109 protein-coding genes and 3 tRNA genes are annotated in these 113216 nt (G+C 62.9%); 56 read left to right on the top strand and 56 right to left on the bottom strand.

Translation table 11 applies throughout. The features are described from left to right. The 8 genes from ABID26_RS24740 to ABID26_RS24775 all read left to right on the top strand — a co-directional run. A partial coding sequence (locus ABID26_RS24740; RefSeq protein ID WP_354416982.1) for a hypothetical protein occupies positions 1-288 on the top strand: 288 nt, incomplete at its 5' end. Positions 289-344: 56 nt separating this feature from the next. Beyond that, on the top strand, positions 345-2357 hold the full coding sequence (locus tag ABID26_RS24745) for an acetyl-CoA carboxylase biotin carboxylase subunit (protein WP_292303726.1): 2013 nt from the start codon (positions 345-347) through the stop codon (positions 2355-2357). A 100-nt stretch (positions 2358-2457) separates the two neighbouring features. Continuing rightward, the gene (gene dnaE / locus ABID26_RS24750) at positions 2458-5982 is read left to right on the top strand and encodes a DNA polymerase III subunit alpha (RefSeq protein WP_292303724.1); all 3525 of its coding nucleotides are present in this window, start codon (positions 2458-2460) and stop codon (positions 5980-5982) included. 388 nt (positions 5983-6370) lie between these two features. Then, entirely contained in the window at positions 6371-6547 is a 177-nt protein-coding gene (locus tag ABID26_RS24755; protein WP_292303722.1) for a hypothetical protein, read from the top strand. 73 nt (positions 6548-6620) lie between these two features. Beyond that, a complete protein-coding gene (locus ABID26_RS24760) occupies positions 6621-7580 on the top strand; it encodes a glycosyltransferase family 2 protein (RefSeq protein ID WP_292303720.1) in 960 nt (319 codons plus the stop codon). Next, positions 7580-9268: a hypothetical protein gene (locus ABID26_RS24765; RefSeq protein ID WP_292303719.1), complete on the top strand. Its 1689-nt coding sequence runs from the start codon at positions 7580-7582 to the stop codon at positions 9266-9268. Before ABID26_RS24760 ends, ABID26_RS24765 begins: the two co-directional genes overlap by 1 nt. Positions 9269-9285: 17 nt before the next feature. Then, the gene (locus ABID26_RS24770; protein WP_126099862.1) at positions 9286-10503 is read left to right on the top strand and encodes a glycosyltransferase; all 1218 of its coding nucleotides are present in this window, start codon (positions 9286-9288) and stop codon (positions 10501-10503) included. Between the two features lie 58 nt (positions 10504-10561). Next, positions 10562-11236, top strand: a complete 675-nt coding sequence (locus ABID26_RS24775; RefSeq protein ID WP_210211879.1) for a class I SAM-dependent methyltransferase — start codon at positions 10562-10564, stop codon at positions 11234-11236. On the opposite strand, the gene ABID26_RS24780 is transcribed toward ABID26_RS24775, so the two are convergent. From ABID26_RS24780 to ABID26_RS24790, 3 genes are all read right to left on the bottom strand, one after another. Next, complete coding sequence (locus ABID26_RS24780) at positions 11233-12150, bottom strand: hypothetical protein (RefSeq protein WP_126099863.1); 918 nt, start codon at positions 12148-12150, stop codon at positions 11233-11235. The two genes, ABID26_RS24775 and ABID26_RS24780, sit on opposite strands and share 4 nt — an antisense overlap. Continuing rightward, positions 12147-12965 carry an FkbM family methyltransferase gene (locus tag ABID26_RS24785; RefSeq protein ID WP_126099864.1) on the bottom strand — a complete coding sequence of 273 codons (819 nt, stop codon included), beginning with the start codon at positions 12963-12965 and terminating at the stop codon, positions 12147-12149. Before ABID26_RS24785 ends, ABID26_RS24780 begins: the two co-directional genes overlap by 4 nt. 289 nt (positions 12966-13254) lie before the next feature. Further along, the gene (locus tag ABID26_RS24790) at positions 13255-14136 is read right to left on the bottom strand and encodes a DMT family transporter (protein ID WP_126099865.1); all 882 of its coding nucleotides are present in this window, start codon (positions 14134-14136) and stop codon (positions 13255-13257) included. Positions 14137-14328: 192 nt separating this feature from the next. On the opposite strand from ABID26_RS24790, the gene ABID26_RS24795 reads away from it, so the two are divergent. Continuing rightward, positions 14329-14835 carry a hypothetical protein gene (locus tag ABID26_RS24795; protein ID WP_126099866.1) on the top strand — a complete coding sequence of 169 codons (507 nt, stop codon included), beginning with the start codon at positions 14329-14331 and terminating at the stop codon, positions 14833-14835. 28 nt (positions 14836-14863) lie between these two features. Here the strand turns inward: ABID26_RS24795 and ABID26_RS24800 are convergent, their stop codons facing one another. Continuing rightward, a complete protein-coding gene (locus tag ABID26_RS24800; protein WP_292303713.1) occupies positions 14864-16192 on the bottom strand; it encodes a DNA polymerase IV in 1329 nt (442 codons plus the stop codon). Positions 16193-16257: 65 nt separating this feature from the next. Here ABID26_RS24800 and ABID26_RS24805 point away from each other — a divergent pair, with 65 nt between their 5' ends. Together ABID26_RS24805 and ABID26_RS24810 are read left to right on the top strand one after the other, a co-directional pair. Beyond that, on the top strand, positions 16258-16833 hold the full coding sequence (locus ABID26_RS24805) for a GNAT family N-acetyltransferase (protein ID WP_126099867.1): 576 nt from the start codon (positions 16258-16260) through the stop codon (positions 16831-16833). A 102-nt stretch (positions 16834-16935) separates the two neighbouring features. Next, the gene (locus tag ABID26_RS24810) at positions 16936-18516 is read left to right on the top strand and encodes a hypothetical protein (RefSeq protein WP_354416892.1); all 1581 of its coding nucleotides are present in this window, start codon (positions 16936-16938) and stop codon (positions 18514-18516) included. A gap of 7 nt (positions 18517-18523) precedes the next feature. On the opposite strand, the gene ABID26_RS24815 is transcribed toward ABID26_RS24810, so the two are convergent. Both ABID26_RS24815 and ABID26_RS24820 read right to left on the bottom strand, forming a co-directional pair. Then, entirely contained in the window at positions 18524-19177 is a 654-nt protein-coding gene (locus ABID26_RS24815; protein ID WP_354416894.1) for a hypothetical protein, read from the bottom strand. Then, positions 19174-19473, bottom strand: coding sequence for a DUF3572 domain-containing protein (locus ABID26_RS24820; RefSeq protein ID WP_292344490.1), 300 nt, complete (start codon positions 19471-19473; stop codon positions 19174-19176). Before ABID26_RS24820 ends, ABID26_RS24815 begins: the two co-directional genes overlap by 4 nt. Positions 19474-19711: 238 nt before the next feature. Here ABID26_RS24820 and ABID26_RS24825 point away from each other — a divergent pair, with 238 nt between their 5' ends. The 4 genes from ABID26_RS24825 to ABID26_RS24840 all read left to right on the top strand — a co-directional run bounded on the left by ABID26_RS24825 (position 19712) and on the right by ABID26_RS24840 (position 23445). Next, on the top strand, positions 19712-20083 hold the full coding sequence (locus ABID26_RS24825; protein ID WP_027166515.1) for a response regulator: 372 nt from the start codon (positions 19712-19714) through the stop codon (positions 20081-20083). A 21-nt stretch (positions 20084-20104) separates the two neighbouring features. Further along, entirely contained in the window at positions 20105-21478 is a 1374-nt protein-coding gene (locus tag ABID26_RS24830; protein WP_126099870.1) for a PleD family two-component system response regulator, read from the top strand. Between the two features lie 951 nt (positions 21479-22429). After that, positions 22430-23071, top strand: a complete 642-nt coding sequence (locus ABID26_RS24835) for a hypothetical protein (protein ID WP_210211880.1) — start codon at positions 22430-22432, stop codon at positions 23069-23071. Next, a complete protein-coding gene (locus ABID26_RS24840) occupies positions 23068-23445 on the top strand; it encodes a hypothetical protein (RefSeq protein WP_126099871.1) in 378 nt (125 codons plus the stop codon). The genes ABID26_RS24835 and ABID26_RS24840 overlap by 4 nt, the downstream gene beginning before the upstream one ends. A gap of 106 nt (positions 23446-23551) precedes the next feature. Here ABID26_RS24840 and rpmG read toward each other — a convergent pair whose 3' ends face one another. From rpmG to ABID26_RS24885, 9 genes are all read right to left on the bottom strand, one after another. Continuing rightward, positions 23552-23719 (bottom strand): 50S ribosomal protein L33, encoded by a 168-nt coding sequence (gene rpmG, locus ABID26_RS24845; RefSeq protein ID WP_006201775.1) that lies wholly within the window; start codon positions 23717-23719, stop codon positions 23552-23554. A gap of 157 nt (positions 23720-23876) precedes the next feature. Continuing rightward, the gene (locus ABID26_RS24850; RefSeq protein ID WP_126099872.1) at positions 23877-24239 is read right to left on the bottom strand and encodes a YybH family protein; all 363 of its coding nucleotides are present in this window, start codon (positions 24237-24239) and stop codon (positions 23877-23879) included. Positions 24240-24275: 36 nt separating this feature from the next. Next, complete coding sequence (locus tag ABID26_RS24855; protein WP_126099873.1) at positions 24276-24737, bottom strand: YqfO family protein; 462 nt, start codon at positions 24735-24737, stop codon at positions 24276-24278. A gap of 214 nt (positions 24738-24951) precedes the next feature. Beyond that, positions 24952-26127 (bottom strand): MFS transporter, encoded by a 1176-nt coding sequence (locus ABID26_RS24860; RefSeq protein ID WP_126099874.1) that lies wholly within the window; start codon positions 26125-26127, stop codon positions 24952-24954. Positions 26128-26147: 20 nt separating this feature from the next. Further along, positions 26148-26888 (bottom strand): NUDIX hydrolase, encoded by a 741-nt coding sequence (locus tag ABID26_RS24865; RefSeq protein ID WP_354416911.1) that lies wholly within the window; start codon positions 26886-26888, stop codon positions 26148-26150. A 240-nt stretch (positions 26889-27128) separates the two neighbouring features. Beyond that, complete coding sequence (locus ABID26_RS24870; protein WP_292298923.1) at positions 27129-27575, bottom strand: DUF983 domain-containing protein; 447 nt, start codon at positions 27573-27575, stop codon at positions 27129-27131. After that, the gene (rnr, locus tag ABID26_RS24875) at positions 27575-29881 is read right to left on the bottom strand and encodes a ribonuclease R (RefSeq protein ID WP_354416913.1); all 2307 of its coding nucleotides are present in this window, start codon (positions 29879-29881) and stop codon (positions 27575-27577) included. The genes ABID26_RS24870 and rnr overlap by 1 nt, the downstream gene beginning before the upstream one ends. 6 nt (positions 29882-29887) lie before the next feature. Then, entirely contained in the window at positions 29888-32452 is a 2565-nt protein-coding gene (gene topA / locus ABID26_RS24880; protein ID WP_354416914.1) for a type I DNA topoisomerase, read from the bottom strand. Positions 32453-32769: 317 nt separating this feature from the next. Further along, complete coding sequence (locus ABID26_RS24885; protein WP_292298929.1) at positions 32770-33147, bottom strand: COG4315 family predicted lipoprotein; 378 nt, start codon at positions 33145-33147, stop codon at positions 32770-32772. Between the two features lie 164 nt (positions 33148-33311). Between ABID26_RS24885 and ABID26_RS24890 the strand changes: the two genes are divergently transcribed. The 4 genes from ABID26_RS24890 (at position 33312) to glmS (ending at position 38135) form a co-directional block, all read left to right on the top strand. Continuing rightward, the gene (locus ABID26_RS24890) at positions 33312-34058 is read left to right on the top strand and encodes a cytochrome c biogenesis CcdA family protein (protein WP_292298931.1); all 747 of its coding nucleotides are present in this window, start codon (positions 33312-33314) and stop codon (positions 34056-34058) included. Positions 34059-34139: 81 nt separating this feature from the next. Next, positions 34140-34577: a nuclear transport factor 2 family protein gene (locus ABID26_RS24895; protein WP_292298933.1), complete on the top strand. Its 438-nt coding sequence runs from the start codon at positions 34140-34142 to the stop codon at positions 34575-34577. Between the two features lie 139 nt (positions 34578-34716). Further along, a complete protein-coding gene (gene glmU / locus ABID26_RS24900; RefSeq protein WP_292338479.1) occupies positions 34717-36084 on the top strand; it encodes a bifunctional UDP-N-acetylglucosamine diphosphorylase/glucosamine-1-phosphate N-acetyltransferase GlmU in 1368 nt (455 codons plus the stop codon). Between the two features lie 227 nt (positions 36085-36311). Then, positions 36312-38135 (top strand): glutamine--fructose-6-phosphate transaminase (isomerizing), encoded by a 1824-nt coding sequence (glmS, locus tag ABID26_RS24905; RefSeq protein WP_292344491.1) that lies wholly within the window; start codon positions 36312-36314, stop codon positions 38133-38135. A gap of 121 nt (positions 38136-38256) precedes the next feature. Here glmS and ABID26_RS24910 read toward each other — a convergent pair whose 3' ends face one another. Then, positions 38257-38544 (bottom strand): GIY-YIG nuclease family protein, encoded by a 288-nt coding sequence (locus tag ABID26_RS24910; RefSeq protein WP_126099882.1) that lies wholly within the window; start codon positions 38542-38544, stop codon positions 38257-38259. Positions 38545-38787: 243 nt separating this feature from the next. On the opposite strand from ABID26_RS24910, the gene ABID26_RS24915 reads away from it, so the two are divergent. Together ABID26_RS24915 and ABID26_RS24920 are read left to right on the top strand one after the other, a co-directional pair. Further along, the gene (locus tag ABID26_RS24915) at positions 38788-39087 is read left to right on the top strand and encodes a HigA family addiction module antitoxin (protein WP_292298940.1); all 300 of its coding nucleotides are present in this window, start codon (positions 38788-38790) and stop codon (positions 39085-39087) included. An 82-nt stretch (positions 39088-39169) separates the two neighbouring features. Then, a complete protein-coding gene (locus ABID26_RS24920; protein ID WP_292298942.1) occupies positions 39170-39928 on the top strand; it encodes a DUF502 domain-containing protein in 759 nt (252 codons plus the stop codon). On the opposite strand, the gene recG is transcribed toward ABID26_RS24920, so the two are convergent. Then, positions 39880-41988, bottom strand: a complete 2109-nt coding sequence (gene recG, locus ABID26_RS24925) for an ATP-dependent DNA helicase RecG (RefSeq protein ID WP_292344492.1) — start codon at positions 41986-41988, stop codon at positions 39880-39882. The two genes, ABID26_RS24920 and recG, sit on opposite strands and share 49 nt — an antisense overlap. Before the next feature lie 93 nt (positions 41989-42081). Here recG and ABID26_RS24930 point away from each other — a divergent pair, with 93 nt between their 5' ends. From ABID26_RS24930 to ABID26_RS24945, 4 genes are all read left to right on the top strand, one after another. Further along, on the top strand, positions 42082-42369 hold the full coding sequence (locus tag ABID26_RS24930) for a succinate dehydrogenase assembly factor 2 (protein ID WP_126099886.1): 288 nt from the start codon (positions 42082-42084) through the stop codon (positions 42367-42369). A gap of 13 nt (positions 42370-42382) precedes the next feature. Beyond that, positions 42383-45880 carry a transcription-repair coupling factor gene (gene mfd, locus ABID26_RS24935; protein ID WP_292373643.1) on the top strand — a complete coding sequence of 1166 codons (3498 nt, stop codon included), beginning with the start codon at positions 42383-42385 and terminating at the stop codon, positions 45878-45880. A 327-nt stretch (positions 45881-46207) separates the two neighbouring features. Further along, positions 46208-47581, top strand: a complete 1374-nt coding sequence (locus ABID26_RS24940; protein ID WP_126099888.1) for a class II 3-deoxy-7-phosphoheptulonate synthase — start codon at positions 46208-46210, stop codon at positions 47579-47581. Between the two features lie 294 nt (positions 47582-47875). Next, positions 47876-48580 (top strand): hypothetical protein, encoded by a 705-nt coding sequence (locus ABID26_RS24945; RefSeq protein ID WP_126099889.1) that lies wholly within the window; start codon positions 47876-47878, stop codon positions 48578-48580. Here ABID26_RS24945 and ABID26_RS24950 read toward each other — a convergent pair. The 3 genes from ABID26_RS24950 to ABID26_RS24960 form a co-directional block, all read right to left on the bottom strand. Beyond that, the gene (locus ABID26_RS24950) at positions 48577-49344 is read right to left on the bottom strand and encodes an RES family NAD+ phosphorylase (protein ID WP_292344494.1); all 768 of its coding nucleotides are present in this window, start codon (positions 49342-49344) and stop codon (positions 48577-48579) included. The genes ABID26_RS24945 and ABID26_RS24950 overlap by 4 nt on opposite strands. Next, on the bottom strand, positions 49304-49681 hold the full coding sequence (locus ABID26_RS24955; protein WP_126099891.1) for an antitoxin Xre/MbcA/ParS toxin-binding domain-containing protein: 378 nt from the start codon (positions 49679-49681) through the stop codon (positions 49304-49306). The genes ABID26_RS24950 and ABID26_RS24955 overlap by 41 nt, the downstream gene beginning before the upstream one ends. An 89-nt stretch (positions 49682-49770) precedes the next feature. Then, positions 49771-50841, bottom strand: a complete 1071-nt coding sequence (locus ABID26_RS24960; protein ID WP_126099892.1) for a GGDEF domain-containing protein — start codon at positions 50839-50841, stop codon at positions 49771-49773. A 320-nt stretch (positions 50842-51161) separates the two neighbouring features. Here ABID26_RS24960 and ABID26_RS24965 point away from each other — a divergent pair, with 320 nt between their 5' ends. Beyond that, positions 51162-51581 carry a GFA family protein gene (locus tag ABID26_RS24965; protein WP_126099893.1) on the top strand — a complete coding sequence of 140 codons (420 nt, stop codon included), beginning with the start codon at positions 51162-51164 and terminating at the stop codon, positions 51579-51581. A gap of 79 nt (positions 51582-51660) precedes the next feature. Further along, positions 51661-52020 (top strand): diacylglycerol kinase, encoded by a 360-nt coding sequence (locus ABID26_RS24970; RefSeq protein ID WP_292298952.1) that lies wholly within the window; start codon positions 51661-51663, stop codon positions 52018-52020. A 20-nt stretch (positions 52021-52040) separates the two neighbouring features. Here the strand turns inward: ABID26_RS24970 and ABID26_RS24975 are convergent, their stop codons facing one another. Further along, positions 52041-52649, bottom strand: coding sequence for a DedA family protein (locus tag ABID26_RS24975; RefSeq protein ID WP_126099895.1), 609 nt, complete (start codon positions 52647-52649; stop codon positions 52041-52043). Further along, entirely contained in the window at positions 52649-53209 is a 561-nt protein-coding gene (locus ABID26_RS24980) for a DUF1003 domain-containing protein (protein WP_126099896.1), read from the bottom strand. Before ABID26_RS24980 ends, ABID26_RS24975 begins: the two co-directional genes overlap by 1 nt. Positions 53210-53354: 145 nt before the next feature. Between ABID26_RS24980 and ABID26_RS24985 the strand changes: the two genes are divergently transcribed. The 4 genes from ABID26_RS24985 (at position 53355) to ABID26_RS25000 (ending at position 58496) form a co-directional block, all read left to right on the top strand. Further along, positions 53355-54074: a DNA-3-methyladenine glycosylase I gene (locus ABID26_RS24985; RefSeq protein ID WP_126099897.1), complete on the top strand. Its 720-nt coding sequence runs from the start codon at positions 53355-53357 to the stop codon at positions 54072-54074. Between the two features lie 103 nt (positions 54075-54177). After that, a complete protein-coding gene (locus ABID26_RS24990; RefSeq protein ID WP_292298955.1) occupies positions 54178-55890 on the top strand; it encodes an NAD+ synthase in 1713 nt (570 codons plus the stop codon). A gap of 11 nt (positions 55891-55901) precedes the next feature. Next, entirely contained in the window at positions 55902-56324 is a 423-nt protein-coding gene (locus ABID26_RS24995; protein WP_126099899.1) for a GNAT family N-acetyltransferase, read from the top strand. Between the two features lie 366 nt (positions 56325-56690). After that, positions 56691-58496 (top strand): ABC transporter ATP-binding protein, encoded by a 1806-nt coding sequence (locus ABID26_RS25000; RefSeq protein ID WP_126099900.1) that lies wholly within the window; start codon positions 56691-56693, stop codon positions 58494-58496. A gap of 52 nt (positions 58497-58548) precedes the next feature. On the opposite strand, the gene ABID26_RS25005 is transcribed toward ABID26_RS25000, so the two are convergent. The 5 genes from ABID26_RS25005 to ABID26_RS25025 all read right to left on the bottom strand — a co-directional run bounded on the left by ABID26_RS25005 (position 58549) and on the right by ABID26_RS25025 (position 62134). Next, entirely contained in the window at positions 58549-58860 is a 312-nt protein-coding gene (locus ABID26_RS25005; RefSeq protein WP_126099901.1) for a PilZ domain-containing protein, read from the bottom strand. A gap of 214 nt (positions 58861-59074) precedes the next feature. Further along, on the bottom strand, positions 59075-59563 hold the full coding sequence (locus ABID26_RS25010; RefSeq protein ID WP_292344497.1) for an NUDIX hydrolase: 489 nt from the start codon (positions 59561-59563) through the stop codon (positions 59075-59077). Between the two features lie 210 nt (positions 59564-59773). Beyond that, on the bottom strand, positions 59774-60274 hold the full coding sequence (gene gpt, locus ABID26_RS25015) for a xanthine phosphoribosyltransferase (protein ID WP_010909158.1): 501 nt from the start codon (positions 60272-60274) through the stop codon (positions 59774-59776). A 213-nt stretch (positions 60275-60487) separates the two neighbouring features. Further along, positions 60488-61321: a universal stress protein gene (locus ABID26_RS25020; RefSeq protein WP_292298958.1), complete on the bottom strand. Its 834-nt coding sequence runs from the start codon at positions 61319-61321 to the stop codon at positions 60488-60490. Positions 61322-61393: 72 nt separating this feature from the next. Next, positions 61394-62134, bottom strand: coding sequence for a competence/damage-inducible protein A (locus ABID26_RS25025; RefSeq protein WP_292344498.1), 741 nt, complete (start codon positions 62132-62134; stop codon positions 61394-61396). 276 nt (positions 62135-62410) lie between these two features. Here ABID26_RS25025 and ABID26_RS25030 point away from each other — a divergent pair, with 276 nt between their 5' ends. Further along, positions 62411-62692, top strand: a complete 282-nt coding sequence (locus ABID26_RS25030) for a hypothetical protein (RefSeq protein ID WP_126099906.1) — start codon at positions 62411-62413, stop codon at positions 62690-62692. Positions 62693-62876: 184 nt separating this feature from the next. On the opposite strand, the gene ABID26_RS25035 is transcribed toward ABID26_RS25030, so the two are convergent. The 3 genes from ABID26_RS25035 to ABID26_RS25045 all read right to left on the bottom strand — a co-directional run bounded on the left by ABID26_RS25035 (position 62877) and on the right by ABID26_RS25045 (position 64625). Then, entirely contained in the window at positions 62877-63116 is a 240-nt protein-coding gene (locus ABID26_RS25035) for a DUF2188 domain-containing protein (protein ID WP_126099907.1), read from the bottom strand. Positions 63117-63147: 31 nt separating this feature from the next. Continuing rightward, complete coding sequence (locus ABID26_RS25040; RefSeq protein ID WP_126099908.1) at positions 63148-63426, bottom strand: DUF982 domain-containing protein; 279 nt, start codon at positions 63424-63426, stop codon at positions 63148-63150. Between the two features lie 95 nt (positions 63427-63521). Next, complete coding sequence (locus ABID26_RS25045; protein ID WP_292344499.1) at positions 63522-64625, bottom strand: NADH:flavin oxidoreductase/NADH oxidase; 1104 nt, start codon at positions 64623-64625, stop codon at positions 63522-63524. Positions 64626-64782: 157 nt separating this feature from the next. Between ABID26_RS25045 and ABID26_RS25050 the strand changes: the two genes are divergently transcribed. Then, positions 64783-65361, top strand: coding sequence for an NUDIX domain-containing protein (locus ABID26_RS25050; RefSeq protein WP_292344500.1), 579 nt, complete (start codon positions 64783-64785; stop codon positions 65359-65361). A gap of 43 nt (positions 65362-65404) precedes the next feature. On the opposite strand, the gene ABID26_RS25055 is transcribed toward ABID26_RS25050, so the two are convergent. The 4 genes from ABID26_RS25055 to ABID26_RS25070 all read right to left on the bottom strand — a co-directional run bounded on the left by ABID26_RS25055 (position 65405) and on the right by ABID26_RS25070 (position 67115). Beyond that, positions 65405-65563 carry a hypothetical protein gene (locus tag ABID26_RS25055; protein ID WP_189521181.1) on the bottom strand — a complete coding sequence of 53 codons (159 nt, stop codon included), beginning with the start codon at positions 65561-65563 and terminating at the stop codon, positions 65405-65407. 209 nt (positions 65564-65772) lie between these two features. Then, positions 65773-65858: transfer RNA gene (locus ABID26_RS25060), tRNA-Leu, on the bottom strand. Positions 65859-66146: 288 nt separating this feature from the next. Beyond that, a complete protein-coding gene (locus tag ABID26_RS25065; RefSeq protein WP_126099911.1) occupies positions 66147-66812 on the bottom strand; it encodes an outer membrane protein in 666 nt (221 codons plus the stop codon). A 90-nt stretch (positions 66813-66902) separates the two neighbouring features. Then, positions 66903-67115: a hypothetical protein gene (locus ABID26_RS25070; protein ID WP_126099912.1), complete on the bottom strand. Its 213-nt coding sequence runs from the start codon at positions 67113-67115 to the stop codon at positions 66903-66905. 148 nt (positions 67116-67263) lie between these two features. Here ABID26_RS25070 and ade point away from each other — a divergent pair, with 148 nt between their 5' ends. After that, entirely contained in the window at positions 67264-69075 is a 1812-nt protein-coding gene (gene ade / locus ABID26_RS25075; protein WP_292373640.1) for an adenine deaminase, read from the top strand. A gap of 14 nt (positions 69076-69089) precedes the next feature. Here the strand turns inward: ade and ABID26_RS25080 are convergent, their stop codons facing one another. Both ABID26_RS25080 and ABID26_RS25085 read right to left on the bottom strand, forming a co-directional pair. Next, positions 69090-70256: an alpha/beta hydrolase gene (locus ABID26_RS25080; protein ID WP_292373638.1), complete on the bottom strand. Its 1167-nt coding sequence runs from the start codon at positions 70254-70256 to the stop codon at positions 69090-69092. A gap of 106 nt (positions 70257-70362) precedes the next feature. Next, the gene (locus ABID26_RS25085; RefSeq protein ID WP_354416977.1) at positions 70363-71439 is read right to left on the bottom strand and encodes an alpha/beta hydrolase; all 1077 of its coding nucleotides are present in this window, start codon (positions 71437-71439) and stop codon (positions 70363-70365) included. A 235-nt stretch (positions 71440-71674) separates the two neighbouring features. Between ABID26_RS25085 and ilvA the strand changes: the two genes are divergently transcribed. Then, positions 71675-72931: a threonine ammonia-lyase IlvA gene (gene ilvA, locus ABID26_RS25090; protein ID WP_292373633.1), complete on the top strand. Its 1257-nt coding sequence runs from the start codon at positions 71675-71677 to the stop codon at positions 72929-72931. Beyond that, the gene (locus ABID26_RS25095; RefSeq protein WP_292373631.1) at positions 72928-73500 is read left to right on the top strand and encodes a DUF1697 domain-containing protein; all 573 of its coding nucleotides are present in this window, start codon (positions 72928-72930) and stop codon (positions 73498-73500) included. The genes ilvA and ABID26_RS25095 overlap by 4 nt, the downstream gene beginning before the upstream one ends. Before the next feature lie 11 nt (positions 73501-73511). Here the strand turns inward: ABID26_RS25095 and ABID26_RS25100 are convergent, their stop codons facing one another. Together ABID26_RS25100 and gloA are read right to left on the bottom strand one after the other, a co-directional pair. Continuing rightward, positions 73512-73799 carry a DUF2218 domain-containing protein gene (locus tag ABID26_RS25100; RefSeq protein ID WP_292373629.1) on the bottom strand — a complete coding sequence of 96 codons (288 nt, stop codon included), beginning with the start codon at positions 73797-73799 and terminating at the stop codon, positions 73512-73514. A 119-nt stretch (positions 73800-73918) separates the two neighbouring features. Further along, positions 73919-74359, bottom strand: coding sequence for a lactoylglutathione lyase (gene gloA / locus ABID26_RS25105; RefSeq protein ID WP_126099918.1), 441 nt, complete (start codon positions 74357-74359; stop codon positions 73919-73921). 280 nt (positions 74360-74639) lie between these two features. On the opposite strand from gloA, the gene ABID26_RS25110 reads away from it, so the two are divergent. The 4 genes from ABID26_RS25110 (at position 74640) to ABID26_RS25125 (ending at position 77168) form a co-directional block, all read left to right on the top strand. Further along, entirely contained in the window at positions 74640-75212 is a 573-nt protein-coding gene (locus ABID26_RS25110; RefSeq protein WP_189521183.1) for a cold shock domain-containing protein, read from the top strand. 134 nt (positions 75213-75346) lie between these two features. Continuing rightward, the gene (locus ABID26_RS25115; RefSeq protein ID WP_292373628.1) at positions 75347-75859 is read left to right on the top strand and encodes a DUF192 domain-containing protein; all 513 of its coding nucleotides are present in this window, start codon (positions 75347-75349) and stop codon (positions 75857-75859) included. 14 nt (positions 75860-75873) lie between these two features. Then, on the top strand, positions 75874-76641 hold the full coding sequence (locus tag ABID26_RS25120) for an alpha/beta fold hydrolase (RefSeq protein WP_292373626.1): 768 nt from the start codon (positions 75874-75876) through the stop codon (positions 76639-76641). A gap of 26 nt (positions 76642-76667) precedes the next feature. Continuing rightward, positions 76668-77168 (top strand): GNAT family N-acetyltransferase, encoded by a 501-nt coding sequence (locus ABID26_RS25125; protein ID WP_292373624.1) that lies wholly within the window; start codon positions 76668-76670, stop codon positions 77166-77168. Between the two features lie 6 nt (positions 77169-77174). On the opposite strand, the gene ABID26_RS25130 is transcribed toward ABID26_RS25125, so the two are convergent. Then, positions 77175-77774 (bottom strand): HD domain-containing protein, encoded by a 600-nt coding sequence (locus tag ABID26_RS25130; RefSeq protein WP_292373623.1) that lies wholly within the window; start codon positions 77772-77774, stop codon positions 77175-77177. Between the two features lie 121 nt (positions 77775-77895). On the opposite strand from ABID26_RS25130, the gene cysE reads away from it, so the two are divergent. Both cysE and ABID26_RS25140 read left to right on the top strand, forming a co-directional pair. Continuing rightward, positions 77896-78744, top strand: coding sequence for a serine O-acetyltransferase (cysE, locus tag ABID26_RS25135; RefSeq protein ID WP_292298977.1), 849 nt, complete (start codon positions 77896-77898; stop codon positions 78742-78744). 145 nt (positions 78745-78889) lie between these two features. Then, the gene (locus ABID26_RS25140; RefSeq protein WP_027166457.1) at positions 78890-79093 is read left to right on the top strand and encodes a DUF3126 family protein; all 204 of its coding nucleotides are present in this window, start codon (positions 78890-78892) and stop codon (positions 79091-79093) included. Between the two features lie 164 nt (positions 79094-79257). Here ABID26_RS25140 and ABID26_RS25145 read toward each other — a convergent pair whose 3' ends face one another. Then, on the bottom strand, positions 79258-80157 hold the full coding sequence (locus tag ABID26_RS25145; RefSeq protein WP_126099924.1) for an ABC transporter substrate-binding protein: 900 nt from the start codon (positions 80155-80157) through the stop codon (positions 79258-79260). A 123-nt stretch (positions 80158-80280) separates the two neighbouring features. Further along, entirely contained in the window at positions 80281-80889 is a 609-nt protein-coding gene (locus tag ABID26_RS25150; RefSeq protein ID WP_292298978.1) for a hypothetical protein, read from the bottom strand. Positions 80890-81219: 330 nt separating this feature from the next. Between ABID26_RS25150 and clpP the strand changes: the two genes are divergently transcribed. The 4 genes from clpP to hupB all read left to right on the top strand — a co-directional run bounded on the left by clpP (position 81220) and on the right by hupB (position 86576). Continuing rightward, on the top strand, positions 81220-81849 hold the full coding sequence (gene clpP, locus ABID26_RS25155) for an ATP-dependent Clp endopeptidase proteolytic subunit ClpP (protein WP_126099925.1): 630 nt from the start codon (positions 81220-81222) through the stop codon (positions 81847-81849). 296 nt (positions 81850-82145) lie between these two features. Then, complete coding sequence (clpX, locus tag ABID26_RS25160) at positions 82146-83420, top strand: ATP-dependent Clp protease ATP-binding subunit ClpX (RefSeq protein WP_059185169.1); 1275 nt, start codon at positions 82146-82148, stop codon at positions 83418-83420. A 276-nt stretch (positions 83421-83696) separates the two neighbouring features. Next, entirely contained in the window at positions 83697-86108 is a 2412-nt protein-coding gene (gene lon / locus ABID26_RS25165; RefSeq protein WP_292298980.1) for an endopeptidase La, read from the top strand. Between the two features lie 195 nt (positions 86109-86303). Next, a complete protein-coding gene (gene hupB / locus ABID26_RS25170) occupies positions 86304-86576 on the top strand; it encodes a DNA-binding protein HupB (protein WP_027166452.1) in 273 nt (90 codons plus the stop codon). Between the two features lie 83 nt (positions 86577-86659). Here the strand turns inward: hupB and ABID26_RS25175 are convergent, their stop codons facing one another. Then, positions 86660-87682 carry an aldo/keto reductase gene (locus ABID26_RS25175; RefSeq protein WP_292298981.1) on the bottom strand — a complete coding sequence of 341 codons (1023 nt, stop codon included), beginning with the start codon at positions 87680-87682 and terminating at the stop codon, positions 86660-86662. Positions 87683-87834: 152 nt separating this feature from the next. Here ABID26_RS25175 and hxlB point away from each other — a divergent pair, with 152 nt between their 5' ends. Next, the gene (gene hxlB / locus ABID26_RS25180; RefSeq protein ID WP_126099928.1) at positions 87835-88401 is read left to right on the top strand and encodes a 6-phospho-3-hexuloisomerase; all 567 of its coding nucleotides are present in this window, start codon (positions 87835-87837) and stop codon (positions 88399-88401) included. A 4-nt stretch (positions 88402-88405) separates the two neighbouring features. Continuing rightward, complete coding sequence (locus ABID26_RS25185) at positions 88406-89149, top strand: creatininase family protein (RefSeq protein WP_292298983.1); 744 nt, start codon at positions 88406-88408, stop codon at positions 89147-89149. Positions 89150-89682: 533 nt separating this feature from the next. Here ABID26_RS25185 and ABID26_RS25190 read toward each other — a convergent pair. Genes ABID26_RS25190 through ABID26_RS25200 form a run of 3 tightly spaced genes read right to left on the bottom strand, consistent with a single transcriptional unit; the run spans position 89683 to position 93501 of the window. Further along, positions 89683-90600, bottom strand: a complete 918-nt coding sequence (locus tag ABID26_RS25190) for a carbohydrate ABC transporter permease (protein ID WP_126099930.1) — start codon at positions 90598-90600, stop codon at positions 89683-89685. A gap of 8 nt (positions 90601-90608) precedes the next feature. Further along, the gene (locus ABID26_RS25195; RefSeq protein WP_435528609.1) at positions 90609-91775 is read right to left on the bottom strand and encodes a carbohydrate ABC transporter permease; all 1167 of its coding nucleotides are present in this window, start codon (positions 91773-91775) and stop codon (positions 90609-90611) included. A 49-nt stretch (positions 91776-91824) separates the two neighbouring features. Then, on the bottom strand, positions 91825-93501 hold the full coding sequence (locus ABID26_RS25200) for an ABC transporter substrate-binding protein (protein ID WP_292298985.1): 1677 nt from the start codon (positions 93499-93501) through the stop codon (positions 91825-91827). A gap of 280 nt (positions 93502-93781) precedes the next feature. On the opposite strand from ABID26_RS25200, the gene ABID26_RS25205 reads away from it, so the two are divergent. From ABID26_RS25205 to ABID26_RS25220, 4 genes are all read left to right on the top strand, one after another. Next, positions 93782-94840 (top strand): ABC transporter ATP-binding protein, encoded by a 1059-nt coding sequence (locus ABID26_RS25205; protein WP_292298987.1) that lies wholly within the window; start codon positions 93782-93784, stop codon positions 94838-94840. A gap of 84 nt (positions 94841-94924) precedes the next feature. Further along, a complete protein-coding gene (locus tag ABID26_RS25210; protein WP_126099934.1) occupies positions 94925-95377 on the top strand; it encodes an RbsD/FucU family protein in 453 nt (150 codons plus the stop codon). A 4-nt stretch (positions 95378-95381) separates the two neighbouring features. Then, complete coding sequence (gene rbsK / locus ABID26_RS25215; protein ID WP_292298988.1) at positions 95382-96311, top strand: ribokinase; 930 nt, start codon at positions 95382-95384, stop codon at positions 96309-96311. 110 nt (positions 96312-96421) lie between these two features. Then, the gene (locus tag ABID26_RS25220; RefSeq protein WP_189394066.1) at positions 96422-96520 is read left to right on the top strand and encodes a putative RiPP precursor; all 99 of its coding nucleotides are present in this window, start codon (positions 96422-96424) and stop codon (positions 96518-96520) included. A 20-nt stretch (positions 96521-96540) separates the two neighbouring features. Here the strand turns inward: ABID26_RS25220 and ABID26_RS25225 are convergent, their stop codons facing one another. Continuing rightward, positions 96541-96846 (bottom strand): hypothetical protein, encoded by a 306-nt coding sequence (locus ABID26_RS25225; RefSeq protein WP_245459951.1) that lies wholly within the window; start codon positions 96844-96846, stop codon positions 96541-96543. Positions 96847-96931: 85 nt separating this feature from the next. Continuing rightward, positions 96932-98278: an NAD(P)/FAD-dependent oxidoreductase gene (locus ABID26_RS25230; RefSeq protein WP_292298993.1), complete on the bottom strand. Its 1347-nt coding sequence runs from the start codon at positions 98276-98278 to the stop codon at positions 96932-96934. 376 nt (positions 98279-98654) lie between these two features. On the opposite strand from ABID26_RS25230, the gene ABID26_RS25235 reads away from it, so the two are divergent. Then, a complete protein-coding gene (locus ABID26_RS25235) occupies positions 98655-99047 on the top strand; it encodes a hypothetical protein (protein ID WP_292298995.1) in 393 nt (130 codons plus the stop codon). A gap of 493 nt (positions 99048-99540) precedes the next feature. Here ABID26_RS25235 and ABID26_RS25240 read toward each other — a convergent pair. Continuing rightward, positions 99541-99617 (bottom strand) — tRNA-Asp (locus ABID26_RS25240). A gap of 219 nt (positions 99618-99836) precedes the next feature. Here ABID26_RS25240 and ABID26_RS25245 point away from each other — a divergent pair. Further along, positions 99837-99912, top strand: a tRNA-Val gene (locus ABID26_RS25245). Between the two features lie 35 nt (positions 99913-99947). Here the strand turns inward: ABID26_RS25245 and ABID26_RS25250 are convergent. The 5 genes from ABID26_RS25250 to ABID26_RS25270 form a co-directional block, all read right to left on the bottom strand. Then, positions 99948-100718: an SDR family NAD(P)-dependent oxidoreductase gene (locus ABID26_RS25250; protein WP_126099943.1), complete on the bottom strand. Its 771-nt coding sequence runs from the start codon at positions 100716-100718 to the stop codon at positions 99948-99950. A 13-nt stretch (positions 100719-100731) separates the two neighbouring features. After that, the gene (locus tag ABID26_RS25255; RefSeq protein ID WP_292298997.1) at positions 100732-101727 is read right to left on the bottom strand and encodes an ABC transporter permease; all 996 of its coding nucleotides are present in this window, start codon (positions 101725-101727) and stop codon (positions 100732-100734) included. A gap of 114 nt (positions 101728-101841) precedes the next feature. Then, a complete protein-coding gene (locus tag ABID26_RS25260) occupies positions 101842-102882 on the bottom strand; it encodes a sugar ABC transporter substrate-binding protein (protein WP_126099945.1) in 1041 nt (346 codons plus the stop codon). Positions 102883-102921: 39 nt separating this feature from the next. Further along, positions 102922-103686, bottom strand: coding sequence for an ATP-binding cassette domain-containing protein (locus ABID26_RS25265; protein ID WP_292298999.1), 765 nt, complete (start codon positions 103684-103686; stop codon positions 102922-102924). Continuing rightward, a complete protein-coding gene (locus tag ABID26_RS25270; RefSeq protein ID WP_126099946.1) occupies positions 103683-104849 on the bottom strand; it encodes an ROK family transcriptional regulator in 1167 nt (388 codons plus the stop codon). Before ABID26_RS25270 ends, ABID26_RS25265 begins: the two co-directional genes overlap by 4 nt. A 212-nt stretch (positions 104850-105061) precedes the next feature. Between ABID26_RS25270 and ABID26_RS25275 the strand changes: the two genes are divergently transcribed. Next, entirely contained in the window at positions 105062-106240 is a 1179-nt protein-coding gene (locus tag ABID26_RS25275; protein ID WP_292299001.1) for a M24 family metallopeptidase, read from the top strand. A 76-nt stretch (positions 106241-106316) separates the two neighbouring features. On the opposite strand, the gene ABID26_RS25280 is transcribed toward ABID26_RS25275, so the two are convergent. Both ABID26_RS25280 and ABID26_RS25285 read right to left on the bottom strand, forming a co-directional pair. Further along, on the bottom strand, positions 106317-107591 hold the full coding sequence (locus ABID26_RS25280; RefSeq protein ID WP_292299003.1) for a M23 family metallopeptidase: 1275 nt from the start codon (positions 107589-107591) through the stop codon (positions 106317-106319). A gap of 179 nt (positions 107592-107770) precedes the next feature. Next, positions 107771-108238 (bottom strand): peroxiredoxin, encoded by a 468-nt coding sequence (locus ABID26_RS25285; RefSeq protein WP_126099953.1) that lies wholly within the window; start codon positions 108236-108238, stop codon positions 107771-107773. Positions 108239-108334: 96 nt separating this feature from the next. Here ABID26_RS25285 and ABID26_RS25290 point away from each other — a divergent pair, with 96 nt between their 5' ends. Further along, positions 108335-111745 (top strand): YhdP family protein, encoded by a 3411-nt coding sequence (locus tag ABID26_RS25290; protein ID WP_292299005.1) that lies wholly within the window; start codon positions 108335-108337, stop codon positions 111743-111745. A gap of 52 nt (positions 111746-111797) precedes the next feature. Here ABID26_RS25290 and tyrS read toward each other — a convergent pair whose 3' ends face one another. Further along, entirely contained in the window at positions 111798-113051 is a 1254-nt protein-coding gene (tyrS, locus tag ABID26_RS25295) for a tyrosine--tRNA ligase (protein ID WP_292299007.1), read from the bottom strand. Between the last annotated feature and the right edge of the window lie 165 nt (positions 113052-113216).

The raw sequence follows: 113216 nt of genomic DNA on the forward strand, positions 1-113216 counted from the left end.
CGGGCCCTCGAGGTCCACCTCCATGATCTCCAGCGGCTTTCCGGCGCCAACGGCTACTGCGGCTCGCGTTTTCATGAGGCATTCCTCCCAAGGCAATTTTCAAAGTTTCAAGTTGCGGCAAGCCGCTGGTTTGCCAGGCGATACGAGATCGCCGACTGCCCGCCGTTGTGTAAGCCCATGGTCACCTTACCGGGTTCGGGGGTGACGGCCAACGTCTCTTGCGACGTTTTTCGGCGCGGTTTCTGCAATCGGCATCAGGCGCCGAGGGCAGGGGCTTCAGACACTTGAGACGCGCCGGAATTGTCCATAGAACTGGACGGCTTCGCCGGAGGAACGACGTCCGAATGTTCAAGAAGATCCTGATCGCCAATCGCGGCGAGATCGCCTGTCGCGTGATCAAGACGGCGCGCAAGATGGGGATTGCCACGGTGGCGGTCTATTCGGATGCCGATCGCGATGCCGTGCATGTCGAAATGGCCGACGAGGCCGTGCATATCGGCCCGTCGCCAGCCGCGCAGAGCTATCTGCAGCCTGAGAAGATCATCGCCGCCTGCAAGGAGACCGGCGCCGAAGCGGTGCATCCCGGGTACGGCTTCCTGTCCGAGCGCGCCTCCTTCTGCGAAGCGCTGGAGAAAGAGGGCATCGTCTTCATCGGGCCGAAGCCCAAGGCGATCCGCGCGATGGGCGACAAGATCGAATCGAAGAAATTCGCCAGCCAGGCCAAGGTCTCGACCGTGCCCGGCTGGCTGGGCGTCATCGAAAATGCCGACCATGCCGAGAAGATTGCCGGCGAGATCGGCTATCCGGTCATGATCAAGGCTTCGGCCGGCGGCGGCGGCAAGGGCATGCGCATCGCCTGGAGCAAGGCGGAAGTCCGCGATGGCTTCGAACGCGCCCGTTCGGAAGCGAAAAGCTCCTTCGGCGATGACCGGGTCTTCATCGAAAAATTCGTCGTCGATCCGCGCCATATCGAGATCCAGGTGCTGGCCGACGCGCATGGCAATGCGCTCTACCTCGGCGAGCGCGAATGCTCGATCCAGCGCCGCAACCAGAAGGTGGTGGAGGAGGCGCCGTCGCCGTTCCTCGATGCCAAGACCCGAAAAGCCATGGGCGAGCAGGCCGTGGCGCTGGCGAAGGCCGTCGACTACCAGAGCGCGGGCACGGTCGAGTTCATCGTCGACAAGGACAAGAACTTCTATTTCCTTGAAATGAATACAAGATTACAGGTCGAGCATCCGGTGACCGAGCTCGTCACCGGCATCGATCTTGTCGAGCAGATGATCCGTATTGCCGCCGGCGAGAAGCTCGGCATCAAGCAGGGCGACATGAAGCTCAACGGCTGGGCGGTGGAAAGCCGCCTCTATGCCGAGGACCCTTTCCGCAACTTCCTGCCGTCGATCGGCCGGCTGACGCGTTACCGGCCGCCGCAAGAGGGGACGTTCGGCGACATAGTGATCCGCAATGACACCGGTGTCGCCGAAGGCTCCGAGATATCGATGTTCTATGATCCCATGGTGGCAAAGCTGTGCACTTGGGCGCCGACGAGACTCGAGGCGATCGACGCCATGTCCGAAGCCTTGGACAGCTTCGTCGTCGACGGCATCGAGCACAACATTCCGTTCCTTTCGGCGCTGATGCGGCATCGGCGCTGGCGCGAGGGTCGGTTGTCGACCGGTTTCATCGCCGAGGAATATCCGGACGGCTTCGCGCCCATCGTGCCGGACAGTGGGGAGAGGGCGGTGTTCGCCGCGATCGCCACTGCGATCGAGCTGCTGCGCCGGGACAGGCTCGACCGCCTCAGCGGACGGCTGGCGCCGCATTCCGGCCATCTCAAGCGCGACTGGGTGGTGAAAATCGGCACGGACTATCTCGGCGTGAGCATTGTCGACGGAATGGTTTCGATCCCGATGGAGGTCGACCTGTCGATCGATGGCGGCAAACCACTGACGGTCGCCTCCGACTGGCGGCCAGGCGACGCGATCTGGCAGGGCACGGTCGATGGCAAAGGAATAGCGGCGCAGGTCCGGCCGGTGCTGAACGGTCTTCGCATCGCCTGGAAAGGCATGTCGGTGACGGCTCAAGCCATGCTGCCGCGCACGGCCGAGCTTGAAAGGCTGATGCCGGAGAAGCTGCCGCCGGATACGTCTAGAATGCTGCTCTGCCCGATGCCCGGCCTCGTGGTCTCGATCGCGGTCGCGGAGGGGCAGGAGGTCAAAGCCGGCGAGACGCTGGCCGTGGTCGAAGCGATGAAGATGGAAAACGTGCTGCGCGCCGAGCGCGACCTCACCGTGGCGAAGCTCAACGCCAAACCCGGCGACAGCCTGGCGGTCGACGCGGTGATCATGGAATTCGCCTGAGCGGCTTTACTGTGCACAGGCGAACGCTGGACTCGCATCGCGCGCTCCCGGACAATACATCTCTCACCGATGTTGAGTCCTTTCGAGCGACAAGAGCCCCATGGCGGATGAATTCCCACGCGACCCGCTGCAGCGCGAAGCAGCCGTGAAGGCCGCGCAGCCGGAAGCGCCGGCGCAGAGCTTCATCCATCTGCGGGTGCATTCGGCCTATTCGCTGCTCGAGGGCGCCCTGCAGCTCGGCACCATCGTTGGCCACGCGGCCAAGGACCAGGCGCCGGCCATTGCGGTGACCGACACCAACAACCTGTTCGGCGCGCTGGAATTCGCCCAGAAGGCGGTCAAGGACGGTATCCAGCCGATCATCGGCTGCCAGATCGACCTTGCCTTTGCCGGCGAGGCGAATGAAGCCCAGCGTGACCGCCGCCGGCACGGGCCGGGGATGGCGCCTATGGTGCTGATCGCCGCCAGCGAGGCGGGCTACGCCAATCTCGTTCGACTGATCAGCAAGGTCTATCTGGAGACGCCGTCCGGTGAGCCGGTGCATTTGACCAGCGTCATGCTGGAAGGCCATTGCGATGGTTTGATCTGCTTGACCGGCGGCCCGCGCGGCCCGATCGGCAGCGCTCTGAAGGCGGACCGCCGCGACCTGGCCGAGCAGCGGCTGCTGACGCTGAAAATGCTGTTTGGCGACAGGCTCTATGTCGAACTGGAGCGGGTCGCCGGCTATGACCGTATGGTCGAGAAGTCGACGGTCGACCTTGCCTACAGCCACGAATTGCCGTTGGTCGCCACGAACGAGGCTTTCTTCTCCAAGCGCGAAGACTACGAGGCGCATGACGCGCTGATAGCGATTGCCGAAGGCTCGGTGGTGGCCGCCGACAATCGCCGGCGACTCGCGCCTGACAATTTCCTGCGCAGCCAGGCCGAGATGGCTCGGCTGTTCTCGGACCTGCCGGAAGCGATCGACAACACGGTCGAGATCGCGATGCGCTGCTCCTACTATCCGAAGAACCGCAGCCCGATCCTGCCGCGCTTCACCGGAGCCGACACCGCCGACAAGGACGCAGCCGAGAAAGCGGAGGCGGCGGAACTTGCGCGCCAGGCGCGCGAAGGGCTGGAGGCTCGGCTTGCCGCGCATGGACCGACGCCAGGCTATACAGTCGAGCAATATCGCGAGCGGCTCGAATTCGAGCTCGGCATCATCGAGAAGATGAAGTTCCCGGGCTACTTCCTGATCGTCGCCGACTTCATCAAATGGGCCAAGTCGCAAGGCATTCCGGTCGGGCCGGGCCGCGGTTCGGGCGCCGGCTCGCTGGTTGCCTATTCGACCACCATCACCGATATCGACCCGCTGCGCTTCTCGCTGCTGTTCGAGCGCTTCCTCAATCCCGACCGCGTCTCGATGCCGGACTTCGACATCGACTTCTGCCAGGACCGGCGCGAGGAGGTCATCCGCTACGTCCAGCAGAAATACGGCCGCGACCAGGTGGGGCAGATCATCACCTTCGGAACGCTGCAGGCGCGCGCCGTGCTGCGCGACGTCGGCCGCGTGCTGCAGATGCCTTACGGCCAGGTCGACAAGCTCTCCAAGATGGTGCCGCAGAACCCGGCCAATCCCGTCAAGCTGGCCGATGCCATCGCCAACGAGCCGCGCTTTGCCGAGGAGGCGGAGAAGGAGCCGATCGTCCAGACGCTGCTCGACACGGCGCAGAAGCTCGAAGGCCTCTATCGCCATGCCTCGACGCATGCCGCGGGCATCGTCATCGGCGACCGCCCGCTGTCCGAGTTGGTCCCGATGTACCGCGATCCGCGCTCGGACATGCCGGTCACCCAGTTCAACATGAAATATGTCGAGCAGGCGGGGCTGGTAAAATTCGACTTCCTCGGCCTGAAGACTCTGACCGTGCTGGAAACCGCGGTGAAGCTCATCCGCCGGCGAGGCGTCGACATCGATCTTGCGACGATACCGCTCGACGACAAGGACACCTACGCCATGCTGTCGCGCGGCGAGGTGGTCGGCGTGTTCCAGGTTGAAAGTGCCGGCATGCGCAAGGCGCTGATCGGCATGCGGCCGGACTGCATCGAGGACATCATCGCGCTGGTCGCGCTCTACCGCCCCGGCCCGATGGAGAACATCCCGACCTACAACGCCAGAAAGCATGGCGAGGAGGAGATGGCCTCGATCCATCCCAAGATCGACCATCTGGTGAAGGAGACGCAAGGCGTCATCGTCTACCAGGAACAGGTGATGCAGATCGCGCAGGAGCTTTCGGGCTATTCGCTGGGTGAAGCCGATCTTCTGCGCCGCGCCATGGGCAAGAAGATCCGCGCCGAGATGGACAAGCAGCGCGAGCGCTTCGTTTCCGGCGCGGTCGAGCGCGGCGTCGGCAAGCCGCAGGCCGACTTCATCTTCGATCTGTTGGCCAAATTCGCCGACTACGGCTTCAACAAATCGCACGCCGCCGCCTATGCGGTGGTGTCCTACCAGACCGCCTATCTCAAGGCGCACTACCCGGTCGAGTTCCTGGCGGCGTCGATGACGCTCGACATGAGCAACACCGACAAACTGGCCGATTTCCGGCAGGACGCGATGCGCCTCGGCATCGAGGTGGTGCCGCCGTCGGTGATGACCAGCTTTCGCCCCTTCGAGGTCGGCGAGAACAAGATTTTTTACTCTCTGGCGGCGCTCAAGGGCGTTGGCGACGCGGCGGTCGAACATATCGTGGCCGTGCGCGGCGAAAAACCATTCAAGAGCCTCGCCGATTTCTGCGAAAGGGTCGATCCGAAGATCGTCGGCAAGCGCGTCTTCGAGAGCCTGATCATGGCCGGCGCGCTGGACTGCTTCGGGCATGATCGCGCCGTGATGATGGCCGGCGTCGAGCGGATGATGGGGCTGGCCTCGCTGGCGCAGCAGAACGCCATCTCCGGCCAGGCCGACATCTTTGGCGCATCGCTTGGGAGCCAGTCGCAGGCGCTCAACCTGCCTCCAACCGATCCCTGGCTTGCCGCCGACCGGCTGCATCGCGAGTTCCAGGTGGTCGGCTTCTATCTCTCGGCGCATCCGCTCGACGAATACAAGGCCGCGCTGCAAAAAATGCGGGTCCAGAACTGGGGGGAATTCTCGGCTGCGGTCAAACGCGGCGCCGCGGCCGGGCGGCTCGCCGGCACTGTCACCACCAAGCAGGAGCGCAAGACCCGCACCGGCAACAAGATGGGCGTCGTGCAGTTCTCCGACACGACGGGCCAGTACGAGGCGGTGCTGTTCTCCGAGGGCTTGGCGCAATATCGCGACATGCTCGAGCCCGGCCGCTCGGTGGTCATCACCGTCCAGGCTGAAGACCGGCCGGAAGGCATCAATCTGCGCATCCAGACGGTGCAGTCGCTGGAGGACGAGGCAAGCCGCATCCAGAAGGCACTGCGCATTTTTGTCAGAGACGATGGGCCCTCGTCGATCATTCAGTCGCAGCTCAAACAGCGTGGCGACAGTCAGGTCAGCATCATCGTCCTCAAGGGAGAGGCGCAGGGTGAGGTCGAGATCGCTCTGCAAGGCGGCTATCGCGTCTCGCCACAAATAGCATCCGCCATGCGGGCGGTGCAGGGCGTTGTGGACGTGGAACTGGTGTAGACGCCTCAACTATTTGTTTTCGCGCAATCCGAACGAAAAACCGGTGCACGCTTTTCCTGAAATGCCTTAGAGCCGGATGATTTCAGGTCGAACCGACCTGAAATCTGAATCCGGCTCTAAATCAAAGAGATAGAGCATGATGTCGCCCGAAAACCGCTTCACACTTTTCGGCATCATGCTCTAGCGCGGGGCGTCGCCGCTAATTCAGGCCGCATCACCCCTGCTCCCATCAAGTACTCGCCAAACCACGTCATTCGCTCAACGGCGTACGGCTTTGTATATCTTTGACTAACTTGTTCTTGCTAGTGTTGCAGCCAGGCTGCGGAAATGCTGGAGGCGTTTGCCCAAGTTGTCGGTAGACTGACGATTGGGCAGGAGCGGGGGCACGATGGTCGACAAGTCGAATTTCGCGATAGTCCAGACTGACCCCGGTGGGCAGCGCGCCGACGATTGCGAGGCGCTGGTGTCGGCAATTATCGTGAGTGAGTGGCAAACCAAGCTGCCAATTCGGCTCAAAAAACACACGGCAATAAGCGGTGACCTCATGGGTTTTGTGTTCGGTTAACCAGAGGAAACCCGGCCGCATTGTAAAATAAAGCACTTGGCTTATGGATGGTACAGGGCGTGGGGAGACGATCTTGGCATTGAAACTGGTTATCCAGATTCCCTGCTACAATGAGGCAGCGAGTCTTGCGGCCACTGTTACGGCAATACCGTGCAAGATCGAGGGGGTAGACAGCGTCGAAATTCTTGTGGTCGATGATGGCAGCACCGACGGGACTGCCGACGTTGCGAGAAGCCTCAATGTAAATCACGTGGTCAGCCATCGCCGCAATCGCGGCTTGGCGGCTGCGTTTCAGACGGGGATAGACGCCAGCCTTCGCGCGGGAGCCGATATCATTGTCAATACCGACGCCGACAACCAATATGACGCGTCGAACATAGAGCTGCTTATCGGGCCGATTCTACGCGGCGAAGCCGACATAGTCATTGGCGACCGCCAAGTGCGCACAAATCACCATTTCTCACCAGGCAAGCAGGCGCTGCAGCGTATCGGGACTCGTGTCGTTCGCCATTTGGCGGGGATCGACGTTCCCGACGCAGTTAGCGGATTTCGCGCGATAAGTCGCGATGCCGCGATGCAGATAAACATTGTGTCGCGCTTTTCCTATACAACGGAAATGCTGATCCTGGCCGGCAAGAGGCGATTGGCGGTGGCGTCGGTTCCCATTCGAACCAACGCGCCCATGCGGCGATCGCGCTTATTCAAAAGCATACCTCATTTTATTTTCAACACCGGCGTCACAATCGTACGCTCATATGCGCTTTATAATCCACTTAACGCCTTTTTGCTCATCGGCGGCGTAATTTTTTTCATAGGATCGTTACCAATATTTCGTTTTCTGTGGTTGTCTCTGGTGGGAGACAATAGAGGTCACATTCAATCGCTGGTGCTTGGCGGCGTATTGATCATTGTCGGTTTTATCACCTTGCTTTTCGCAATTGTCGCCGACCTCATCGGGCGCAACCGGCAAATGCTCGAGATGACACTTTTCAAGCTCCGGAAAATCGAAGAGCGGATGGACCGGGTCGAGTGATGACGAGTTTGGACGGATTTTTCGATACGAGGCCTGAAGCTCCTGTCAGGATTGATCGATGGACAATTCTTATCCTGTTCGGGACAATCGCAGCACTGGAACTGGCTACGGCGCTATTTCGGGAAATTAACTGGGACGAATTCCATTTCCTGTCGCTGGTTTTCGAATACAAGCGTGCTTCGCTTAGTCTTGCCCTGCAGACGTTTCACGTCCATTTATTTTCATGGCTGACGTTGCTGCCCACCGACGAGATAGGCGCAATTGTCATTGCGCGCTGCCTGATGTGGCTTCTTCACCTGGCCACGCTCTGGTTCCTCTTCAAAACGGCCGAGAACCTCGTTTCCATTCGCGGGGCTTTATGGGCGACGGTGCTTTACGCCACGCTGAGTTTCGTGATGCGGAGCGCGACGAGCTTCCGTGCCGACCCGATCATCACGGCGCTTCTGATGGGGGCACTATTCGGCCTGACGCGCGACCGCCTCCCGCTCAGACTGCTCATCTTTTCTGCGCTGGCGGTAACGTTTGCGGGCCTGATTTCGATAAAATCGGTCTTTTATGTCCCGACCACAACAATGGTCGCGACCCTGCAACTGGTGCGCATCCACGACAAGGTATTGCTGCGGAATATGGTCATCGCGCTCGCGATAGCCGTCGCGGCATTCGCCAGCTTGTTTCTTGGTCATTCAGCAAGCCTGGCGCAGGCTGGATATCAGGCTGGAAACACGCTGACCTCCGCCTACAACAAGCAACTGGTTGATAGCAATCTCTTCTATGGGGCGAGATTCCTGACGTACTCGCTGGCGGTAGACGCGCTGCAATGGTCGGTGATCTGCGTCGGAATCGGCCTGGCTGTGGCTCGGACGATCATCAATAGCGGCGCGGAGAGGCTCCGTGCATTGACTATACTTAGCTTCGCCTCGCCGTTGTTATGCGTTATCTTCTATAGAAACAGCTTTCCCTACTTCTATGTGTTCATGATGGCACCCGTGGCGGTGGTCGGGGCGTTGGCCGCGGATAAGCTTGGTTCCCTATCAAAAATTTTAGGGGCCATCCCGGTGATATTCGTCGCGTTGGCCGTGGGGCATGCGATTCCTGAATTTCAGCGAGGCCAATCGGCTCAGCAATCACTGATCTCCGCCGTGCATCAAATCTTCCCGGATCCGGTACCCTATATTGCTCAAACGGGCATGGTTGCATCCTATCCCCATGCGGGATTTTTGATGAGCACTTGGGGAATTGAAGAATATCGCGGCCGAGGAGAGCCCGTGCTTCTGCATGCGATCGAAAAAGAAAGACCGCTTTTCGTCATTGTCTCGGGTCCGGCGCTTTCGGCTGCGCTGGAACCCGGCACTGTATCGATCGATGCGGACGAAGGATTGCTCCCAGCCGACATAGCGGCTTTGAAGGAGAATTATGTCCGGCATTGGGGTCCAATTTGGATCGCGGGAAAGCAGTTGCCCGCTACAGGCGGGAGTGAAGCCACATTCGCGATCCACATTCCGGGACCCTATTCTGTGACGGCCGATGCACCGGTTGAAATTGATCGGCGGTTGGTCCTGCCGGGCGATGTTGTCGAACTCGCTGGGGGTACGCATAGCTATCGGGGCGGAGTTGCCGCGTTACGCCGCGGACGGAACCTGCCGGTTCCCGCGCGCGAGCCGCCAACGGCGATCTTCACCGGATTCTAGGTGAGGGGTCTGCTGGTTTGCGCGTCCTGATCTCAACGTCTACTTTTCCTCGCTTTCATGGCGATAATGTCACCCCCTTCATGGCCGATCTGGTTTTCGCGCTCGCCGCCCGGGGAATAGAACTGGACGTGTTGGCTCCCCATGCGCCCGGCAGCAAGACGTTCGAGGACCTGGGCAACGGGGTCACCGTTCATCGCTTTCGATATGCCTGGCCTGAAAAGATGGAAAACGTCTTCTATGGCGCAGGGGCGCTCGAAAACATCAAGTCGAAGCCATCAAAAGCGATAAAGCTGCCACTCATCGCGGTCGCGCAAGCTGCTGCTACTTATCAGCTAGCCAGGTCGCGTCGCCACCGTCTGATCCATGCACATTGGGTGGTCCCGCAAGGAATCACGGCATTGCCTTCCTGCCTCGATCGAACGGCCCTCGTCGTCAGTGCGCATGGCAGTGACGTTCTCGGCTTGCAGGGACGCCTGCCGATGTGGGCGAAACAGCTTGTCGCGCGGCATGCATCGGTCCTGACAGCTAATTCTGCCGCCACGGCGGCTGCCCTACGCATGTTGGGCGCAAACCCCGATCGCGTCCAGATCGTTCCGATCGGAGCATCTCCTCGAACTCGTGAGGCAACGATCCCGTCCTGGAAATGTGGATTCGCCGACGAAGCAAACCCGCTCTTGCTTTTCGTCGGAAGGCTAATTGACTGTAAGGGAGCAGAGGACGCAGTCGCCGCGCTCGCATCGCTGCAAAGCCGTCTGCCGGGCGCAAGACTCGTTGTCGTGGGCGATGGGCCGGAACGGCAAACGCTCGAGGCAAAGGCCGCGTCTCTTGAGGTGCGCGACCGCATATTGTTTACGGGTTGGCTTCAGCCGGCGAACGTTAGCCATTGGATGCGCAGAAGCGATGTTCTGATCGTTCCCTCCCGCCGTGCGGCAGATGGCACAATGGAAGCGCAGGGCGTCGTGCCGCTCGAAGCGATGCTCCATGATCTGCCTGTGATTGCGTCGCGAAGCGGCGGTCTTGTCGACATCATTCGCCATGAGGAGACAGGGCTTCTGGTTGCCGAGCGATCTCCGGGAGAAATCGCGGACGCGGTGGAGAGAATGGTTGCAAATAGGAGCTTTGCAACAGGCCTGGCCGCCAGCGCCAAGGAATGGGTCCTGTCGGAGGGTACGATGGCCAAGACCGCCGAACGATTCCACGAGATCTATCGGCGAATTTTATCAACCGAAAGATGAACCCATTGATGCTGCGCAAGTTACCGGCATTTCGAATAGAAGGGCGTCGAGCGAAATTATGTCGTTGAAGAAATGGGCAAAAAAGAGTTGGCTTGCGGGACCGCTCGTTCGGCAGGTATATTTTGCCTTGGCCGCGCTGAAATTTCGAAATTCTGCCGACTATTGGGAAAAGCGCTACAGGGCTGGCGGCACGTCGGGTGCCGGCTCAGCTAACCGTCTCGCGCGGTTTAAGGCCGATTTTCTCAACCGTTTTGTAGCAGATCATGAAATTCAGTCGGTCGTTGAGTTCGGCTGCGGCGACGGGATGCAACTGGCCCTGGCAGAATATCCAAAGTACTTAGGGCTCGATAATGCTCCTTCGGCGGTCGCACGGTGCCGGGAGCGGTTCGCGAATGATCCGACCAAACGCTTCAAGCTTGTCGACAGCGACCCGGGTCACCACGATCTCGCGCTGTCGTTGGACGTAGTATATCACCTCGTGGAAGACAGGGTTTTTGATACGTATATGCGTAACCTGTTCTCTGCTTCGGAGCGGTTTGTCATTCTGTATTCAAGCAATTCAACCGAATCGACCCCGGAACCGCACGTCAAGCATCGTAGGTTTACGAACTGGATCGAGGTCAATCTACCGGAGTGGAAACTTTGTTCGGTGACTCCGAACGCTTATCCGCTCGATCCGCGCGATCCCGACAACACATCCTTTGCCGATTTCTATGTATACGGCCGATACTAGTCAGATGGGGATCTCAATCGCCTTGTTCCCACAAGAAAGACCGCCAGCAAAAGCAAACCCAGCACTACGGCAATTCGGTTGGTTCCAGCAATCACGAAACCTGCGACGGCATCGATATTGGCAAGCGGCGAGAGCAATGCGGTTATCGCCTCCGTGATCCCCAAGCCTGCCGGAACGAGAGAGGTTAGCGTTCCGATTATGGAGGCTATCGAAAAGGTCGAAGCCTGATTGAAGCCGAGGCCGATCCCGAGCGCCCTTGCCGCGAGGCAGAGCCGAAAGGCCTCGAGGACCAAGCCGGCAAGCTTTACCGCCAATGCCGAAACGACCAGTCTCCAGCCGGGTCGGAGACGGACCAGGAAGACGATGCTGACTCCAGCGCACAGCGATCCGACAGCGACAAAGCCTGCGCCGATTTTGATATGGCCGAGCGCAAGAAGGAATAGGCCCGAATAGCCAAACGCTGCCCCAAACCACAACGCCATGAATACGAGAATCAGGCTGCCTCCAAGTTGCAGTCCGACTCCGTGTGCTCGTAGCGCCGCAGCGCGCGATAGTAGGCCAGCCGGTAAAAACAGCATATTGGCGGCACTTGAAAAGACGCCAATTTCGAATGCGTTTGCCCAGGCCATGTTCTTCTTTGCCATTGCTGCCATGATCTGGAGCTCAAGCGCATTCAGCGCCGCCGTAGCCGGCACCGCGACCAGGACAAGGAAGACAAATGGAGTTGCGTTAAGCCGTTCGATCAGGCCAGGCATGCTTTGGATGGCCAACAGCAGCCCGCCGGCAAAAATCGATATCGCCACTACGAGTCCAAAATTGCGAATGGACGCACGGTGGGAATGTCCCCAGTTGAAAACCTGGTCGCCCAGGACGGTTAGTCGGGACACCACCAAGCTTGCTTTGGCCGAATTCAAGCGCTGTCACCCCGCACCGCCACGATATGATGACTGGGCGTATGATCCGATGGCGATCTATCCGGGAGCCGGGTCAAGCGATAGCCGGCTTCTATCAGCACCCTCATGGCCCGTCTCACTTCCTCGGGCGCGAAATCATGCATCTCGCAGATCACGACCGGATGTGTCTGCAACGTTTTCGTTGCTCCTTGCAGGGCGTCTGCCTCGCCTCCCTCGATATCTATCTTTATCACGTCGGGGCGTGGGTAGCCTTCAGCTACGAGGCTATCGATGCACCTGACTTGCACGCTCACAGGATCGACGGCTTTCTCCCCGGACCCGACTAGCTTCCCCGACATTGCGCCACCCCTGAGGTCGAACACCCTCGCTTCGTCGGCAGCACCAATCGCGAATTCGTGCAGCGATACGTTGGGGGCACCGTTTTCCAGAGTCCGGCGGAAATACCTAAGGTTGATCTCACCGGGCTCAAACGCAAGCACTCGACCCGTTGGGCCCACAATCTTCGACGCGATCAGCGAATGCAATCCGATATTGGCGCCAATATCGTAGAAAACCGCCCCTGGCTCCAGATAGCGATGGAGCAGAGCGGTGACTTCTGGCTCGTGATTTTTTGGGTTGGTTGCGTTCCAGTGCAGCATGGGGTTGAAGAAGAGGTCGTAACCGTTTGGCAGTTTGACCTGATCGATGCTCCCCTTGGACGCCCGCTGCAAAACCTTGCCCAATCCGAGCCTATCCAGCAAAAAGCGCCTGCCAGCGTGGGGAACTATATTGCCGAGAACGTTTACCAGATGAAATGCATGCTTAATAGTATTCATCGAGGCCCTCCGGAAAACTTGCTCACGCCCCGTTCAGAATGAAGAAACTACCGGTGGCGAGGCAGCGGCGCTATCAAATTAAGCGGCATTACCTTTTTTTTAATGAAAGCCGAGACGAAAATCACCCTTGCTGATGGCAAGGAGAGGACGAGAGCGGCTGCACCGATGCCCGGGAACGCCGGGCCAAGGGCCGGTTGGCCCACCCAAAGCAGCCATGGTCCGGAATCCCCGAAAGCGACGCCGCCCCACAGACCGAGAAGGACGACGAAACCTATCCGCGCACGTCTGCCTAGGAGGTGGCGACTTCGGCGGGCTGCGGCGCTTTCCGCTGCAGGTTGAGCAGGTTGCCGGTCAGGATCAGCAAGGCACCGCCGGCGGTGAAGATATCGATCTGCTCGTTGTAAAGCAGCCAGCCGATCAGCGCCGATAGCGGCACGCGCAGGAAGTCCATCGGCGAAATGACGGTCGCATCGGCGTGGCTGAGCGCGCGCGCCATGCAGTAATGCGAAGACATGCCGGTAAAGGCGACCAGGAATATCGACGGCCAGAGTTCGAACGCCGGGTTGCGCCAGACGTAGAGCGCCGGGACGAGGCCGACCGCGGACTGGATGATCAGCATCCAGAAGATGATGCGCACGACGCTGTCGGTTCGCGTCAGCGACTTGACCATGACCACCGAGACTCCGAAGCACATCGCGGCCCCCAACACGACGAGATGACCGGGATCGACGGAGCCCGCGCCAGGGCGCACGATGATCACCACCCCGATCAACCCCAGCATGATCGCCGTCAGCCTCGGCCGCGACAGCCTTTCGCCGAGAAAGCTCACCGCCAGGATCGCGGTCCAGATCGGGGTCGTGAACTCGATCGAGATCAGCACCGCCAGCGGAATCAACGTCAGCGCATAGAGCCAGGCGGCCTGGCCGGCATAGTGGACGAGGTTGCGGGCGACGTGGGCGAGCGGGCGCTCTGTGCGCATCGCCTTGAAGCCGCCCCCCGCCATCACCAGCGGCAGCAGGATGAAAAAGCCGATCACCGAGCGCAGCTCCAGCACCTGGAAGACATTGAGCGCGGCCGTCGCGGTGCGGCCGGCGACCGACATCGCCAGGAAGGAGGCGATCGACAACGCCATCCAGAGCGCGGCCTTGGTGATCGAGGGAGCGGGTGTCATGCGCGCTATTTCGCAAGCCGGACGTGCGACCGCAACCGCTAGTCGCCGCATTCGTGTGGGCCAGCCCGGCGGCGTTAAAAACCGGCGTTAAAAAACAGTCATGTTGAAGGCGGAACCTGCGGCCGTCGCAGGCGTTCCGAGTCGTTGTGTTCGCAAGCTTTGGCACGTCCGATGCCGAGGGGGAGATTTCCAATGAAATCGATGATGCTGTTTGTGCTCGCCGGCTGCCTGACGGCGACAGTGGCTGACGCCCGCGCCGACGATGCCGATTTCCTGCGCTCGTTCCAGGGCAGCTTCGCCGGCAACGGCACCCTCAAGGTGAGCGCCAGTGCGCCGACGGTGAATATTGCCTGCACCTTCAAATCCGGCGCCACCTCGACCTCGCTGTCGCTCGACGGCAAATGCCGTGGATTGATCCTGATGACGCGGGCGATCAGCGCCGACCTCAAGGCCAGCGGCGCCGGCTACACCGGCGTCTATATCGGTTCGCGCACGGGACCGGCGCGGTTGAACGGGCGCCGTTCGGGAAACGCGCTCAATCTCGGCATTCGCTGGGCAAAGGAGGTCAACGGCGATCGCAAGGCGCAATTGACTGTAGAAAAGACCGGCGGCGACAGCATGCGGCTGACGGTGACCGACACCGATCCAAAAACCGGCAAGACCATGGTGACGAGCCGGATCGACTTGCAGCGCAGCTGATCATCCCTGCATGAATGCCGGGCCAGTCTCAATCCTCGAGCGGCTCGGGCGGATTGGCGGCACGGCCTTTGCCAAAAGTGTAACCGGTCTCGACGGCCTTCCTGCCGAACTTGTCGCGCAGCTCGTCGATGGCGGTTTCGGCCAGCGCGCGTTTGCGGGACTGGACGTCGACCAGGTCTGGCGGATCGGCCTTGCCGTCGTCGGAGAGATCGCTGACGCCGATGCCGAGCAGGCGGAACTTCGTGCCGTCGGCCTCGCGGCGCAACAGGTCGAGCCCGGTCTGGAAGATGCGGTCGGCCAGCCGTGTCGGATCGCCAAGCTGGCGGTTGCGGGTGCGGAGCTTGAAATCCTGCGTCTTCAGCTTCAGCACCACGGTGCGCCCGGCAATGCCGGATTTCTTCAGCCGCGCCGAAACTTTTTCCGACAGGCCGCGCAACACCGGCACCAGTTCGGCCAAGGAGGCGATATCGGTGTCGAAGGTGGTTTCGGCCGAGACACTCTTGGCGTCGCCGTCGGGGTCGACGCGGCGGTCGTCCTCGCCGCGCGAAAGCCGGTAGAGCCGGTCGCCCATCACGCCGTAGCGCCGCATCAGCTCGCCGCGCTCCATGCGCTGCAGCTGGGAGATGGTGCGAATGCCGTCGCGCTCCAGCGTTGCGGCCAGCGCCTTGCCGACACCCCAGATCAGCGTCACCGGCTGTCCGGCGAGGAAGCTCGGCGCCTCCGCTTCGCCAATGACCGAGAAGCCGCGCGGCTTGCGGAAGTCCGACGCGATCTTGGCCAGAAATTTGCAATAGGAAAGGCCGGCCGAAACCGTGATGCCGAGTTCTTTTTCCACCGTCTGCGCGAAGCGCGCCAGCACAAGCGCAGGCGGCATGCCGTGCAGCCGCTCGGTGCCGGCGAGGTCGAGAAATGCCTCGTCGATCGAAAGCGGCTCGACCAGCGGCGTCAGCTTCTGCATCAGCGCGCGCACCTCGCGGCCGACCTGGACATATTTTTCCATGTTGGGCGGAATGACCACGGCCTCGGGGCAGGCCTCGAGCGCCTTGAACATGGGCATCGCCGAGCGCACACCCTGGATGCGGGCGATGTAGCAGGCGGTGGAGACGACGCCGCGCCGGCCGCCGCCGACGATCACCGGCTTGTCCTTCAGCACCGGATTGTCGCGCTTTTCGATCGCCGCGTAGAAGGCATCGCAGTCGATATGGGCGATGTGCAGCCGGTAGAGTTCGGGATGGCGGACAAGACGCGGACTGCCGCAGCGCTCGCAGCGGCGTGTCTCGCTGCGCTGCATAGCCAGGCAGTCGCGGCAGAAACCGTGTTCGGGATTGTTGACAGGAGCCGCCATTGCTGCGAACATAAAGAGAACAAACGCAATGGTACGACAGCGCAAGGCCGGCAACAAGGCTGGCCTGGGGAGAACGCATGAGCACGACCATAGCGCCGCTTACGCCAGAGCGTTGGACCGATTTCGAGGATCTCTTCGGCAAGCAAGGCGCCTGTTACGGTTGCTGGTGCACGCATTTTCGGCTGACGCCGGCGGAGCGCCGCGCCAGCGACCGCGAGCGCAACAAGGACCACATCAAGGCGCGTATCGAAGCCGGTCCGCCGCCGGGGCTTTTGGCTTTCGAGGACGGCAAGGCGGTCGGCTGGATGCAGATCGGGCCGCGCGCCGACGTGCCCGAATGGAACAATCAGGGCAGGGGCTCGGCGCCGGTCGATCCGGCGGACGCCGGCGACGCGAGCGTCTGGGCGATCTCCTGCTTCTTCATCCGCGTCAGGGCGCGGGGCAGGGGCATCACCCATCGCCTCGTCGACGGCGGCATCGCCTTTGCCCGCGACAACGGCGCCAGGCTGCTGGAAGCCTGCCCGATCGATCTTTCGCGCGACTCGCGCTCGATCGGGCTGTTCGTCGGCTCGTCGCGGGTGTTCGAGAAGGCAGGGTTCGAGAGGCTTCTGGAGCGCAAGCCCGGCCGGCCGCTGATGCGGCTGGTGCTTTAGCGGCACGGGCTTTTGGCGTACAGTCGCCGTCTTGCGGCTGTAACGCTTGTTTCCTACCAGAAGCACGAAACGATTTTCGCCTTCCGAGAACGGAGAACCGACGTGAAGCGTATTTTGCCAGTTGTTGCAGCTCTTGCGTTCAGCGTGCCTGCTGTGGCCCAGACGGTCGACAGCCAGGGCGCGAAGCTGCTCTCCGACAATCTGGCGCGCTATTTCGGCAAGCAAGTGTTCGATATGGGCGTGCTCAGGGTTTCGGCCGAAGGCGGTGCCTACAAAATTGTGCTCGACATCAAGGCGCTGGTCGATGCCCTGCCGGACCAAAAGCCGCTGAAATTCGACTTGGCGCCCTATGCCTTGATTGTGAAGCCGCGCAGTGACGGATCATGGGACGTCGCCTCGGATTTTTCGCAAAGCATGTCCTTCGAATTCAACGGGCCGGAAGGTCCGCAAAGCATGCAATTCACGATCAAGGACGGCAAGGGCGCCGGCGTCTACGATCCGGGGCTTGCCGCCTTTACCAGCGGCACAAGCTCGATGGCCGGCATGACGATGACGTCACGGGAAGCCAAGCAGCAAGCCGACGTCACCGCCGGCGCCGGCACCGCGACCATTGCGGCCACCAAATCGGCAAATGGCGGCGTCGACTTCACGGCGACGCAGAAAGTCTCGAGCTTCGTCGAAACGATCAAGATCGACGATCCCGACAACGGAATGAATTTTCCGATCACGCTGAGGACGCCGGAACTGTCGGTGGATGCGCACGGCAAGGGTGTGCGGACGAAGCCGTTGCTCGACCTGCTTGCCTTTGCCGTGGCCAACGAGGACGAAGCCAAGCTCAAGGCCAACCAGGCAGAGCTCAAGACGCTTCTGCAGGCCGCGCTGCCCGTCTGGGAAAGGATCGACGGCAACTACGGCTTCAAGGATTTCGAGGTGGAGAGCCCCGTCGGCAAATTCGGGGCCAAGCAGTTCAGCACCGCGTTCGGCATGGACGGCGTCTCCCAGAACGGCAAAGTCGACTACGCGATCAAGGCCTCCGGTCTGACGATCCCGCAGCAGACGCTGCCCGGCTGGAGCGTCGTGCTGCTGCCGACGGATGTCGACCTCAACTTCGGCGGCGCCAACATCGATCTCGACACCATGGCGAAGAAAGCGATCGAAGCCTTTGATCTCAATAAGAATCCGCCGCTGTCGGATCAATTCGGCGACGCTCTGGTCGCCGATTTCCTGGCCAAGACGCCCAAATTCGTGCTCGGACACAGCACGGTGAAGAACGGCGACATCGAGGTCGCTATGGAAGGCGAGATGACGTTTCCGGGCAAAAAGCCGGATGCGACCATGACCGTCGATGTCGCGGGCTACGACAAGATCGTGCAGGCGCTGCAGGAGGGCGCCAAGAGCGATGAGCAAATGGCGCAGGCCTTCCCGTTTGCTTTGGCCGTCAAAGGTTTTGGCAAAACGCTGCCGGACGGCCGGCTGGAGTGGGTGATCAACACCAAGGCCGATGGATCCGTCACGGTCAACGGCGCCATGTTGAAAGGCGCTGATGCTGTCCAGGACGACAGCGCGGGTCAGGACGACAATTCGAACGGCGATGACGGCGCGAACGGAACGGACAATTCAACCGGAGGCGACGATTCGGACGGCGGCGACAATGGCGGAGCAGGGGCAAAACTGCAGCCCTGAACGCTCGCTAAAGCCCCAGCGCGCTCGCGATCTTCGGGGCCGCCTCGCGCCAGTTCTCGACCGAGACGATGTCGTCTGGCGTCGGCGGCAGGAAGGCGCGCAGCGAATTGTCCGCCATCAGGTGGAAGAGGTTCGCATCGGCGACCGCGTTGCGCGCCGACATCAGATTGGACGGCTGGTCATCGACGAAGGCGACAGGCCTGCCTTTGGCGCCGCGCAGCTTGGCGATGGCCGGCCCTTTCGCCATTTCCGTGGTCAGCAACGGGTAGTTCAGGCCAAGCGCGTCGAGATGCGCCCGGCGCACGGCGCGATGCTTGTGCAGCATGGCGGTCAGGAGCACGATCTCGGCACGCTGGCCGAGCGTCGCCAGCGCCTCCGCGGCGCCGTCGGTGATGCTTTGCCAATCGGCCTGGACATCGAAGAAATCGCCGAGAAGGGCCGTGACCTCGGCCTGCTCGATCAGCCGGCCGGATGCCGTCTCGGCGATGTTGCCGGTCAGGCGGAAGGAGGCGAGCGTCAGCCGGAAGCCGCGCGTTTTCAGGAAATGCGGAAAGGGTCGGACGAATTCGAGCACGACATCGTCGACGTCGAGCACCAACAGCGGCCGGTCGTCGGCGGCCAACTCCTCGATCTGGCGCGTGGTTTCGGGATCGTCGCTCATGTCGAGCGATCGTGATCGTCATTGCCGAGCGGCAGCGCCCGCAAGGCCTTGCCGATAGCGGCCGGCGGCGTGCCGGTCTCCTCGGCGAAGCGCAAAAGCGTCGGCTCGTGGGCGAGGATGAACTGCAGCACGCCGGCAAGGAAGCCAGGCTCTTCAGCCGCCCTTCTGATCGAATGCGCCTCGATGCCGGTGATTGCCAGGAAGCGGGGCAGAAGCTCCGGATCGGCGGCGACGAAGCCTAACGCCCTGACGGCAAGGGTTTCCGCCTCCTCGCGCATTGACGCTGCGTTTGCCATCATTACCTTTTATCGGTGTGGATGTGAGTCTTTGCTCCGCAGTAATGGCAAGCGTCGCTTGCGGCAAGTCTCAGCCGCTTCAGCTCCTGCACCCGCAGATGGAATCCCGGCGCTTTTCCAACGTCCGGTTTCCGTTTCGTCAATGATATTGGCGTAGAGTGAAAAAGGGTTGGGTGCGATCCGGAAGGGACGCATAACGGCGGTCTTCGGCTTCGAAGGCGGTCGGGACGGGAAATTGATGGCTAAGAAGGTCATGATCGTCGAGGACAATGAGCTCAATATGAAGCTCTTTCGGGACCTCATCGAAGCCAGCGGTTACGAGACGGTCCGCACGCGAAATGGCCTGGAAGCGCTGGACCTAGCGCGCCAGCACCGGCCGGACCTGATCCTGATGGATATCCAGCTGCCCGAGGTGTCGGGCCTGGAAGTGACCAAATGGCTGAAGGAAGACGACGAATTGCATTCGATCCCGGTGATCGCGGTCACCGCCTTCGCGATGAAGGGCGACGAGGAGCGCATCCGCCAGGGCGGATGCGAGGCCTATATTTCCAAGCCGATCTCGGTGCCGCGCTTCATCGAGACGATCAAATCCTACCTGGGCGATGCCTGATGCCGAGCCGGAGCCTTTGAGATGACCGCGCGGATCCTCGTCGTCGATGACATCCCCGCCAATGTGCGGCTGCTGGAGGTTCGGCTGCTGGCCGAATATTTCGAGGTGCTGACGGCCGGCAACGGCCCGGACGCCATCGAGACCTGCGAGAACGGCAAGGTCGATGTGGTGCTGCTCGACGTGATGATGCCCGGCATGGACGGGTTCGAGGTCTGCAAGCGGCTGAAGAGCGATCCGGCGACCTCGCATATCCCGGTCGTCATGATTACCGCGCTTGACCAGGTATCGGACCGGGTGCGCGGCCTCGAGGCCGGCGCCGACGATTTCCTCACCAAGCCGGTCAACGACCTGCAGCTGATGACGCGGGTGAAGAGCCTGGTCCGGCTGAAGTCGCTGACCGACGAGCTGCGCCTGCGCGCCTCGACCACGCGCAACATCGGCATCGAGGAATTGCTCAGCCGCAACTTCGCGACGGAAGACACCAAGCCCAAGGTGCTTCTGGTCGACGAGCGCAAGTCGTCGATCGAGCGCATCCGGAAGATGCTGCGCGGCAGCGCCGAGCTCGATGTCGCGACCGATCCGAATGCCGGCTTCTTCCAGGCCGCCGAAACAGCCTATGAGTGCGTGCTGATCTCGACGGCTTTCGCCGACTTCGATGCGCTGAGACTCTGTTCGCAACTGCGCTCGCTCGATCGCACCCGCTTCCTGCCGATCATCCTTTTGGCCGACGAGGGCGAGGAGGGCCGGATCATCCGCGGCCTCGAACTCGGCATCAACGACTATCTGACACGGCCGATCGACCAGCACGAGCTGACGGCGCGCCTGCGCACGCAGGTGCGGCGCAAGCGCTACAACGACCAGCTGCGCGCCAGCGTTACCCAGACGATCGAGATGGCGGTGACCGACGGACTGACCGGTCTGCACAACCGCCGCTACCTCGACAGCCACCTGCAGACACTGTTCGACCGCGCTGTGGCGCGGCGGCGACCGCTGTCGGTAATGATCACCGATCTCGACCGCTTCAAATCCATCAACGACGCCCACGGCCATGATGGCGGCGACGACGTGCTGCGCGAATTCGCCAGGCGGCTGCGCAAGAACGTGCGCGGCATCGATCTCGCCTGCCGGTTCGGCGGCGAGGAGTTCGTCGTGGTCATGCCGGACACCGATGGGCTGATTGCCGAGAAGGTGGCCGAACGCATCCGTGCCGAGATCGCACAGCTGCCATTTGCAATCGGAACCGAAGGGAAGACGATTGAAGTGACAGTCAGCGTGGGCGTGTCATCGGTGCTGAAAGGAGCCGATACGGTCGCGGCGCTGATGAAGCGTGCCGACCTTGCGCTCTACGAGGCCAAGAGCGGCGGCCGCAACCGGGTTGTCGCCAAGGCCGCCTAAAGCGCGTCGCTATCCTTCAGATCGCTGGATGCACTTTAGGTTTGATTTTACGCACACCTTTGTCCCGAAACCGGTTCCCACTTTCGGGAGACATGCTTTTGAAGCGCGTTGCGCTGAAACGGATTCAGGCGACGCGTCTTAGGCCTTTTGATTTATGCATGCCGTTTTCTCAAAGCCGCCACATACTTTTGAGCGATATGCATTGTAGAGGCAGCTAATATCCGGTCATCCGGCAAGGTTAGGAATTTACCTTAACCCAAGCGATTCGCGAGCCGTGGTTAAGAAATGGTTGATTTTCATACGTTCTTGCGCAAATCTGCTTCGCATAGACCGAAGACGAAGCCGGCACGAGGGTAGACTGCCCGGCTCGATCCGAAAAATACCCCATGATGCTCAGGTCCGCCGCATCTCCTGGGTCCGTGGGGTCGGCCGGCCGGCGCTGGCACATAGTGGCCTCCTCGTACCGCTGCCAACCGCCGACCGGCCCCCTTTTTTCCAAAAGATGACGTCAGGCTCCAGCCAAAGTCCGGTATCCGGGCCTTCGGAGACTTGAAGCCAAACGCGCCGTTGTCGACGGGCGTTGTGAAGAATTGCCCGATCGGATCGATCGCAAGGCCGCGCGGGATCGTGCCCTGGTCGCTGCCGAGCAGCAATTCCGCTGGTAGGAGCCGGGCAGCCTCACGCCCTCTTAGAGCTTGAGCGCGACATCGACCGAGCCCTTCGACCCGCACCACCCGACCGGCCCCGAACCAGGCATCCCGCTGATATCGGACCACTCACAGTGTGGCGTTGAGCCAGTCGCCGTCGAGATGCGGGTGACACGGGAAATCTAGGCTTCCGCAAGCCGGCTAATTTTTTGATCCACGTCAATAAAGGCTGTGTCCGTCTCTCTATAATGATCAACTAAATTAGAAAGCAAAAACGGAGGGGGTAAAGGGAAGGAGACAATCGATGGAAATCACCACTCGCGATCTGATGACGGTGCTGCATGGAATGGGTTTCGGCGCCCTTTTCATGCTCGCATTTTCCGGCGCCATTGCCGGTCTCTATAGAATGTCAGCACCAGGGGCGCCGCCAATGAGCACAAGGGAACAGTCGCTGCTCAACTTTTGGCTTGTTGCGATGGTGGTTCTCTCCTGGCTCACTGTGTTCTCCGGCGCCTACAGCGTCTATCCATGGTATCGCGCCGTTCCACCGGCCGGGGTGACCGATCTTTCGAGCTATCCGCGGAGCCTTCTCCTGTCGAGCCCGAGAACATCTGAGTGGCATTCTCTCGGCATGGAATGGAAAGAGCATGTCGCTTGGCTGGCGCCAATAGCAATGACCATGGTGGCCTATGTCACCATGAAGTACGGACGAGCGATCGTTCAACACCGGAGCATGCGCATCTCGGTGCTGGCCTTTGCGGTCGCGGCCTTCTTCGCGACGGGCGCAGCCGGTGCGCTGGGTGCGTTCCTCAACAAATACGCTCCCGTCCGCGGTGGCCAATCGATCGTATTGATACAAGGAGAGCAGCCGGAGGGAGCGCAAGCACCAGCCCAAACACCTGGAGTGCAGCCATCGGCCGCGCAGCCTGAAGGAGAACAGCCATGACCATTTCGCAGAAGCCGGTCGTCGGCCAAAGTCAACCCGTGGAAACGATCCCTGAAAGCATACCCAATGGTCCCGGGGCGGCAGCCATTCTGGCTGCAGGCATCGGTTGCGCCGCCATCGGCATCCTGGCTCTCGCCGGCGACGCATCGAAGGCCATCAACAGCTTGCTGACCTTCTACAAGCCGTCAGGAGCACTTTCCGGGGTAACGACCGTCGCCATCATCGTCTGGCTGGTGGCGTGGTTCATCTTCGCCCGGCGTTGGGGATACAAGACAGTGGCAATGGGCAGGGTCAATGTCGCCGCGTTTGCGCTGCTCCTTGTCGGGATTCTCCTCACCTTCCCACCGATCATGGATTTCCTGCAAGGGAAGTAGGGAGCCAAGCCAGCGGTACCTGCTTAGGTTGCCGCGAATCACAAATGCCGCCAAACAAAAACGCCGCCCGAGTGGGCGGCGTTTCGGCATTTCAGGATGAACCAGATTACTTGATCTTGGTTTCCTTGAATTCGACGTGCTTCTTGGCGACCGGGTCGTACTTGCGGAACGACAGCTTGTCCGTCTTGGTGCGGCTGTTCTTGCTGGTCACGTAGAAGAAACCGGTGTCGGCGGTCGACAGAAGCTTGATCTTGATGTTTGCGGCTTTGGCCATGATGTTCGTCCGTTAATGTTCGTGGAGTTTTGGCCGCTGGAGCACGGGGAAAACACCCGGACGCGGGAAACTTGGCGCGACACATAAAGAACGCGCCCGGAAAGTCAAGCCCGAGGGCTCTCGGGCGGTGTCTTGGCTTCGAGTGCCGAGCCTTAGCTCATGGGAGAATCGACGGCTGATCGATCACCCACAGCCATGTTCCGTCACCTTGCCGGCGGGCAATTTCCACAGTCACGGTACCATCGTGAAGGCGCGTGGAAGTGAACGCCAGATCTCCGTTGACGATAGCCGGGCGCTGATCACCAAGCTCAAACCTCTGCCCGGCTGCCACCAACTCAGCGTAGAACGCGCGGATAGCATCCCTGCCGCGGGCCAGCTGTCCGCCGCCGATATCGAGGACGGCATCGGGCTCGTAGAGGGCCGCCATTCCTTCGGCGTCTCCCGCCTGCTCGCGAGAAACCAACAACCGCGCCAGGTCCTGAGGATCGCGCGCCGGCACGCGGTCTGCCTCGTCATTCATAGGCAACTTCCTCCGGCGGCGAACTCGGCTCCGATGTCACTCGGCGGCTATCGTTTCCGGGCGCGGCGCGGTCTTCCAGTCGCCTGTCGTGTTCCACCAACGGTTCGGATTGGCGCGGTCGTCGAGGCCCTTGGAACGGCTGGTCAGCAGCGGCTGGATGCGGATGACCGGCTCCTGATAGGAGTGAGCCTGGAATATGGCCTCGACGACGCGCGCGGCAAGCCCCTGGTCGTCGGGCAGTTCGAACGACACCTCGACCGTGCCCGGCCGCCGGCGCAATTCGATCTCGGCGCCCGCGGCAGCGCCTTCCAGCGGCCGGTAGCGCTCTATGCCTTGCGCCGACTGGTAGGCGTTGCCGTCATATTCGCCCATGCGCAGCGGCGCGATCGCCACCACGGCCTCCATGATGCGCTCGACATCGGCAGCCGGCGCCTGGAAGGTGACGAGCAGAAGCAGTTCCATCCTGAGGGATTTGGTTTCAAAGCCGCTGTCGATCATCCGATCTCTCCTCGCTATACCTGCATTGGAGCGAGGGTATAGCAGGGGTGCTGCTGACACGGTGATGTCAGCATAGCCCGATGACCGGCGATATTTCTCGCTAGAGCCGGATGATTTCAGGTCGAGTCGACCTGAAATCTGAATCCGGCTCTAAATCAAAGAGATAGAGCATGATGTCGTCCGAAAACCGCTTCACACTTTTCGGCATCATGCTCTAGAGAATCTTTCGCACCAACCGGACCAAGACCAGGAGCATATAAGCGGCAAAAAACAACGCGAGCGACCAGCCGAAGCCCGAGGGGCCGAAGGCGTCCATGCCGATGCCGATCGCCTGTGGGCCGATCACCATGCCGACGCCATAGCAGAGCACGAAGGCGGCGTTGGCGGAGGCGAGCTCATGGCCGGAAAGCTGCGAGCCGAGATGGGCAAGCCCAATCGTGTACATGGCGGCGACCACGCCGCCCCAGACAAACAGAAGAGCCGCCATCAGGTGCCAATTCTGGGCGAAGAAAGGCATGAAGACGGTGCCGATGAGCCCGACCGTGGCGCAGGCCAGGAGCAGATAGCGGCGGTCGGAGATGCGGTCGCTGATCATGCCGATCGGGATCTGCAGGAGCACGTTGCCGAGGCCGATCATGGTGAGCAGCAGCGCGGCGTCGGCCTCGGAATAGCCGATCCGGTTGCCGTAGACGGGGAATAGCGAGAAGCCGCCGGTCTCGACGGCGCCGAACACCAGCACGGCGAAGGTCGCGGTCGGCACCAGCCAGACGTAGCGCAGGAAATGGCTGGTTTCGCCGTCGGCGACGATCGCCGGGCTCTCGTTGCGGGCAGCGAGCACCGGAATGGCCGCGAGCGTCACCAGCGCTATGGTGACGCCGAACGGCAGGAAGCCGCTCGAGCCGAGATGGGCAAATAGCCAGGGGCCGGCGGCGAAACCCAGCGACAGCACCGTGGCGTAGATGCCGAGCACTAGGCCGCGACGATGCGGCGGCGCCGAGGTGCTGATCCAGAATTCCGACAGGATGAACAGCACCGTCAGCGAGATGTGCAGCGCGACGCGCAGCGGGAACCACATCCAGAAGGCGGGCGCGAAATGGAAACCGACGAAGGCAAGCGCGCCGGCGGCAATCATCAAAAGCATTGTCCAGGCGACGCCGAGCCGCATGGCGAGCGGCGTGGCAAGCGGCGCGCCGGCGATCGAGGCGAGGCCGGCGACCGCCGTGTTGAGGCCGATCATCGAGGCCGAGTGGCCGCGCGTTTCGAGGATGACGCTGAGCAGCGGCATGCCGAGGCCGATAGCGATGCCGACCACGCTGATCGAGGAGATCGCCGCGATCATCGGCAGCCAGTGTACGCGTTCGTCGCCCTTTTGCTGGGTATCGACCGTCATGGGATATGGATGCTCTGTTTCTAAAGGACTTCGCGGACGAAGCGGTTTCGGACGAGCCAGAAGAACGGCACTGCGCCGCCCGGACGCAGCAAGGGATCGTGGGCGAGCCGCTTTTCCAGTTCTTCCAGGATCATGCGGGTGATGTCGGGAATGTCGGCCTTGCGGGCTTCCGCGAGCGGCAGCCAGACGAGCTCTTCCAGCTCGTTGGTCGGGCCGCCCTCCGGCAATTCCACGGCGACGTCCTCGCGCCAGGCGCTGAAGAAGCGGGTGTCGAAGCGGCGCACGCGGTTGGGCGGAGTGATGGCGCGGGCGATGAAGCGCAAGGCGCCCAGCGACGGTATCACGCCGTGTTCGACGAAACCCTGCCAGTCACGCTTGGCGGTCGCGAACGGGCCCTTGCGGCCGATCAGCAGGCCGGCTTCCTCGTAGGTCTCACGGATTGCCGACAAGGCGATGGCGCGCGCCCGCGCGGTGCTCGCGCGGCGGGGGCCGCTGGCAAGCCTGGTTTCTTCCTCGCGGTGCAGCGGGGCAGCCACCGGAATGCGGCTGTCTGCGGGGTCGGTTCGGCCGCCGGGGAAGACGAATTTTCCGGGCATGAAGGCGTGGCCGGCATGGCGCCGGCCCATCAGCACCAGAACGTCGCTGCCGCTCCGGTCCAGCAGGATCAAGGTTGCGGCATCGCGCGGACGAAGCGGCCGACCGCCGTGCACGGCCAAGCCTTTATCGAGTTTATCGACATCCGCCTTGGTCATTCCTTCCATGGGCTCGACCTAGCGGAAACTTCTGGAATGCGAAAGTGGCTTGCGGGTTCGTATCTTTGCACCAGCCTCGGACGAAACGTCGCTGCTGGAGCAATTCCAGGAAAGGTGCGTAGCGGTTTTCCGTCCGGAATTGTGACAGGCAAGATCGCAATTCCAGGAAAGGTGCGCAGCGGTTTTCCGTCCGAAATTGCGTAAAAACAGATGTTTGGAGCGGACGGCGTTGGCTGAGCCGCTCCAGGCCTAGGAATGCGGTTCAAGCTCGTCCTTCTCGCCGCTGAAGCCGTGCATATAGAGCGCCCATTGCAGACCGATGACGGCGCCCTTGACCGGCTGCAGCAGCGCGACGGCCAGGCCAAAGGTCAGCGGCACCCAGATCAGCGCGTGCTGCCACAGCGTCAGCGTCGAGGTCGCCTCCACGGTCATGAAGGCGCCAACCACGATATGGCCGACGATGACGATCACCAGATAGGCGGGGAGGTCGTCGGCGCGATGGTGATGGAGCTCCTCGCCGCAGACGCTGCATGTGTCGACGGACTTGGTGAAGGCGCGGAACAGCTTGCCTTTACCGCAATGCGGGCAGCGGCCGAGCATGCCGCGCTTGATCGCCGTCCACAGCGGACGCGCGGCGCGGCCGGAGTGATGCTCGCCGCCGAAAACCTGTTGTTCCATACCAAATTCCTTTGGCATCACCTTCTCCTGCCGCGAGGCCCGAAACGCGACTGCGATGCGCGGGCGCGGCCCTTGGCCTTGTGGAACGACCGTCGCGAGCCTGGCAGCGGCTTCGGGTCGCTCAGCATCTCGAAACGCATCGCGCCGGCCATCGGCGCGACCTCGAGCAGCCGAACCTCGACGCGGTCTGCAAGCTGGTAACCCTTGCCGGTGCGTTCCCCGAACAGCGATCGAGCGGTTTCGTCGTAGATATAGTAGTCGCCGTTCAAACTTGACACCGGGATGAAACCATCCGCGCCGTATTGCGGCAATTGGACAAAGAGTCCCGCCTTGGTGACGCCGGAGATACGCGCGTCGAAGGTGTCGTTGATGCGCTCGGCCAGGTAAGCCGCGATCAGCCGGTCGACGGTATCGCGTTCGGCGGCCATGGCGCGGCGTTCGGTGGCCGAGATGAGTGCTGCGACTTCCTCCAGCCGGTCGGCCTCCTGCTGGGTCAGGCCGCCGGGACCGAGGCCGAGCGCGGCGATCAGTCCGCGATGCACGATGAGATCCGCATAGCGGCGGATAGGCGAGGTGAAATGCGCGTAGCGCCTGAGATTAAGCCCGAAATGGCCGATATTCTTCGGCGAATATTCGGCTTGGCTCTGCGAGCGCAGTACCACCTCGTTGACCAGCGCCTCGTTGTCGGCGCCGCGCACGCGCTCCAGAATGCCGTTGAACTGCCCTGGCCGCATCTGCGCGCCGCGCGCCAGCGACAGGCCAAGCGTTTGTAGGAACTCGCGCAACGATTCCTGCTTGGCCAGAGAAGGCGCGTCGTGAATGCGAAAGACGAGAGGCTCCTTCTTGCCTTCGAGTGTCTCGGCGGCCGCGACGTTGGCCTGGATCATGAATTCCTCGATGAGCTTGTGGGCGTCGAGGCGCTCCGGCACGACAACGCGGTCGACGGTGCCGTCGGGCTTGAGCAGGATCTTGCGTTCCGGCAGGTCGAGCTCCAGCGGCTGGCGGGCATTGCGGCCGCGCTTCAGCACTGCATAGGCGTCCCACAGCGGCTTCAGAACGCTATCGAGGATCGGCCCGGTCTTGTCGTCCGGCACGCCGTCGATCGCCGCTTGCGCCTGCGGGTAGGCGAGCTTGGCCGCCGATTTCATCATGACGCGATGGAAGGAGTGCCTAAGCTTGCGGCCTTCCGCGGAAAAGGTCATGCGCACGGCAATGGCCGGACGGTCCTCGCCTTCCCGCAGCGAGCAAAGATCGTTGGAGATGCGCTCGGGCAGCATCGGCACGACACGGTCCGGGAAATAGACCGAATTGCCGCGTTTCAGCGCCTCGCGGTCGAGCGGCGTGCCGTAGCGGATATAGGCGGCGACATCGGCGATCGCCACGGTGGCTATGATGCCGCCCGGGTTTTTTTCGTCCGTGTCGGGCGTGGAGAAGACGGCGTCGTCATGGTCCTTGGCGTCGGCCGGGTCGATGGTGACTAGCGGCAAATCGCGCCAGTCCTCGCGGCCGGCAAGCGCCGCGGGCTTCGCCGCCTCGGCTTCGGCGATCACGTCGGCCGGAAAGATATGCGGGATGTCGTGGGCGTGGATGGCGATCATCGAGACCGCCTTCTCGCTGGTCAGCGAGCCAAGCACCGCCAACACCTTGGCGCGGGGCAGGCCATAGCGCGAGGCACGCGCTGGCTCGACCTCGACCAGATCGCCGTTTTTGGCGCCGTTCTGGAATTCTTTGTCGACGATCAGTTCGGGCTGGCGCCGCTCTACCGGCTCGATGCGGAAAGAACCGTCCTTCAGCACGCGGAAGACGCCGAGCACTGCTTCGCTGCGCTTCTCGAAGATTTTCATGACCCGCCCGGTGTAAGCAGGGCCGGATGGGTCGTCGGTCGGGAAGGTCTTGGCGAGCACGCGGTCGCCGATGCCGGGGACAGGGCCACTGGCGCCGCGCGACATGCGGATGGCGATGACGGGCGGCGAGCCTGCGCCGGTATATTCGCTCGGATTGGCGAGCAGCACGCCATCGGCGTCGCGACCGACAATGTCGAGCACGGCGACGTGGGGCAAGGCGCCCGCACGGGTGAGGCGCTTACGTTCCTTGGTCAGCAGGCCTTCGTCCTGAAGGTCGCGCAGCAGGTCCTTCAGCCAGATGCGGTCCTCGCCGCGCAGCGCGAAGGCCTTGGCGATCTCGCGCTTTCCGGAGCGATCGGGATTTTCGGCGATGTAGCGCAGGATTTCGTCACGCGAGGGCCGGTAGTCGTCCTTGACCTTGGCCCGGGTGTCGGCGCTGCGCGGATCGCCGTGGCTTCTTCCGGAGATCCTACGCGCCACGTCCTGCTATCCTTTCTTCGCCGCCCGGCGGAACGGCTTCTTGCCGCCTCCGCCCTTGGCTTCCTTCTCGGCGATCAAGGCGAGCGCCTCTTCCATCGTCACCGACTGCGGGTCCTTGCCCTTGGGCAGCGTCGCATTGACCTTGCCGTAGTTGACATAGGGGCCGTACTTGCCGTCGCGCACGACGATCTTGCCGCCGCCGTCGGGATGGTCGCCAAGCTCCTTCAGCGCCGCGGGCGTGGCGCCGTTGCGGCCCTTGCCCTTTTGCTGCTTCTCGGCGATCACCGAGACGGCGCGGTTCAAGCCGATCGAGAACACGTCCTCGATGCTTTCGAGATTCGCATAGGTGCCGTCGTGCAGCACGAAGGGCCCGTAGCGTCCGAGGCCGGCCGAAATCATCTTACCGGTCTCCGGATGCTTGCCGACGTCGCGCGGCAACGACAACAGCGCGATCGCCTTCTCATGGTCGATCGATTCTGCCGTCCAGCCCTTGGGCAGGCTGGAACGCTTGGCGTCCTTGCCTTCGCCGCGCTGGATATAGGGGCCGAAGCGGCCGCTGCGCAGCGTGATCTCCTCGGCCGTGTACGGATCCTTGCCGAGCAGCCTGACGCCGTCCTCGCCATTGCCGTTCTCGCCATTGGGATTGGCGGCGTCGCCAAGCTGGCGGGTGTAGGAGCATTCCGGATAGTTCGAGCAGCCGACGAAGGCGCCGAACTTGCCGAGCTTCAGCGACAGGTTGCCGGTGCCGCATTTCGGGCAGATGCGCGGGTTCGAGCCATCTTCCCGCGCCGGGAACACCAGCGGCGCCAGCTCGTCGTTCAGCGCATCGAGCACGTCGGCGACGCGGAGTTCCTTGATGTCGTCGACGGCGCCGGAAAAATCCTTCCAGAAGTCGCGCAGCACGTCTTTCCAGGCGAGCTTGCCGTCGGAAATCTCGTCGAGCTTTTCCTCGAGCGAAGCGGTGAAATCATATTCGACATAGCGCTCGAAGAAGCTTTCGAGGAAGGCAGAAAGCAGCCGTCCCTTCGCCTGCGGCACCAGCTTGCGCCGGTCGATGGCGACGTAGTCGCGGTCCTCCAGCGTCTTCAGGATTGCCGTGTAGGTCGAGGGCCGGCCGATGCCGAGCTCTTCCAGCTTCTTGATCAGCGACGCCTCGGAGTAGCGCGGCGGCGGCTCGGTCGTGTGCTGAGTGGCATTGATCTCCTCCCGGGCAAGCTGCTCATCGGCTCGGATCTCGGGCAGGCGGCGGCTTTCCTCGTCCTCGGCGTCCTCGTCCTTCTGGTCTGTGTAGGCGGCGATGAAGCCGTCGAAGCGCACGACCGAGCCCACCGCGCGCAGCTCGGCGGTGCGGGCGCCGTTGGCGGCCTCGATCTCGACCGTAGTGCGCTCGATCTCGGCCGGCTGCATTTGGCTGGCGATAGCGCGCTTCCAGATCAGCTCGTAAAGCCGCGCCTGGTCGGCATCGAGATATTGCCGGACCGATGCCGGCGTGCGCTTGAAATCGGTCGGGCGAATCGCCTCGTGCGCTTCCTGGGCATTCTTGGCCTTCGTTGTGTAGAAACGTGGCTTTTCAGGCAGGTACTTTGCGCCGAATTCGCTGACGATGGCATCGCGCGCGGCCTCGATCGCCTCAGGCGCCATCTGCACGCCGTCGGTTCGCATATAGGTGATGAGACCGGCGGTCTCGCCGCCGACATCCATGCCTTCATAGAGCTTCTGGGCGACCTGCATGGTGCCGTTGGCCGAGAAGCCGAGCCGCGAGGAGGCGGCCTGCTGCAGCGTCGAGGTGGTGAAAGGCGGACCCGGATTGCGCTTGGTGGGCTTGGCTTCGACCGACAAGGCCTTGAAGGTCGCGCCTTCCAGCATCGCCTTGATGTCGTCGGCCTGCGCCTTATTGGCGATGTCGAGTTTTTGCAGCTTCTTGCCGGCATAGGCGGTCAGCCTCGCCTCGAAGCTGTCGTTGCGCGGCGTGTTGAGAATGGCGGCGATCTGCCAGTATTCCTCGCGGATGAAGCGCTCGATCTCGGATTCGCGGTCGCTGACGAGGCGCAGCGCCACCGACTGGACGCGGCCGGCGGAGCGAGCGCCCGGCAGCTTGCGCCACAGCACCGGCGAGAGCGTGAAGCCGACCAGATAATCGAGCGCGCGGCGGGCGAGATAGGCATCGACCAGCGGCGCATCGATCTGGCGCGGATTGGCCATGGCTTCCAACACGGAAGCCTTGGTGATGGCGTTGAAGACGACGCGGCTGACCGGCTTGTCCTTCAGCGCGCGCTTCTGCCTGAGCACTTCCAGCACATGCCAGGAAATCGCCTCGCCTTCGCGATCCGGGTCGGTGGCGAGGATCAGCCCGTCGGCGTCCTTGACCGCCTTGGCGATGTCGGCGAGGCGCTTGCCGGAGGCGGTGTCGACCGACCAGGACATGGCAAAGTCCTCGTCGGGGCGCACCGAGCCGTCCTTGGCCGGAAGATCGCGGACATGGCCGAACGAGGCCAGGACCTTATAGTTCTTGCCCAGATATTTGTTGATTGTCTTTGCCTTGGCCGGCGATTCGACGACGACGACGTCCATGAGGTCTCTTATCAGCTGTGAGGCGGCGGAAGAACTCCGCGGCGCACGACGAAATCCCACTCTTTTCGTCGCTCACATGGCCGTGCTTTTGCAATCGGTCAAGGGGAAGGGCCCAATTTGCGGACCCGGCGCAAGCGATACACTCTAAGAGTGTATGGCGAAGATCACATTTTTCGGGACGTGGCGGTTCGTGTCCCGGAGCACAGGAAGAGGGTCGGCTCACCGGCGCGAGTCGACAATATCGAGGCAGGTGCCGTCAGCGACGCAGCGGGACAGGCTGCCGGTGAAAAGATGTCCGGCAGCCTGTCCGGGAGAATTCAGTCGGCCGCGACGACGTGCCAGGCGCCGGCGACGCCTTCGCCGGTCATATCGCCGGCCTTCTTGTCCTTGACGAAGGTGTAGACCGGCTTGCCGTCATAGGCCCACATCTTGGTGCCGTCGGTGCGATCGACGATCGTCCATTCATCATCCGCCTTGGCGCCGGCCTCGGCCTTCAACGGCGGCCAGTTGGCGGCGCATTTGTCGTAGCAGTTGGACTTGCCCTTCTCGTCCTTGTCATAGGTGTAAAGCGTCATGCCCATGCCATCGGTATAGATTTTCTTGCCGCCGACTTCGGCCTCCTTCCACGCCTCGGCGGCATGGGATGCGGCCGTGCCGAGCAAGAGAGCCGCGAATCCAAGCGCAATCGATTTCATGATTAACCTCCCTGAGAACAAGCGCGGCAATCGCGCGCCCGTTCAGTCAACGCACAGCGAAGGCCGTTTCTTCCTCGGCCGGGCGACCACGTGCCACACAATGGTGATTGGCACGAGGGCTCCGGCATCGCTATATCGGCGCCAGCACAATCGGGCTTCATGAAATGGCATTGGACATCGGCTATGTCAGCGCGGTCGGGGCAGGGGCGATCTCGTTCCTGTCGCCTTGCGTGCTGCCGCTGGTACCGCCCTATCTCTGCTACATGGCGGGCGTGTCCGTCGATGATTTCCGCGGCAATCAAGGCATGACGGCAAGTGACGGCACGCGTGGCGCGCTGCTTTATGCCTCTTTGGCCTTCGTGCTCGGCTTCTCGACCGTCTTCGTCGCGCTCGGCGCAGGCGCCTCGACCATCGGCAGGCTGCTGCGCGTCTGGCAGGAACCGCTGGCGATGGTAGCGGGCGCGCTGATCATCGTCATGGGCCTGAACTTTCTCGGCATATTGCGCATTCCGCTTTTGTCGCGAGAGGCGCGCTTCCAGTCGCAGGGCAAGCCCGCCAGCATGATCGCCGCCTATGTCATGGGACTGGCCTTCGCTTTCGGCTGGACGCCCTGCATCGGCCCGGTGCTGGGGCCGATCCTGACTTTAGCCGGCGGGCGCGAGACGGTGGGCGAGGGCGCGTTGCTGCTCGCCGCCTATTCGCTCGGCCTCGGCATCCCCTTCCTAGTCGCGGCGCTGTTTTCCGGCGCCTTCATGCGCTTCCTCGGCAAATTCCGCGTCCATCTCGGCCGCGTCGAGAAGGCGATCGGCGCGCTGCTGGTGGTCGCTGGCGTGTTCTTCCTGACCGGCGGAGTGCAGAGCGCGTCTTACTGGCTGCTGGAGAATTTTCCGGTACTGGGACGGCTGGGGTAGTTCCGCCAGCGCAGGAACGATGACCGAGCGGTCGCGTTGGTCAGCGGAATTCGTGTGTTTGCGACTTTCGTGGGGAGCGAAATGATATCCAAGACAGACGCCGAGACGTTCTTCAAGACGTATGAGAAGGTCTACCGCGATGCGATCGCCGGCAACGTCAATCTAAACGACGTTGCCGGAAACTACTCGACCGGCTTTGTCTCGGTGACGCCCGCAGGGGTCATGGTCGGCGAGAACGGCCAACAGTTGAAAGACATTATGAAGAAGGGTTTTGAGGCCTATCGCGCGATGGGCAGCAAGAAGATGACCTGCAAGGAGGTATCGGTAACGCCGATCGACCAGGACCATTGCGTGGCCAAGGTGCAATGGTCGGGCGAGTATGAGCGCAAGGACAAAAGTCCCGTGACCATCGATTTCGAGGTCGATTATCTCCTAGAACGGCGCGACGGCAGCCTGAAGGTATTTGGCTGGATCGCCGGCGACGAGCAGGCGGAATTCAAGAAGCACGGCTTGGCGTAGGGACGGTTGCCCTCAGAGACTCGCTGATTAAGAGTCAGCTGCTCTTCCATCTCACCGGAATTTAACCGCATTGGTGCAGCATGCCGCCAGATGCTAAGCGTTTTCCATTCCTGATCCAATTTCATACGGTTGCCGATCCATGAGCCAGAGATCCTGCCTGTCCGTCATCCTCGCCGCCGGCGAAGGCACGCGCATGAAAAGTGCCATGCCCAAGGTGCTGCATGCCATCGCCGGCCTGCCGATGGTGGCGCATGTGGTGAAGGCGGCCGAGGCTGCCGGGGCGACGGGTTTGGCGCTGGTGATCGGTCATGGCGCCGACGAGATGAGAAAGGCGGCACAGAAATTCGCGCCGAAGGCCGAGACCTTCGTGCAGGACAAGCGGCTCGGCACCGCACATGCCGTTCTTGCCGCCCGTGAAGCTATATCAAAGGGTTATGACGACATTCTCGTCATGTTCGGCGACACGCCTCTGATCGACGCAGCGGCATTGGCCGCCGCGCGGCAGAAACTGGCGGAGGGCACGGCCGTTGCGGTGATCGGCTTCCGCCCGCCCAATCCGACCGGCTATGGCCGACTGATCGAAAAAGGCGGCCGGCTGGTCGCCATCCGTGAGGAGAAGGACTGCTCCGAGGCGGAGAAGAAGATCGGCTTCTGCAATGCCGGGATGATGGCGGTGGCCGGCAAGCATGCGCTTCGATTGCTCGACAAGGTCGGCAACAGCAATGCCAAGGGCGAGTTCTACCTCACCGACATCGTCGAGATCGCGGGGGCGGAAGGCCTCGATGTCGTCGCCACGGAGGCCAGTTTCGAGAGCGCGCTCGGCATCAACAACCGGGCCGAACTCGCCGAGGCGGAAGGCATCTGGCAGGCGCGCCGGCGGCGCGAGGCGATGCTTTCCGGCGCGACGCTGATCGCGCCCGAAACCGTCTATTTCTCACACGACACCGAAATCGGCGCCGACACGATCGTCGAGCCGAATGTCTGGTTCGGTCCTGGCGTCAAGATCGCCTCGGGCGCCAGGATACACGCCTTCAGTCATGTCGAAGGGGCGACGATCGCTTCGAATTGCGACGTCGGGCCGTTCGCGCGGCTGCGGCCGGGCGCCGATCTCAAGCAGAGGGCGAAAGTGGGCAATTTCTGTGAGGTCAAGCAGGCGACGGTCGAGGAGGGCGCCAAGGTCAATCACCTGACCTATATCGGCGACGCGCGTGTCGGCGCCGGGGCCAATATCGGTGCCGGCACCATCACCTGCAATTATGACGGCTACTCGAAATTCTTCACCGACATCGGCGAGGGCGCGTTCGTCGGCTCGAACTCCTCGCTGGTGGCGCCGCTCACGATCGGCAAGGGCGGCTACATAGCCTCGGGCAGCGTGATCACCGAAAGCGTGCCCGACGATGCACTGGCCTTCGGCCGCGCCCGCCAGAAGACGCTGCCCGGCAAAGGCAAGGAATTGCGGGAGCGCTTCGCCTCGGCCGCCGCGGTGCGGAAGAAGGCGGCAGTGTGACAAGTAAAGGCGGCTTCCGTGCTGACGCGACCGGTGCCGATGAACAATCGGGGACCTGCGCCGCGAAAAACCAAGCAATTGCGGTAACCGGATTGCAAGCGCGCCCTGGCATGGTGCATCGGTGCAAAACCGTTCCGGCTGACACGGAACGAAACGCAAAGTGACTTTCGCGGCAATCCGGCAATCCCTAGATAGCGCTGGGTTTCTGCAGGGAATCGGGGGTAGGCATGTGCGGTATCGTTGGAATTGTCGGCCATTCGCAGGTCGCGCCGCTCATCGTCGATGCGCTGAAGCGGCTGGAATATCGCGGTTATGACTCGGCCGGCGTCGCCACCATCGAGAAGGGCGCGCTCGGCCGCCGCCGCGCCGAAGGCAAACTGATCAATCTGGAACGCCGGCTGAAGGAAGAGCCGCTCGACGGCACGATCGGCATCGGCCACACGCGCTGGGCAACACATGGCGTGCCGAACGAGACCAACGCGCATCCGCATTTTTCCGAGGGCGTTGCCATCGTCCACAACGGCATCATCGAGAATTTTGCCGAGCTGCGCGACGAGCTTGTCCGTGACGGCTATACCTTCTCCTCGCAGACCGACACCGAGGTCGTCGCCCATCTGGTGGCGCGGGAGCTCGCCAAGGGGCTGAAGCCGGTCCAGGCGGCGCATCAGGCGCTGAAGCGGCTCTCCGGCGCCTTTGCGCTGGCCATCATGTTCAAGGGCGACGAGGATCTGATCGTCGGCGCCCGCAACGGTCCGCCTTTGGCCGTCGGCCATGGCGACGGCGAAATGTTCCTCGGCTCCGACGCCATCGCGCTGGCGCCCTTCACCAACGCGGTTACCTATCTGGAAGACGGCGACTGGGCGGAAGTGCGCCGCAACAGCGTCACCATCTACGACATCGACGGCAATAAGGTCGACCGCAAGCGGCAGCAGTCGCTGTCGACCAGCTTCATGGTCGACAAGGGCAACCGCCGCCATTTCATGGAAAAGGAAATCCATGAGCAGCCGGAGGTGATCTCGCACACGCTGGCGCATTACGTGGATTTCGTCTCCGGTGTGTCGAAGCCGCTCGAACTGCCGTTCGACTTCGCCAGGATCGGCCGGCTGGCGCTCTCGGCCTGCGGCACCGCCTATCTCGCAGGGCTGATCAGCAAATACTGGTTCGAGCGCTATGCGCGGCTGCCGGTCGACATCGACGTCGCCTCCGAATTCCGCTACCGCGAGATGCCGCTTTCAGCGAACGATGCGGCCTTCTTCATCTCGCAGTCGGGCGAGACCGCCGACACGCTGGCTTCGCTGCGCTACTGCCGCCAGGCCGGTATGAAGATCGGCGCCGTCGTCAATGTGCGCGAATCGACCATGGCGCGCGAATCCGACGTCGTGCTGCCGACGCTGGCCGGGCCGGAGATCGGCGTCGCCTCGACCAAGGCTTTTACTTGCCAGCTGTCGGTTCTCGCTGCCCTTGCCGTGCGCGCCGGCGTGGCGCGCGGCACGATCTCGCGCGATGAGGAGCGGCAGCTGGTGCGCGAGCTTTCCGAGGCGCCGCGCTTCGCCACCCAGGTGCTGAAGCTCGACGAGCAGATCGAACGCATCTCGCGCGAGCTCTCCCGCTACAAGGACGTGCTCTATCTCGGGCGCGACACCAATTTCCCTTTAGCCATGGAAGGGGCGCTGAAGCTCAAGGAAATCTCCTACATCCATGCCGAGGGCTATGCCGGCGGCGAGCTGAAGCACGGGCCGATCGCGCTGATCGACGAGAACATGCCGGTGATCGTGATCGCGCCGCATGACCGCATCTTCGAAAAGACGGTGTCGAACATGCAGGAAGTGGCGGCGCGCGGCGGCAAGATCATCCTGATCACCGACGCCAAGGGCGCCGCTCAGGCGGGCATCAAGACGATGGAGACGATCATCCTGCCCGATGTGCCGGAGATCATCTCGCCGATCATCTATGCGCTGCCGATCCAGATGCTCGCCTATTTCACCGCCGTGTTCATGGGCACCGACGTCGACCAGCCACGCAATCTGGCGAAGTCGGTGACGGTGGAGTAGGTTCTCGGCGCTGCGGCCCCTTCTTTCGTCATCCACGGGCGGAGCAGGAGCGTAGCTCCTGCGCAGACCCGAGGATCCATTCCGTGACGTTGGAGCGATCAAAGCATCGCAGAATTAGGCGCTACCAGCCGGTGCCGCGAAAAAGCTCGAACCACTCCGGATTGGTCCTTTCGACTAATTCGATTTTCCACTGGCGCGGCCAGCGTTTCAGCGATTTTTCGCGCTGGATGGCATCGCGGATGTCGAAATATTCCTCGTACCAGACCAGACGCTGCACGCCGTAGCGCCCGGTAAAGCGCGAGCCTTCGCCGGACCTGTGCTCCGGCATCCGACGGCCAAGATCGTTCGTGACACCAGTGTAGATGGTGCCGCGCTTCTTGCTTGCTGTCATATAGACATATCCCGTCATGCATGAAGAATAACGGATGGTTGATCAGGTGACTATTCTGAGATGTTGTATCCTTCGGCAGACGTCACGGAATGGATCCTCGGGTCTGCGCAGGAGCTGCGCTCCTGCTTCGCCCGTGGATGACGAAAGGAAGGATGTCTCGGCTAATCCCAACGGAAGCAGCTTCCGTTTGGCTTTGTATCATAGCATGATACACGTCGTGGGGAAGGGCACCCACCCCTAACCCATTGAGGATACTGAGCTATGGTCAAGTTCGCACGCCCTATCCACCCCGGGGAATTCCTACGCGAGGAGTATCTGGTGCCGCTAAGCATGAGTGCCGGCGCACTTGCGAAGAAACTTAATCTCCCGCGGACCCGCATCGAACGAATTGTGAAGGAGGAGGTCGGCTTGACTCCGGATACCGCCCTTCGCCTTGCCAGGTTCTTCAACACCACGCCCGAGTTCTGGATGAACTTCCAGAAGGCCTACGAACTCGAGACCGAGGCGGGAAAGATCGCGGCGGAACTTGAGAAGATCGTGCCGATGGATGCGGCGGCTTAGCGGGCATCTTTAAAAACTTCGCAATTCCAAACCGGCTCGCGGTTCACTAATCTGGCATTGCAACCTGCGCTGCGGTGAACTCATGTCCGACGCCCTGAAGACCTCTGGCATGACCCGGCTCAGGAACTATTTCCTGACCGGCTTCATCGTCTGCGCACCGCTGGCGATCACCGCCTATATCGCCTGGTCCCTCATCGGCTGGGTCGATTCCTGGGTGAAGCCTTATATTCCCGCTCGCTACAATCCCGACACCTATCTGCCATTCCCGGTGCCCGGCTTCGGACTTATCGTGGCGCTGGTGCTGATCACGCTGATCGGCTTCCTGACGGCGAACATCGTCGGCCGCGCCATCGTCAATTTCGGCGAGCGGCTGCTCGGCCGCATGCCGCTGGTGCGCGGCATCTACGGTTCGCTGAAGCAGATTTTCGAGACGGTGCTGTCGAATAAGGGCGACCTGTTCCGCCAGGTCGGCCTGGTCGAATACCCGCGAAAAGGGGTTTGGTCGCTGGTCTTCGTCGCCAGCGAGAAGGAAACCGAGATCAACCAGAAGCTCGACCAGGAAGGCGATCCGCTGATCGCGGTGTTCATGCCGTGCACGCCGAACCCGACCACCGGCTTCCTGATGTATGTGCTGAAATCCGAGATCGTACCGCTCGACATGACCATCGAGGACGGCGCCAAGCTGATCGTTTCGGCCGGCATGGTGGCGCCGGAGGTCAAGACCAAGCTGGTGACGCTGAACGGCGAACGGATCGAGGGTCCGCTTGCCAACCCGCCGCTCGGCGCCGGGCCTCAGCCGGCGCGCAGCAAGCGCACCGCTTCATCGCGTCCGAACAGGTAAAGCAGCAGCCGGAGCGCCTCGCCACGTTCGGACTGCAGTTCCGGATCGCGCGACAAGATCAGGCGGGCATCGTCGCGCGCGGCTTCGAGCAGGTCGGCGTGGAACTCGATGCGCGCCACCTGGAAGCCGGGTGTGCCGGACTGGCGGGTGCCAAGCAGCTCGCCTTCGCCGCGCAGCTTCAGGTCCTCCTCGGCGATGCGAAAGCCGTCCTCGGTCTCGCGCATCACTGAAAGCCGGCGCTTCGCCGTCTCGCCGAGCGGGTCCTTGTAGAGCAGCACGCAGGATGACGGCTTGTCGCCGCGCCCAACCCGGCCGCGCAGCTGGTGCAACTGGGCGAGGCCGAAGCGCTCAGCATGCTCGATGACCATGATCGTCGCGTCCGGCACGTCGACACCGACCTCGATCACGGTGGTCGCGATCAGGATGCGCGTCTCGCCTTGCTTGAAGGCGCGCATTGCCTCATCCTTCTCGGCGCCCTTCATGCGGCCGTGCACGAGGCCGATCCGGTCGCCGAAAAGCGGCTTCAGCGACGCAAAACGGTCCTCCGCCGACATCAGCTTGATCTCTTCGGATTCCTCGACCAGCGGGCAGATCCAATAAATCTTCTGGCCTTCGGCGACGGCGTCAACCATGCGCCCGACCAATTCGTCCAGCCGCTCCATCGGCAAGGTGACAGTGCGGATCGGCTGGCGGCCGGCGGGTTTTTCGGTGAGCTTCGAGACATCCATGTCGCCGAAGGCGGTGAGCACCAGCGTGCGCGGAATGGGCGTCGCGGTCATCACCAGCATGTCGGGCGCATCGCCTTTGGCGGTGATCGCCAGCCTCTGGTGGACGCCGAAGCGGTGCTGCTCGTCGACCACGGCAAGCACGAGGTCGTGGAACGTCACCGTTTCCTGGAACAGCGCGTGGGTGCCGACGACGATGTCGATGGCGCCGCTGGCGAGTCCCTCCAGCGTCTCCGTGCGCTCGCGGCCCTTCTCGCGCCCGGTCAGGACGGCCGTGCGCAGCCCGGCTTTTTCCGCGAGCGGCGCGATTGTCGCCAGATGCTGGCGCGCCAGGATCTCGGTCGGTGCCATCAGCGCCGCCTGGCCGCCTGCCTCCACCGCGCGTCCCATGGCGAGCAGGGCGACCACCGTCTTGCCGGAGCCGACATCGCCCTGCAGCAGGCGCAGCATGCGTTCGGGATCGGCGAGGTCGGCATTGATTTCGCCGAGCGCGAATTCCTGGCTAGGGGTGAGCTTGTAAGGCAGGGCCGCGCGCAGCTTTTCGACGATGCGGCCGTCGCCGACCAGCGGCCGCCCCGACAGGCGGCGTATTCTGGCCCGCACCAGCGCCAGCGACACCTGTCCGGCCAGAAATTCGTCGTAAGCCAGGCGCCGCCAGGCCGATCCCTCGACGGCGACGTCGATTGGGTCGGCTGGGTTATGGATGCGGGCGAGCGCATCGCCGAAGGCGGGAAAAGTGTGCCGGCGCATGAAGGCGTCGTCCTGCCATTCCGGCAGTTCCGGCAGGCGGCCGAGTGCTTGCCCGATGGCGCGGCGCAGCACCTTGGCCGACAGGCCGGCGGTGAGCGGATAGACCGGCTCGACCAGCGGCAGACCCTCGGCCTCGTCGATCGGCGCGATATGGTCGGGATGGACCATGGTCGGGCGGCCGTTGAACCACTCCATGCGGCCGGAGATCACGACACGTTCGCCTTCCGGCAGCATCTTCTGCAGATACGCGGCATGGGCATGGAAGAAGGTCAGCGCGATCTCGCCGGTGTCGTCATGGGCGTAGACGCGGTAGGGCACCGACTTGTTGCGCGGGGGCGGCGGCTGATGACGGTCGACACGTACCTCGAGCGTGACGATCTGGCCTTCGGCCGAAAGCGCGATGCCAGGCCGGTTGCGGCGGTCGATCACCGTGTTGGGTAAGACGAACAATAGGTCGGCGGCGCGTGCGGGACGGTCGCCGAGGTCGGCGGGCACGACCCGTTCGATCATGGTCCCGACTTTCGGGCCAATGCCGGCAAGCGAGGTTATCGGGACAAACAAGGGATCGAGGATGGAAGGACGCATGTTGTCAGCTTATGTCGCGACGGCCGCAGCGCAAAGGCTGACACCGGTCGCTATCCACGCTATATGCGCCGCTTCGAACAGGGATGCGGCGCGATGACCGGAACACAGCGATCAAGCGAGGGACTGGACGCCCGCCGCCGTAAGCTCCTGTTCCGCTCCTGGCATCGCGGCATGCGCGAGATGGACCTCATCCTCGGTTCCTTCGCCGATGCCGAGATCGGCGCCTTGACCGGCGACGAAATCGACCAATATGAAAAGCTCCTCGAAATCCCCGACACTGAATTCCTGCCGATGGTCACCGGCGAACGTCCGGTTCCGCCCGATATCGATTGCACTGTGCTGCAAAAGATCCTGGCGTCGCGCCGGACCATGACATTTTGAAAAACGCATATCGATGAGCCTCATTCCTTCCATCGGCCTGCCCAAGGGCCGCGCCGGCCAGTTCATCGTCGACGGCGTCGCCGACGGCTACGAAGCTTTCGCACTGGTGCGGACCGCGCACGAGATCGCGCCCGACAAGCCGGTGCTGTTCGTCGCGCGCGACGGCCAGCGGCTGCCGGCGATCATCGAGGCGCTGGCCTTTGCGGCACCCGGCCTGCCGGTGCTCGAACTGCCGGCCTGGGACTGCCTGCCTTACGACCGTGTTTCGCCGGGCGCGGATGCCGCAGCGCGGCGGCTCGATGCGCTTTCCGCCATCATTGCGCTCGCCAGGAAGCCGCATCGCGCCGTGATCCTCACAACGGCGAATGCGCTCCTGCAGCGCATTCCGCCGGCCGCGTTGATCGAAGCGCAGACTTTCCATGCCAAGCCCGGCAACCAGATCGACATGAACGTGCTGATCGCGCGGCTGGAGAATTCCGGTTTCGAGCGCGTGCCGACCGTGCGCGACGTCGGCGAATTCGCGGTGCGCGGCGGCATCCTCGATCTGTTCGCGCCCGGCTGGAGCGAGGCGCTGAGGCTCGACTTTTTCGGCGACACGCTAGAATCGATCCGTGTCTTCGACGTCGCGACCCAGCGAACCACCGGGCAGCGCAAGTCGATGGCGCTGCAGGCGATGAGCGAAGTGGCGCTGACGCCGGAGACGATCAGCCGCTTCCGCCGCTCCTATATCGAGGCCTTCGGCGCGCCGTCGCGCGACGATGCGCTCTATGCCGCGGTCAGCGAAGGCCGGCGTTTTGCCGGCATGGAGCATTGGCTGCCCTTCTTCTACGAGCGGCTGGAAACCGTCTTCGACTACCTGCCGGATGCGCCTGTCGTCTTTGATCACTTGGCGCATGAGGCGCTGGCCGAGCGCCATACGCTGATCCTCGACCACTATGAGGCGCGCCGCAAGCAGGCCGACGCCGCGCTTAAGGACGCGGTGCCCTACAAGCCGGTGGCGCCGGATCTGCTCTATCTGTCGCCGGAGAACCTCAGGGCTTCGCTTGGCCCGCGCGAGGACATCGACTTCACCGTCTTCGATGCGCCGGATGTTGGAGCCAAGAAGGTCTTTCATGCCGGCTCACGGCATGGCCGCAGCTTCGCCGAGGAGCGCGCCGACCCGAACACCAACGTCTTCGACGTGGTGGTGAAGCATATTGCCGACGAGCGTGCAGCGCGCCGCCGGGTTATCGTCGCCGGCTGGACCGAAGGCTCGCTCGACCGTCTTGGTCAGATCCTCGCCGAACACCATCTCGGCAACCTCAAGCCCGTCGCCACGCTTGCCGAGGTTGAAAAGCTGGAGACGGGGCAGGCGGGGCTTGCCGTGCTGCCGCTCGAATCCGGCTTCGAGACCGACAAGCTGCTCGTCGTCGCCGAGCAGGACATCCTTGGCGACAGGCTGATCCGCCGCGCGAAGCGCAAGAAACGCGCGTCCGACTTCATCGCCGAGGCTTCGTCGCTGTCGTCGGGCGACATTGTCGTCCATACCGATCACGGTATCGGGCGATTTATCGGCCTGCGCACCATCGAAGCGGTGGGCGCGCCGCATGATTGCCTGGAAATCCACTATGCCGGCGACGACCGGCTGTTCCTGCCGGTGGAAAACATCGAGCTTCTGTCGCGCTACGGCTCGGATTCGGCCGAGGCCCCACTCGACAAGCTCGGCGGCGGCGCCTGGCAGGCGCGCAAGGCGCGACTGAAGCGACGCCTGCTCGACATGGCCGGACAGTTGATCCGCATCGCCGCCGAGCGGCAGATGCGCGCGGCGCCCGCCATGATCCCGGCCGAAGGCCTCTATGGCGAGTTCGCGGCACGCTTTCCTTACGAGGAAACCGACGACCAGCAGACGGCGATCGATTCCGTGATGGACGATCTTGGCGCCGGCAAGCCCATGGACCGGCTGGTCTGCGGCGACGTCGGCTTTGGCAAGACGGAAGTGGCGCTGCGCGCCGCCTTCATCGCGGCCCTGGAAGGGTTCCAGGTCGCGGTCGTGGTGCCGACGACGCTGTTGTCGCGGCAGCATTTCAAGACCTTCTCGCAGCGCTTCTCCGGCCTGCCGATCCGCATCGCGCAGGCCTCGCGCCTGGTCGGTTCCAAGGAACTGGCCGAAACCAAGAAGGGTGTCGCCGACGGCACGGTCGACGTCGTCGTCGGCACCCATGCGCTGCTCGGGTCTTCGATTTCGTTCAAGAATCTCGGCCTGCTGATCATCGACGAGGAGCAGCATTTCGGCGTCAAGCACAAGGAGCGGCTGAAGGAGCTGAAGAACGACGTGCATGTGCTGACGCTGTCGGCGACGCCGATCCCGCGCACGCTGCAGCTGGCGCTGACCGGCGTGCGCGAGCTGTCGCTGATCGCCACGCCGCCGGTCGACCGCATGGCGGTGCGCACCTTCATCTCCCCCTTCGATACGCTGGTCATCCGCGAAACGCTGCTGCGCGAGCGCTATCGCGGCGGCCACTCCTTCTATGTGGTGCCGCGCATCAGCGATCTTTCGGAAATCCATGATTTCCTGAGAGAATCCGTGCCGGAGCTGAAGGTGGCGGTCGCCCATGGCCAGATGCCGGCCGGCGAGCTCGACGACATCATGAACGCTTTCTACGACGGCCAGTACGACGTGCTTCTGTCGACGACCATCGTCGAATCCGGCCTCGACATCCCGACGGCGAACACACTGATCATCCACCGCGCCGATATGTTCGGCCTGGCGCAGCTCTATCAGCTGCGCGGTCGTGTGGGCCGCTCCAAGGTGCGCGCCTATGCGCTGTTCACGCTGCCGGCCAACCGCAAGCTCACCGACACCGCCGAGCGGCGGCTGAAGGTGCTGCAGTCGCTCGACACGCTCGGCGCCGGCTTCCAGCTTGCCAGCCACGATCTCGACATTCGGGGCGCCGGCAATCTGCTGGGCGAAGAGCAGTCCGGCCACATCAAGGAGGTCGGTTTCGAGCTTTACCAGCAGATGCTGGAAGAGGCGGTGGCCGAGGTGAAGGATTCGGGCGAAGTGCAGGATGGCGGCTGGTCGCCGCAGATCGCCGTCGGCACCGCCGTGATGATCCCGGAAAGCTATGTGCCCGATTTGCAGCTCAGGATGGCGCTCTATCGCCGCCTCGGTGATCTCGAAACCACCGAGGAGATCGATGGCTTCGGCGCCGAGCTGATCGACCGGTTCGGGCCGCTGCCGGAAGAGGTGACGCATCTTCTGAAGATCGTCTTCATCAAGGCGCTCTGCCGCAGGGCCAATGTCGAGAAGCTCGACGCCGGCCCCAAGGGAGTGGTCATCCATTTCCGCAAGCGCGAATTCCCCAATCCGGTCGGGCTGGTCAAGTTCATCGGCGAGCAGGGCTCATTGGCCAAGATCAGGGCCGACCACAGCGTCGTCTTCATCCGCGACTGGCCGAACGCGGAGAAACGCCTGGCCGGCTCGGCGGTTGTGATGACGCAATTGGCGCGGCTGGTCGACAAAGCCGCCTAAGGCAGGTCGATATTCAGGTGAGGCCGGCCTGCAAATGGCGATTTCCTGCGCGTCCGGTGCTCACGTACTTTCAAGTACGCTCCGCTCCGGTTCTCGGAAACCACCATTTTCGGCTCGGCCTGACCTGAATCTCGACCTACCTCGGGTGGCCAAGGCATTCGCCACTGCTGAAATTCCCGGCTAGAATAGGAAATCGGCTTCGTGTAAGGAGCCGCGATCCTGGGTACAGGGCAGATTTTGCAGGCGAGGGCGCCTGCTTGTTATTGACGCTATTCCGGACGGGAAACCGTTTCCTGGGATTGCTCTGAAAGGGCGTTGGGTGCAGCGATGACGAAATGGTCGCCGAATTCGTGGAGAGCAAAGCCGATCAAGCAGGTTCCGGCCTACCCGGACCTTGCGGCGCTGCGGGCCACGGAAGCGCGGCTCGCCACCTATCCGCCGCTGGTTTTTGCCGGTGAGGCGCGCAAGCTGAAGAAGCAACTGGCGGCGGTCGCCGCCGGCGAAGCCTTCCTGCTCCAGGGCGGCGACTGCGCCGAAAGCTTTGCCGAGCATGGCGCCGACAACATCCGCGACTTCTTCCGCGTCTTCCTGCAGATGTCAGTGGTGCTCACCTTCGCCGGCGCACAGCCGGTGGTGAAGGTCGGCCGCGTCGCCGGCCAGTTCGCCAAGCCGCGCTCCTCCGACAACGAGACCAAGGCCGGCGTGACGCTGCCGAGCTATCGCGGCGACATCATCAACGGCATCGAATTCGATGCTTCCTCGCGCATCCCGGATCCGGCGCGGCAGGAGATGGCGTACCGCCAGTCGGCGGCGACGCTCAATCTTCTGCGCGCCTTCGCGCAGGGCGGCTATGCCAGCCTGGAAAACGTGCATCGCTGGATGCTGGGCTTCGTCGCCGACAGCCCGCAGGGCGAGAAATACGAGTCGCTGGCCAACCGCATCACCGAGACGATGGATTTCATGCGCGCGGTCGGCATAACGTCGGAAACCAATTTCGCGCTGCGCGAGACCGATTTCTACACCAGCCACGAGGCGCTGCTGCTGGGCTACGAGGAGGCGCTGACGCGCGTCGACTCGACCTCCGGCGACTGGTACGCGACCTCCGGCCACATGATCTGGGTCGGCGACCGTACCCGCCAGCCCGACCATGCGCATATCGAATATTGCCGCGGCATCAAGAACCCGCTCGGCCTGAAATGCGGCCCGTCGCTGACGCCGGACGGCCTGCTCGAACTGATCGACCTGCTCAATCCCGAGAACGAGCCCGGCCGGCTGACGCTGATCGCGCGCTTCGGCTCCGACAAGGTCGCCGAGCATCTCCCGAAGCTGGTGCGGGCGGTGAAGAAGGAGGGGCGAAACGTCGTATGGTCGTCCGACCCGATGCACGGCAACACGATCGAGGCGGCCGGCTACAAGACGCGGCCCTTCGACCGCATTCTCAAGGAAGTGCAGACCTTCTTCGAGGTTCACCGCGCCGAGGGCACGCATCCGGGCGGCATCCATGTCGAGATGACCGGCAAGAACGTCACCGAATGCACCGGCGGCGCCCGCGCCATCACGGCGGAAGACCTGCAGGACCGCTACCACACCCATTGCGATCCGCGCCTCAACGCCGACCAGGCGATCGAGCTGGCCTTCCTGGTCTCGGACCTTCTGAAGAAGAGCCATCCGGTCGAGCACAAGCAGGCCGCCAGCGCCTAAAGCAGGTCGCGCGAAAAAGGATCCACGCGACCCGCTTTAGGTTCTTGATTTTAAGCATGTCTTCGTCCCGAAACCGGGCCCACTTTCGGGAGACATGCTTTTAAGCCACTTGCTGGCGATCGAACCCGGGCGCTGGAGGAAATCCGGCGCTCTTTCGTTTGGGACCGGTCCCGCGAGGCGACGTCAGCCAAACCTTACGAAAATTTATAGTTACGCGACCATCGCGAGACCAAGATTAAGGTGGAGGTGTCGCCGCCGCGGCCGAGAGGCCGCGCGCAGGATTCAGGTTCCACCATGCGCCACCAGCACGCCATCATCCATCATCGCGCAATCGATTTCTGGTCGGCGCGCGCGGCGGTGCTCGTCGTCATCTGCCTGCAGCTTCTGGTCATCAACGACCTGTCGTTCGGTCCGCGCTGGCTTGCGCCTGCGATAGAGGCGGCGCTGCTCGTGCCTTTGTCGATCGCGACGGCTTGGACGCAAATGGCGACGCAGAACGCCGTCGACCACGAACATTGGTACGCGATCGGCCGGTTTCGCGTCTTCATTCGCCGCACCGCCTTGGTGATGACCGGCGTCATCAGCATCATGAATTGCGGCTCGCTGGTCTTTCTGGTCCAGAAGCTGCTCGAGGGCCATGCCGGCGCCGGCACGACGCTGCTCGTCGATGCGCTGAACATCTGGGTCACCAATGTCATCGTCTTCGCGCTATGGTTCTGGAGCACCGATCGCGGCGGCCCGCCGACCTGTGGCCTAGTCAAGCGCGCGCATGCCGATTTCCTGTTCCCGCAGATGACGCTGCCCGATCGCGAAACGCGGGACTGGCTGCCCGGCTTCGTCGACTACGTGTTCCTCGCCTTCACCAACGCGACGGCGTTCTCGCCGACCGACACCTTGCCGCTCAGCCAGCGCGCCAAGCTGCTGATGATGGCCGAGGCGATGATCTCGCTGCTGACAATCGCGCTGGTGGCGGCGCGCGCCGTCAACATTTTAGCTTAACGTGCGCGCTCCCAGCGCATGGTCGCCAGCCTTGGATCGGCAAAAGCGGTGCGCGAGAACTCGAGCCGCTTGTCCGGGAATTCGCAGATCGCCTGGACGCCGAGCGAGCCGATGCGAATGCGCCAGGTGTGAGGCTCCAACGGCTTGGCCTTGGCGAAACCCCTGCAGGTCAGCAGCGCGATGTTGGCGCCTTTCGGATCGCGCGCCGAGCGGTAGCGGATCGCCTGCATCTCGGCTTCGCGCGCGACGTCGGCGATGGCCTGGCAGGCGGCATAGTCGGTCGGATGCGTCCACGCCTTCTCGTCGCGGTCGAGCGGTGGCCGGGTGAGGTCGACAGCCTTCTCGCATTTGATCAAAGCGGCAAAGGCCGTGTATTCGGCCGCGTCGTTCGGCCATTGCGTCTGCGGCGATTCAGCGAAGAACAGCAGGCGGTAGAAGGCCATTTCCGTCACCGCCGTCAGCACCGTCTCGGCGGCGTAGTAGACGCCTTTCGTCTTGCCCGCGCGGCGAAAGCGCGAGCCGTACGGATAGATAGAACCGTAGCGGAAGGGCGTCGCGAGCAGATAATGAAGATGGCGGCATTCGAGCGGGATCTGCGGCTTGGTCTCCTCGATGAGGTCCTCCAGCAGGCCCTGCTCGTCGAGCGTGTCGACAAGCTTCAGCGTCGAGACGCGGTGTTGCGCCTCGACCATCCGCCAATACTTGCCTTCGAGCCTGACGGCCTCAGACGAGAGCGCGTCGGGAGTCCAGGTAGGCGATGACATCGACAAGTCCGGCAATGGTCAGGATCTTTTCGAGCGGCATGCCGTCGAGCGCCGTGTTCGGGTTCTTCAGCCATGCCCGGGCGACGGTCTCGTCGCCGCCGACGATGGCGTCGAGCGAGCGGAACAGCCGGACGAACAGCACCGCGAGCTCGAACGGCTTGGTGCCGCGCTCGAGCAGGAATTCCTGCTTGCGCATGCGCGAGACCGTCGCTTCCGAGACGCCGATGACCAGCGCCAGTGTTCTCGCGGTGATGTCGAGCAGGTCGGCCGCGCGCAGCGTGGCCTTGGTGATGACGGCATTCTCCGCCGCCGTCGCGGCAGCGACTGGACGTTGCATTTAGCGCACCCTTTTATTTCTGTGGAAAATATAGTCCACAAAAATTCATTTGGAAAGAGGCGGGTCTGAAGGATGGGTTCGCCCGTCGATCAGTCTTTCTTGTAGAGCAGCCAGCCCTTGCCGGCACGGCCGGCCATGGTGGAATGCCTGGTCACGCGGTTGCGGCCGTTGACCTTGGAGCGGTAGAGCGCGCGGTCGGCCTTGGTGTAGAGGTCTTCGGGGCTGTCGGCCTCGGAGGCCATGCAGATGCCCATCGAGACCGTCACCGTGCCGTAGTTCATCCCGGTCTGGCTGCTGGTGAACGGGGTCTGTTCGATCAGCACGCGGATGCGCTCGGCGATCTGGTAAGTGGCGTCCTCGCTGGCGCCTTCGACGATGAGCGCGAACTCCTCGCCGCCGGTACGGGCCACGAACATGTCGGCGCGGATGCTGGTTTGAAAGATCTCGGCGACGATCTGGATGATCCTGTCGCCGACCGGGTGGCCGTAACGGTCGTTGATGTCCTTGAAGCGATCGATGTCGGCAAGGATGAGCGCATTGAACAGGATACCGCGGTTGCTGTTGTAGATGCGGGTGATTTCCTTGTCGAAGGCGCGGCGATTCCAGATCTGGGTCAGCGGATCGGTATCGGCGAGCCGCTTGTATTCCTCGAGCTTCGACTTGACGCTTTCGAGCTCCGCAGTCTTTTCGCTGAGCGTGCTGGCGACCTGGCGGTTGTGGTCCAGCGTCGAGCTGGTGGCGGTCGACATGGCGCCGGCGATCTTCTGCAGCAGGTCTTGGGAAAGCAGGCTGCGATTGCTCAAGCCGCTCGACGTCTCGTCGAGGATGCGGCCGTATTTCTCGATATGGGTGCGCTCGCTGCGCAACAGCGCGGCGATGTCCTCGAGCTCCTTGGCGACCATCTCGCGGGCGTGCTCGACGATGGCAGGACCGTGGTGCTGCGGGAAGAAAGTGCGCCCGATGTGGTCGAGGTCCTCCTGCGTCGGCCGGTTGCTCAGCGAGACGACGGCAAGGCTGAGCTCGTGATTGCTGCCGCTCAGCGCCTCGTAGAAGATCTCGTAGTTGCGCGGCAGGCCGAGCACGCCAAGCTGGCGCATGGTCGCCACAACGGCGCTGGCGATGTCGCTATTCCTGTCGGTCGGGACGGCTGCCGGCTGCATAGTCTGTTCACTACCCTTCAGTGCGACCGGAGACCTGCCACCACCGGGAGTCGCCCACGCGGGGATTGAATCGGAATCGTGAATGCGAGGGCGTGTCCCCAACACGACCTTCGCTTGCAGGAATCATAGATGCAGTTGCGCTAAAGTTTCCTTAATGGCCTGCATTTCCTCATCCTCTCTGCTACCACAGGCTGTAATCCGGAGCGGACATGGCTTTTGAAACGTGGCTTTTCGGTGTCGCATTTGCCTGCGCCCGGCGACCGGAAAGCTGGAATTCTGTCCGGCAACGATCGAGACAAGCGATGTAAGAGGAGGCCGGGATGGATGGAAATCACAGTGGATCGTGCCTGTGCGGAGCGGTGCGCTTCAGGACGAGGGGCCCTTTGCGCGGCGTGGTCTATTGCCATTGCTCGCAATGCCGCAAGCAGACCGGCCATTTCGTTGCCGCGACTTCCTCGAAGGATGCCGACATCGACATAGAAGGAGCCGATGCGCTCACCTGGTACGGCGCTTCCGAAGTTGCGAAACGTGGCTTCTGCCGCAGTTGCGGCTCGGTGCTGTTCTGGAAGCACAACGAACTGGACACCATCTCGATCATGGCAGGTTCGTTCGACAGGCCGAGCGGTCTGTCGGCCGAGAGCCATATCTTTGTCGGCGACAAGGGAGATTACTACGCGATCGACGACGGATTGCCGCAATTCGAGAAGTCGACGCCATCGATAAAGGTCGCGGACGAATGATTTTTGCGGCGGCTGTCTTATTCCCTTGATCTGGACGTTGCGATATCCCCCCTGACTGTGATTCGAAACGGGGCTGGGCATGCAGCGGCTGATCGACGCTTTTATCAATTCGGTGCGGGCCTTCCGCAGGCTGGCGGCCACCGAAACAGCATTTCAGCAGGAGCTGATGCTCCTGGCGCTCGCCCTGCCGGCCGGCTGGTTCATCTCGGTATCCTGGCGCGGCTATGCCTTGCTGATCGGCGCGGTTCTGCTCCTGATCGTGGTCGAGGTGATCAACACCGGCCTCGAGGCGGCGTGCGACGCCATCTCCCGCGAGTTCCATATCGACATACAGCTCGCCAAGGACTGCGGCTCGCTCGCCGTGCTGATTTCGATTCTGATTGCCGCCGGTGTCTGGGTCATCGCTGTCATCGAGCGCATCGCAGGGGCGCCGATCTGATCATAGGCGCTGCCCTCTGATCAGCGATTTGCCTGACCATCGCTCGCGTCCTTGACGCGTTCCCTTCGGGCAAAGTGGCGGGCGACCAGCCAGGCAAGGATCGCCACCCCTAGACCAACGGCCAGCGCAATCAGCAGGCGCTCGTGACGGGCGAAGGCCTGGCCGACCATGCGTTCCGCGCCCAATCCGAAGACGTAGCCGACGGTGCCGAACAAGGCCGCCCAGACCGCCGATGAGATGGCGTTCAGGATGACAAAGCGCGGCACCGAAACGGTCGACAGCCCGGCGGCGATGCCGCCGACAAGGCGCATCCCGTAGACGTAGCGGTTGGTCAGCACAAAGATGTTGGGGTGGGTGTTGAGCAGCCGGTAGGCGCGCCGGAAACCGGGCCGCTTGCGCAGCCCGACGACATAGGGATGGTCGGCGAAGCTGCGGCCGAGAGTGAAGAAGAACGTGTCGCCGGCGAAGGCGCCGAGAAACGCGGCCAGGAAGGCCTGCCAGAGCACGAATATCTGCTGATGCGCGAAGAAGCCGCCAAGGATGGCGGCGCTTTCGCCCTCGGCGACGCAGCCCAGGAAGACCGCGACCAGCCCGTATTGCTCGATGAGACGGTGGATGGCTTCGGTCATCAGCTTGCCGGCCGCGCCGAGAGCTTCTCGTCGATGCGCCTGATCTGCTCGGCCATGCGCAGTATCTCGTGACGCATGCCGATGATCTCGCTGTGGCGCAGTTCGTCGAGCTTCTCATGCAGGGCCATGATCTCGATCTCCGCCTTCAGGTTGACCTCGTAGTCGTGTGCGGCGTCGATGCGGTCGCGTTCGGTCTGCCGGTTTTGCGACATCATGATCACCGGCGCCTGCAGGGCGGCGATCATGGAGAGCACGAGGTTGAGAAAGATGAACGGGTAGGGATCGAAGGCGTCGCGCATCAGCAGCCAGGCATTGCCGAAGGTCCACAGGATCAGAAAGGCGATGAAGCCGAGAATGAAGGACCATGAGCCGCCGACCCTGGCGATGGTGTCGGCGATGCGGTCGCCATAGGTCTGGTGAAAGGCGACGGCCTTGTTGGTGTCGCGGGTGACGGTTGTGCGATCGATAGCGCTTTGCAGCACCCGGCTCTCCAGGGCGCTAAGACCGTCAGGCTTCCGCTTCAGCCAGCGGTTCGCCAGATCCTCGACCGTCTTGTTCATCGTCCTCTCCATCGTCAGGCCCGCATTTTTCACGCAATTCCGGACGGAAAACCGCGGCGCACTTTTTCCTGGAATTGCTCATAGAGGTAGAGGCTGTCGGCCAGAACGGGAAGTGATAGATTGGTCGGAACAGGCGAGGGCAGAGATGGCCGATTTCCAGAAGATTCGTGCCCGGGCGGCAAAGCGCAAGGGTGGTGAAGAGGCGCTGGCGTCGCTGCTTGGACCGATGCCCGACAATCAGGCGGTGGCGAAAATCCCCGACGACCGCATCCTGTCCACCATGGCCGAGCGGATCTTTGCCGCCGGCTTCGTCTGGCGCGTCATCGAGCAGAAATGGCCGGGCTTCGAGGAGGCGTTCCTCGGCTTCGAGCCGAAGCGGCTCCTGTTCCAGCCGGACGATTTCTGGCACGAGCTGGCATCCGACAAGCGCATCGTGCGCAACCCGCAAAAGATCAAATCCATTCGGGACAATGCGGCCTTCGTCGACCGCGTCTCGAAGGAGCATGGCAGCTTCGGCAAGTTCCTCGCCGAATGGCCGGCCGACGATCAGGTCGGGCTCACCGCCTATCTCGGCAAGCACGGCAGCCGGCTCGGCGGCAACACTGGCCAGTATTTCCTGCGCTGGCTGGAGTGGGACACCTTCATCGTCTCATCCGACATGGCGGCCGCGTTGCGGGACGCCGGCCTCGATATCGCCGAAAGCCCGACCTCGAAGCGGGATCTCGACAAGATCCAGACCCAACTCAACAAATGGGCAGCCGAAACCGCGCTGCCGCGGCGGCACATCTCGCGCATCCTGGCGATGTCGATCGGCGAGAACCATTCGCCCGAGACGCTGCGCGAATATATGGGCGAGCAAGCCTGACCGCCTTCGGTTCTCGGCCGGAATCATGGCTTCGCCGATCATGGCCGAGGTGGCACAAGCAATCGCCATTGCCCGGCGAATTCCACCACGCTAAACCCAAGTCATGACCCAGACCGCTCCCGACATCCTGCGCATCGCCGTCGCTCAATTGAACCCGACTGTCGGGGATGTCGCCGGCAATCTCGCCAAGGCGCGCGAGGCGAGGGCGGATGCGGCCCGCCAGGGCGCCGAACTCGTGCTCTACACCGAGCTCTTCCTTGCCGGCTATCCGCCGGAAGACCTGGTGCTGAAGCCGGCCTTCCTGAAAGCTTGCGAAAAGGCGGCGCAAGATATCGCCAAGGACACGGCCGATGGCGGTCCGGGCGTCATCATCGGCACACCGCTCAAGCGCAAGTCGGGCACGCATAATTCGATCGTCTTCGCCGATGGCGGCAAGATCATCGCCGAGCGTTACAAGCTCGACCTGCCGAACTATGGCGAGTTCGACGAGAAGCGCGTCTTCCAGGCCGGGCCGGAACTGCAGGGACCGGTGAATTTCCGCGGCGTGCGCATCGGCATCCCGATCTGCGAGGACATTTGGGGCGACATCGCCGTCTGCGAGACGCTGGCCGAAAGCGGCGCAGAGATCCTCCTGGTGCCGAACGGCTCGCCCTACTATCGCGCCAAGATCGACGTCCGCCACCAGGTCGTCATCCGCCAGGTCATCGAAACCGGTTTGCCGATAATCTATGCCAACCAGCTTGGCGGCCAAGATGAGTTGATCTTCGACGGCGCCTCGTTTGCCATCGGCGCCGACAAGACGCTCGCCTTCCAGATGAGCCAGTTCGAGGACGCGGTCGCCGTCACCACCTGGAAGAGAAGCCGCGTCGCCGCAGGCGCGCAAAATGCAAATAATTCCGATCGCTGGGTCTGCTCGGAAGGGCCGATGTCGAAAATCCCCGACCGGGAAGAGGCCGACTACCGTGCCTGCATGCTCGGCCTGCGCGACTACGTCAACAAGAACGGCTTCAAGAACGTGGTGCTCGGCCTCTCCGGCGGCATCGACTCCGCTATCTGCGCCGCATTGGCCGTCGACGCGCTCGGCGAGGAGCGGCTGCGCACGGTCATGATGCCCTATCGGTACACGTCGAAGGACTCGCTGAAGGATGCCGAGGACTGCGCCCGGGCGCTCGGCTGCCGCTACGATATCGTGCCGATCTTCGAGCCGGTCGAAGGTTTCAGGCATGCACTCACTCAGCTTTTCGAAGGCACCCAGGAAGGCATCACCGAGGAGAACCTGCAGAGCCGGGCGCGCGGCACGATCCTGATGGCGATCTCCAACAAATTCGGCTCGATGGTGGTCACGACAGGCAACAAGAGCGAGATGTCGGTCGGCTACGCCACGCTCTATGGCGACATGAACGGCGGCTTCAATCCGATCAAGGACCTCTACAAGATGCAGGTCTACGCGCTCTCGCGATGGCGCAACAGCCATGTGCCGCCCGGCGCGCTCGGGCCATCGGGCGAGGTGATCCCGAAGAACATCATCGACAAGGCGCCGTCGGCGGAACTGCGCGAGAACCAGACCGACCAGGATTCGCTGCCGCCCTATCCGGTGTTGGACGACATCCTAGAATGCCTGGTCGAGAACGAGATGAGCGTCGACGATATCGTCGCGCGCGGCCATGACCGTGCAACGGTCAACCGTGTCGAGCATCTGCTCTACATCGCCGAGTACAAGCGCCGGCAGGCGGCACCCGGCGTGAAGATCACCAGGAAGAATTTCGGCCGCGACCGCCGCTACCCGATCACCAACCGGTTTCGGGATCGCGGCTAGCGTATCTCAGTATGTCGGCCCAGCCCACGCCTGACGTTGAAATCAGCTTTGACCCGTCACGGATCGATTTCCGGGCGACCTCGGACCAGTTGATGGCGAGCTATTGGGGGAGCGCGCGCAGCGATGAGGCGCATCATCGGGCCTTCGCCAACTCACTTTGCGTCGGCGCCTATATCGATAGAAAGCAGGTCGGCTTCGCCCGCGCGATCACCGACTATACGGTCTTTGCCTACCTTGCCGACGTCATCATCTGGCCGGAGCATCGCGGACAAGGCATCGGCATTCGGCTCGTGCAGGCGCTCATCGACCATCCAGACCTGAAGACCGTGTCTCACTGGAGCCTCTCGACCAACGACGCCCACAGCCTCTATCAGAAGTTCGGGTTCGAGATCGACGGGCGCTATATGCGACTGGAACGCAATCCCGCAGCCTGAATTTGCAGGATCGCCACAACCCGCCGTTGTTGCAAAATAGTACCAGTGCTTGGACCAGATGTTGTTTTGGGGACAGCCTGCCTTGGCGAGGTAGTGGGCCACCTCTATAAGAGCCTCTTCGCGATTCCCGATCGGGAGGACCGTATGGCAGGATTTGACATCGTTATGCGAGGCCGCGAGGCCTAGGTCCCCGCCGCTCCGAAGCACTTTCGGAGCAAGGCAGGACTTAGGAGGGGCTTTCGCCGCTGCAGGTCGCCGCCTCGGGCGAGCGGCCAGCCATACTGAACCTCCGCATTGCAAGGCGCCGCCGCGGGTTTTCCAATTTGACTTTACCGGGACCGGGCACGTTCGCGCCCGGATGATATCATGGCTCGTTTCAAGATCGATCTGCGCGCCAGCGCCTTTCGCAGCGTGCTCGGCTTTACGTTCGGCCACTGGCGGCGGCAGCCGTGGCGGCTGTCGCTCATCATGGGCGCGTTCCTGCTGTCGACGCTCGCCGACGTGCTGACACCGCTCTACTCCGGGCGGCTGGTCGATGCGGTCGCCAGCAGCGCCGGCGCCGATGAGGTCGCCTGGCACGCCGCAATGACGGCGTTCTCCATCCTGATCGCGCTGGCGCTGGCCAGCGTCGTGCTGCGCAACGCCGCCTTCCTATGGATCGTCGAACTGACGTTGAAGATGATGTCGGACATCGCCGCCGACGCCTTCCACCGCGTGCAGCGCTTTTCGACGGATTGGCATGCCAACAGCTTCGCCGGCTCGACCGTGCGCAAGATCACGCGCGGCATGTGGGCGCTCGACCTGCTCAACGACACGATCCTGATCGCGCTGCTGCCGTCGGTTGTGATGCTGGTCGGATCGACGCTGCTGCTCGGCTGGTTCTGGCCGATGATGGGATTGGTGGTCGCCATCGGCTCGGTGCTTTTCATTGCCATCACCGCGATGCTGTCGCTAGGCCATGTCGCGCCGGCGGCACGTCTTGCCAACAGTTGGGACACGCGCCTCGGCGGCGCGCTGGCCGACGCAGTGAGCTGCAACGCGGTGGTCAAGGGTTTCGGCGCCGAGACCCGCGAGGAGGCACGCCTTGCCACGGTCGTGGCCAAATGGCGCCTGCGCACCGGCCGCACCTGGATGCGCGGCACGCTCAACGGCACCACGCAAGGGGCGATGCTGCTGCTGATGCGGGCCGCGGTGATCGGCCTGGCGCTCATGCTTTGGACGTGGGGCGAGGCAAGTGCCGGCGACATCGCCTTCGTGCTGACGTCGTTCTTCGTCCTGCAGGGCTATCTGCGCGATATCGGCACGCATATCCGCAACCTGCAGCGCTCGATCAACGACATGGAGGAACTGGTCGACTTCCAGTCCGAACCGCTCGGCATCGAGGATCGGCGAGGCGCCAAGCCTATCAGGATCACCGACGGCCGTATCGCCTTCGACAGGGTGACGTTCCATTACGGCAATCATCGGCTGCCGCTCTATCGCGACTTCTCGGTCGACGTAGCGGCGGGCGAGCGCATCGGACTGGTCGGGCATTCGGGATCGGGCAAGACGACCTTCGTCAAGCTGATCCAGCGCCTCTATGACGTGAATGCGGGTCGGATCCTGATCGACGGCCAGGACATTTCGCGGGTTGAGCAGGCATCGCTGCGCAGCCAGATCGCCATCGTGCAGCAGGAGCCGATCCTGTTCCACCGGTCGCTGGCCGAGAACATCGCCTATGCCAGGCCGGGCGCCACCCAGGCCGAGATCGAGCATGCGGCGAAGCTCGCCAGCGCGCACGACTTCATCGCCAATCTGCCCAAGGGCTACGGAACCCTGGTCGGCGAGCGCGGCGTGAAGCTGTCGGGCGGCGAGCGCCAGCGCGTGGCGATCGCGCGCGCCTTCCTGGCCGATGCGCGCATCCTGATCCTCGACGAGGCGACATCGAGCCTCGATTCCGAATCGGAGGTGCTCATCCAGAAGGCGATGGAGCGGCTGATGGTCGGGCGCACGACATTGGTCATCGCGCACCGGCTTTCTACCGTGCGTGCGCTCGACCGGCTGCTGGTCTTCGACCGCGGCCGCATCATCGAGGAAGGCTCGCATGACGAGCTGATCCGGCTGAATGGCGGCATCTATCGGCGGCTGTTCGAGCGCCAGGCGCTCGAGCTGACCAAGGGGCTCGTCATGTAAAGTGAGCGGCATCCGGCCTCGGCCGGATGCCTTTGTTCCAACAAGCAGACTGTTAGCCGTAATGGAGTTTGGGCTTGGGTTCGGTGCCGGTGAACTTGACGCCGACGCGGTCGTTGCGGCGCCAGCGGACCTCTGCCCGATAGGCCACGCCATCGACCGGAACATAGAGCAGGAAACGATCGGGGACGCGCGATTCCGGCGCGACCTTCAGCTCGGCGCCGCCCTCGTTCTGGTTCCGCAAGGTGCAGCTCACCTCGGAATTCTGGATGCCGGTGATGATCGTCCCGCCCTTGAGCACGCGTTGGCGGTGCTCACGCCGGTGTTCGCCGGAGGTCTCTTCGAGTGGTTGCGCGGGGTTCATCATCGATCGACGCCGTCGGAGCGGTCCATCGTTTCACGGAAACGCCGGATCGCTCTATCTCTTTGTTTCTATGCAGTTCCGGACGGAAACCGCTTCACACTTTTCCTGGAATTGCTCCAGCCGAATCGGCATTGCGACAGCAAACAAAGCACCGATGTTCGCCCACGGCAATACGCGAGCCGCTCGTCAGACCGCATATGTGGTTATATGGTCACGCTCAGGCGAATTTATGCGGGTCGGCGCAGAAATAGGCGATGATCTGGCAAAGATCAGGCTCGTTGACCATGCGAACGGCCTCCGCGGAGCCGACCCATTTGCGGGTACGGGCGCGTTTCTCCTTCCAGCGGTCGGCAACGCGGTCGACCTTGAGCGGGAATACCAGAACCTCGCAAGGTACTTCCTCGCCGGACGCCAGGACCTTGCCGTAGAAATAGCGGCCGGCTTCGAGATGCGAGACGGTGCCGTGCAATCCCGCTTCTTCGCCCGCTTCGCGGGCGGCGGCTTCGCAGAGCGGCTCCCTGGCTTCCGGCCAGCCTTTCGGCAGCACCCAACGCCCGGTATCGCGGCTGGTGATCAGCATGATCTCGACGCCGTTCTCATTCTCGCGCCAAGGCAAGGCTGCAACCTGCAGGCGGCACGGCGCGGTGCCGAAGAGCCGCCGGACTCTTTCGGTCATTTGGTTGTGCGTCGTTGGCCTCGTCAACATCGGAGAAGCTGCCCCAGCCTCCAGAATCGTTTGCCGTCAAACGAATCTTACGACGTATCGTGGGCAATAAAAGTAAAAAACTTCACTCGGATTGGTTAAATTCGACCCGGGCGGATTAATTTTACGAAATATCGTGCCCGACGGCTCTATTTATGCAGCAAACATTGCTCGTCAGCGGCGCTGGAACCTAAAATAGCAGCTTCCAACGAATCAGCCGGCGTGATCGTCGGCGATCGGCTTCTGGTAGGTGAAGCCCATGTCCCATGGGAAGTATATCCAGGTGTCCTGGCTGACCTCGGTGACGAATGTATCGACCAGAGGCCGGCCTTTCGGCTTGGCATACACGGTGGCGAAATGCGCCTTCGGCATCATGGCGCGCACGATGCCCGCCGTCTTGCCGGTGTCGGTGAGGTCGTCGATGATGAGCACGCCGGCGCCGTCGTCGGCAAGCAGTGCAGGTGTGATCTCCTTCAGCACCTGCAACTGACCCTGACTGGTATAGTCATGGTAGGACGCGACGCAGACTGTCTCGATGACGCGGATGCCGAGTTCGCGCGCGATGATGGCGGCGGGCACCAGGCCGCCGCGTGTGATGCAGACGATCGCCTTCCACTGTCCCTTGTTGGCGCCGGACAGCCGCCAGGAAAGCGCGCGGGCATCGCGGTGGAACTGGTCCCAGGAGACCGGGAAGGCTTTTTCGGGAAGGGACATGGTTCGCGCACTCCGCAAGCGCGCGCCGCAGCGCGCAGACACGATGGAATGCAGGCGGAATTAGCCGGAAAGCGCCAGTCTTGGCAAGGTGCCAGCAGCGATGGCTGTGGACTTAAGCGCGTCGCGATCTTTCAGATTCGCTCCGTGCGCTTTAGGTTTTTGATTTTACGCATGTCTTTGTCCCGAAACCGGTCCCACTTTCGGGAGACATGCTTACCTCGACAGGAAGGCCGCAATGTTTGCGCTGCGCAGCACAGTGCGGGTGACACCGCCGAACAGAAGCTGGCGCAGCCAGGAGTGGCTGTAGGCTCCGAGCACCAGCAGATCGGCGCCGGATTCGGCGATCCGCTCCTGGATGATGTCGTCGACGGAGGCTGCGCCCGATTTCTGCACCGAAACACTGACATTGGCGCCATGGCGCGACAAGGCAGCCGCAATCTCGGCGCCGGCCGCCTCGGGAGCCTCGTCGAGCGTCTCCGGCGGATCGATGACGAGGATGTCGGTCTTGTCCGCCTCGCTGATGAAGGGCAGGGCGTCGAACGCGGCGCGCGCCGCCTCCTTGCTGCCGTTCCAGGCAAGCAGCACGCGCCTGAAGGTGGTGACGAGCGGCCCCGCATGCGGAACGACCAGCACCGGCCGGCCGGCGTCGTAGACCAGCGTGTCGACATCGGCGCCCGGATCGCCACCCGTATCGCGCTGCGCGGCGATGATCAGGTCAGCGGCCCGCACGCTCGATATGCCGGTCAGCGCGCTGTCGCCGGAGAAGCTTTCCAGGCTGCGCCACTCGAAAGAGAGGCCGGAATCCTCGATGCGTCTCAAGAAGACAGCCTGCAGCTTGTCGGCGCGCTCCTTGTTCATCTCGGCCGAGACCTGGAGGAATTCCGTATCGGGGAAACCGGTGGCCGACGTGTAAGGGACCGGAAGCGCCTCCGCGTGGATGCCGACGAGATGGCTCTCGAACCGCTCGGCGAGGGGAATGGCGCAGTCGAGCACGCGCTCGGCGTCCTGTTCGTTCTGCAGAATGGCGACGATTGTCTTGAAGCGCATGACGTCCCCCTCAATGGCTGGCACGAAAGTGCTGTGCCAGAAACGTCAGTGTACCCTTTCTGGTTCCGGGGATCAGCTTGCGGCCGACAAGCCTGCCACCATGGCCTCCACGTCTTTGCGCGCGACCTCGAGAGCCTCTTCGCGGCGGGCGCGGACCACAAGCTCGGTCCAGAACTTGCCGTCGCCATATTTCGGGTAGGAGCCGATGATGGTCTCGGGATGCGCCCTCTGGATGTCTGCCAGCGGCCCGCCGATCAGGCCTTCGCCAAACGGGCAGTGCACCGTGGCCGACAGCATCTTGGTGCCCGCCTTCAGCGTCGGCACGACATTATCGAGCATCGCCTGGAAAATCGACGGCACGCCGGCCATCACGTGAACGTTGCCGATGCGGAAGCCGGGCGCGATCGATACCGGGTTGTCGATGTGGTCGGCGCCGCGCGGCATGCGCGCCATGCGCTTGCGCGCTTCGGTGAATTCGATGCCGCGCTCAGCATAGCTTGCTTCGAGCATGGCATAGGCCTTGGCATCGTATTCGCAAGGCACGCCGAAGGCCCTGGCTATCGAATCCGCGGTGATGTCGTCATGCGTCGGGCCGATGCCGCCGGTGGTGAAGAGGTAAGTGTAGCGGGTACGCAGGGCGTTCACGGCGGCGGCGATCTCGTCCTCCTCGTCGGGAACGATGCGCACTTCCTTAAGATCGATGCCGATCGCCGTCATGATGTCGGCGAGATGGCCGATGTTCTTGTCCTTGGTCCTGCCGGAGAGGATCTCGTCGCCGATGACGAGCATGGCGGCGGTGACGATTTCAGGCATGGCTCACTCCGGCTGCAGGTCGCCTGAGATAACGCGGCGGGCAGCCGGCCGCAATGCGCAAGCAGGGCAGGGCTCTTGTGGCAGAGGCGGTCGCGGGTAAGGCGCGCCCCACCTGAATTTCAGCCAAGTCGAATGTTCCGGCGGCTCACGGCACAGTCACACAAACGTGTCGCGCATCTTGCCCTTCGCCGATTTTCTCTCGGAACTTTGCGCCCAACCCAGGGTTTCATTCGCGTCGCCGTCAATACTTCGGCGATCGACACAATGGAGACTCCCATGCTTACGAAAATTCTTGCAGCTTCGGCGCTCATGCTGGCAATGGGCACCTCGGCTATGGCGCAGTCGTCCGATGCGTGGTGGTGGTGGCACCGTGACCGCCCGGTCTACAGCGAGGAAGCCCCGGTCGACCCCTACACCACCGGCAGCATCTATTCGGATCGCGATGTCAGAGGGCTCAACAGCTTTGGTAATGGGGCCGTCGGTCCATGCGCTTCGGATACGGCCGGCCCTGACGCAAATGCCGGTCCGAACGTCAACGACCAGTATTGCGGTAAGTAAACCATGTGCCGGCGGGCGGCCGACGTCAAAGCGCGTCACCCTGAAACGGATTCAGGCGACACGCTTTAAGTCCTTGTTTGCATGTCGTTCTCCCAAAACCGCTGCGGCGACATGCATGAAGGTTGGGACTTCGTCGGCCGCGGCGCGGGAATGATGCGGCAGAATTAATCCGAGACTTCGGTCATTAATCCGAAACTTCGGTCTGTGGGCGATCGCGGCCGTCGGCCAGTTCGTCATGCCAGACGCCCTCGGAATCCTCATACTGGATACCGTCCGTGTTTCCGGCGACCTGCTGTTCGGCCGAAGCAATTTCGGCGGCGCGCAACGCATCCTGGTGCGTGGGAAATGTTTCAGAATAAGTCGAGCCGACCTTATAGGCCCACCCGCCGTCATGCTCGACGATCTTATAAGTCAGTTTCGCCATGGAATCCTCCGGTTGAGACACTCCCGCTAGCTCAATGCAGCTTTCCGTCAGGCAACCTGTCTTCGGGAACCAGCACTTCGGATTCCTCGGCTGCCTCGATCAAGGCACGGCGTGCGTCCGCCGTCGAACGATACCCCTCCAGCGCCTGGAGGCAAGTGTCGAGAGCATCACGATGCCGCTGACCGCGATTGAGCGGCCAAACGGTCATCAGGCACTCGGCGGCTTCGCGGGTGCTGCTTATTTGGCGATATTTGCCGACATGGCCGAGTTCGACCACCACCGGCTTTTCAAACGGCTTGCTGTCTGTCATGGCCGCCAACGCAAAGCGGCCAATTTGGTTGCAATCGTGGCGGCAGGCCTGCGCCCAAAGGTCTCAGCCCCTGCGTCACCAGCACAGACAGCCGTTCAGCCGGCCGCCTTCATCCAATGCTGCATCGTCGTCACCGAACGCGCCAGCTGCGGCGCCGGCCGGATTTGCTCGCCGAACGTCGCCGCCGCACGCCAGCCCCAGCGCGGATCGGCAAGGAAGGCACGCGCCAGCGCGACCATGTCGGCGCGGCCGTCGGCCAAAATCGCCTCGGCCTGCTTCGGATCGTCGATCAGCCCCACCGCGCGTGTCGGAATGCCGGCGCCGTTGCGCACGGCTTCGGCCAGATGCACCTGATAGCCGGGACCGCTGGGCAGCTTCTGCAATGGCGAATTGCCGCCGCTGGAACAGCAGAGATAAGCGACGCCTTCCGCCTTCAGCGCCTTGGCCACTTCGATTGCCTCTTCGACATCGAAGCCGCCATCGACCCATTCCTTCACCGAAAGGCGCGCGCCGAGCATCAGGTTCGGAACGGCCTTCTTGACCGCCCTGGCGATCTCGACGGCGAAGCGCATGCGGTTTTCCAGCGAGCCGCCCCAGCGGTCGGTGCGCCGGTTGGAAAGCGGCGACAGGAATTGGAAGATCAGATAGCCGTGCGCGGCGTGCAGCTCGATGAAGTCGAAGCCGGCGCGCTCGGCTCGCTTGGCCGCCTCTGCGAAACGTTGGATGACTTGCTGGATCTCGTCCTCCTCCAGCGCATGCGGCGCCTGCCAGCCCGTGTCGTAGGCAATCGCCGAGGCCGACACGATCGGCCAGGGATCCTGGTCCGGCTTCAGCGGCCCGCCGCCTTCCCATGGGCGCTGGCAAGAGGCCTTGCGGCCGGCATGGGCAAGCTGGACACCGAACTTGGTGTCCGGCGCTGCGACGCGCCTGGCGGCATCGAGCGTGCGCTTGGCCGCCGCCTCGTTGTCCTCGGAGTAGAGGCCAAGGCAGCCATGCGAGATGCGGCCGCGCCGCTCGACGTCGGTCATCTCGACGGTCACCATGCCCGCGCCGGACATGGCCAGGTTCATCCAATGGTGGAGATGCCAGTCGCTGGCGGAACCGTCCTCGGCCGAATACTGGCACATCGGCGCCACAGCGATGCGGTTGGGAAAGGTGAGGCCGCCGATGGTGATCGGCTGGAAAAGCGAAGATGTCATGAAACGGGCTCCTGGGAGAGATATCGCTATCTAGGCAGCCGCGGGGCTTCGCGCCAGACACGAGCCGGTGAAAGTCCTGCTGGACCAGTCGGTTTCCAGGATTGCGCAGGCGAAGCTTAGCGGCTACCCCTTTGCCGCCGACAGCACGGAGTCCGCCATGGAAGATCGCGTTCGTATCCGCTCTGAGGAAGTCCTGTCCGACGACTGGGCGGTGCTGAAGAAGACGGTGCTCGACTATCGCCGCCGCGACGGGCGCTGGGAAACGCAGACCCGCCAGACCTACGACCGCGGCGACGGCGCGGTCATCCTGCCCTTCGATCCGCAGCGCTCGACGGTGCTCCTGGTGCGGCAGTTCCGCTATCCAGCCTATGTCACCGGCCATCGCGAGTCGCTGATCGAGGCCTGCGCCGGCCTGCTCGACGAAAACGATCCGGAAACCTGCATCCGCAAGGAAGCGGAAGAGGAGCTCGGCTACCGGCTGAAGGACGTCGAGCGGCTGTTCGCGCCCTATATGAGCCCCGGCAGCGTTACGGAACGGCTCTGGTTCTTTACCGCGCGCTACTCGCCGGCCGACCGCATCTCCGACGGCGGCGGGGCGCCGGAAGAGGGAGAGGACATCGAGGTCCTGGAGATGCCGCTCGACGAGGCGCTGGCCGGCATTGCCGACGGCCGTATCGTCGACGCCAAGACCATCATCCTGATCCAGCATCTGAAATTGAACCCGATCGTCGGCTGAGCTGCAGCGGAACTGTCATCCGCGTGGTTGCGGCCAGTTGGCTCTAGCCAGCTAAAGCGTGGACGATGGCGAAGCCTATGCCGATCGCAAGCCCGGTGGCGAGGCTTTCAACTAGGCGCAGCACGATTGCGCCGTAGCGCTCCCGCAGCGTGGTCTGCGGGGTTCTCAGGATACGGGCGAGTTCATCAAGCGCGTGTTCCATTCCCAGATTCTAGATCGGAACAAGGCGGATGTGAATCCCCATCGACTGGCGTCTTCGCACCAGTTCTTAGCGGTTGCTGAAAGAAGACTCGCCGGGCACGGTGTGCAAGTGGCTTTGAGGCCTGACGATGCATCCGGGGCCGGCCTTGTAAAGCGAATGCCCGAGCAAATGAGCGATCTGGCTACCCACATGTGCAAGCAATTTCAACATGGTGCGGACGACGGGAATCGAACCCGTACGATCAGAGATCGAGGGATTTTAAGTCCCTTGCGTCTACCAATTCCGCCACGTCCGCAGGCCAGCCCTTTTCAGATGCCAGCCGGCAGCCGTCAAGCCATGTTTAGGGGTGCGCGGTCATTGATGAGAACGACGATCAGAATGACAGCGCACAATTGGCGGCGTTGGGCTGCTTTTTTCGCTTCGGCACCCAGCGATGGATCGGCTAGTGGCGCGATCGCGGAATTACGGATTCCGCGTCGGACGTTAAGGTTGTTCTCGCGGCAGATTTGATCCGCCGAGGCCGGCGTCCATCAGGCCCTACCCATTCCCCCCGCCCCCTGCGGGCCGCCGGCCTTAATTCCTCTCAGAACTTATAGCTGAAGTTCACGCCCAGCGTGTGCAGCTTCACGTCCTGGTCGCGGTCGGAGAAGTCGTCCGGGACGTCGAAATGCTCCTTGCCGAAATCGTAGTAGCGGTATTGCGCACCGACGACGATGTTGTTGCTCAGCGCATAGTCGACCCCGGCGCCGATCGTCCAACCGGTGCCGGTGCGTGTCTTGGCGAAGCTGGTCCCGGCATCTTGCGAGGTCTCGATACCGGCGAAGGCGACGCCGCCGACGCCGTAGATCAGCCAGCGGTCGACCGCCAGGCCGGCCTCGGCATTGATCGATCCGAGCCATTTGATGTCGGTGCCGACGGAATTTCCGGGTTCGAGCAGGGCCGAGCCGTCGATCGCGGAATAGTTGAGCTCGGCCCGCGCGCCGATCACCGCCTGGTTGAACTGCCATAGGCCGGCGACATGGCCGCCGACAAAGCCGCCGTCGAGATCGGGCGAAGCGGCGAACGGCTCGCCTTCCGTGCCGGAGATGTCGGAAGAACCCCAGCCATAGCCGGCCTGGAGGCCGGCATAGTAGCCTGTCCAGTCGAAGCCGGGCGCGGTCATCGGCAAATCGGTACCTAGGTCCGCGGCCAAAGCCGGCCCGGACAACAGGGCGAAAAAGCCGGCACTGGCAAGCGTCAGGCGGTGCATAGAGCGCTCCGAATGGCGGTTTCGAATGACTCCTCGGTGCAACCTAGCGTTTTCCGCCGCAAAACGGAATTGCATGTCTGCAACAGTGGTTTACGTCGGTGGGTTGCGGACGCGGTCTTCCAGGTCGTGCTGTTTTTCTTCGGGCGGGGCCAGCCGACCGAAAGCATATTCGGCAAGCAACGAGCCGGCGATGACAATGGTGATCGGCGCGGCCCATGCCCAGAACGAGTGCAAGGTGAGGAAGGCCAGGCCGGCGCAACATGCCGACAGCGCGAAAATTGCGAACCGGATCGTTTGTGCCATCTCTTCCGCGCCCCGAACGGTGGCCAGAGCCTCCAGTTTAGGCGATTTTCGCCCTGCCGGAGGAGATATCTGCCTTAAAAACAAACCAGTTTTGCCAACTGGTCAAAACCGCGCCCGCTTGGCACAGTCGGGCAAACAGGAGTCCGTCATGGCGGGAAGCGCGAACAAGATGAAACCAAAGCCCTGGACCGAGGTGGCGACGCATCTGGTCGACGTCGCGATGGGGCGCAAGCAGGCCGATCTGGTGATCCGCAACGGGCGCTGGGTGAATGTCCATTCGGGCGAGATTATTCCCGGCACCGACATTGCGATTACCGCCGGACGCTTCGCTTATTGCGGGCCGAATGCCGGCCACGCCATCGGGCAGGGGACCAAGGTGGTCGATGCCGGCGGACGCTATCTGGTGCCTGGCCTCTGCGACGCCCACATGCATGTCGAGAGCGGCATGGTGACGGTGACGGAATTCTGCCGCGCGGTGATCCCGCACGGCACCACCTCGATGTTCATCGATCCGCATGAGATCGCCAATGTGCTGGGTCTGCCGGGCGTTCGCCTGATGCATGACGAGGCCGTCGCGATGCCGATCAACGTGCATGTCCAGATGCCGTCCTGCGTGCCGTCGGCGCCGGGACTGGAGCATGCCGGCGCCGAGCTTACGGTCGCCGACGTCGCCGAGGCGATGACCTGGGAGAACATCATCGGTCTCGGCGAGGTGATGAATTTTCCAGGTGTCGCCGCCAACGATCCGGTGATGTCGGGCGAGATCGCCGAGACGGTCAAGGCGGGCAAGACGGTCGGCGGTCACTATGCCTCGCGCGATCTCGGCCTGCCGTTCCACGGCTATGTCGCCGGCGGCGCCGAGGACGACCATGAAGGGACGCGCGCCGAAGATGCGATCGCCAGGGTGCGCCAGGGCATGAAGGCAATGCTGCGGCTAGGCTCGGCCTGGTACGACGTCGCGGCGCAGATCAAGGCGGTGACCGAAGGCGGCATCGATCCGCGCAACTTCATCCTGTGCACCGACGACAGCCATTCCGGCACGCTTGTGCATGAAGGCCATATGGACCGCGTGGTGCGGCACGCCATCAGCCAGGGCCTGAAGCCGGTGACGGCGATCCAGATGGCGACGCTCAACACCGCCCAGCATTTTGGGCTGGAGCGCGAGATCGGCTCGATCGCGCCGGGGCGGCTGGCCGACCTTTTGATCGTTTCCGATCTCGCCCAGATGACCATAGACGAGGTCTACGGCCGCGGAGCCAGGCTGGCGAAGGCCGGCAAGCTCGAAATCGACATCCCGGCCTATGACTATCCGCCAACGGCGAAGAACACGGTCAAGCTCGGCAAGAAGCTCAAGGCCGCGGATTTCGATATCGCCGCGCCCCAGGGCGCCAACGAGGTGCGGGCGCGGGTGATCGGCGTGATCGAGAACCAGGCGCCGACGCGGGCGCTCGAGGCCGACCTGGCGGTCGAGGACGGCCTGGTTGCCATGGATCGCCGCAACGACATCTGCCAGATCGCCCTGGTGGAACGCCACAGGGGCACCGGCGGCGTCACCAACGCCTTCGTCTCCGGCTTCGGCTACATGGAAGATTGCGCGATGGCCTCGAGCGTGGCGCATGACGCGCACCACATCATCGTCGTCGGCACCAACAAGGAAGACATGGCTTTGGCCGTCAACCGGCTGGGCGAGGTTGGGGGCGGCGTCGTGCTCTACTCCAGGGGCAAGGAACTGGCGCTGGTCGAAATGCCGATCGCCGGGCTGATGTCGGACGAGCGCGCCGAGATCGTCGCCGCCAAGGCCGAGCAACTGACGGAAGCAATGCGCAAGGTCGGCTGTTCGCTCAACAACGCCTATATGCAGCATTCGCTGCTGGCGTTGGTGGTCATTCCGGAACTCAGAATCTCGGACGTCGGCTTGGTCGACGTGACGACGTTCCAGAAGGTCGAGCTGTTTGTGTGAGCGACGCTGGCTGATCACTCGCCGCCGGTGGCAATGGTCAGCACCTTGAACGGCGTGGTGATGACCACCTCGGCGACCGATCCCACGGCCTTGCCGAGACCTTGGCCGATATTGTCCAATCCGGCTCCCTGCGATTCGTCCGCCCGCAGGGCGGCCGGCGTGCGCAGCCGGTCGCCAAGCAATTGCACCAGGACCGGGTTGTCGGCGAATTTGGCATGGTTCAAACGGTCGCCGCCTTTGGTGTTGGTCAGATCCGCTACGACCACGCCGTAGCTTGCGAGATCGGCCGCGTTGCCGTAGTCGCCGACGCGTGGCTTGTCGCCGGAGATGAAGCTGGACAGCTTCAACGCCCGATCATCGCCCGACAGCAAGATGGCGAACGGCTTGTCGGGCTTGCCGTAGCGGATCATCTGCTTCTTGAACACGTCGACGTCGATGTCGGGCGAGGCGAGGATGACATAGCCGAGCTTGCCGTTGAGATCGCGGTCGCCGGTGATGGCGAGCTGCCGCAGCGCTTCCATCGTCAGCCAGGTGCCCATCGAATGGGCGATGATGTCGATGCTCTTGGCTTTCGTCTTGGCAAGCATCCTCAGCGTCGCCTCGAGATCGTCGCGCGCGGCGGTGGAGCTGTCCTTGTCATAGATGTAGCCGGTCGTCTTGCCGCTCGAGGCCCAGGAGAACAGTACCGGCGTGCCGGGGTAGTTCGTGTCATGCGCGATCTGCGTCAACCGATAGACGCCGTCGTCGAAGCCGTTGTTGAAGCCGTGCACGAACACCAGGGCGCGGTCGCCGCGCATGGAGATGTCGGCGCCGACCGCCTTGGCGAATTGCGAGGCGTCTCCATAGTGGACGACGTCGGTCGCGGTGAACTGCTTGGCCGGATTGCTGTCGGCCGATCCCTCTGCGCGCTCGATCGCGCCGACCTGATGGATTTTTGGAACCGTGACATCGACACGGGCGTAGCTGGTGGTCAGCGAACGGTCGCCGTCGAACACCTGCCGCGGATCCTTGGTCGCCTGCTGGCGGGTCGTGGCGACGAAGATTTCATGGGTGGCGGCAATATCGGATGCCGGTACCGCAACCGTCTTCCTGTTCAGAAGATCATGCGTATTTCCGCCGGCGCAGCCCGTCAGGGCGAGCGCAAAGGCAAGGCCAAGGACGATCTTCGAACGCACGATCACCCGGGGTCCCCCAAGGGCGGCAAACCTCTCCGGCTACTTCGATAAAGCCAGAGGGCGGCCCGGTCCAGTTCAAAGTCGATGCAGGGCAGCAACCACGTCGACACGGTTACTGGGTGGCGAGCTGGCTGATGCGGTCGGTGACGTCGCGATCGCTGGCAAAACCGTCGTCCTCGCGCAGCCGCTGACCGATCATCTTCACCAGCACCGGGTTGTCGGCGAATTTGGTGTGGTTGAAGCTGTCGCTGCCCTTCTCCTTGGAGAGGTCGACCACTGTGACGCCATAGGAAGCGAGATCGGCCGCGTCCCTATAGTCGCCTACGCGCGGCCGCGAACCGGCAATCAGGCCGGAGAGCCTCAGCGCCCGGTCGTCGTCCGACAGCAGCAGGATGAAGGGCTTGTCGGGCTTGCCGTAGCGGCGCATCTGGCTCTTGAAGACGTCGACATCAATGTCGGGCGAGGCCAGAACGACGTCGCCGAGCTTGCCGCTGAGATCGCGGTCGCCGGTGATGGCGAGCTGACGCAGCGTTTCCATCGTCACCCAGGTTCCCATCGAATGCGCGACGATGTCGATACGCCGCGCACCGGTTTGCGCGAGCATTCTCAGCGTCACCTCCAACTGGTCGCGGGCGGCGGCAGCGCTTTCCTTGTCATAGACATAGTCCGTCGTCTTGGCTCCCGAAGCCCAGGAAAACAGCACCGGCGTGCCGGGATAGCCGGAATCGTGGACGATCTGGGTCAGCCGGTAGACAGCATCGTCGAAGCCGGTGTTGTAGCCGTGGACGAAGACCATGACGCGGCCGCCGCGGGCGTCGATGTCGGCGTTGAGCGCGCTGGTGAACTTGGGCTGCGTGTCGTAGCCGACAACCTCGGAGGCCATGAAATATTTGGTCGGGTCGTTGGACTTGCCGCGCGAGCGCCGCTCGATCTGGCCGGTCTGGTGGACCGGCGGCACGGTGACGTTGACGCGGGCATAGTTCAGTGTCGCCGAACGCTCGCCGTCGAAGACCTTGTTCGGGTCGTCGGAGCGCTTGCGTGTGGTGGTGATGAAGATCGAATGGTTGCCGGCGATCTCGGTCGCGGTCGTCGGCACGACGACGCTGCCGAGGATCTCCTGCGTTTGGCGCCCCGCGCAGCCTGCCGTCAACAGTGCCAGGGCAATGATCAAAAGCGTCTTCACATGCACGTCGAACAAATCCACTCCGGCCGCAATTGGCCATCCACCTCCGCGAAACTTCCCGGACAGGCGAAGTGCGGCGGAAGTAAGTCGTGTCCAGCGGAAACTTGCTCAGCGGTTGACGACGGCCTTGGCACTGTTGCGCGAAAGCCAGGATATGCCGCGCCGCCGCATCGGTGGCCGCAGGCGTCGATTTGTGCGATAGGCAGCGTTTCGCGCCATGCAATCCGAGGGCGGTTGCCTTATGAACAGTTTTTCTTCCCGCGTCGTCGCCGCTGCCGAGGCGATCCGTGGGATATTTCCGGAAACGCCGCTGCAGGAGAACGACTATCTGTCGAAGAAGACCGGCGCCCGCATTCTTCTAAAGCGGGAGGACCTGACGCCGGTTCGCTCATACAAGATCAGGGGCGCCTTCAATTTCTTCCGCAAGGCGCTCGCCGCCGGCAACAATGCGGAGCTGTTCGTCTGCGCCTCGGCCGGCAATCATGCGCAGGGCTTCGCCTTCGTCTGCCGCCACTTTGGCAAAAAGGGCGTCGTGTTCATGCCGGTGACGACGCCGCAGCAGAAGGTCGACAAGACGCGGCTGTTCGGCGGCGATTTCGTCGAGATCAGGCTGGTCGGCGACTTCTTCGACGATTGCTATCGCGCCGCCTTCGAATTCACCGAAACCGCCGGCGCGCATATGGTGCCGCCCTTCGACCACAAGGACATCATCGAGGGCCAGGCGACGGTCGCCTATGAGATCGCGGCCCAGATGCCAGGCGGGCGCGTGCCCGACATCGTCATGCTGCCGGTGGGCGGCGGCGGCCTGGCTGCCGGAGTGACGCACTATTTCGCCGACCAGCACCGCGACACGCGGTTCGTGTTCTGCGAGCCGGCGGGCGCGCCGAGCCTCAGCGAGAGTCTTTCCGGCGGCAAGCGGGTCAGGCTCGCCAAGGTCGACAATTTCGTCGACGGCGCCGCGGTGGCCGAGATCGGCCGCGAGCCACTGCGCCATCTCAAGGAATTCACCGCCGATACGGTACGCCTCGTCCCGGAAAACCGGCTCTGCGCGACGATGATCGAGATGCTCAATGTCGAGGGCGTGGTGCTGGAGCCGGCCGGCGCGCTGGCCATCGACGCGCTCAAGGATTTTTCGCGCAAGGAGATCAGGGGCAAGACCATTGTCGCCGTCGTCTCCGGCGGCAATTTCGATTTCGAGCGCCTGCCGGACGTGAAGGAGCGCGCGCTGCGCTTCGAGGGTCTCAAGAAGTATTTTGTCATCCGCTTCCCGCAGCGGCCGGGCGCGCTGCGCGATTTCCTCGAAATGCTCGGCCCGGACGACGACATCGCGCGCTTCGAATACCTCAAGAAGTCGGCGCGCAATTTCGGCTCGGTGCTGATCGGCATCGAGACCAAGGACCGGCGCAATTTCGATCTCCTGAAAGCAAATTTCGACGCCGAGGGCGTGCAGTATCAGGACATCACCGACAACGAGACGCTGGCGGGGTTCATCATATGAGCGGGCCAAAAAGCAGCGAAAAAGGGACGGTCTTCGTCGCCCTGTTTTCCGGCATCAATGTCGGCGGCAACCGCATCGTCAAGATGGCGGAACTGAGGTCGTTCTTCGAGGAGTTAGGCTTCACCGACGTCGCGACCTATGTGCAAAGCGGCAATGTGGTGTTTCGGGCAAAGAAGGGCGATGCAGCCTGGCTGACGAAACAGCTTGAAGCGGCCTTCGAGAAGAAGTGGGGCTTTAACTCCCGCATCATGGTGCGCGATGCCGGCTGGTTGGAGCGGCTGGTGAAGGACAATCCCTATCCGGAGGTTGCCGGCGAGCCGACCAAGCTGCATGCCTATGCGCTGGAGCGCGAGCCGACCGCGGAAGAGACCAAGCGGCTTGCGGAAAAGTGCACCGGCCCGGAGCGCTTCGAGATCAAGGAAGACGCGCTTTACCTGCATGCGCCGGACGGACTCGGCAAGTCGGTGTTCGCCAACCTCATACCGCGAACGCTCAAGGTGCCGGGCACGGCGCGCAATTGGCGCAGCGTGCTTGCCCTGCTCGACATGGCGGGCAAGGCCGGCGGCTGAAATTCGAACCTTCAGGCGGCCTTCTGCCAGTCGAAGGTCAACTCTTCGCGGAAGGCGAAGCGCTTGATGTGGTCGGCGACGACGGTTTCCAGCCGCTCGAGCGCGGCATCGTCACCAGCGGCGACCGCGATGTGGAGGGCCTTGTCGTCGGCATCCATGACGGTGCGGCCGAGCGAAAGCTGGATGGCGCCGTGATGCGGATCGAACTCGACCGGGAACTTGTGCGCCCAGTGCTTGCAAAGCTGCTGCAGATAGCGGCTGGCGTGTTCCGTGGCGACGTCGGCGCGGCTGGTCGGCATGAAATCCTCCTGGCGGATCAAGAAAAACGCCAGCTCCTCCAGGCTGGCGCCATAACCAGATAGATAGGCAGCCTCCTGCCAAACGCCATAAGATTGCCGGTCAAATTGTAGCGAGCGGCCTACCAGCTTCCCGTGTTCTGCATCGAAGCCCACGGCTCGGCCTTGGCCTTTGCCGGGCCTTTCTGCAAGAGCTCGATCGAGATGCCGTCCGGCGAGCGGATGAAGGCCATGTTGCCGTCGCGTGGCGGCCGATTGATGGTCACGCCGTTGTCCATCAGCTTCTGACAGGTGGCGTAGATGTCGTCGACCTCATAGGCGAGGTGGCCGAAATTGCGGCCGCCCTTATAGTCTTCCGGATCCCAATTGTAGGTCAGCTCGACCAGCGGCGCCTTCTCGGAGATGCCGCTCTGCTCGTCTTCCGACGCAGCGAGGAAGATCAGCGTGTAGCGCCCCTGCTCGTTCTCGTAGCGACGCACTTCCTTGAGGCCGAGCTTGTTGCAGTAGAAATCGAGCGATCGATCGATGTCGGCGATGCGGACCATGGTGTGGAGATAGCGCATATCGGTTTCCTCGATGCGTTGCGTTGCGGCGCACCATAGGAGCCGGTCCGCCAAAGGGCAATCGTCCGACAAAACGGACGAAGCGGCCGATTTCAGGCCGTGCTATTGCGTATCCGGCAGCGCCGGCAAACGACAATTGCGGCTTTCCGGTGTTCAACAGTGAAAAAAGGCACGTCAGGTCTTGCACACCCCGGAAGCCGCGGTGTTAATCTCTTGGCAAGAATCAGTTGTGGTTGCAGTTGGAAAAGGGGGCATTCTTATGGGGGAAAAAGCCTCTTTCATGAGGCGGGACGGAAGCCTTGACGACGCCTTGACGCGAGACAGTGGCGGCGAGACCGCCGAGCTTGTCGAAATCGCCGGCGCTATCAAATGGTTCGACGTGGCAAAGGGCTATGGCTTTATTCTTCCGGACGACGGCGTCTCGGGTGATATTCTCCTCCATGTGACTTGTCTTCGAAGGGACGGCTTCCAGACCGCGCTGGAAGGCGCGCGCGTCGTCTGCCTCGTCAAGCAGGGCGATCGCGGCCTGCAGGCTTTCCGCGTTCTTTCCATGGATGCTTCGACGGCGGTTCATCCGGCGGAGCAGGAGCAGCGCACGCATGTCACCGTGACGGCGGAGAGCGGGCTCGAGCGGGCGTTGGTGAAGTGGTTCAACCGCACCAAGGGCTTCGGCTTCCTGACCAGGGGCGAGGGCACCGAGGACATCTTCGTCCACATGGAGACGCTGCGCCGTTACGGCATCACCGAACTGAGGCCCGGTCAGGTCGTTCTGGTCCGCTTCGGGCGCGGCGACAAAGGCCTTATGGCCGCCGAAATTCACCCCGATATGGGCACCTTGCCGGTCTCGCACTAAGGACTCTCAACAGATCTTGGGACTTTCCAGACACCGTCTGGAAGGCCTTGTCTCCCTGAGGCCCAATCTTGTCCGAAAACCGGTTCCACTCGCGTGGATCATGGTCTAGGACGAGATTTGGACGAGGTATCATAATGGTTCATCGCAACTGGCTGACTGCAGGCGCGCTTTGCGTCGCCATCGTTTTGGCTGCCTATTTCGGCACCTCGAACCCGAGTTCGGCGGACGGCCAGGCCATGATGCTGCAGGTCGATCCGACGCCGCTGGTCGCGGTGACCGGCTCCGGCAAGCATTCTTTCTCCATCGAGATCGCCGACACGTCCGAAGAGCGTGAGGCCGGGCTGATGTTTCGCAAGGACATGGCCGACGATCACGGCATGCTGTTCGTATTCGAGCGGCCCGGCGAGGTAAATTTCTGGATGAAGAACACGCCGATGCCGCTCGACCTGGTCTTTATCGGCCAGGACGGCAGGATCAAGACCATCAAGCGCGGCGAACCGGAATCGGAGGCGATCATCTCGCCCGGACAGCCGGTGAGCTTCGTGCTCGAGCTGAAGGCGGGAACGGCCGCGAAGGACAGTCTCAAGGACGGCGACCTCTTGCGCCACCCTGCGATCGCCCAGGCCTCGGGCGGCGGTTCCAACTGACTGCGGCAGCGCCGATGCAATATTTTTCCCACGACGGCTTCGAACTTGCCTATCTCGATCGCCAGCCCGCGTCCGGAGAGGGCGATCCGGTGCTGATGATCCACGGCTTCGCCTCCAGCCACTACGTCAATTGGGTCTCGCCCGGCTGGTTCAAGACGCTGAACGACGCCGGGTACCGCGCCATCGCCTTCGACAATCGCGGCCATGGCTCCTCGTCGAAGAGCTACGACGAGGCCGACTACACGCCAGCCAAGATGGCCTCGGACGCAGCCGCGCTGCTCGATCATCTCGGCATCGAACGCGCCCATGTCATGGGCTATTCGATGGGCGCGCGGGTATCCGCATTCATGGCGTTGTCCAATCCGGACAAGGTGGCGACGCTGGTGTTCGGCGGCCTCGGCATCGGCCTTGTCGACGGCGTCGGCGATTGGGACCCGATCGCCGATGCGCTTCTGGCCGAGGACCCAGGTACGATCAGCCATGCGCGCGGCCGCTCGTTTCGCGCTTTCGCCGACCAGACTCGCAGCGACCGCCGGGCGCTCGCCGTCTGCATCGTCGGCTCGCGCGCATCTATGAGCGAGGACGATGTCGCGCGCATTGCCCAGCCGACCTTGATTGCCGTCGGGACCAGGGACGACATCGCCGGCTCGCCCGACGAACTGGCCGCCCTGATGCCGAACGCCAAAGCCTTTCACATCGAGAGCCGCGACCACATGCTTGCCGTCGGCGATAAGAGCTTCAAGCAGCGGGTGCTCGAGTTCTACGCTGAAAATCCGCTCTAAGCGCCACGGCTTGGCTCAAAACGATCATGGTCGATCTTCTCGTCACCTATATGGAGATGACTGAGCCGCCGTCCGGCGAGCCGCTTGCGGCACCCATACCCGGTGCCGTCGTCAAGCGCGAGCTACCGGATCTGCCGAGCTATGTCAGCCTCTATCGCGCCGTCGGCGGCCCAGTGCAGTGGGACCAGCGCTTGCGTATGCCCGAGGCTGAGCTCGAAACGCTGCTCGCCAGCACTTCGACACACGTCCATGTGCTGCGCGTCGACGGCGAAGCCGCCGGCTTCTGCGAGTTCAACGATGTCGGCCAGCCGGCCGTCGAACTCGTTCATTTCGGGCTGGTTCCTGCATTCCAGAGGCGGCGGCTGGGGCCGCTCCTGCTCGACCGGGCGTTGCGCGCGGCATGGTCGCACCAGCCCGAAAGGCTCTGGCTCCACACCGATACCTATGATCATCCGGCGGCGCAGTCGGTTTATGGCCGGGCGGGTTTCAAGGCCTATGAGCAGCGGATGGAAACCTTTCCCGATTAGGGCTGGTCAACCCTCCAACGCCGCGAGCGATCGTTCCAGATTCTGCCTTGCCCGGGGTTCGAAACGCTGCCGGAACTCGGCCGTGTGGAAGATATGCGGGCGAGCGAGGAAGCTCTTCAGCACCGCCGCGCGGCCGGCGCGCCACATCGGCTCCTCGACCCAGCCATACTCGCGCCGAACGGCCTTTTCATAGGCATCGAAGACACCCGGCTCGGCGCCAAGGATTGCCAGGTCCATGTCGAGGAACAGGGCTGCGTCGCTTGTCGCCTTTTCGTTGCCGAACTGCGGCAACTGATGCGTGGCGGTGGCGTCGATCATCGCCGCGATGCGGGCGATGCGATCGGGACTGGCGCGCCCGGCGAGCTTTTTCTTCGCCAGATCAGCGCTTTTCGCCTCGTTGTCCTTGGCGCGGCTGTCATAGATCGCGTCGTGGAACCAGATCGCAGCCTTGACGGCTTCCGGGTCATGGAGCAAGCGCCGGTATTCTCCGGCCAGCGCCAGCATGGCTTCGATATGAACGATGCTGTGATAGTGCCGGTCCCCGGCCTGATAGAGCGCGGAAAGCTCGGTTTTGAGCACATCGTTGATCAAGGGTTCGTTTTCCATCGCGGCTTGAATTTCCGTGAACCAAGTCCATTTGACAAAGCACTAAGGAAAATTGAGTTCAACCGTGCTATGATCTGGCCTATATGTGCCGCCGGATGAATGAGCAGGCCGGAGACCGCCGATGAACAGCGTTACGATAGCCCGCCCCAGCATGGTGCAGCCGGTCGACCCGATCTGGCGTTCGATCCGCGATGAGGCGATGGAAGCGGTGAACCGCGATCCGCTGCTTGCCGCCTTCCTCTATTCCACCATCCTGAACCAGGAGAGCCTGGAGGAAGCGGTGATCCACCGGCTGGCCGAGCGCCTGGCGCATCAGGATATCGGCTCCGACCTCATCCGGCAGACCTTCAAGGCGATGCTTGCCGACGATCCCGAATGGAGTTCGACGGTGCGCGTCGACATCCAGGCCTATTACGATCGCGACCCGGCCTGCGACCGCTTCATCATGCCGGTGCTCTATTTCAAGGGTTTCCATGCCATCCAGACGCACCGGCTGGCGCACTGGCTCTGGAACCAGGGCCGCAGGGACTTTGCGCTCTATCTGCAGAGCCGCTCGTCCTCGGTGTTCCAGACCGACATCAATCCGGCCGCCCGTATCGGCAAGGGCATCTTCCTCGACCACGCCACCGGCCTGGTCGTCGGTCAGACGGCCGTGATCGAGGACGATGTCTCGATCCTGCATGGCGTGACGCTTGGCGGCACCGGCAAGGCCAGCGGCGACCGTCATCCGAAGATCCGCCGTGGCGTGCTGATCGGGGCCGGCGCCAAGATCCTCGGCAATATCGAGATCGGCCACTGTTCGAAGATCGCGGCCGGTTCGGTCGTGCTGTCGCCCGTGCCGCACAACAAGACGGTCGCCGGCGTGCCGGCGCGTGTCGTCGGCGAGACCGGCTGCGACCAGCCTTCGCGGCAGATGGACCAGCTCCTGCCCTCGCAGACGATGGACCACGTCGTCAGCTTCGACATCTGAATTCGGCCGTCATCGGTGGCGGCCGGATTCCGGCTGCCGTTTCACGTGCCGGCTGTCCCGTGTTATCCTGTCTGCTTGCCTTTACATCGCCATCGTCGGCGTGTCAGAAGCGCGTCCCAACGAACAGCCGCATTCGGAGAAGACTTTGAAGCCCGACGAGATCAGAAAGCTGGACGCCTATTTCAAGCGCGTCTTTCAGAATCCCAAGCTGCAGGTGAAGGCGCGTCCACGCAAGGAGGACTCGGCCGAGGTCTATGTCGGCGACGAGTTCCTCGGCATCGTCTTCAAGGACGAGGACGACGGCGACTACAATTTCTCGATGGCGATCCTCGACATCGACCTGGCCTAAGCGACTCCCAGCGAATTGCTCCCTAGTCCGGCAATGCTGCCGGATGTGTACCCTTAGCCAGTTGGTCGAGCCTCCTCCGGCCAGCCGGGCGGGCGGCGACGTTCCTAAGTCAAGGAAGGCTGCGAGCGGAGGTGGCTTAAGCCATATCGCACCCACCCCGGCAGTTATCCGACGACTTGGCTGGCCAACCTCAAGAGACGATCGGGGAACGTGACTGCCATTTTCCGCGCAGCATTCAAATTCACGATCAACTCGGGCCGGCGGACATATTCGACTGGAAGCGCGCCGGCGTCGGCTCCCTTGAGGATGATGTCGACCTGGCTGGCCATTCGACGCGCGGCAGAGGCAAGGCTCGTGCCGTAGGCCATCAGCGGACCGTATCTTGCATGATCCCTGCCGAAGATGGCGGGCAGCCGGGCGTCGTTCGCCATCTTGACGATCTTGGCCCCGTATGTCGTGGTTCGCGGAACTTCCAGGCACAGCAGACCGCCCGCCTCGGCGGCCGCGAATGCGGCGAAGGCAGTCTCCAGGTCTTCCTCGCGGCCAAGCAGGTGGACGGAGATGTTGAGGCCTTCCGCTTCGGCGGCGGCCTTCGAAAGCTTCGGCAGGATATCTGGAACCCCCGCGTCGCCCAAAACCGCCAGGCATTTCAGGTCTGGCACCACCTGCTTCAACATCCGCACCTGCTCGCCGATTTGGCCGGGGTCGAAGTTCGTGCATCCTGTCGTGTGGCCACCGGGCCGCTCGGCGCTTTGGACGATTTTCGCCGATACCGGATCGAGCACGATGGCAAAGACGATCGGCAAATCGGGCGCCGCTTCGCGAGCAGCCAAGTAGCTCACAGCCCCAATGGCGACGATGATCTTGGCTCGGCGCTGAACGAGCTCGGCTGCAAGGCTTGGAAGGCGATCGAGATGACCGTCGGCAAAGCGGGGCTCGATCTGGATGTTCTCACCGTCCCCGTAGCCCAGTTCTCGGATTGCGTCGCAGAAAGAGCCGAAGCTCGGGTACGATCGGTCGCCAGCAAGCAGCATGCCGACAACGGGGATGTCTGAAGGCCGCATTCATCGGGTTCCTGGCAATTCGTCGCGTCCGCTGGTTCGATGTCGAAGTTACCATAGGGCAGGACCAGCGAAATGCCGAAAGATCGGCTTGCCGTCCGCGGATGCAAACAATTCCGGTCGATCCTAGTCCGGGCAGTGCCGCGGGATATGCACCCGCCGCCAGCGGGTCGAGCCTTCCCGCACCACCACGCGACGCGCTACCGTCCGATATGAGGGCGGGATTTCCGCGATGCGCCGCCGCTCAGGCCGCACCAGCACCTCGCGGGCAACGCCTTCATATTCCGCCGGAAGGACGACGCGCCGGACGCGCTCCGGCTCGACGATCACGGTTTCGGCGACCCGCGCGTAGCGGGCCTTGCGCCACACCTTACACAGCACCTTGCGGCCGCGGATGATGCGCCATTCCCAGGCGTAGCCGCCATCGTCGACCTTGACCGTGTGGTAGACGGTGCGCGTGACGGCCGGCACGACCTCATAGGCGACGCGGGGCGGGGCGATCTGCTCCAGGCTTTCGCTCGTGCCGTAGATCGGCGGGTCGTAGTCGACGATCTGGCCGCCGGGGCTCACCATCACGTCTTCATAGACGGTGTCGTAAAGCGCCGGCCGGCGCACCGGCTCGTAGCATTCGAGCGTACGGCCGCCGGCGGCCGTTTGCGACGTAATGGCAACTATTGCGAGGCTGGCTGTGGCGAGCGATGCGGAGCTCTTGCGAAAGGAACTCTGGCGAAACATGACATTCCCCGTTGAAAAAAGGACGCCGGTTCAACGCAGGAGTGTATCGGAAGGTCGGCCGCCGGACAGGGATTTCGGGGCTTGTCGTTAAGCAGGGCGGTTAAGAAACTGCTACCTTGGCGTCATGCCCTCCGATCTCGGATATTTTTCAGGCGCAACCGCCGGCATTCCATGGGCCGAGGCGCTTGATTCGACTTAACCAGATGGCTAGGAGGGGCGGCCTTGCGCTAGGGTGAGCCGGCATCCTATTTAGGACCTAACGATCCAGAACCGATTCCGCCCAATTTCTCATATTTGATGGCGCCGGAATCCATCCAATAAGGATAGTCCATGAAGAACCCCGTCGAAACCTACATGAACCTCGTTCCGATGGTGGTCGAACAGACCAATCGCGGCGAGCGCGCCTACGACATCTTCTCCCGCCTCTTGAAGGAACGCATCATCTTCATCACCGGCCCGGTCGAAGACGGCATGGCGACGCTGGTTTGTGCACAGCTTTTGTTCCTCGAGGCGGAGAACCCCAAGAAGGAAATCAACCTCTACATCAACTCGCCGGGCGGTGTCGTAACCTCGGGAATGGCGATCTACGACACCATGCAGTTCATCAAGCCGGCGGTGTCGACGCTCTGCATCGGCCAAGCGGCCTCGATGGGCTCGCTGCTACTGTGCGCCGGCCACAAGGACATGCGCTTTGCCACGCCGAACGCGCGCATCATGGTCCATCAGCCGTCCGGCGGCTTCCAGGGTCAGGCTTCGGACATCGAACGTCATGCGCAGGACATCATCAAGCTGAAGCGCCGCTTGAACGAGGTCTATGTCAAGCATACCGGCAAGAGCTATGACGAGATCGAGCGGACGCTCGACCGCGACCACTTCATGACCGCCGACGAGGCCAAGGACTTTGGTCTGATCGACAAGGTCATCACGACGCGCGAGCTGGGCGAAACCGCCGCCGCGTAGGCTCTGATTGGCAGCTGAATGGCGGGATAACGCGCTTTTGGCGCGGCTTGCGGCATTTCGGCCACAATTGCCTGTTCCCTCAAAGGTCGGGATTGCCTACGTTAAGGCTATGTTGATTTTCGACGGCTTAGCTTTGCATGGGGTTGCTGCGAATCATTGTCGCGTTTTCTGATTTGGGTTTCGTACGGAATGCGCTGTGTGAGCCGGAACACTGGCGGTGGCGGATTCCCGCGATAGATTGGTGAGACGCCCATGCAGCCAGACGATCGGCAGGCAGGCGGTGAAAGGACAGAAAAATGAGCAAGGTCAGCAACAACGGCGGTGATTCAAAGAACACGCTTTATTGCTCGTTTTGCGGCAAAAGCCAGCACGAAGTGCGCAAGCTGATTGCCGGTCCGACGGTTTTCATCTGCGACGAATGCGTCGAGCTCTGCATGGACATCATCCGCGAGGAGAACAAGACCTCGATGGTGAAGTCGCGCGAGGGCGTGCCGACCCCGCAGGAGATCCTCAAGGTCCTCGACGACTATGTCATCGGCCAGCCCTACGCCAAGCGGGTGCTGTCGGTAGCCGTCCATAACCACTACAAGCGTCTTGCGCATGCAGGCAAGAACAACGACGTCGAGCTGGCGAAGTCGAACATCCTGCTGATCGGCCCGACCGGCTGCGGCAAGACGCTGCTGGCGCAGACGCTCGCCCGCATCATCGATGTGCCCTTCACCATGGCCGACGCCACGACGCTCACCGAAGCCGGCTATGTCGGCGAGGACGTCGAGAACATCATCCTGAAGCTGTTGCAGTCGGCCGACTACAATGTCGAGCGCGCCCAGCGCGGCATCGTCTATATCGACGAGATCGACAAGATCTCGCGCAAGTCCGACAACCCCTCGATCACCCGCGACGTGTCGGGCGAGGGCGTGCAGCAGGCGCTCCTGAAGATCATGGAAGGCACGGTCGCTTCCGTGCCGCCGCAGGGCGGCCGCAAGCACCCGCAGCAGGAGTTCCTGCAGGTCGACACCGCCAACATCCTTTTTATCTGCGGCGGCGCCTTTGCCGGCCTCGACAAGATCATCTCGGATCGCGGCCGCAAGACCTCGATCGGTTTCGGCGCCACGGTGGCCTCGCCCGAGGATCGCCGCACCGGCGACCTGTTCCGCCAGGTCGAGCCGGAGGACCTGTTGAAATTCGGCCTGATCCCCGAATTCGTCGGCCGTCTGCCTGTGCTGGCGACGCTCGAGGACCTCGACGAGCCGGCGCTGATCCAGATCCTGACCGAGCCGAAGAACGCGCTGGTCAAGCAGTATCAGCGGCTGTTCGAGATGGAGAATGTCGATCTCACCTTCCACGAGAACGCGCTTTCGGCGATCGCCAAGCGCGCCATCGAGCGCAAGACCGGCGCGCGCGGCCTGCGCTCGATCATGGAAGCGATCCTGCTAGACACCATGTTCGAGCTGCCGGCGCTGGAAGGCGTGCGCGAGGTGGTGATCTCGGAAGAGGTGGTCTCGGGCAATGCCAGGCCGCTCTACATCTATTCCGAGCAGAAGGAAAAGAAGGGCAACGTTAGCGCCTGACATGGCAGCTGACTCGACATTTTTTCATGGAACGGCGCCCGCGTGGCGCCGTTTTGCTGTGAAGGGGGTATCGGCAGGTGACGGAGTGGATGAGCGGACCATGTTAACCCTTGATCTTTGCTCCGCCCGCATCCACCTAACAGCGGAAGGCCGAAGCGCCGAATTCTGTGCTGTAAAACTCCCGTCACAAACGGTGGTAGGCGGAACGACACTCGGTCGTTAATATGAGATTCGCGGTTGGCTAAAATTAGCGGCCGCGACATGAAAGGTTGGACAATGGCCAAGATATCCAAGGCTTCCGGCGACGGCGTTTTCGCAGTCCTCCCACTGCGCGATATCGTCGTGTTCCCGCACATGATCGTCCCGCTCTTTGTCGGGCGCGAAAAGTCGATCAAGGCGCTGGAAGAAGTGATGGGTCAGGAAAAGCAGATCCTGCTTGCCACCCAGATGAATGCAGCCGACGACGATCCTGAGCCCGATGCCATTTTCGACATCGGCACGCTCGCCAATGTGCTGCAGCTCCTGAAGCTTCCCGATGGCACCGTGAAGGTGCTTGTCGAGGGCGCGTCGCGCGCCAAGATCGTCTCGTTCACCGACCGTGCCGACTTCCACGAAGCCCGCGCCACCGCGCTGGTCGAGCCAGAGGAGGAGGAGGTCGAGATCGAAGCGCTTGCCCGCTCGGTCGTCACCGACTTCGAAAACTACGTCAAGCTGAACAAGAAGATCTCGCCCGAAGTTGTTGGCGCGGCCAGCCAGATCGACGATTACTCGAAGCTTGCCGACACCGTTGCCTCGCATCTCGCCATCAAGATCCCCGAGAAGCAGGAAATGCTCGCCACGCTCTCCATCAAGGAGCGTCTCGAGAAGGCGATGGGCTTCATGGAAGCCGAGATCTCCGTGCTGCAGGTGGAGAAGCGCATCCGCAGCAGAGTCAAGCGCCAGATGGAGAAGACGCAGCGCGAGTACTACCTCAACGAGCAGATGAAGGCGATCCAGAAGGAGCTCGGCGAGGGCGAGGACGGCCGCGACGAGGCCGCCGAGATCGAGGCGCGCATCAAGAAGACCAAGCTCTCCAAGGAGGCCCGCGAGAAGGCGGAAGCCGAGTTGAAGAAGCTGCGGTCGATGTCGCCGATGTCGGCTGAATCCACCGTCGTGCGCAACTATCTCGACTGGCTGCTGTCGATCCCGTGGGGCAAGAACTCCAAGGTCAAGCAGGATCTCGCCTTCGCGCAGAACGTGCTCGACGCCGACCATTTCGGCCTCGACAAGGTCAAGGAGCGCATCGTCGAGTATCTCGCCGTGCAGAGCCGCCAGAAGAAGCTGAAGGGGCCGATCCTGTGCCTCGTCGGCCCGCCCGGCGTCGGCAAGACCTCGCTCGGCAAGTCGATCGCCAAGGCGACCGGCCGCGAGTTCATCCGCATGGCGCTCGGCGGCGTGCGCGACGAGGCCGAGATCCGCGGCCACAGGCGGACCTATATCGGCTCGATGCCCGGCAAGGTCATCCAGTCGATGAAGAAGGCCAAGAAGTCCAATCCGCTCTTCCTGCTCGACGAGATCGACAAGATGGGCCAGGACTTCCGCGGCGACCCGTCGTCGGCCCTGCTCGAGGTGCTCGATCCGGAGCAGAACTCGACGTTCATGGACCATTACCTCGAGGTGGAATACGACCTGTCGAGCGTGATGTTCGTGACGACGGCGAACACGCTGAACATCCCTGCGCCCCTGATGGACCGCATGGAGATCATCCGTATCGCCGGCTATACCGAGGACGAGAAGATCGAGATCGCCAAGCGGCACCTGATGCCCAAGGTGATCCGCGACCACGCCCTGCAGCCGAACGAGTTCTCGGTCGGCGAGGACGCGATCCGCGGCATCATCCAGACCTACACAAGGGAAGCCGGCGTGCGCAGCCTGGAGCGCGAGCTGATGAAGCTCGGGCGCAAGGCGGTGACCGAGATCCTGAAGACGAAGAAGAAGACGGTGAAGATCACGGCGGACAACCTCGCCGACTATCTCGGCGTTCCGCGCTTCCGCTTCGGTCAGGTCGAGGCTGACGATCAGGTTGGCGTGGTCACAGGTCTCGCCTGGACGGAAGTCGGCGGCGAGCTGCTGACGGTCGAAGGCGTCATGATGCCCGGCAAGGGCCGCATGACGGTGACCGGCAATCTGCGCGACGTGATGAAGGAATCGATCTCGGCGGCGGCTTCTTACGTCCGCTCGCGCGCCATCGATTTCGGCGTCGAGCCGCCGCTGTTCGACAAGCGCGACATCCACGTGCACTTGCCGGAAGGCGCTACGCCGAAGGATGGCCCGTCTGCAGGTGCCGCCATGGCCACGGCCATCGTCTCGGTCCTGACGGGCATTCCGGTCCGGGCTGATGTGGCGATGACAGGTGAGATAACGCTGCGCGGCCGCATCTTGCCGATCGGTGGTCTGAAGGAGAAGCTGCTTGCCGCACTGCGTGGCGGCATCAAGAAGGTGCTGATCCCGGAAGAAAACGTCAAGGATCTGGCGGAGATTCCGGACAATGTGAAGAACGGCATGGAGATCGTTCCGGTGTCGCGGGTCGGCGAGGTGCTGAGGCACGCGCTGGTCAGGATGCCGGAGCCGATCGAGTGGGTCGAGCCGGTGGTTCCGCCAACCGGCGTGGATGCCGGCGACGAGGCCGGGAAATCACTTGCTCATTAGAATGTTCTAACGTTGCAGCGCACAAAGAGAGAGCCGGGCTTCCAGCCCGGCTTTTTCATGTGAAAAATCTCCGAAAAAGTGCAAAAAAGCCCGGAATTCTGCGGTTTTCGGCTTGGGTTCCTCAACGCTTCTTTCTAAAGTCCGTTTCCTGCCGGATGAGTCGTAGTTCCGGTTTTCTCATGGAAGGGAATTTTGATGAACAAGAACGAACTGGTGTCCGCTGTCGCCGACTCCGCAAGCATTTCGAAGGCTGATGCGCAGTCCGCCGTCGATGCGGTGTTCTCCGTGATCACTGGCGAACTGAAGAAGGGCGGCGATGTCCGGCTTGTCGGCTTCGGAAATTTCACCGTGTCAAAACGCGCTGCTTCGACCGGCCGCAACCCGCAGACCGGCGCGGAAGTGAAGATTCCGGCGCGCACCGTGCCGAAGTTCTCGGCCGGCAAGGGCCTCAAGGACGCGGTCAACTAAGACCTTTTTTCTTTATCAGAAAAGCCAGAAAAGCCGGGCTTGCCCGGCTTTTCTTTTGCCCTGCGGCGGCAGGATATCTGGAGTCAGGCGGTCGGCGCGTCGGCGCGCATCAGGCCTTCCTGCTTGAGATCCGCCCACAGGGCCGCCGGGATCTTGACGTCAAGCAGCGCGCGATTGCTTTCGACCTCGGCCGGCCGCTGGCCGCCGGGGATCACCGACATCACGGATGGATGCTGCAGCGGGAACTGCAATGCGGCCTCGATCAGCCGCACGCCATGGCGCTTGCAGACCGCCTCGATGCGCGCCACGCGGTCCAGCACGTCCTTTGGCGCCTCGGTGTAGTTGTAGAAAGCGCCAGGCTTCGGCCCCGTCGCCAGGATGCCGGAATTGTAAGGGCCGCCGAGAACGATGCCGATGCCGCGCTTTTCGCAGAGCGGCAGGAACGAGCCCAGCGCTTCCTGCTCGAGCAGCGTATAGCGGCCAGCAAGCAGGAAGAGGTCGAAATCGCCACGCTCTGCGAGCGTCTGGCAGACCTGCCACTCGTTGATGCCGCCGCCGAAGGCCTTGATCACGCCCTGGTCGCGCAGCGAAAGCAGCCCGTAATAGCCAGAGGACATGAATTCCTCGATGCGCAGGTCCGACGCCTCCTTGCTGCCATGGGTGAAGATGTCGACATCGTGCACGTAGAGGATGTCGATGCGATCGACGCCGAGACGCTCCAGCGAGGCCTCGAAGGAACGCATCACGCCGTCATAGCTGTAGTCGTAGACTTCCTTGCGCGAGGGTGTGTCGAAGAACTTGCCGATGCCGGTGCGCTGGTCGGGCGGGCAGACGCGCATGATGCGACCGACCTTGCTCGACAGCACATAGTCGTCCCGCTTCTTGCCGCGCAGGAAGGGGTTGAGCCGGGTTTCCGACAGGCCGAGGCCATAGAGAGGCGCGGTGTCGAAGTAGCGGCAGCCGGTCTCCCATGCCACCTCCAGCGTGGCATGGGCGTCCTCATCGGAGACGGCGCGGTAGAGGTTGCCGAGCGGAGCGGTGCCGAAGCCGAGCTCGGTGAAGGTGATGCCGCCATTGCCGATGCGGTCGAAATGCCGTGTCTTCATAGCTCACGATGTCCCGGATTGATTTGTCTGACATGACACTATCACGCTGGCGGTACAGCAAAAGCGCCGAGGCTCCTTGGACGCGAATTTTCGCGGTGATAGCATGAACAAAATCAAGTGTTTCCAACCTTCGGCAGACAGGACGAATTGACATGACGCAAGCCGGGTCGGAGATATTCGAGATCGCGCTGGACGAGCTTGGCGCCGTGGTGAGGCGCGTCGATGACGGCCGGGTCGACGCCGCCTGCGAAATGCTTGCCGGCGCCGGCAAGATCGTCGTCTATGGCTGCGGCCGCGAAGCGCTGCAGGTCAAAGGCTTCGCCATGCGGCTCCACCATCTCGGCCTGCCTGTCGCGGTGGTCGGGGACATGACCACGCCGCCGCTCGCGCAGGGCGATGTCTTGCTTGCAAGTTCCGGGCCGGGCGAGACCACCACCGTTCTCGCCTTGATGCGGGTGGCCCGCGCGGCCGGCGCCAAGGTGCTGCTGCTGACGGCCGAACCGGCCGGCAGCGCGGCGAAGCTCGCCGACTTCACGCTGCTCGTTCCGGCCCAGACCATGGCCAGCGACCAGGGCGCGGCAAAAACTTCGGTGCTGCCGATGGGCTCGCTGTTCGAAGGGGCGCTGTTCCTGCTGTTCGAGGTGATGGTGCTGAAGCTCAAGGCGCTGACCGGCGCGACGGCGGAGGCAATGCGCGCCCGGCACACCAACATGGAGTAGGGACATGCGCTACGAGCTGATGCTGCCGCACCAGATACGCAAGGCGATCGAGGGGAACTGGCCGGTCGCGCTGCCGCTCGGCGTGCTCGAATACCATGGCGAGCATATGGCGGTCGGCATGGATACACTGGCGGTCGTCAAGACGCTGGAACGCTTCGAGAAGGAGAGGGACATCGTCATCCTGCCGCCCTTCTACTACGGCGCGGCGAGCTATGCCGTGGCGCCGCCCGAAGGCAGCGGCTCGCTGCAGGTCGGCGGTCCGGTGCTGGCGCCTTTCGCCGAGGAGCTGTTCTACGGCCTGCTGCGCGTCGGCTTCCGCAACATCCACGCCATCATCCATCACCAGACCGAGAATTTTGTTGCCGGCATGCCGACCGATCTCGCCTTCAAGACTGCCGGCAGGCAGGCGATCTTCCGCTTCCTGGAAAAGGAGCGCGGCGAGGGCTGGTGGGGCTCCGACAAGATGGCCGACTACTATGCCGGCCATGCCCAGGGCGAGAACGTCTTCAACTGGGTGCAGGTGCATCCGCTGATGCCGGCCGCCATGAGCGGCAAATACCCGTTCGACCATGCCGGCATCGGCGAGACGTCGCTGATGCTGGCGCTATGCCCCGAAGCGGTGGATGCAGCCCATTTCGCGGACAATACCGGCTGGTACACGAAGAGCGCGCCGGAGGCGTCGGCCGAGCTCGGGCAAAAGGGCGTCGCCATGATCCTGGAGCATTTGCGGACGACGCTTTCTGCCTAGTCGGGTTCTTTTTGAAGGAGGATATCAGGAAGTCCTCTAACCAATATATTAGTAAGTCCGAATAAGGTATATTGTAGCGCCAATTGTGCTCGGAGCCTCAGGGGCTTTCAGTGAACGCGGCCGGGATACGACGCGGAGCGAGGTTTGCAGGCGTAGTCGCCACGGCTGCAGCGCTCCAGGATGTCTCTGCGTTTGCGCACGGCGCCAGCAGTGGCTGGACTTATCCGCCGGCCTGCTGTCACGGCGATTCAATGACAGGCGAATGCAGCAGTATCCCCAGCGCCACTGTCACGCCAAGCCCGGATGGCTACGTGATCATCCTGCGGCCGGGAGATCATCGGAAGGTCACTCACCAGAACCGCTATCTCGTTCCTTACGACAGTGTCATTCCGTCCGGTGATGACAACTTTCACATCTGCTTGCATCCGACCGAGGAGCACGAGAACTGCTTCTTTGCGCCAGCCGAAGCTATATAGCGGCGGACTAACCGGCCCGCTTTGGGCGACATGCGTGAGGCGTCGGTCGAGTCCTCGCTATTTCACCGAGCCCGCCGTCATGCCCATGATGAGATAACGCTCGAGCGCGATGCCGATGATCGCCAGCGGTGCGATCGCCGCGGTGGCAAGGGCTGCCATCGACCACCAGTTGATGCCTTGCGAGCCGGTCTGGCTCGCCACCATGACGGGGATGGTCTTGGCATCGGTCGAGGTGAGAAGGGCAGCGAAGAAATACTCGTTCCAGCAGAGCACCATAGCCAGGATGAAGGCGGCGACCATACCGGGAAGCGCGATCGGCATGACGATGCGGAAGAAGGCGCCCCAGATCGACAAGCCGTCGACCAGCGCCGCCTCCTCAAGCTCGACGGGAATGGAGTTGAACTGGTCGCGCATGATCCAGATGACGATCGGCAGCACCATCAGCGTGTAGAGGAGCACGAGCCCGATGCGTGTGTCGAGCAGCGCCACTTCCCGGTAGAGCACCAGGAAAGGCAGCGCCAGCACGACCGGCGGCAGGATCAGCTGCGACAGGAAGAAGAAGGATATGTCCTCGTTCTTGAACCAGGCGAAGTGATAGCGGTAGCGGGTGAGGCCGTAGGCGGCGAGGCTGCCGATGACAATGGCGAGGCTCGATGCGCCGACCGAGGTGATGACCGAATTCATGAAGCGCTTGAGGAATTCGTCGCGCACGGTCGAGGTCTGGAAGATCGAATCCGGCGACAGGCCGAGCGAGCGCCAGCCTTTCCAGTCGGGCTGGAAGTCGACAAAGGGGATGAGGTGCCCTTGTGTGACGTCGACCGCCGATTTGAAGGAGGTGGTGATGGTCCAGTAGATCGGGAACAGGCAGACGAAGGACCAGAACACCAGCGCGCCGTAGATGAAGACGCGGCTGGTGATGAAGCCCGCCGGTGAGCGGATCTCGGAAACGGTGTAGTCGGTGGTCTGGACGCTCATGATGCCGCTCAGTTGACGTTGCGCACGAAGCGGCTGGCGAGCTTCAGCAGCCAGGTGACGAACACGATGATGATGACGAGATAGGCCATGGCCAGCATGGTGCCATAGCCGACATTCGAGCGGTCGCGATACTCGCGGTAGATGAAGCTCGAAACGGAATCGGTGGCGCCGCCGGGGCCGCCGGACGTCACCGTGATGATGATGTCGGCAAGCTTGAGCTTGAAGATGATGCGCAGGATCACCGCGGTCACCGACACCGGCAGCATCAGCGGGAAGGTTACCTGCCAGAAGGTCTGCCAGGTATTTGCGCCATCGACGCGAGCCGCCTCGATCACCTCGCGCGACATGGCCTGCAGGCCGGCGAGCAGCATGATCATCATGAACGGGATGAAGGTCCAGGCGTCGAGCACCATGATCGAGATGCGCGCGATGACCGGGTCGGAGAAGAAAGCGGGATTGTCCCAGCCGAGATGCCGTGCCAACGTCGCCGCCGGTCCGAAGCGGTATTCCATCAGCGACTTGCCGATCATCCAGGAGACGGCGACCGGCGACAGCATCAGCGGCAGCAGGAAGACCACGCGGAAGAATTTCCTGGCGCGGATCTGCGCGTTGAGCAGCAGCGCCAATCCGAAGGCGATGACATATTCGACCAGAACCGCCAGCACATAGAGCACCATGTTGAACAGCGCATTGCGGTAGTAGGGGTCTCCCAGCATCTGCCAGAAATTGTCGAGCCCGTTGAACCTGCGGCCGGAAAAGGAGCTAAGGTTCCAGTCGGTCAGCGCGATATAGAAGCCGAACAGCGTCGGGAAGATCACCATGGCAATGGTGAAGAGCAGTGCCGGCAGCAGGAACAGCGCGCGCTGGCCGTCCTCGCCGCGCGTCAGCACCTGCCAGGCGCCAAGCGCCACGCCCCACAGCACATAGGCGTAGACCACGGGGCGCCAAGTATAGAAGCCGACCGTGTCGACTTCGGTCTTGTAGAGGATCTGCATCACGATCGCCGCCAGCAGCACGAGCGTCGCGGCAGTCAGCAGAGCCCAGCCGAGGCGCTTGCGGCCGGGCGGGATCAGATCGGCCGCTGTGGAATTTGCCGGCCACGCATTGGCGGTCGAAGTCTGGTCAGCCACGCCTGTCGCCTCTTGCTCAACCCACCGGCCAGAGCCGGTCAACATACGGCCCGGCGACGAGGTGTCGCCGGGCCGCGACTTCTCTTGAGACAGCCTACATGCCGAGCGAGGCTTTGTAGAGCTTGATCTGGTTCTCGCGGCCGATCTGGTCGGTCAGTTTCTCCCAGGCGGCAGCGATGGCATCCGCACCTTCTTGCGCCTTCATCTTGCCGGCGAAAGTGTTGGCCAGGATGTCCTCGGCGGCGCTGTAGTACTGGAAGATGCCGGGGATGCGCGGCTCGATCGCCGCGTTCGGATGGTTATAAGAGTCGCCTTCCGACTTCAGATACGAGCTGATGAAGGCCTCGTCATAGCCGGCCGCCACCCATTCCGGAATGTTGAAATGGGAGTTGCGGTAGGGCTGGAAGCCCGATGGATAGGCCGCGCACCACAGCGACAAATCCTTGCCGCCGAGATGGGCCGCCGCCGACCATGCCGCCTTCTTCTTCTTCTCGTCGCTGTCGACGCGCGCCATGACATAGACACCCCAGCCGAGATAGGCGCAGTTCGGCGCATAGTTCGGTCCGCTGGCGAGCTTGTCCCACTTGCCGGTCTTGGAATTGTAGACGTCGTCCGAGCCCGGCAGGATCGAGAAACCAGTAACGTCCCCGACAACCGAAGCATCGTTGGTCTTGGCATTCGAGCCTGCGTCGCCCCACCAAGCCAGCATCGAACCGGTGCCTCCCAGGAATTGCGAGAAACAGGTCTGGTTCGGGTCGGCGTTGATCTGATCTTGCGGTTCGAAAGGCAGCGCGTCGATCACGTCCTGGATCGCCCGCACCCAGGCCGGGTTGTTGACGCGTGGCTTCATCGTATCTGGATCGAACAGCCAGGCCTTGTCGTCCGGGTGCTTGGCATAGGCGGTGGCGCGGCTGCCGAGGAAGTAAAAGCCGAAGCCGCCCCAGGGCTTGGGCGCGTCGAGGTAGCCATAGACGTCCTGGCCTTTCACCTGCTTGCCCTTGAGGAACTTGGTCACGGCCTGCACCTGCTGCCAGGTCTTCGGCACGCCCCATTCCGCCAGGCCTGCCTTGTCGCCGGAGTCGGCTTTCCAGGCTGCCGCCAGATCGGCGTCGGAGAACACGTCGGTGCGGTAGTTGAAATTATGAGTATCGCCGTCGACGGTCACGCGATACTGCTTGCCGTTCCAGGTGCCGACAGGCGGCTTGAGGTACGCCACCAGGTCATCCATGTCGATCTGCTTCTTGACCCAGTCCGGCATTTCGGAAGTGAGGCCCTTGCCGCAGACATCGCCTTCGAAGGGCGCGCCCATCTCCAGGATATCGAAATCGATCGTATTGGTTGCGATGGCTTGTTGCAGGCGTGGATTGTAGTCGGCCTGTGCCAGATCGATCCAATTGATCTTGGCGCCGGTGTAAGCTTCCCACGGCTTCAGGAAACCGCGGAACAGCACGTTATGCAGGTTCTGGTTGTTGAGGCCCATGAAGGTGAGTTCGACGCCGGCGAATTCACCTTCCTTGACGTTGGCCTTGGTCGCTTCCAGGCAAAGTTCGCCGACTTTCTGGAAGTCGGCATCCGTCGGCTGGCCCTTGCCGACGCCCGGTATCTGCAGAAGTTTCGCGCGCAGATCGTCGGCCGCAGCAGCCGGCCTCGTCAGCGCGCCGAGCCCGGCGCCGGACGCCGCGGCGAGCGCGGCCATGCTGGCGGCGCCCTTCAACAAGTCGCGGCGGGTCGCCCCGGCCCGCACCAGTTTTTCGTAAAGGTCGACTCTCATCTCAAGGTTCCTCCCAGAACTTCAGTCGTGAATTGATTTTGCCAATCTCTCGGACGCCGAAACGTCTGCGGTTCTCCTATACCATAGGGGGACGTGGGACCCCACCCTGCGTCGCCTGCAACTCCGATTTTCCGGGACAGGGACCGGCTGTCGGACTGGCACTCGCAACTATTCGCGTAATCGATTACCTTGTCAACAAGAATGGCTTTTTATCTATAAGATACCGACTTGCCCTTGCCGTTGGCAATGGCTAGCTTCACCGAAAAAGATAGGGGAGACAATGGCTCAAGTCGCTATCACCAATGTGGCCAAGGCATTCGGAACCGTCAAGGTTCTGCATGAGGTCAGCGTCGACATTGCCGACGGCCAATTCGTTGTGCTGGTCGGCCCTTCGGGATGCGGCAAATCCACGCTCTTGAGGATGGTGGCGGGGCTGGAAACGGTCTCGGGCGGAACGATTTCGATCGGCGACCGCGTCGTCAACAACCTGCCGCCGGCAAAGCGCGACATCGCGATGGTGTTCCAGAATTACGCTCTCTATCCGCACAAGACGGTGGAGCAGAACATGGCATTCGCGCTGAAGCTGCGCGGCACCGATCCTGCCGTGGTCGCCGAGCGGGTGAAGCGGGCGGCCGATATCCTCGACCTTGCCCCCTATCTGAAGCGCTATCCACGCCAGCTTTCCGGCGGCCAGCGCCAGCGTGTCGCCATGGGCCGCGCCATCGTGCGCAATCCGCAGGTGTTCCTGTTTGACGAGCCGCTCTCGAACCTCGACGCCAAGCTGCGCGTGCAGATGCGCACCGAGATCAAGGAACTGCACCAGCGGCTGAAGACCACCACCATCTACGTCACGCACGACCAGATCGAGGCCATGACCATGGCCGACAAGATCGTGGTGATGCGCGATGGCCGCATCGAGCAGGTCGGCGCGCCGCTGGAACTGTTCGACCGGCCTGCCAATCTGTTCGTCGCCGGCTTCATCGGCTCGCCGGCGATGAACCTGCTCAAGGGCACCCTGAAAAAGGGTGAGAAGCCCGTGGTTGACATTGCAGGCTCGGCCTTTCCGATGCCTGCCGGCATTTCGACCGAGGACGGACAGGCCGTCGTCTACGGTGTGCGGCCGGAGCACCTGGAAATCCATCCCGACGGCGTCGCGTCCACGATTTCGGTGGTCGAGCCGACAGGCTCGGAGACGCTGGTGTTCGTGCGCTTCGGCGAGGGCGAGATGGTGGCGCTGTTTCGTGAGCGTCACGACTTCAAGCCGGGAGATACGTTGAAGCTCAGGCCGCGGCTCGATCACGTCCATCTCTTCGACGCAGGGACCGGCAAGCGTCTCTAGAGCCTTACGCAATTCCGGACGGAAAACCGCTCACACTTTTCCTGGAATTGCTCCAGACCGCAAACAGACTTCCAAGAGGAAACCATGCTCAAAGGGATCAATCCGCTGCTCAATGCCGACGTGCTCCAGGCGCTGCGGGCGATGGGCCACGGCGACGACCTGATCATCGCCGACACCAATTTCCCATCCGACTCCGTTGCCAAGCAGACCGTGCTCGGCAAGCTGCTGCGCATCGATGCGCCGGCGGCCGAGGTGGCGAAGGCGGTTCTGTCGCTTTATCCGCTGGACAGCTTCGTCAACGACGCGGCCGCCCGAATGGAGATCGTCGGCAAGCCGAACGAGATCCCGCCGGTGCAGAAGGAGGTGCAGAAGGAGATCGATGCGGCCGAGGGCAAGGCTTGGCCGATGATCTCGATCGAACGCTACGCCTTCTACGAGCGCGCCAAGAAGGCCTACTGCGTCATCCAGACAGGCGAACGCCGCTTCTATGGCTGCTTCGCCTTCCGCAAGGGCGTCATTCCGCCGGACGCGGAGTAAGGAGATGGCCGCCGGCAAGCCCGTCGTTATCCTGGGTGTCTTCGTCGCCGACACCGCCTATCGCGCCGACCGCCAGCCGCGCATGGGCGAGACGATCCTCGGCAACTCGTTCAAGCTCGGGCCGGGCGGCAAGGGCTCGAACCAGGCCGTGGCCGCCGGCAAGCTCGGCGCCGACATCACTTTCCTGACGAGGCTCGGCGTCGATGCTTTCGCCGACATGGCCAGGCAGACCTGGAAAGCGGCGAGCGTGAAAAGCGCCGCGATCGAAACGCCGGACAGCTACACGGGCGCGGCCTACATTTTTGTGGAAGAGGGCAGCGGCAACAACGCCATCATCGTCAGTCCGGGTGCGGCTATGCTGATCTCGCCCGCCGATATAGAGGCGCATGCCGGCCTGATCCGCTCGGCCGGTGTCTTCGTCACCCAACTCGAGCAGCCGATCGACGCAGCATTGAAGGCACTTGAGGTCGCGCGCGGGGCAGGGGTGACGACGATCCTCAATCCAGCGCCGGCAGCCAGCCTGCCGGAGCGTATCTACACGCTCTGCGACTACGTCACGCCCAACGAGTCCGAGGCCGAAGGACTGACCGGCATCACAGTCTCGTCGATCGACGATGCGCGCCGCGCCGCCGACAATCTGCTGGCGAAGGGGGTCGGCACCGTTATCGTGACGCTTGGCGAGAAGGGCGCGCTGCTGCACACCAAGGATCGTTCCGACCATGTCGGCGCCGTCGATGCCGGCCCGGTGGTCGAGACCACCGGAGCGGGCGACGCCTTCAATGGGGGCCTGGCGGCGGCACTTGCGAAAGGGATCGAGCCGCTTGAGGCGGTGCGCTTTGCCTGCGCCGTCGCCGGCATTTCGGTGACGCGCCCGGGCACAGCGCCCTCCATGCCGACGCTCCAGGAAGTCGAGGCGCTGCTGGCGAGGGCTTGAAGACTGGCTTCGGCTGAAGCCTGGGAAATCTCACCGCCCGGAACGCAAGCGATGCGAGCGCGTTCACTGTCTTGACCAACCACAAGGCAGCCCGGTTCCGGAACGGCGCGATGAAAAAGCCCTATGAAAAGCCTACGCTCGTAAAGCGCGAGAAGCTCACCGCGCGAACCGCCCAGATCGTCGCCTCCGGCGTCATATTGGGCGAGTAAGCCAGAAAGACGGGTGCTGCTCAGAGGATCTTGCTGGTCAGTTCCAGCTTCGTCGTTGCGCCTTGCTCGCTGCCGGGCATATGCACGACACGCAGAACGCGAAGGTCCATATTTGATCCTTCGACCGGCATGGATACGCTTTCACCCACCCGCGGCAGTTCCTGGAACGCGAGCTCGTCCACATCCCTGGCGTCATCAATCGAAACGCGACATCTCACAGCCATCTGTCTCTCCCGTTTTCGGCCCTTGGGCGGAACGAGGCAATGGCGGAATGGTTCCGGCGCAAGGACTTCGAGAGCCAGCACGATATTCGGCGCCATCAGCAACGAGCGGAGCTTCAGCGCCGTGCTCTATCTCTTTGTTTGCCCGCATTTCTGAGGCGTCAAGCGATCCCGCTTGGCTGCAGAACGCTCAAAGGGCCGGGCCTGGCCGAATGGCGCTGCCGTCATAAAAGCGCGACAGGCGAAAGCGGGTCAGATCGTGCCCGATCTCATTTCCCTGGATCATGTCGGAGACGACCCGACCGATTCCCGGCCCGATGCCGAAGCCGTGACCGCTCATGCCCGTCGCGACGATAAGGCCGCCGATCGCCTGTACGCGGTCCACTATGGGGACGACGTCCGGCATCGCGTCAATCATGCCTGCCCAACTGGCCTTGATGCGAACTCGCCCGAGCTGCGGGAAAAGCCGCGTGAAATTGCGTTCGATCGAACGAAGGCCAGAGGAGGCGGGGGCGGGATCGAGCACCCGCATCCTCTCGAATGGACTTTGAGAATCCGGCGCCCAGCGACGCGGCGTCGCCCAGCTATCCGGGTAGCCCGCCGGCGCAGCCGGCGAGTAGCGTGTCCCGAACGGATTGGCCATGAGCGCGGGAAAGTATTTCGTCGCGTGCCGGAACGCGTCAGGCCCGACGTAGAGCAAACTGCCTCCTCCAGGAGCGAGCGTGTATCCACCATCCTGCCTGCGCCTGAAGGCGATGTGATCCGCTGCCGCGGCGCCGGCATGGATCTCAGGCATCGGCTCCGTCGCAGCCACGGTCGACCTGACACTGAGCTGGGGTATGGAAACACCATGTCTTCTCAGGAAGAGGGAGGACCAGGCGCCGCCCGCGAGCAGAACGCTGGAGGTCGCGATGTGACCCGCCTCAGTCCACACGCCGCTGACCCTGCCGGCCGAGATTTCCAAGGTTCGCGCCGCGCAATTCTCCACGATCTTGACGCCTTCGCGGGCCGCAAGCCGAGCGAGCGCGGGCACGGCCACCCAAGGCTCCGCCCGCATGTCGGAAGGTGTCGTCATCGCGCCCTTGAAACTGCCTGACATGCCTTCGATGAGACCAGCGGTTTCCTGGGCGTTCAGAAGGCGAGTATCGATCTTATGGGCGGCGGCGATCTTCATGAATTCTTCGAAGCCGGCCATTTTGTCGTCCGAGCTTGCCAGATAGGTCACACCTGTCTGCTTCAGGCCGATGTCTTCGCCGCATTCCTCAGCCAGTTGCCGCCAGTGACGCGATGCCTCGATCACAATCGGCAGCTCATCCGCATCGCGTCCCTGCTTTCTGATCCATCCCCAGTTTCGAGAGGATTGCTCGGCCGCTATCCGTCCCTTTTCAACCAGCGTCACCGGGATGTCGCGCCGCGCAAGAAAAAGCGCCGTCGTCACGCCGATGACGCCGCCGCCGATAATCACCACATCCGAACTTTTCGGCGGGGGACCGGGATATTGAATCGGGTTCGCTTCGGAGAACGGGAAAGCAGGCAAGTGAGGCATCCTGAAAGAGACGACGACAGCTATGGCCTAGTGGCCGCCAACTTTTCTTGAGGCAGTTCAGGGGAAGGTGGAGCACAGGCCGCTTAAAGCGCGTCGCGCTTTTGCGCGACATGCACTACCGAGCGGCGCCCGGTATTCGCCCAAACCGACCGGGTAGCCAGCGAATGTGCAGCCACGATTCAAGCTCGATCACATCGGATAACGTTTGCGTTCCCGTCTCCAGCTCAATGCCGGGGCGCCTCTATATGTCGTCCCTGGGCCGAGAACCGCCGGCGGTGAGTGGCTGCACCGCGACACGACGCGACCGGACGGCCCATTGGGGAGGAAAAGCGGTATACCCGCTTCCTCGTCATAGGGAGATGTCATCATGAGCTCTTTCGTGCCAAAAATCATTGTGGCCGCATCGGTCTTCGCGGCCATACCGCTTTCGAGCGCCTATGCAGTGCACCGTCACCACAGGGCACAGGTCGACACCACAACCACTGCATCGGTGCCGGCGAATCCGGAGCCGAGAGCGGTGCTGGAGCAGTTGCTCAACGTGAGGCAGGGTATCCGTCAAGCCAGGGCGGCCGGCAAGATCACACAAGACCAGGCCCGCGACCTGATGCAGCGGGCGGATACCATCCAGCACACCGCGTCGACTTCAGGCCGTTCGAAGCTGGGGCAGATCAACGAGCTGGATCAGCGGCTTCAGAATGCCACCGGCCAGGGAACCTATATGGGTGACGGCGCCGACGGCGGCTACTATCCGAACGGCTGACGACTATACGCGCTTCACAAAATGGCTGCCGGCGTGAGCAGTGCCTTCCTCTCAGGAGAGCCTTTGAGGAAGCCTTCCTCAGCCTCACGCCGGCGCCGCCGCCGTTCTCGAGGATGAATTCGACGCCGCAGCTCGATGAACTTCTCAATGGGCTGCTCAGCTAGCCCGTCTTAGGCTCGGGCTCTGGAGGCGGCGCATTTGGGTCGGGGCAATCAGACAATTGCTCACACGGAGGGGGCCGATCGCCAACGCCGCCATAGCGTTCCACGAGTTTTGCGAATCCGTAGGCGAACGCGGAAAGAAGCGCCAGGATAACCACTATTCGGACGGCCATTCGGGATTGTAGCAGGACCTGGATCCGGGTTTGACTAGCTACAGGTAGAAGAGCAGACGAGGCTCGGCGCGAGGGAAGGCGGCCTCTCCAGGGGAGCAAAACGACCTAAAAGTCCGAATTGCCGGTCTGGCGTTCAGACCTCTAACTTATTGAAAAGAATGGCGCGAGTGACGGGGCTCGAACCCGCGACCTCCGGCGTGACAGGCCGGCACTCTAACCGACTGAGCTACACCCGCGCACTGACGAGCACGTGTCAGGCGTGTTCGTCGTTGGGGCGCTGGATAAGGGGTTCGTTTGCGGGTGTCAAGCGCGGCATTCAAGCATAACAGCAAACTGGAGAAGGTTTTTTGACAAGTGCGCCGGCATTGGGGAAATCCGCCTGACAGCGGTTGACCCCGGCTGTTCATTGGGCCTTGCGAATGGAGCCCTAACTGCTTAAAGGTCCGGCCCGGAGCGGGCGATTAGCTCAGTTGGTAGAGCGCTTCGTTTACACCGAAGATGTCGGCGGTTCGAGCCCGTCATCGCCCACCAGTTTCGTCCGCCAGCTTTTTGGCACCAATCAAGAATCACGGCGGCGTAAGGCGGAAATCCTGGCCTTCGGGCAGGAGCTGGCCGCCATCGACGACGATTGTCGTGCCGGTGATGTAGCTGGCGTCGTCCGAAGCCAGGAACAGGAAGGCGTTGGCGACGTCGCGCGGCGTGCCGAGGCGACCGAGCGGCACGGCGTCCTCCATGCTCTTGATGAAGGCGGCATCGCGATGCAGCTTCATGCCTTCGGTCAGGATGTTGCCGGGCTCGACGCCGTTGACGGTGATGCCATAGCCGGAAAACTCGAGCGCCGCGGCGCGGATGAAGCCGTTGATGCCGGCCTTGCTCGCCGAATAGTGGCCATGGCCGGGGCTGCTCACTTGCGGGCCGGTGATGGAGGAGGTGAACAGCATGCGGCCGCTGCGCTGCGCCTTCATCGGCGTGAGTGCTGCGCGCGCGGCGTTGAAGCTGCCGCGCAGATTGACCGCCATCACCCGGTCCCAGTCTTCCGGGCTGGTGTTCTCGATGAGCTGCCAGGGATAGATGCCGGCATTCTGGACGATGATGTCGAGGCGGCCGTGGCGCTCCAGTGCGAGAGCCACCACCGCTTCCGCGTCGGCCATCTTCGAGATGTCGGTATGGATGAAGGCGGCGCCCAGCTCGCGGGCGCTCGCCTTGCCGGCTTCGGCCTCGCTGTCGGCAAGCACCAGTTTTGCGCCCTCTTCGGCGAAGCGTTGGGCTATGCCCTTGCCGATGCCGCGCGCGGCGCCGACGATCGCCGCCACCTTGCCTTCGATGCGTCCGGTCATGCGAGCCATCCTGTCATGCGAGTCTTTGGCGAATGGTTTGCTTGAAAGCGTCGAGCAGCACGGCCGCCAGCACAAGCAAGCCGTGGATGACCTGGGTGAAGTTGGCCGGAAGGCCCATCAGGTTGATGGCGGTGTTGATGGCCGACAAAAGCAGCACGCCGGCATAGACGCCGGGCAGGGTGCCGACGCCGCCCTTGAGGCTGACGCCGCCGATGACGACGGCGGCGAAGGCGTTGAAGAGCAGGCCTACCCCCAAATTCGCGGTCGCCCCGGAGGTGCGGATGGCAAGCAGCCAGCCGGCCAGGCCGGCAATGGCGCCGGCAAGCACGAAGGCGATGATCAGGTTGCGGTTGACGCGGATGCCGGCGCGGAAGGTCGCGGTCTCGTTGCCGCCGATCATCACCAGATGCCGGCCGAACGGCGTCTTGGCCAGAATCAGCGAGAAGACCACGAAGCAGCCGACGGCGATCCAGGCGGTGAGCGGCAGGCCGACGAGCCGCTGGATGCCGAACCAGCGGATGGCGGGCGCCAGATCCTGCGCCGAGCGCCCGCCCGAAACCACCAGCACCAGGCCGCGCACCCAGATGTAGGAGGCAAGCGTGATGATGAAGGCGCTCATCTTCAGCCTGACGATGAGGAAGCCGTTGATGACGCCGATGATGGCGCCGACCGCCAACGCTATGGCGAGCGATACCGGCACCATCAGCCAGTTCGGATGCAACTGCAGGCCGATACCGATGCCGGACGAGCAGAACATGATGCCGACCGCCATGGCGCTGAGGGCGGCGACCGATTCGACCGAAAGGTCCATGTGGCCGGCGATGATGACCAGCGCCAGGCCGATCGACATCACGCCGAGCACGCTGGAAGCCTCGACGATGTTGGCGAAGATGCCGAGCTGGAAGAAGTTGGGAATGAAGATCGAAAACACCGCCAGCACGAAGACCAGCATGAACCAGACGAGATTGTCGAGTACGAGCTCGAGGATATGGCGGGTGCGTGGGCTCATCATGTGATCCGGTTGGGGCTGATCCGGTTGGCGCCAGGACGATCTGCGCGGCCACCTGGTGCGGACGCGCAGGAAGGCTCCGGGCCGCGGTGGCCCGGAGCTTTGCGGGCAAGCCTATTCGACGGACTTCACCGTATCCGTCGGCGGCTTCTGGTTGCCCCAGAAGGCCGGGTTGTCGACGTTCTCCTTGGTGATCGCGGCGCCCGGGATCTTGATGTTCGGGCCCCAGGCTTCCTTGGTCACCACCGACTTCAGGCCAAGCACGTCATAGTCGCCGGGCTTGATTTCCTGCTTGTTGGCGACCTTGTCCATGAACATGGCGACCGCGGCCGCCTGCGCATAGAGCGGCTGCTCGACCTCGACATTCAGCCAGCCCTTGCGGATCAGGTCGAGGCCGACCGGCGCGCCGTTCGAGCTCATCAGCATCACGTCCCCCGGCTTCTTGCCGGCGGCTTCCAGCGAAGCGACGGCGGCGACCGAAAGATGGGCGGCGTGGCTGAAGATCAGATCGATGTCGGGATTGGCGAGCATCTGGTCGGCGACGATGGTGCCGGCGTTGCTCGCTTCCCACTGCATGGCCGGCAGCGAGATGATCTTGACGTCCGGAAACGCCTTCATCTTTTCCTCAAAGCCCTTCTGGATGTCGAGCGTGTAGGGGTCGCCGGGATCGCCGAGGACCTGCAGGATCTTGCCCTTCACCGAGCCGTTCTTGGCCTTCAGCAGCGCTTCGGCCTGCTCGGCGGCGATATGGCCGATCTCGACCGTGCCGGCGACCGAGGTGAAGTCGGAAGGCGTGGCGGTGATCTGGCGGTCGAACTCGACCACGGGGATGCCGGCCGCGCGGGCGGCTTCAACAGATGGCTTCAGCGCGTTGAAATCGACCGCGGCGAGGATGATCGCCTTCGGCTTCAGCGCGATGACGTCGTTCATCTGCGATTGCTGGGCGTCGGTCTTGTTGTCGGCGTTCAGCGTTTTCATCTCGTAGCCGACCTGCTTCAGGAACAGCTCCAGCGCGCTCACCGAGCCGGTCTGGAATTCGTCGAGCAGTGTCGGCACCAGGTAATAGACGGTACCCTTCGACTGGGCGAATGCCGGCGTGAGCGTGGCAATTGCCAGTGCCAGGATACCGAAGACAGAAAGTAGCATTCGCTTCATGTCGTTCGCTCCTCTTTAGCCGGACCCCTCATTTGTCCCTCAGCCCGCCGGTCCGGCACCGGCGAGCGTCTCTCCGGTGATCATGTTGATCACCGCATCGGGACTTGTCTTGTTGCGGGCAACGTCGCCCGCCACGACGCCCTGGCGGATCACCACGATCCGGTCGGCGACCTGGAAGGCCTGCTGCATGATGTGGGTGATGATGACGACGCCGATGCCCTGGCTCGCCACCTGGCGGATCATGTCGAGGCCGCGGCGCGTCTGCTCGACGCCGAGCGCGGCGAAGGGCTCGTCGAGCAGCACCAGCTTGCCGCCCCAATGGACGAAGCGGTTGAGCTCGATCGCCTGCCGCTGGCCGCCCGAGAGATGCTCGACCTTGGTGCGCAGCGAGGGAATGCGCGTGCCGGCATTGGCCAGCGCCTTGGCCACCACAGCCTCCATGGCGCGCTCGTCGAGCACCGGAACGCCAAGCACGTTACGGGTGATCTCGCGCCCCATGAAGAAGTTCGCCACCACATCGACATTGGTGCAGAGCGAGAGGTCCTGGTAGACCGTCTCGATGCCGGCGGCCTTGGCCTCGGCGGGGGATTTGGCTAGGAACTCCTTGCCCTCGAACAGCATGCGGCCCGAAGTCGGCTCGAGCCCGCCGGCGATGATCTTCACCAGCGTCGACTTGCCGGCGCCATTGTCGCCGAGCAGCGCCACCACCTCGCCGCGCCCGATCGAAAAGCTGATGCCGCGCAGCGCCTGGATGGCGCCGTAGTTCTTGGCGACGTTGTCGAGGACCAGCAGGGGTTCGCTCATGCCGCGATATCTCCGCCTTTGAGAACGTCGCCCTCGCGTTGCCGCTTGGCGGTGAAGATCTGGCCGAATCGCGGCGAAAGCACACCGGAAACGGCAAGCGCTGCCGCCCCTCGCAGCACCGCGTGCTGGCCGCCCTGCGCAACGAGGATTCTTGGCGCCACGCGGTCCTTGCGGGCCGAGACCGAATTGTGCAGCGGCTGCACCGACGTCGCCAGCCGTTCGAGCAGGGCAGGCGAGGCAAGTCCGCCGAGAACAATCGTCTCGGGATCGAAGAGGTTTTCTATGATGGCAATTGCGTTGCGGAAGACCGGCGTGACCTCGCTCACCCAGTCGGCATCGTTACCTTTCCAGCGCCCGCGCGCGTCCAGCGAGACGTAGCGTTCTAGGCAGCCACGGTTGCCGCAAGGACAAAGCTCGCCGCCCGGAACGACCGGGATGTGGCCGATCTCTCCGGCATTGCCCCAGGCGCCGCGCAATGCGCTGCCGTCATGCAGCATGGTGCCGCCTAGCCCGACGCCGAAGTAGAGATAATAACATTCGGAATGTTTGGCACCGAGGCCATAGAAGCGTTCGCCCATCGCCGCGGCAGCCATGTCGTTCTCGAAGAAGGCTGGCAGGCCGGTGACCGATGTCAACCGCTCGCGCAGCGGAACATCCTGCCAGCCGGCCATCGTCGTCGGGCCGACGAAGCTCATCGGTTCGACGCCGAAAGGTCCCGGAAGCGCCATGCCGATGCCGATGACGCGGCCGCCCGAGCGGCGACCGGTCAATTCGGCGACCATGGCGCCGATCGCCTCGAACGCTTCGTCGGGCGCCGCATGGGGCGCCTCGCGATGCGCGCTCTCGATCACGTCGCCGCTGAGATTGATCAGCGCCGCGTCGATGCCGAGCGGCGTGAGATGGATGCCGACGGCATAGCCGCCTTCCGGATTGATGCGCAGCGTCGCCGGCGGCAGGCCGCGGCCCTTCGGCTCCTCGCGAACCGACAGGATGTAACCCTGCTCCTCCAATTCTCTAACGATGGTCGACACCGTCTGGACGGTGAGCCCGACATGCCGGGCGATCTCGCCGCGGGCGATCGGACCGAAGCGGCGGATGGATTCGAGCACGATGCGCCGGTTGTACGGCCGCCCGAACTCCTGATTGGTTCCCCGCAACGCCATGGCTTGCGCTCCCAGTTGACGCAAGGTTCGCAGAGAACATTTATTCAGTCAAATGGAATTCAAAAATAAATTGACGGTAGACTCCGAGGCCGGGGAAGGACAGGACCGATAGGACCTGTCCACGTGCTGCCGCTGGCTGATTGCCTCCTTCTTGCAGCCGCCCCAATGGTGTGTGAGCCAGCCGCCGTTGATCCAACAAGCATGGAGCAGAAATGATCGAACTGCCGTTTGCCCGCGACGAATACCAGCAGCGACTTCGCAAGATCCGCACCGAGATGGCAAAGCGTGGTCTTGAACTCCTGATCGTCAACGACGTTGCCAACCAGCATTACGTCACCGGTTATGATGGCTGGTCGTTCTATACGCCGCAGGTGGTGCTGGTTCCGATCGAGGAGGTTGAGCCGGTCTGGATCGGGCGCGCCATGGATGCGGCGGGCGGTCTTCTGACGGCCTGGATGAGCCCTGAGAATGTGGTCGGTTTCCCGGAGGATCATGTTCAGCGTGCCGATCGCCACCCGATGGACTGGATCGCGAACTGGATCGTCGCCAAAGGCTGGGGAAACAGGCATATCGGCATCGAACTCGAGGCCTACTATTTCTCCCCGAAGGGGCATGCCCGGCTTGTCGCCGGGCTTCCCAACGCGAAATGGCATGATGCCGATCTCCTGGTGAACTGGATCCGCGCGGTTAAATCCGCGCCCGAGATCGCCAATCTGCGCAAGGCCTCGACGCTCGCCGAGGCCGCCGTCGCGCGAGCCTTTGAAGTCATTGCGCCGGGCGTTCGCGAATGCGATGCCATTGCCTCCATCCAGGCGGCGCAGATCGCCGGCAGTCCGGACTTCGCGGGCGATATAACAGCCCTTCCGCCAACCATCCTCGGCGGCGAGAACGCTTCGGCCCCGCACATCATGTGGAGCGACAGACGGTTCGGAGACAATGAGACGATTGCGCTGGAACTCGCCGGCGTCTGCCGCCGCTACGCGGCCGGGCTGGCAAGAACGATGCAGTTGGGGAAGACACCGACGCGTGTCTCGGACACCGCCAAGGCAGTGATAGAGGGCATGGATGCGGTGCTCGACGCGGTGAGGCCCGGAACATCGGCCGAAGCGGTCGAGGGGGCGTGGCGCAAGGTCATCCAACGCTACGGGCTAAAGAAGGAATCGCGCATCGGCTATTCCATCGGCGTCGCCTATCCGCCGGATTGGGGCGAGCACACGATCAGCCTCAGGCCGGGCGACAAGACCGTGCTCACCCCCGGCAACGTCGTTCATTCCATCCTCGGCATGTGGATGGATGGCTGGGGCATCGAAATCAGCGAGACCATCCTGGTGACCGAAAGCGGCCATGAGACCCTGACCAAGTTCCCGCGAGAGGTCCATGTCAAATCCTGAGGGTGTGGCCAGGCCGATATCGATGCCGCACTGTGGGTAGATTTGAAGGGGTCTCCGCGCGGTGAGAGGCCGCGCCCTACAGGAACTGCGCGACCTTCTTGCCGACGGCGAGGAAGCGCAACGGATCGACCGCCTCGCCGTTATGGCGCACTTCGTAGTGGAGATGCGGGCCGGTCGAGCGACCGCTGCTGCCGGTCTTGCCGATCACGTCGCCGGCGGCGAGCTTCTGGCCGACGGTGACGTCGATCTCGCTTAGATGGCCATAGCGCGTGGCAAAGCCGTTGCCGTGGTCGACCTCGACCATCCGTCCATAGCCGCCGTTCCAGCCGGCCTTGGTGACGACACCGGCGGCCGTGACCTTGGCCGGCATGCCGATCGGCGCCCTGAAATCCATTCCCGTATGCAACGCGGCCGTGCCGAGGATCGGGTCGGTGCGCACGCCGAACGGACTGGTGACGGCGCGACCTGGGGCGGGATTGGTCAGCGGGAGCTTGCGCGCCTCTTTCTTGACTTGATCAAGCGCATCAAGAGCTTCGTCCAGCTCCTTGACCTTGCTGTCGAAGATCATCGAGGAATCGAGCGGGACCAGCGGCCCGCCGACATCGTTCTTGTCGAGCTCGGCGTCCACCGGCAGGCCTGCCGCTTCCAATGCCTGCGAGATCGCATCGGCATTCCTATAGGCATTATCGGCGAGGGTGGTGATACGGGTAAGCTGCTGGTTCTCGATGGCCTTGAGCGACGCGTTGATCGACACGAACAGCTTGTCGGCGCGATCCGCGGCCGTTTCGTTGTCGAGCGGATCGGAGCGTGTCGACCACAGCGAGAAGGGCCTGGTGTCGCCGGCGCTCAGACTGGCGACGGAGTAGGTCGGGGCCTGCGAAAGGCTACCGGTGATTTCGGCGTCGGGCTTCGCCGGCGCATCGCTTGCGGCGGGCACGTCGCCGACCTCGTTTTCGGCGCGTTCGAGGATCGGTCCCAGGCGGCCATGGCGCTGGCTGAGCTGGGTCTGCCTGGCCAGTAGCTCGCTGACCTTGGTTTCCATCAGTTGCTGATCGAGAAGCTGGCGGCTGGTGATGCGGTCGACCTGGGCGCGAAGCGCGGAGATGCGGTCCTCATAGGCCTGCTGCATGCGCGCCTGCCTTGCCGTCGTGGCGCCGATCAGGTCGTCGCGCAGCACAAGATAGGACGTGGCGAGCAGATAGCCGATGGCGATCGCCGCGAGCGCCGATCCAATGAACGCGGCAAGCCAGGGGCGAACGGTGAAATGCCTTATTTCATTGCCCCGGGCAATGATGACCGTATGGGGCTCCTTACGCCTGCCGAAGACCGCTGACTGACCGGTTGGTTTCACGGGACCGAGCTTTCGTTACGACTCCAACGACAGCTCGAATTACACATTATTAGGGTTAACAAAGTTTTGCTGGCCGCATTGTCGGCGTAACCAATTCCCGCATTGCGGGTGGCGGGTTGCAGGAGCGAGAGGCTAGCAAGAACCGTCCGGCGGTGCGGCGAAAGACTGCGTTCCCCGCTTCAGAGCGCGTGCACCGCTTCCAGCACCTCTTCGGCGTGGCCCTTGACACGCACCTGCCGCCAGATGCGGGCGATCCGTCCATCCTTGCCGATCAGGAAGGTGGCGCGCTCGACGCCCATGTATTTGCGGCCGTACATGGTCTTCTCGACCCACAAATGATAGGCCTCGATCACCTTGCGCTCCTCGTCGGCGACGAGATCGACGGTGAGATCGTACTTCGCCTTGAATTTGTCGTGTTTCTTGATGCTATCGGGAGACAGCCCGATGACCACGGCGTCGGCCTTCTCGAATTCCGGCTTCAGCTGCGAGAAGCCGATCGCCTCGTTGGTGCAACTTGTGGTGTCGTCCTGCGGATAGAAGTAGAGTACGACAGGCTTTCCGCGGAATGCGGCGAGGCTGAGAGAGCCCCCGCCGTCGCGCGGAAGATCGAATTGCGGCGCAATGTCGCCCACTGCAAGATCAGCCATGTCGATGCCTTTGTCTGAGATTACGCGCGGATCGAGCATCGATATAACGTGAGGCGGAGATTCGTCCACGACGAGTTCGTTATAACGGAATATTGCGTGGATCAGGAGCAACCGCAGCACGAGAAGATCAGGTTCAGGCGTGACGAGATCACCGACCTGGGGACGTTTCCGTCCGCGTGCGGCGTGCCGCCGCTCGGCCGCGCGTCGGTTCGCCGCCGCTTCCGCATCATCGGCCGGGTGTTTGCCGGGCTCTGCGCGCTGGTGCTTCTGGCGGCGGCAGGTGTCTATGTGCTCGGCACGTCAGGCATCGGCACGGAGCGGCTTCGAGCCGAAGCCGAGACGGCGATCGAGAAGCTCGCCGGCGTCGATGTCAACGTCACGGTCGGACCGGCGCGGCTGACGCTCGACGGATCGAGCTTCGTCGCTCTGCAGGTCAGCGACGTCAGCCTGAAGACCGCCGACGGCAAGCCGATGGCCGATGTCGGGCGTGTCCGCTTCGGCATGCGCCTGCTGCCGCTGCTGTCCGGCGAGGTCCGGTTGACCAGCGCCCGGTTTTCCGATGCCCACATCATGGTTGCCGCAATGCCGTCCGGCGGCGGCGACTGGACAGCGGCGCTGCGCAACGAGGATGGTCTCGTCGATCCGGAGAAAGTGTCGGCTGCCGTGTTTTCGGGTGTCAACGACGCGCTCGATGCGGTGCGTGAGGATTCGATGCGTCAGGTCGACCTCAGCAACGTCGAATTCGAATTGCCGGGCGGCGGACCGGTCAAGCGGGTGAGGGTCGCCGACGCAACTGTTGCCCAGACCGGCCCCGGCAGCATCCAACTTTCTTACGATGCCGATGTCGACGGCCGGCACGCGACCCTGAAGGCGTCCGCTGTACGTGACGCGAGCGCCAGGCGGATCGCATCGCTCGAAGCCAGCCTTGAGGTGGCGGACGCCGGCCGAAAACTGGCCGAGCAAGGCTCCGGCGATGGGAACTCCGCCGCCCAGGGCGGCAAGCTTGGCTCGATTGCGCTGAAGCTTTCGGGCGCTGAAGCCTCCGGCGAAACGCCGTCGCGATTGGCGGCCTCGCTGTCGCTCGGCGGCTCGGTGCTCGATCTCGGCTCGCGCGGGCTGCTGCCGGCCGACGTCGATGCCAATGCCACGCTTGTGGCCGGGTCGAACAAGATCTCGGTTGACAAGCTGCTGATCAGGACCGGCCGCTCAACCTTCGATTTCACCGGCTCGATTGGGCCGAAGCCGGCAGCCGCGGGCGAGGAGCCGTCCTATCGCTATGACCTCGTCAGCGACGGCTCGACGCTCGCCCCTTCGGAATCGCCGGAACCGGCGCTTCAGTTCCTCGCCCGCGTCGCTGGCGTCTACCAGACCAAGAGCCGCAAGCTCGTCGCCGAGCAGATTGGCGTCCGCTCCGGCGGTTCGAGCGAGGTGCTGGGCACGGCGTCACTCGCCTTCATCGGCAACGGCCCGCCGGGCGTGTCGCTTTCGCTCAACGTCCACGACATGCCGGTCTCGCATGTCAAGCAATTGTGGCCATGGTTCTCCGCCCGCAACGCGCGGCTTTGGGTGCTGGACAATTTGTTCGGCGGCCGCGTGGTCGACGCCAATTTGCAGTTCCAGGTCGTGCCGGGGCGGCTCGGCAACGGCGTTCCGCTTTCCGGTGACGAGGTGTTCGGCCGTTTCCAGGTCGAGGGTTCGCGCTTCGACACGGCGGGCCGCATTCCGCCGATCCGCGACGCGGTCGGCGTCGTCGCCTTCCACGGCAACGACGTCGACATCAGCCTGTCTTCGGGCAGCGTCTACATGCCGAGCGGCCGCACCGTGGCGGCAAGCGGCGGCACGCTGACGGTGAAGGAGGCGAACCGTTCGCCGGTTATCGGCGCGCTCGATATCGACGTCGCCGGCGAGGCGCCGGCAATCGCCGAGCTTGCCTCCTTTGAGCCGATCAATGCCATGCGCCATGTCGGCCTTGCGCCGGAGGATTTGAGCGGCACCGTCACCGGCCATGTGCGGGCCGACATTCCGCTGACCTCCAACGTCGACACCTCGACGCTCGACTGGCTGGTGGCGCTGGACTACCAGGACCTGTCTTTAGCCAAGCCGTTCGAGGACCAGACGGTGACCGAAGCCGATGGGTCGATCACCGTCAGCCCGGACCGCGCGGTGATATCGGCCAAGGCGAAGCTGAACGGCATTCCTGCGGAACTCGACCTGGTCGAGCCACTCGAGGACAACGGGCCGCCGCGCAGCCGCAAGGTCGCGCTGGTGCTCGACGACAAGACGCGCGACGCGACGATGCCAGGGCTGTCGCCGTTGCTTGCCGGGACGATCAAGGTGGCGATCGACAAGAGCGGCGAAGGCGGTCAGGAAGTCTCGGCCGACCTGACCAACGCCAGGCTCGACATCCCGTGGGCGGGATGGAGCAAGGGCGCCGGCATTCCGGCCAAGGTCACTTTCACGATGGCGAAGTCCGGCAGCACCACCACACTGTCCGACTTCGATCTCGATGGAAAAAGCTTTTCTGTCAACGGCGAGGTGACGCTGGTCAATGGGGCGCTGTCTTCGGCCCGCTTCAGCAAGGTCGCGCTCAACCGGGGCGACGACGTCGCCGTCTCGGTGAAGCGATCGGGCAAGAGCTACGCGGTCGATGTCAGCGGCGATTCCCTCGATGCCCGCTCGCTGATCAAGCAGTTCACCTCCGACGTCGACACGGCCACGAAAGGCGCCGGCGCCGGCGCGATCTCGGTCAGCGCCGACGTGAAGTCGCTCACCGGCTTTCACGACGAGGCGCTGTCGAACCTGAAGCTGAATTACAGCGCTGCCGGCGCCAAGGTGAACGGCCTCGATGTCAGCGCGACGGCGAGCTCCGGTGCGGCGATCACCGTCAGGAACACCACCGGCGACGGCGGCCGTTCGCTCAGGATGAAATCGGCCGACGCCGGCGCCATCCTGCGTTTCCTCAACATCTACGAGCACATGGAGGGCGGGGCGATCACGCTTTCGCTCGCGGGCGGCGCCGACGGGCCGATGAAGGGTCAGGTCGACGCCAACAATTTCTACGTCGTCAACGAGCCGAAGCTTGCATCGATCGTGTCGACCAAGCCGGCCGGCGACACGCGCAGCCTCAACCAGGCGGTGAAGGCCGATATCGATACTTCAAGGGTGCAGTTCGAGCGCGGCTTCGCCGAGATCGACAAGGGCTCCGGCTATCTCAGACTGGCAAACGGCCTGCTGCGCGGTCCACGCATCGGCACCACCTTCCAGGGCACGCTCTACGACCAGGACAACAACATGGACATGACCGGCACCTTCATGCCGGTCTATGGGCTGAACCGCATCTTCGGCGAGCTGCCGCTGTTCGGCCCGCTACTCGGCAACGGCCGCGACCGCGGCTTGATCGGCGTCACCTACCGGCTGCGCGGCAACGCCAACAAGCCGGCCCTCAACATCAATCCACTGTCGGTGGTGGCGCCTGGGATATTCCGGTCGATCTTCGAGTACCGCTAGAGACCGGCCCGCGGTTTTCTGGGAAATCGCGGTCAAGCAAGGCCTCGATCAATCAGACCGGCCGCACCAGGACGTGCTTCTTCCTGCCAAGCGAGAGCTTTAGGACACCTTCCGCGCCCAGGTCCGGAAGCGTCACCATGCGCCGGTCGTCCGTCACCGCCTGGTCGTTCAACCGCACCGCGCCGCCCTGGATGTGTCGACGCGCCTCGCCGTTGGAGGCGGCGAGCCCAGCGGTCACGAACAGCGACAGGATGCCGATGCCGGCCTCGAGATCGGCCTTGGCCACATCGACGCTCGGCAGCGTGTCGGCAAGCGCGCCTTCCTCAAAAGTCTTGCGGGCGGTTTCGCTTGCCGTCTCGGCGGCCTCGCGGCCATGCAGCATGGCGGTGATCTCGGTGGCGAGGATCTTCTTCGCTTCGTTGATCTCGGAGCCGTCGAGCTTTTCGAGCCGCGCCACCTCGTCCAACGGCAGCGTCGTGTAGAGCTTCAGGAAGCGGCCGACATCGGCGTCCTCGGTGTTGCGCCAGTACTGCCAGAACTCGTAAGGCGAGAGCATGTCGCTGTCGAGCCAGACGGCACCCGAAGCCGACTTGCCCATCTTGGCGCCGGACGCCGTGGTGAGCAGCGGCGTCGTCACCGCATAGAGCTGCGCATTCTCCATCCGATGACCAAGGTCGATGCCGTTGACGATGTTGCCCCACTGGTCGGAGCCGCCCATCTGCAGCCGGCAGCCGAAGCGCTTGTAAAGCTCGACGAAGTCGTAGGCCTGCAGGATCATGTAGTTGAATTCAAGGAAGGACAGCGACTGCTCGCGGTCGAGCCTGAGCTTGACGGAATCGAAGGCGAGCATGCGGTTGACCGAGAAGTGCCGGCCGACATCGCGCAGGAAATTGACGTAGTTGATCTCCATCAGCCAGTCGGCGTTGTTGACCATGATGGCGTCGCCGGCGCCGCTGCCGAATTTGAGGTAAGGCGCGAAATTGCGGCGGATGCCGACGAGATTGTCGTCGATATCCTGCGGCGTCAGCAGCTTGCGCGCCTCGTCCTTGAAGGAAGGGTCGCCGATCATCGAGGTGCCGCCGCCCATCAGAGCGATCGGCCGGTGGCCGGTCTGCTGCAGCCAGTGCAGCATCATGATCTGGATCAGCGATCCCGCATGCAGGCTCTTGGCCGTCGCGTCGAAGCCGATATAGGCGCTCACCGTTTCCTTGGCGAAAAGCTGGTCGAGGCCGGTTTCATCCGAAATCTGGTGGATGAAGCCGCGCTCGCTCATGATGCGCAGGAAATCGGACTTGAAGGCGGACATTTTTTCTTCCCGGAGATCGCCCGGCACTCTGCCGAGCCTGACGTGAAGGGGCGCGTTTAGCATCAGCGGGCGATCAGCAAAAGTGGTTTCCGGTTTTGCGTCCGATCGCCCGCCACTCAGAAAGCGCGATCAGCAAAAGTGGTTTCCGGTTTTGCGTCCGGTCGC

Source organism: Mesorhizobium shonense (genome assembly GCF_040545255.1).
Taxonomy (GTDB): domain Bacteria; phylum Pseudomonadota; class Alphaproteobacteria; order Rhizobiales; family Rhizobiaceae; genus Mesorhizobium; species Mesorhizobium shonense.

Coding starts and splice junctions, on each gene's coding strand:
- glmS (WP_292344491.1), top strand. CDS start 36,312: ATGTGCGGTATCGTTGGAATTGTCGGCCATTCGCAGGTCGCGCCGCTC.
- ABID26_RS24955 (WP_126099891.1), bottom strand. CDS start 49,681: ATGCAACGTCCAGTCGCTGCCGCGACGGCGGCGGAGAATGCCGTCATC.
- ABID26_RS25285 (WP_126099953.1), bottom strand. CDS start 108,238: ATGGCTGATCTTGCAGTGGGCGACATTGCGCCGCAATTCGATCTTCCG.
- ABID26_RS25110 (WP_189521183.1), top strand. CDS start 74,640: ATGAGGCGGGACGGAAGCCTTGACGACGCCTTGACGCGAGACAGTGGC.
- ABID26_RS25190 (WP_126099930.1), bottom strand. CDS start 90,600: ATGAGCGTCCAGACCACCGACTACACCGTTTCCGAGATCCGCTCACCG.
- ABID26_RS25130 (WP_292373623.1), bottom strand. CDS start 77,774: ATGGAAAACGAACCCTTGATCAACGATGTGCTCAAAACCGAGCTTTCC.
- ABID26_RS25045 (WP_292344499.1), bottom strand. CDS start 64,625: ATGACATCTTCGCTTTTCCAGCCGATCACCATCGGCGGCCTCACCTTT.
- ABID26_RS24965 (WP_126099893.1), top strand. CDS start 51,162: ATGGATGGAAATCACAGTGGATCGTGCCTGTGCGGAGCGGTGCGCTTC.
- recG (WP_292344492.1), bottom strand. CDS start 41,988: ATGCGTCCTTCCATCCTCGATCCCTTGTTTGTCCCGATAACCTCGCTT.
- glmU (WP_292338479.1), top strand. CDS start 34,717: ATGAGCCAGAGATCCTGCCTGTCCGTCATCCTCGCCGCCGGCGAAGGC.
- ABID26_RS24865 (WP_354416911.1), bottom strand. CDS start 26,888: ATGGAAGGAATGACCAAGGCGGATGTCGATAAACTCGATAAAGGCTTG.
- ABID26_RS25205 (WP_292298987.1), top strand. CDS start 93,782: ATGGCTCAAGTCGCTATCACCAATGTGGCCAAGGCATTCGGAACCGTC.
- clpP (WP_126099925.1), top strand. CDS start 81,220: ATGAAGAACCCCGTCGAAACCTACATGAACCTCGTTCCGATGGTGGTC.
- ABID26_RS24950 (WP_292344494.1), bottom strand. CDS start 49,344: ATGTCATCGCCTACCTGGACTCCCGACGCGCTCTCGTCTGAGGCCGTC.
- ABID26_RS25195 (WP_435528609.1), bottom strand. CDS start 91,775: ATGTTGACCGGCTCTGGCCGGTGGGTTGAGCAAGAGGCGACAGGCGTG.
- ABID26_RS24775 (WP_210211879.1), top strand. CDS start 10,562: ATGTCGTTGAAGAAATGGGCAAAAAAGAGTTGGCTTGCGGGACCGCTC.
- gpt (WP_010909158.1), bottom strand. CDS start 60,274: ATGTCCCTTCCCGAAAAAGCCTTCCCGGTCTCCTGGGACCAGTTCCAC.
- ABID26_RS24765 (WP_292303719.1), top strand. CDS start 7,580: ATGACGAGTTTGGACGGATTTTTCGATACGAGGCCTGAAGCTCCTGTC.
- ABID26_RS25095 (WP_292373631.1), top strand. CDS start 72,928: ATGAGCGGGCCAAAAAGCAGCGAAAAAGGGACGGTCTTCGTCGCCCTG.
- ABID26_RS25270 (WP_126099946.1), bottom strand. CDS start 104,849: ATGGCGTTGCGGGGAACCAATCAGGAGTTCGGGCGGCCGTACAACCGG.
- ABID26_RS24920 (WP_292298942.1), top strand. CDS start 39,170: ATGTCCGACGCCCTGAAGACCTCTGGCATGACCCGGCTCAGGAACTAT.
- ABID26_RS25010 (WP_292344497.1), bottom strand. CDS start 59,563: ATGTTGACGAGGCCAACGACGCACAACCAAATGACCGAAAGAGTCCGG.
- ABID26_RS24755 (WP_292303722.1), top strand. CDS start 6,371: ATGGTCGACAAGTCGAATTTCGCGATAGTCCAGACTGACCCCGGTGGG.
- ABID26_RS25020 (WP_292298958.1), bottom strand. CDS start 61,321: ATGCGCTTCAAGACAATCGTCGCCATTCTGCAGAACGAACAGGACGCC.
- ABID26_RS25115 (WP_292373628.1), top strand. CDS start 75,347: ATGGTTCATCGCAACTGGCTGACTGCAGGCGCGCTTTGCGTCGCCATC.
- ABID26_RS25070 (WP_126099912.1), bottom strand. CDS start 67,115: ATGGCACAAACGATCCGGTTCGCAATTTTCGCGCTGTCGGCATGTTGC.
- ABID26_RS24785 (WP_126099864.1), bottom strand. CDS start 12,965: ATGAATACTATTAAGCATGCATTTCATCTGGTAAACGTTCTCGGCAAT.
- ABID26_RS25260 (WP_126099945.1), bottom strand. CDS start 102,882: ATGAAGCGAATGCTACTTTCTGTCTTCGGTATCCTGGCACTGGCAATT.
- ABID26_RS24930 (WP_126099886.1), top strand. CDS start 42,082: ATGACCGGAACACAGCGATCAAGCGAGGGACTGGACGCCCGCCGCCGT.
- ABID26_RS24830 (WP_126099870.1), top strand. CDS start 20,105: ATGACCGCGCGGATCCTCGTCGTCGATGACATCCCCGCCAATGTGCGG.
- dnaE (WP_292303724.1), top strand. CDS start 2,458: ATGGCGGATGAATTCCCACGCGACCCGCTGCAGCGCGAAGCAGCCGTG.
- tyrS (WP_292299007.1), bottom strand. CDS start 113,051: ATGTCCGCCTTCAAGTCCGATTTCCTGCGCATCATGAGCGAGCGCGGC.
- ABID26_RS25005 (WP_126099901.1), bottom strand. CDS start 58,860: ATGATGAACCCCGCGCAACCACTCGAAGAGACCTCCGGCGAACACCGG.
- ABID26_RS25255 (WP_292298997.1), bottom strand. CDS start 101,727: ATGAGCCCACGCACCCGCCATATCCTCGAGCTCGTACTCGACAATCTC.
- ABID26_RS25025 (WP_292344498.1), bottom strand. CDS start 62,134: ATGCCTGAAATCGTCACCGCCGCCATGCTCGTCATCGGCGACGAGATC.
- ABID26_RS25235 (WP_292298995.1), top strand. CDS start 98,655: ATGAGCTCTTTCGTGCCAAAAATCATTGTGGCCGCATCGGTCTTCGCG.
- ABID26_RS25275 (WP_292299001.1), top strand. CDS start 105,062: ATGATCGAACTGCCGTTTGCCCGCGACGAATACCAGCAGCGACTTCGC.
- ABID26_RS25120 (WP_292373626.1), top strand. CDS start 75,874: ATGCAATATTTTTCCCACGACGGCTTCGAACTTGCCTATCTCGATCGC.
- ABID26_RS25000 (WP_126099900.1), top strand. CDS start 56,691: ATGGCTCGTTTCAAGATCGATCTGCGCGCCAGCGCCTTTCGCAGCGTG.
- topA (WP_354416914.1), bottom strand. CDS start 32,452: ATGGACGTCGTCGTCGTCGAATCGCCGGCCAAGGCAAAGACAATCAAC.
- ABID26_RS24960 (WP_126099892.1), bottom strand. CDS start 50,841: ATGCAGCCGGCAGCCGTCCCGACCGACAGGAATAGCGACATCGCCAGC.
- ABID26_RS24980 (WP_126099896.1), bottom strand. CDS start 53,209: ATGAACAAGACGGTCGAGGATCTGGCGAACCGCTGGCTGAAGCGGAAG.
- ABID26_RS25065 (WP_126099911.1), bottom strand. CDS start 66,812: ATGCACCGCCTGACGCTTGCCAGTGCCGGCTTTTTCGCCCTGTTGTCC.
- clpX (WP_059185169.1), top strand. CDS start 82,146: ATGAGCAAGGTCAGCAACAACGGCGGTGATTCAAAGAACACGCTTTAT.
- ABID26_RS24990 (WP_292298955.1), top strand. CDS start 54,178: ATGACCCAGACCGCTCCCGACATCCTGCGCATCGCCGTCGCTCAATTG.
- ABID26_RS25265 (WP_292298999.1), bottom strand. CDS start 103,686: ATGAGCGAACCCCTGCTGGTCCTCGACAACGTCGCCAAGAACTACGGC.
- ABID26_RS25145 (WP_126099924.1), bottom strand. CDS start 80,157: ATGCGGCCTTCAGACATCCCCGTTGTCGGCATGCTGCTTGCTGGCGAC.
- ABID26_RS24995 (WP_126099899.1), top strand. CDS start 55,902: ATGTCGGCCCAGCCCACGCCTGACGTTGAAATCAGCTTTGACCCGTCA.
- ABID26_RS24895 (WP_292298933.1), top strand. CDS start 34,140: ATGATATCCAAGACAGACGCCGAGACGTTCTTCAAGACGTATGAGAAG.
- ABID26_RS24820 (WP_292344490.1), bottom strand. CDS start 19,473: ATGGCAAACGCAGCGTCAATGCGCGAGGAGGCGGAAACCCTTGCCGTC.
- ABID26_RS25030 (WP_126099906.1), top strand. CDS start 62,411: ATGCTTACGAAAATTCTTGCAGCTTCGGCGCTCATGCTGGCAATGGGC.
- ABID26_RS25200 (WP_292298985.1), bottom strand. CDS start 93,501: ATGAGAGTCGACCTTTACGAAAAACTGGTGCGGGCCGGGGCGACCCGC.
- ABID26_RS24870 (WP_292298923.1), bottom strand. CDS start 27,575: ATGCCAAAGGAATTTGGTATGGAACAACAGGTTTTCGGCGGCGAGCAT.
- ilvA (WP_292373633.1), top strand. CDS start 71,675: ATGAACAGTTTTTCTTCCCGCGTCGTCGCCGCTGCCGAGGCGATCCGT.
- ABID26_RS24840 (WP_126099871.1), top strand. CDS start 23,068: ATGACCATTTCGCAGAAGCCGGTCGTCGGCCAAAGTCAACCCGTGGAA.
- ABID26_RS25210 (WP_126099934.1), top strand. CDS start 94,925: ATGCTCAAAGGGATCAATCCGCTGCTCAATGCCGACGTGCTCCAGGCG.
- ABID26_RS24805 (WP_126099867.1), top strand. CDS start 16,258: ATGAGCACGACCATAGCGCCGCTTACGCCAGAGCGTTGGACCGATTTC.
- ABID26_RS24915 (WP_292298940.1), top strand. CDS start 38,788: ATGGTCAAGTTCGCACGCCCTATCCACCCCGGGGAATTCCTACGCGAG.
- ABID26_RS25220 (WP_189394066.1), top strand. CDS start 96,422: ATGAAAAAGCCCTATGAAAAGCCTACGCTCGTAAAGCGCGAGAAGCTC.
- ABID26_RS24940 (WP_126099888.1), top strand. CDS start 46,208: ATGACGAAATGGTCGCCGAATTCGTGGAGAGCAAAGCCGATCAAGCAG.
- ABID26_RS24860 (WP_126099874.1), bottom strand. CDS start 26,127: ATGACGGTCGATACCCAGCAAAAGGGCGACGAACGCGTACACTGGCTG.
- ABID26_RS24835 (WP_210211880.1), top strand. CDS start 22,430: ATGGAAATCACCACTCGCGATCTGATGACGGTGCTGCATGGAATGGGT.
- cysE (WP_292298977.1), top strand. CDS start 77,896: ATGAACAGCGTTACGATAGCCCGCCCCAGCATGGTGCAGCCGGTCGAC.
- ABID26_RS24815 (WP_354416894.1), bottom strand. CDS start 19,177: ATGAGCGACGATCCCGAAACCACGCGCCAGATCGAGGAGTTGGCCGCC.
- ABID26_RS24795 (WP_126099866.1), top strand. CDS start 14,329: ATGAAATCGATGATGCTGTTTGTGCTCGCCGGCTGCCTGACGGCGACA.
- gloA (WP_126099918.1), bottom strand. CDS start 74,359: ATGCGCTATCTCCACACCATGGTCCGCATCGCCGACATCGATCGATCG.
- mfd (WP_292373643.1), top strand. CDS start 42,383: ATGAGCCTCATTCCTTCCATCGGCCTGCCCAAGGGCCGCGCCGGCCAG.
- ABID26_RS24945 (WP_126099889.1), top strand. CDS start 47,876: ATGCGCCACCAGCACGCCATCATCCATCATCGCGCAATCGATTTCTGG.
- ABID26_RS24985 (WP_126099897.1), top strand. CDS start 53,355: ATGGCCGATTTCCAGAAGATTCGTGCCCGGGCGGCAAAGCGCAAGGGT.
- ABID26_RS24850 (WP_126099872.1), bottom strand. CDS start 24,239: ATGAATGACGAGGCAGACCGCGTGCCGGCGCGCGATCCTCAGGACCTG.
- ABID26_RS25125 (WP_292373624.1), top strand. CDS start 76,668: ATGGTCGATCTTCTCGTCACCTATATGGAGATGACTGAGCCGCCGTCC.
- ABID26_RS24825 (WP_027166515.1), top strand. CDS start 19,712: ATGGCTAAGAAGGTCATGATCGTCGAGGACAATGAGCTCAATATGAAG.
- ABID26_RS25050 (WP_292344500.1), top strand. CDS start 64,783: ATGGAAGATCGCGTTCGTATCCGCTCTGAGGAAGTCCTGTCCGACGAC.
- rpmG (WP_006201775.1), bottom strand. CDS start 23,719: ATGGCCAAAGCCGCAAACATCAAGATCAAGCTTCTGTCGACCGCCGAC.
- ABID26_RS25035 (WP_126099907.1), bottom strand. CDS start 63,116: ATGGCGAAACTGACTTATAAGATCGTCGAGCATGACGGCGGGTGGGCC.
- lon (WP_292298980.1), top strand. CDS start 83,697: ATGGCCAAGATATCCAAGGCTTCCGGCGACGGCGTTTTCGCAGTCCTC.
- ABID26_RS25250 (WP_126099943.1), bottom strand. CDS start 100,718: ATGACCGGACGCATCGAAGGCAAGGTGGCGGCGATCGTCGGCGCCGCG.
- ABID26_RS25040 (WP_126099908.1), bottom strand. CDS start 63,426: ATGACAGACAGCAAGCCGTTTGAAAAGCCGGTGGTGGTCGAACTCGGC.
- rbsK (WP_292298988.1), top strand. CDS start 95,382: ATGGCCGCCGGCAAGCCCGTCGTTATCCTGGGTGTCTTCGTCGCCGAC.
- ABID26_RS25100 (WP_292373629.1), bottom strand. CDS start 73,799: ATGCCGACCAGCCGCGCCGACGTCGCCACGGAACACGCCAGCCGCTAT.
- hxlB (WP_126099928.1), top strand. CDS start 87,835: ATGACGCAAGCCGGGTCGGAGATATTCGAGATCGCGCTGGACGAGCTT.
- ABID26_RS24970 (WP_292298952.1), top strand. CDS start 51,661: ATGCAGCGGCTGATCGACGCTTTTATCAATTCGGTGCGGGCCTTCCGC.
- ade (WP_292373640.1), top strand. CDS start 67,264: ATGGCGGGAAGCGCGAACAAGATGAAACCAAAGCCCTGGACCGAGGTG.
- ABID26_RS25150 (WP_292298978.1), bottom strand. CDS start 80,889: ATGTTTCGCCAGAGTTCCTTTCGCAAGAGCTCCGCATCGCTCGCCACA.
- ABID26_RS24890 (WP_292298931.1), top strand. CDS start 33,312: ATGGCATTGGACATCGGCTATGTCAGCGCGGTCGGGGCAGGGGCGATC.
- ABID26_RS24855 (WP_126099873.1), bottom strand. CDS start 24,737: ATGATCGACAGCGGCTTTGAAACCAAATCCCTCAGGATGGAACTGCTT.
- hupB (WP_027166452.1), top strand. CDS start 86,304: ATGAACAAGAACGAACTGGTGTCCGCTGTCGCCGACTCCGCAAGCATT.
- ABID26_RS24910 (WP_126099882.1), bottom strand. CDS start 38,544: ATGACGGGATATGTCTATATGACAGCAAGCAAGAAGCGCGGCACCATC.
- ABID26_RS25055 (WP_189521181.1), bottom strand. CDS start 65,563: ATGGAACACGCGCTTGATGAACTCGCCCGTATCCTGAGAACCCCGCAG.
- ABID26_RS24975 (WP_126099895.1), bottom strand. CDS start 52,649: ATGACCGAAGCCATCCACCGTCTCATCGAGCAATACGGGCTGGTCGCG.
- ABID26_RS24745 (WP_292303726.1), top strand. CDS start 345: ATGTTCAAGAAGATCCTGATCGCCAATCGCGGCGAGATCGCCTGTCGC.
- ABID26_RS25175 (WP_292298981.1), bottom strand. CDS start 87,682: ATGAAGACACGGCATTTCGACCGCATCGGCAATGGCGGCATCACCTTC.
- ABID26_RS24790 (WP_126099865.1), bottom strand. CDS start 14,136: ATGACACCCGCTCCCTCGATCACCAAGGCCGCGCTCTGGATGGCGTTG.
- ABID26_RS24800 (WP_292303713.1), bottom strand. CDS start 16,192: ATGTTCGCAGCAATGGCGGCTCCTGTCAACAATCCCGAACACGGTTTC.
- ABID26_RS24885 (WP_292298929.1), bottom strand. CDS start 33,147: ATGAAATCGATTGCGCTTGGATTCGCGGCTCTCTTGCTCGGCACGGCC.
- ABID26_RS25185 (WP_292298983.1), top strand. CDS start 88,406: ATGCGCTACGAGCTGATGCTGCCGCACCAGATACGCAAGGCGATCGAG.